We start from the raw sequence: 115343 nt of genomic DNA on the forward strand, positions 1-115343 counted from the left end.
AAAGAGTTATGCACATAAATCCACAACTTATTAACAAAAAAGAAGCAAAAAAAGGAAGTACTAAAAACGTTATACTACAACAACTAAATTTATCTTACAAAGTTACCTTTTATTATGAGTCAACTGGAATGGAGGATTTACGCGGCATTTTTGGAGATGATAAGGTCCCATCCTTTTGCCGAATGGGACCTGTTTATTTCGTTAAATAGCAAAATTGATTCCAACACTTACATTGTTGTATTTACCAATATTGTAATCTGCATTAAGATTAATAATAAGAAAGCGAATACTTAATCCTAAAGTTAATCGGCTGGTATTTTTTCCTTCAATTTCAAAATTTACTTCCTGGGTCAAAGGTCCGGAAGGAGAATTTACTATAAAATCATACGTAACTTCCATGGTAGAGCTTTCCAGCATAAATCCGGCATAAGGTGTAACATTAAGTGCCTCAAAGCCAAACTGTTTACTGGCATTTAGTCCAAAAGCAGTTGTATTTGTTTTAAAAAGTTTTCCTATTTTCAATTGTTGTGTAAAAAATCCAGCAGAAACATCCAATGGCAAAGGAACAGGCAACCAAGCTGCAGGATTATGCTGAAGGCCAAATCCAAAATATTTAAAATTACCTAAATCGTCATTCAGAGGAACATCCGGTAAATAACGGAAAGTAGCCTGTGTACCGTAAATCGTACCAATACTTAATTGAGGCGTGGCCATTGGCAAAAGCTCCAGATTTGCTAAATCTTTAAACCCACCACCGGGCAATTCTACAACCTGATCTTCAACAATAATTTGTTGTTGGCTATTTGGCTCAGTAATGGTTTGCCCGGGAAAAGTAATTGTAATCTTGTCTTCTTCCGGCCCAATTATCGTTGCACCTTCCATTCTTACTTCAAAAGCCTGAGATGCTAATATTTGTTTAAACTCGTCCTGTAGACTGCCAGGTAAACTTGCCCAATTAGGATCTGAACTTAAAATTTGTTCTGCTTCGGCTGATGAAAATTTAAAATTACCCTGGGTTGAAAAATGCGTCGCATCGCTAGGGAACTGAGAACCCATGAAAACAAATCCAACCTCCAAATCAAACCCAAATTTTTCATCTTGCGGGGCTTTATGAAACCAACCGGCATTTAAATCTGCCCCGAATCCTGAACCAATTGGATTTAAATAACTTCCGGCTGCATCGGCAGAAAGGTTTTGTAATGTTTCTTCCAGGCTTCCTTCTTCTTGCGAAAATGCAAAAGAAAAAGAAATGAAGAGTAAACATGTAGCTTGAATTATATACTTCATTTAGACCTCCTGAGTTAATAAATGATTTCAAATAATATGGGTTCAAAAAGGATGCCACAAAGCAACCTTCAGTTTAACGTATTGTTTTTATAGAATTTATACTTTGATTAAATTTTTAAGCTTTTCAATTGTCGGTTTTGTGCAACAGAAGTGACTCAATATATAGTCGCCCCAATACGACAAATATCAAGGTGTAAAAGAATTATGGTTTTACGGTCACATTTCTAATTTGCAATTTTTTGAAATAAAAAAGTTTTTACACTAATATTTTTATCTTAAATTGGCGAGATTATTATCAAACCAAACAATGAGGAGAAACAATGAAGTTAGTTATTAGTTTACTAAGTGTTTTATCACTTTTATTTTTTGTGGCCTGTGGCGGCGAAAAGAAAGCAGAAGAAGCAGCAAAACCCGCTAATCCAAATGGCTTAACCGATTTCGAAATGGAAAATGGAATTGGCCCGGTTAAAGAAAAAATCGTATTGGGTGAAATTGATCCGGTAAAAGTTGCTGCAGGAGAGAAAACATACAACTCACTTTGTGCCCCTTGCCATAAATTAGACAAGCGTCTTGTTGGCCCGGCACAACGCTATACTGTAGACCGCCGTACACCTGAGTATATTTTAAATATGATTATGAACCCTGATGAAATGACAAAAAAACATCCAACAGGAAAAGAATTACTGGCTGAATATTTGGCACCTATGACCAATATGAACCTTACATTGGACCAGGCAAAAGAGGTTCTTGAATACCTTCGTTCTATTGCTAAAGAAGGCCATGAAAAAAATATCGTTGCTGATCCGGTTTTTAAAAATGCTAAAAAATAAATTTTTTGTTTGAATAGTGTTTTTAGTTAAAGGCTATGGATATTTCCATAGCCTTTTTTTTGTATAAAAAAGTTGTTTTTTTGTTTATATTTGGCATTATTAACCGTATATTAAGACAATAAGGTCTTATATATCATTCCGGTTTACCTATTTATGTTATTATCAAAAGCATGTATTTATGGAGTAAGGGCTGCAATCTACCTGGCCGTTTATGAAGAACGCCCCTTTGTTCCAATAAAAGAGATCGCTGAAACACTAAATATCTCATTTCATTTCCTTACAAAAATATTGCAGATACTTTCAAAAGCCGGGCTTATAAAATCCATTAAAGGCCCAAATGGCGGTGTAACATTAAAATTGCCGGCTGCAAAATTAACGGTTTTTGACATTGTTTTTGCAATTGACGGTGCGGAAATCTTTGATGAATGTGTACTTGGCCATCCCGGCTGCTCTGATGACAATCCATGTTCACTTCATAGAATTTGGCGTGTAACAAAAGAAGAACTTAGGGCTGAACTAAAGAGGGAATCCCTGCAAGATTTGGCCAAACAAGTTCAAGACGGTTCAATAAGGTTATTCGATGTTTATTAATTCTGAGATAAATGTATTTTTTAAAGATTTTTTTATCACTTATCATTAAATTAGATATAACAAACGGAGGTTCAGTTATGTTTTGCTATTATAAACCCAAAAAATATTATTGGGTGTTCACACTTAGTATAGGATAGGCATTTTTATTAACCAACTATTACTATCAACGTTACCAATTTTATTAGAGGAGAAATTATAATGAAAACTATTTTTATAGTTTTATTTTCATTTGCACTCATTTTAAGTTCATGTAAACAAACGGAATCGAATGCCGGGGGTGGGGAAGATTTTGAAAAAAATACTCCATTAGGACAAGCTTCTGTTGTGGATGAAGAATCTGCAAAAAACATTTTACAGTTGGCTATTGCAACCGAAGACCTTTCAACACTTGTTGCAGCGGTCCAGGCTGCTCAGATAGAGCATGTTTTAGTAAACGCTGGCCCACTAACAGTATTTGCACCGGTCAATTCTGCTTTCGATGCATTGCCTGAGGGAACAGTGGCGACATTATTAAAGCCCGAAAACAAGAAAAAGCTTGCTTTCATTTTAACAAATCATGCCTCACCAAGCACATACAAAGGACGCCTTCTTAAAGATGGACGAAAACTTTATATGGCGACCGGAGAGTATATCGAAATTAAAAGAGAAGGTGAAGATATCTTTATAGGCGGGGCAAAAATTCTTGCGACAGTTGATGCTTCAAACGGCGTTGTGCACTTGATAGACAAAGTATTAGTTCCGGCAGAGAAATAACTAAACAAATCAAAAAAAAGGTAGAATTATGAATTTATCATTTAAATCAATCTCAATATTTTTATTGATAGGTCTTTCACTGGCTATTTTTAGTTGCCAGCAAGGATCGAATGGCGGTGCATTAAAAAATAGCACTGCTGAAAAAGTTTTTGTTGCACCGGGTGAACATGATGAGTTTTATGCATTTATTTCCGGTGGTTTTAGCGGACAACTTGCTGTATATGGTTTGCCATCTGGAAGACTATTTAAGGTTATCCCTGTTTTTTCTGTAGATGCTGAAAAAGCCTGGGGATTTAATGAAGAAACAAAACCAATGCTTCAAACATCTCATGGCTTTATTCCATGGGGAGATTCACACCATCCTGATATTTCGCAGACAAACGGTGAGCTTGATGGAAGATGGGTTTTTATAAACGAAAACAATACACCACGTATTGCGCGTATTAGCCTGGAAACATTTGAAACTGACGAAATTATAGAAATTCCAAACAGTGCTGGTAACCATAGCTCATCATTTGTTACTGAGAATACAGAGTATGTTGTTGCAGGAACACGCTTTAGTGTACCTGTTCCACAGAGAGATATGCCTATTGCAGAATATAAAGGAAATTTCAAAGGCGCCTTATCTTTCATTAAGGTTGATCCGGAACATGGGCATATGAACATTGAGTTTCAGATATTAATGCCAGGTTTCGATTATGACCTTTCACATCCGGGTCGTGGTAAATCACACGGTTGGTTTTTCTTCACAACATATAATACAGAAGAAGCAAGCACATTAATGGAAGTAAATGCTTCACAAAATGACAAAGATTTTATCGCTGCCATTAATTGGAAAAAAGCTGAAGAATATATGAAGGCTGGAAAATTTAAAACAATGCCTGCAAATTATGCCCATAATGTTTATGATGAAGCTACCCACAGTGCGACAACCACATGGAAAAAAGAAGTAAGAGTGCTTGACCCAGCAGAACTCCCAGGGTTGGTCTATTTTATGCCTACACCTAAATCACCACATGGTTGCGATGTTGACCCATCTGGAGAATACATTGTTGGTAGTGGAAAACTTGCAGCTGCTTTAACAGTACACTCATTCACAAAAATGGAAAAAGCTATCGCTGATAAAAACTTCGAAGGTGAAGCTTATGGTATTCCAGTTTTAAGTTTTGATGCTACATTGGCCGGAACTGTAGAACAACCTGGTCTTGGCCCATTACACACTGAATTTGATGGTAAAGGAAATGCTTATACAACATTTTTCATCTCATCAGAAGTGGTTAAATGGAAACTTGGTACATGGGAAGTTATTGACAGAAAACCAACTTATTACTCAGTTGGCCACTTAATGATTCCTGGTGGAAACTCCCGCAAGCCATTTGGTAAATATGTAGTTGCAATGAATAAAATTACAAAAGACCGCTATTTGCCAACAGGTCCTGAAGTAACTCAATCTGCACAGCTTTATGATATTAGTGGCGAAAAAATGGAATTATTGCTTGATTTTCCAACAGTTGGTGAACCACATTATGCTGCCGGTATTGCTGCGGATTTAATTAAACCGCGTTCAAAAAAATTCTACAGACTTGCTGATAACAATCATCCATATGCAACTAAAAGCCAGGATGAAACAAGAGTTGAACGTAAAGGAAAAGACGTCCATGTATATATGACAATGATCCGCAGTCACTTTGCACCTGATAATATTGAAGGGATAAAAGTTGGTGACCGTGTTTATTTTCATGTAACAAATCTTGAGCAGGATTATGATGTACCTCATGGTATAAGTATGATTGGTGCAAATACATCTGAATTATTAATCATGCCTGGTCAGACAGAAACTTTTGTCTGGGAACCTAAGCAAGTTGGGGTTTGGCCTTTCTACTGTACAGATTTCTGCTCTGCACTTCACCAGGAAATGCAAGGGTATGTTCGTGTTTCTCCAAAGAACTCTAAAATTAAACTGAGCTGGTCTTTAGACGGTGAATAAAAAATGTATCTAAAACGGAATAAATAACTCTAAGTTTACAAATAATATTAATAGCCCCGAACTTTCGGGGCTATTATTTTACCCAAAACGAATTGCAGTATTGGATTTAAAGAAATGAAAAAGTCAAAAATATTAATGATTATCGGTTCTCTTTTATTATTAACTCTTTTTGTGTTGCCTTTATGGAATATAACCCTGGATGCACCGCAATATCCGGACTCTCTTGGAATTGATATTTATATTACTAAAATGCAGGGTGCCCATGAAGGTGATATCCAAAATATAAACATTATGAACCACTATGTTGGCATGGAAAAATTACCCGAAAAAATGAAAGAATTTGAATTATTTCCAATTGTTGTAATTGTTATGGCTCTTCTTGGTGTGATAATAGGTTTTATTGGGAAAAGAAAACTATTTCTTGCCTGGTTTGTAGCCATGGCAATACTTGGTTCCATTGGAATGTATGATTTTTATTTATGGGAATATAAATACGGACATAACCTGGATCCAAAAGCAGCAATCCAATTCCCGGGACAAGCATATCAACCACCACTTATTGGTTCAAAAACTATTCTTAACTTTAAAGCTCATTCATATCCAATGAGCGGCGGATACATGCTTTTTGCCGGAATGTTTTTGAGTTTAGGAGCGTTCTTTGTTGCAGGCAAAGAAGAAGAAAAGGAGAACTAATGCATCGTTTGAAATTAATTTTACTATTTTTTGGTTTTGTTTCACTAGTTTCTTGCGGGATTGAACCAGGAACGATTGATTATGGAAAAGATGCCTGTTCGTTTTGCCAGATGAATATTGTGGACAACCAGCATGCTGCTCAAGTTGTTACAAATAAAGGCAAAGTATTTAAATATGATGCCATTGAGTGCATGATGCGTGACATAAAAAAGAAAGATCATAACAGCATCGCCTTATATTTAATTACTGACTATTCTGAGCCAGGTAAATTTACTGATGCTCAAAAAGCAACATATCTTGTAAGTGCAAATGTTCCTAGTCCGATGGGAGCAAATCTCTCCGGGTTTAGCAAAAAGGAAAATGCATCCACCTTGCAACAGGAAAAAGAAGGCACATTATATTCCTGGGATGAATTAAAAAACCAATTTTGACATTTGCTTATTAAAGCAAATAAAATATCATTCTGAAAAGCTACGAATGACAATTATTAATGAAGTACAACCATTATAGATGTACTTCATTTTTTTTAGAAAGACATTAATATCTTCTGTTGTTTTCCAGACGAAACACTGAATTAAATTGAATGAAAATTGTAAAAAAATATTTCTTAATCTTCTCACTTTTCTGTTATGCCGGTCTTTCTGCAAATGAACTAACCGTTTGTGCATCATGTGAATACCCTACAATAAAAGAGGCTGTTCAATTGGCCCAAAGCGGTGACACACTTATTATTGAACCAGGCACATATTTTGAATCGGATATTCAAATTGAAAAACCGCTCACTATTCTTGGGATAAATTATCCTGTAATCGATGGTCAGGAAAAAAGTTATATAATTAATATCACCAGTGACAGTGTTACAATCAAAGGTCTTTCACTTAAAAATATTGGCAGAAGTTATACTACAGATTTTGCAGCAATCCGTACATACAAGGTAAAATATTTTCATTTTGAAGATATTAAATTAGATAATCCATTTTTTGGATTTCATATCGAAAAATCATCTAACGGAGTTATAAAAAACAATATTATCAGAGGAAATGCTGTTTCAGAGCATAACTCTGGAAATGGAATTCATCTCTGGCATTCTTCAAAAATCCAAATTCTTAATAATTCCATCGAAAACATGAGAGATGGAATTTACTTTGAGTTTGTAAAACACAGCATCGTTCGTGATAATGTTAGTAGAAATAATATTCGCTATGGTTTACATTTCATGTTTTCCAATGATGACAGATATGAAAAAAATCTTTTTGAAAAAAACGGCGCTGGTGTTGCCGTAATGTTTTCAAAAAACATTTACATGAAGTATAATACTTTTCGCTTAAATTGGGGTTCTGCATCGTATGGATTATTGCTGAAAGAAATAAATGATGCAGTAATAACACACAATCAATTTGACCAAAATACAATAGGAGTAAATGCCGATGGGGCCAACCGGATTGTATTTGAAAACAATAGTTTTAATAATAACGGTTGGGCTATCCGATTTTTAGGCGCATGCTATGGGAATAAAATCCTGCAAAATAATTTTTTACACAATGCCCTCGATATTTCTTACAAAGGCAACATGAATGGCAATATTTTTGACAGAAATTTTTGGAGTGAATACACCGGATATGATTTAAACAAGGATAATATCGGAGATGTGCCCTACCGGCCTGTAAAACTTTTTTCTTATGTTGTAAACAACACTCCGGAGACAATCATTTTGCTGCGCAGCTTGTTTGTAGATATAATAAATTTTTCAGAAAAAGTATCTCCCATTTTTACTCCGGATAATTTAAAAGACTTTAACCCTCTTATGAAACCAGTTATAAATAATGATTGATGTAAAGAATTTATTTAAAAGTTACGGTCCTGTTGTAGTATTAAAAGGCATAAACCTGACAATTGACCAACAAGGTATTGTTGCTGTTTTAGGCCCAAATGGTTCCGGAAAAACTACTCTGATAAAAACAATTTTGGGAATGGTGATTTCTCAAAAAGGTGAAATCTTATTAAATGGAGACCCGGTAAAAAACAAATGGCTTTACAGGAATCAAATTTCCTATATGCCGCAAATAGCCAATTTCCCTCAAAATCTTAAGGTTTTAGAACTTATTGGGATGATTAAGAATTTACGTGGGCAAACAACCAAGGACAAAGAGCTGATTGAACAGTTTGGACTGGAAACTTTTTTAGACAAAAAGCTTGGAACATTGTCCGGCGGAACACGCCAAAAAGTAAATATAGTCTTAACTTTTATGTTTGATTCCCCCTTAATTATTTTGGATGAGCCAACTACAGGGCTGGATCCTGTTGCATTGATCCATTTAAAAAAACTATTAAGTGAAGAAAAGCAAAAAGGTAAAACCATTCTAATAACAACCCATATTATGAACCTGGTTGAAGAAATATCTGACCAGGTAATTTTCTTATTAGATGGAACAATCTATTTTAACGGAACTGTTGCCTCCTTAAAAGAGCAGACAGGTCAAAAAAACTTAGAACACGCTATTGCTACAATCCTGAAAGAGAACAATGATTAAAATTTTGAAGTACAGTTTTTTTGATTTAATGCGCAGCCGATGGAGTTATATCTATTTCCTGTTTTACCTTGTTTTGGGCTTTATTCTTTTTTTCTTAAACGAAGAAGTTAGCAAGGCCGTTATAACCCTTCTTAATATTATTATCGTTTTAACCCCGTTAATAGGGACCATTTTTGGTGTTATGTATTACTACAGTTCGAAGGAATTTACCGAACTACTTTTGGCACAACCTCTAAAACGAACAACAATTTTCCTTGGACAGTACCTGGGCTTAAGTCTTTCACTTGCTCTAAGCCTAATTATTGGTCTGGGGATTCCATTTGTTATTTATGGCGTTTTTCTCTCTTCAGCTATTTGGGATTTTGCAACTCTGTTGCTGATTGGCGGGTTTCTGACTTTTATTTTTGTGGCGCTCTCATTTCTAATCGGCCTATCCTTTAATGATAAAATTAAAGGTTTTGGCTTCGCGATTTTAATGTGGCTTTTCCTTGCAGTTATCTATGATGGCATATTTCTTCTTTCAATGATAATTTTTGATGACTATCCTCTTGATAAATTTGCACTCGGAATGACTTTATTTAATCCAATTGATTTATCACGGATTTTAATACTCCTTAAGTTAGATATATCAGCCTTACTCGGGTACACAGGAGCTGTTTTCCAGAAGTTTTTTGGGACAAGCCTTGGTATGATTCTCTCGACAACCATTTTAAGTCTGTGGGTTTTAATCCCAGGTTGGCTGATGATCAGAAAAGCAAAAAAGAAAGATTTTTAAGAAAACCAGGATATCTTTTTAAACAGCCCGTTTTTTATCTTCAATTAATTTATCTACTGCCATTAATCCTGAACCAAAAAGAAAATAAACTCCCAATAACACAAGAACCAAAACAGCTAATTCCAAAGATTGCCCTGCCGACATTAAACCTTGCTCTAAATGTACAACAAAAACAGCGCCTGCTAAAACCGGAATTTGGATTAAAGCCGCGAAACGGGTTAGCAAACCAATTGCCAGACATAATCCGCCAATTAAATGGGAAATTGTTATATATGAAAAATACCAATATTCCTGATCTGAGCCTGCAAGTTCAATAAGTGCCGCCGGATTGGAAAAAAGAATTAATCCTCGAATAAGTAAGGCCGTTCCTAAAAATATACGGATATATGAATAAGCTAAATTTTGATTCGATTCCAGCTTTTGAACTGTATTATCAATAATTTTCAAAATTCCCCCCTTTTAGCCTGATAATTGTGTGAATATGGTTTTAGAAATGGTTTGATTGAGTACACGCGAATATATTTAGCAATCACATATTAGTCAAGGATATAGAGGTGAGGGAAAATATTTAAAATATCCATTTTTATTTAGGGGTTCTTTGTCTTTTTTTATATATTAAGGGCTTTGACCAACAATTATTATAATTTTCTCTTTTATGATTCAAGCTATCAAAGAAATATTTATTGTTTTTATTGCGCTTTATTTGCTTGTAATTGTTTCCGGTATTTTCAATTCAATAAATCTTATCCTTGCAGAAAAGGCCATTACAGAAGCACCTCAATGTATTGTTAGAAATAACGATAAACCATGTACATGTAGTTGTAGCAAAGAATTTGCAAGAGAATGTTGCTGTTGTTCCGTTGAAGAAACATCTCACCAAGCCGGCTCTGATCTACCACAAATTGTTTTTAAAGGAAGTTGCAACGAATTGCCCACAATACATTCCAACTTTATTGCCTTAAAATTTGTTGTAACAACAAAAACAGGTTATTACCTGTATCCTAAAAATAAAAAATATGACTGTTTTAGTAACAAATATAGCCAGGATTTTTCTTCTTCAATTGATCACCCGCCTCCACATAAATTATCTTAATCCAAAATCATTTAATTAAACTGTAGCCGTACTTTTCCCAATGGACATTCAAATGTTTCACCAATGGGTATTCTGGCTTCATTTTATTCAATTTACCAGATTAGTAAAATCAATTTCTAAGCAAAGTAGCATTGTCTCCATTTATGCTTTTACTAAATCTTGGAATTTGATTTATTATTCTTCTGGCAATCCAATAAATTCGGGAAGGAAGATAATTTTATGTATAAAATTTTTATTCTGATAATGAGTATGATTACGCTAAGTTTTGCTCAGGAATTTGGAACAATAAAGGGTATTATTCTAAAAGCACACGACAAATCAACATTGAGTGATGCCCAAATTACAATTGAAGAATTAAACTTGGGAGCCATCAGCGATGCTAATGGTAATTTTACATTAGAAAACATTCCATTGGGCAAACAAGTAATTATGGTGAGTTTTCTTGGTTTCCAAACAGTTAAAAAAACTGTGGAAGTCAAAAGTGGTGAAACTATCGAATTAAACATTTTAATGAAATATGAGCCTATTGTTATTGAAGAAATAATTGTTACAGCAGATAATGCCGGACAATCATCACAGATAGATGTTTATAGCGAAGCTCTTACTCAAAAAACACCAAAAGATATTGGCGAGTATTTTAAAAATGTTACCGGGGCCAATGCCATTAAAAAAGGTGGTTTTGCAATGGATCCGGTTATCAGGAATTTTAAAAATGACCAATTGAATATTCAATATGATGGTGGTGTCCGTTGCTGGGGTGGTTGCCCAAACAGAATGGATCCTCCAACATCTCACGTTCAGTCAGAAGATGTAGAAAAAATTGAAATCTTTAAAGGCCCGTTTTCAGTTCGTTTTGGTCAAACAATGGGTGGAATTGTTAACCTGGTAATGAAAAAACCGAACGTTTTTGAGCAATGGACTTTGAAGACAAGCGCTGAAACCGGTTATGAAACCAATGGAAATGGTGCTGTCGCCAGATTGGCTTTAAAAGGTGGTGATAATGGATATGATTTTTATATAAGCGGTGGAACAAAGAATTACCAAAACTATAAAACAGGTTCCGGCAACGAAGTTCCATCCGGCTTTAGAGTAAATGATTACACAGCCAAGATTGGTTATTTGCCGGCAAAAAATCATAGATTGCAAGTTTCCTGGAGACAGTCTTTTGCACGTGATGTAAATTATCCTTCCTTGCCAATGGATGCGTCCGTTGATGATACTGATATCCTGGCTTTTGATTACTCGGGCAGGAATATTAATAAGCTGATTTCCTCAATTACTGCAAAGGTTTATAAAACCGATGTCCGGCATATTATGACAAATGAAGCACGCATGAATTATAGCGCTGTCCATGCCGAAACCGATGCAACCACAGAAAGTTTTGGCGGTCGCTTTGAAACAGCTTTAAATGTTGTAAACAATGGGATTTTATTTGCAGGATTTGATTATTATAAGATGGGCCGCGAAGGCAACCGTACAAAAGAGATTTATAAAAATCTCTGCAACGGTATGGTGTTTTCAGAACCAAAATTTGTAACCGATTACGTTTGGCAAAATACAAACCTATCTGATGCCGGTATTTTTTCTGAATTGGATTATGCTTATAATGAAAGGCTGTCATTCAACATTGGCGGCCGGGTCGATTTTATAAATTCAGAAATCAATGATCCTTCGCCTCAATTCACAGAAGCTTATGGAGACATTTCCAGTTATGATGAAACCAATTTTAGTGCAACCGTCTCGGCTCATTATAAAGCAAGCAAAAATTTAAGTTTAAACTTGTCTCTCGGCCGTGGAACCAGGTCTCCCGATATTTCTGAAAGATATATAAACCATATGCCAATCGGGATGGATGCGTTTGAATATTTTGGAAACCCTAATTTAAAACCGGAAACAAATGACCAGATTGAACTTGGCCTTATTTCCAAATGGATTGGATTTAATATTAAAAGTAATGTCTATTATTCCAAGTTCAATAATTATATAACCGCAGTTTTAGATCCTACAATGGCGAAATTGTATTTGCCTTGTATGCCACCAGCAGGAACCAAAATTTTTCAAAATATTGAAAATGCTCATCAATATGGATTTGAAGCAAAAATAAGCCGCGAAATTGGTAAAGGATTTTCCTTCTCTAGCGGATTTGCATACACGATTGCACAAAATGAGGATTTTGATGAACCATTACCTGAAGTAGCGCCAATGGAAGGATCACTTGATTTAAGATATACAAACAGTGAACATAAATATTATGGTGAATTTTCCAGCAGATTTGTTCGTGAACAGGATCGTGTCGCTGATACATTTTCCGAAACAAAAACACCGGGATTCTCTGTTTTTAATTTCCAGGCCGGGATTGATTTATTTACATATTTTCATTTCTCGCTTTCAGTAAATAATATTTTTGATAAAAACTATTATGAACACCTTAGCAGAAAATATAAAAATATGCCAAATAGTTTTTACCTTTATGAACCCGGACGTAATGTAATTTTAAGATTACGCGCAGATATTTAATATTTGAAGACCTTGAAGGTTCCTCAACCTTCAAGGTCACTTTTCTTTTGCAGCATATCCAAACTTCTTATAGTTTCTCCTGATGGAAAAAGACAGATATTTCTACAAAAATACTTTTCATCATTTATATAACCGCGGTGCAAACAAACTCCCTGTATTCTTTGATCGAAATGATTATCTTTTTTTTCTTAGAAGAATTAGGGTTTTTAAACAAAAATACGAAATTTCAATTTTGTGTTATTGCCTGATGCCCAATCATTTTCATCTTTTTGTACAGCAACTTTCAGATGAGTTTCCTATTGGCAAATTCATATCAGACTTAATAAACTCATATACTAAGTCGATAAATAAAAAATATAAACGTAGCGGTGTGCTTTTTCAGGGAAGGACATCAAGTAAACTTATTGATCAGCAAGAATACTTTATTTGGTTAACAAAATATATTTTATTAAATCCTGTAAAATCAAAATTAGTACCTTGTGCTCATAATTGGGAATTTTCTTCGGCAAAAGACTATTTTGGAATAAGAAAAGGAAACCTGATTGATAATAATGAAATAATGTCTAACTTTTCTTCTAAAGAGGAATTTAGAGATTTTATAGAAAGCAGTGAAGAAAAATATGATTACTCGAAATTCAAATGAAAACCAGGCGACCTTGAAGGTTGCCAACAAACCTTCAAGGTCACTCAACAATCAGCTTCAAAAACGAATCCTTGTACTTGACGGCGCGATGGGCACAATGATCCAGGCCTATAAATTGGACGAAGCGAAATTCCGTGGTGAACGATTTAAAGACCATCATAAGGATCAGCAAGGAAATAATGACCTGCTTTCAATCACTCAACCAAAAGTGATTGAAGAAATCCATCTTGAATATCTCAATGCAGGTGCAGATATCATCGAGACTAACACTTTTAATGCCAATGGTGTCTCCATGCGTGATTATGATATGGTTGACCTGGTTTATGAAATGAACCTGGAATCTGCCAGGGTGGCAAAAAAAGCTGCTGATGAAAAGACAAATCAAAATCCCGACAAGCCAAGATTTGTTGCTGGATCAATCGGGCCTATGAATGCAGCACTTTCTTTATCTCCCGATGTTAACGATCCTTCTCAACGGGCAGTCAGCTGGGAAGAAGTTGTCGATGGGTATTATCATCAGGTACGCGGCTTGGTGGATGGCGGTGCGGATACGCTTCTTGTTGAAACCATATTTGATACATTGAACGGCAAGGCAGCGTTGTTTGCCATAGAAAAATATTTTGATGAATGCGGTAAAAGAATCCCGATTATGCTTTCTGTAACCATCATCGATATGAGCGGTAGGACTCTTTCTGGTCAAACACTGGAAGCATTTTTGGTTTCAGTTAAACACGCCAATTTATTCAGTATTGGTTTAAATTGTTCGCTGGGGCCAAAACAGATGCGCGCATTTATTGAAGAAATATCAGATCTTGCCCCCTGTTTTGTAACGCTTTACCCGAATGCCGGACTACCAAACGAGTTTGGCGGATATGATGAAACACCCGATGAAATGAATAATGTTCTGGAAGAATATGCTCAATCCGGGTTTATAAATATTGTTGGAGGTTGCTGTGGAACAAGTCCGGAGCATATCCGCAGGTTTGCAGAAAGCATGCAAGACCACACACCGCGTAAAATTCCACAAATAAAAACGCAAACACAATATAGCGGATTAGAGCCTTTGACCATTCGCGCTGATTCCAACTTTATCAACATTGGTGAGCGCTGCAATGTGACCGGATCAGCTCGTTTTGCCAAACTTATATTAAATGATGATTATGAAACAGCTTTAAGCGTTGCCCGCAAACAGGTTGAAAACGGCGCCCAAATCCTGGATATAAACATGGATGAAGGCATGCTCGATTCAGAAAAAGCAATGATCCATTTTTTAAAACTTATTGCCACTGAACCTGAAATTGTTAAAGTGCCTTTGATGATTGATTCATCAAAATGGAGCGTGATAGAAGCCGGTTTAAAAAATATCCAGGGCAAAGCCATCGTCAATTCGATAAGTATGAAAGAAGGCGAGGAAACATTTTTAAAGCAAGCCAAATTAGCGCTTTTGTACGGTGCGGCTGTAATTGTGATGGCTTTTGATGAACAGGGTCAGGCTGATACTTATGAACGCAAAATTGAGATTTGTGAACGTGCCTATAAATTATTGGTTGAAAGGCTCAACTTCCCGCCGGAAGATATTATTTTCGATCCCAATATTTTTGCCGTGGCCACAGGAATTGAGGAACATAACGAATATGCCATTCATTTTATTGAGGCAACCCGCTGGATAAAACAGAACTTGCCCCATGCGCGAATCAGTGGCGGTGTGAGCAACCTTTCCTTTTCATTTCGTGGCAACAACACGGTGCGAGAAGCCATGCATTCCGCTTTCCTCTATCACGCCATTCAGGCCGGTATGGATATGGGAATTGTTAACGCCGGGCAAATTGATGTTTATGAAGAGATTGATCCCGAATTATTGAAACTGGTTGAAGACGTGTTATTTAACCGCAATCCTGAAGCAACTGAAAACCTGGTCTCCTTTGCTGAAACCGTTAAACAAAAAGGACCACAGAAAATTGAAAATGCAGCCTGGCGTGATGATCCTGTTGAGAAAAGATTGGCCCATTCGCTTGTAAAAGGCATCGTCGAATTTATTGATGAAGATGTAGAAGAAGCACGTCAAAAATATAAGTCTCCCATAAAAGTAATTGAACAACCATTGATGGACGGCATGAATGTGGTTGGCGATCTGTTTGGAGCAGGCAAAATGTTTCTGCCACAGGTGGTAAAAAGTGCGCGGGTAATGAAAAAAGCCGTGGCCTACCTGCTGCCCTATCTTGAAGCAGAAAAGGCCGAGAATGCCTCCAGTTCTGCGGGGAAAATATTGCTGGCAACAGTAAAAGGGGACGTGCATGACATCGGGAAGAATATTGTGGGCGTTGTCTTGGGTTGCAATAATTACGAAATAGTTGACATGGGCGTGATGGTCCCTGCAGATAAAATTCTTGAGACTGCCCGCTCGGAAAATGTGGACATGATTGGTTTATCCGGCCTGATAACACCTTCGCTGGATGAGATGGTGCATGTGGCCAAAGAAATGCAACGACAGAATTTTGATGTGCCGCTTTTGATTGGCGGTGCAACAACATCTAAAAAGCATACGGCTGTAAAAATTGAGCCACAATATAAAGGTCCCATCTCGCACGTATTGGATGCATCGCGTGCGGTTGATGTGGTGAACAAACTGCTAAACCCGCTTAGCAAGATTGAATTTATGCAGGCGACCCAGGATGAATATAAAGAAATTCGCCAGGCTTACGAATCGAAGCAAAAAGCAACTACACTTATTTCAATCCGTGATGCGCGCAAAAATAGTTTTAAAACAGACTGGCAAAATATGGAAATTATGAAACCCGCCAATCTGGGTATAAAAGTTTTTAAAGATTTTCCTTTGGGCGAGATAAAAGAATATATCGATTGGGCGCCGTTCTTTTCCGTTTGGGAGCTTAAGGGCCGTTTTCCCGATATTCTTGAAAATGAGCAGGCGAAGCAAGTATATGATGACGCGCAAAAAATGCTGCAAGAAATTATTACCAACAAAAGCCTTTCTGCACATGCTGTGATTGGATTGTTCCCGGCCAATAGTGTCGGCGATGATATTGAACTTTTTATTGATGATGAAAGACATGGCCAGCTTGCAACTCTGCACACTCTGCGTCAGCAAATGCAGCGTAGAAATGAAAGGGCTAATTTTGCCTTATCCGATTTTATTGCACCAAAAGAGCGCGGAGTTAAAGACTATATGGGCGCATTCGCCGTTACTGCCGGAATTGGCCTGGATAAGCTGGTTGAAAAATATGAAGCTGATCATGATGATTATAAAAGCATAATGGCCAAGGCCGTTGCCGATAGACTCGCAGAGGCTTTTGCAGAATTAATGCACAAAAAAGTCCGCACTGAAATTTGGGCTTACTCCAGAGATGAAAAGCTGGACAATGCCGATTTAATAAAAGAAGAGTTTCGTGGCATCCGCCCTGCTCCGGGCTATCCTGCATGCCCTGATCATACAGAAAAAGAAACTTTGTTTAAATTGTTAGATGTAGAAAACAGTGCCGGAATTAACCTGACTGAATCTTTTGCCATGCTTCCCGCCGCTTCTGTTTCCGGTTGGTACTTTGCACATCCTGAGGCACGGTATTTTGGTTTGGGTAAAATTGGGCCAGACCAATTACAGGATTATGCCCATCGTAAAGGTATTAGTTTGCTGGAAGCAGAAAAATGGCTTGGGAGTAACTTGTAGTTCGATCCAACGGAACATGGCAAAAATTGGGAACAAACAAAACTTAAAATCCATGCCCAGTTAATCTGGCCATGAAGCAGCAAAATGCCACAAAACCAAGGTCTGCAAAATAAAATCGCTGCCGCATCAGAAGCCATCCAATCCGCAGATGCCATTATTATTACTGCAGGTGCGGGTATCGGCGTCGATTCCGGTTTGCCTGATTTCCGGGGCGATAAGGGATTTTGGAACGCCTATCCAGCCATTGCTAAGCTGGGGTTTTCATTTTCAGAAATGGCCAATCCTCACTGGTTTAAGCAAAAGCCTAAACTAGCTTGGGCATTTTACGGGCATCGTTTAAATCTTTACCGTAAAACCACGCCTCATTTGGGATTTAGACAACTGCTAGATATCTCTATCCAAAAAAAAGGTGGATATTTTGTCATTACTTCCAACATTGATGGTCATTTTCAAAAAGCCGGATTTGATGGGAACCTTATCAATGAAATCCATGGTTCAATCAATCATTTGCAATGTGTAAAACCTTGTTGTGATGATATCATAAATGCAGATAATCAGCAGGTTTTTGTGGACGAAGAAAAATTTGAAGCTCAAGAACCCTTACCGCAATGCCCAAATTGCAGTGATTTAGCCCGACCTAATATTTTAATGTTTAGCGACTGGTTATGGATTTCCAAACGCTCTAAAGAGCAAAACTTAAATTTTCGCTATTGGAAACGCGATATTCAGCAAAACGGATTCAAGCCTGTAATTATTGAAATTGGTGCAGGAGAAGCTGTACCAACCATCAGATTTCACTCAGAATCACTTGGCAAGCAATTTTCCGCTACACTTATCCGCATAAATCCACGAGATCATTCAGCCCCTGAAGGAAGCATATCAATCCCACTTGGCGGTGAAGAGGCTATAGATTTAATTTATAAAAAATTGCACGGGCATTAGTTTAAAAGAAGCCGAAAAATGACTGTCGAGTAACTTGTAATACAAAGATTTTTGATTGCCTGGAAAATATATTGACCAATCTCTTATCAAATAAAATTGCTTCTAATTATAAGAGTTGCCACGCCGAAAAAAGAATCTATGGAAAGTTGTTCGTATTTCGCCTGATACAACAACTGAATTTTCAAAGGGTCATTGAAAAAAGGATTTTTCATTGGTCATATCATCCGGATGATGGCGACATTTATGCCCGGAAAATTCACCCCTTCAAGGTTGCGGTCGAGAGACTGCAACCTTTTTTTATTTAAATAGCTTCAAAGTCCGCAGCCTAATTCAACCATTTTTAGTAAAAGCAGAAATTAAAATGCCAGTTTTAGATTCCCGATACAAATATTCAGGCATGACAGTTTTTTTATTCATCCCTATGCACAGAATCCGGTGAAAAGGCTGGCAGGCAAACCGCTATATAGTGTGCGCCTTCAGGTGTTGAATATTGGGTTTTCTCACCTTTATAAGAAATAAATGCTTCATTCTTTTTAATTACAAATTCCTTTCCTGCACATTTAATATGGACTGCTCCTTCAAGCACCAAAGTATATTCATCAAATTCTGGCGTTTGTGCTGGTTCTACCCAGCCGGCCGGACTTGTCATTCTGGCAATGCTTAGATCTGAAGATTGTGAATTTACATGCCCGATAAATTCCTCTATCAATTTTGGCTTATTTCCGGCTGCTTCAATAACAGTTGCATTCTTTATGTGTTGAGGCATACTTTCTCCTGTATTTAGATTCAATTTCTTTTACCATTCTTTTAATCTTTGTAACTTGTGGATGCATATTACATAACAATTTAAAATATCCTGAAACTATGAGCAACGATCTGCTTTTTAGCAAATTTGAAATTATCGATTGTTATAAAAAAGATGACAGCATGGCTGTTTACCTGGCCAACCATATTTATCTCCATAAAAAAATTATTTTAAAAACCCTTAATACCAAATTAATTGCCAATCCTGCCATCCTTAAGCGTTTTAAACGTGAAGCTCAACTGCTTGCAAAAATTGATCATCCCAATATTATTACTGTTTACGATTTTGGCCAGGCCGGAGATTATTTTTACATATCTTTTGAGTATTTCGAAAGCCAAAACCTTCGGGAAGCATTTAACGATAATGGCTGGTCTGTTCAGGATAAAATGTCAATCGTCCAACAAATTTGCATTGGCCTGGTAGAAACTCATTCTCACAAAATAATTCACCGCGATTTAAAACCAGAAAACATCCTTATCAATAAAAATAAACTAGTTAAGATTGCGGATTTTGGTTTAGCGCAAATAAGTGGCTCTGAAAAACTGACTGCTCCCGAATCAGTTGTAGGGACACCTGCTTATATGGCGCCGGAACAAATTCAAGGGATTACAACGGATGAACGCACAGATTTATTCGCCTTTGGAATAATAATCTTTGAACTTTTTTATGGCCAAAATCCATTTTTAGGAGATGATGCAGGGCAAACGTTAAACAACATTCAAAAATGCAGCTGGAAACCAATCTCCTCAAAAACAGATATTCCATCTTCAATTTTAAAGCTTATTGAGGGTCTGTTAAAAAAGAATAAAAATGAAAGAATTCAAACCTCCCGTGAGGTTTTATCTTATTTTGATTTGCCAACGAATGAACCTGAGCTTAAAAAGCCAGCACGTAAAACTGGTAAAATTACATTGATTTTTGTTCTCCTGGTTATTGCTTTTGTTTTCTTTTTTAAAGACAACTTGTTCACTGCTAAACCAATCGTTGAAAAAGTTAACCAATCTGAAAGAGACTCTTTAAAAACAGATAGTGTACAAATCTACCTGCAAGACACGTTGACAAGGCCCATTATACTAGCACCAAAAAATGAAAAAGAAAATAAGCCAGGTGATTTGGTTGCAATGGATACGGAAAAAGAAATTGGAATAAAAGAAGTCCTAAAAGAAACACCTGTCCCAACTTTCGGATATCTGGATTTAAAGTGCAGCCCCTGGGCAGATATATTTATAGATTCACAAAAAGTTGATACAACCCCAATAAAAAATGCAATCCGCCTTGAAAGCGGCCAATATTTTTTGCAACTGCGGCATCCGGATTATCCGGTTTACAGTGAAACAATCAAGATTTCTGAAGAAAATGTTTTAGAGTTAAATGTTAACTTGAATAATTTTGCCGGTTTTCTTAAATGTAATGTTTTTCCCTGGGGAAATATTTATATTGATAATGTTTTTAAAGGTCAAACACCTTTAAAAAATGTGATTATTCTAGAGCCGGGGAAACACACGCTTGAAGTAAGAAATTCAAAATATAAAACATATACATCAGAAATTTTTGCGGAAAAAGAAGATACTTTGTTTATTTCTGTTGACCTTATAAAAGAAAACAAATAAACTGGCATTAAAATTGAATACAACTATTAATGATTTTCTAAGTAAATGATAAATAAGATTATTGATAAATATATTCAGCTAACTAAACACGTCATGAAAATGAAAAAAACTGTACTTTTTTTATTAATTCTTCTACCTCTATTAAGCTCTGTTAAAGCGAATGAATGGGAAATTATTGGATCAATGCCTGTTCCTGTAAAAGGTGCGCAGGCTGTTGTGCATGATACAACAATCTATATTTTTGGCGGGTTTTCCGATTCTTTGCTTACAGGTACAAAACTAATACAGGCTTACTACCCCAATTCCAATAAATGGAAAATCCTGGACGATTCTTTAATTGTCCCCAGGTACGAACTTGCCGCACATGCATATAATGGAGAAACATATATTTTTGGCGGCGCGACCACATCCAACGATAGCAGCTATGCGATAGAAAAGAGGGAGTCCTCGGGCAAACAAGTAATTCATAAATATGATTATAATTTTAACAGAAAGTTTTCAACCTCTGTTGTTGCGGGAGATTATCTTTATATATTTGGCGGCTTTCCGGATTTTCAGCTATTTGATTCCCTTTCATATTGCGTTCAGTTTCATATTCCCAGTGGTGAGGTAGTTGATACTTTTAACATTAATGACATTTATGGTTATGATTTGCCAAGCGTCCAAATGTCTGCAGTAGCTAATGGACAAATCTATGTATTTGGCGGTGTTTTCAACGGCATTTTGCGTGAAGTGAGTACTTTTGGGCTTGATAACAAACAATGGAAATCAGAACCAACATCACTCAAAGAAAAGAGGGCCGGTGGTGTAGCAATTACTATTGAAAACTATGATCAAATTGTCCTTGTTGGTGGGTTTAATGAAATTAATCCTGAAGCAATGAATAGTGTAGAAATATATAATTATTTAGAAGGAAGTGTTGAGCGAAGTAACCCCCTAAATATTGAGCGCGCCGAATGCGCTGCTGTACTTTATAATGAATCTGTTTATGTTTTTGGCGGTAAAAATGAGAATGATGACATTGTTGAGTTCATTGAAAAAACAGATCTTCCATTTTCGCCTGTGACAGCAATAGGAGAAACTGACAAAGCTCAACTCATAAGCGATTTTGAAAATATCAGGAATTATCCAAACCCGTTTAACCCATCAACGAATATATCTTTTAAGCTAAATACACCATCTAAAGTAAAGATAAATATTTTTGATGTAGCAGGAAATTTTGTTATTTCACTTGCCAATAAAATGCTAAAACCCGGTAGTTATAAATTTAACTGGGATGGCAAAAACTCGAGCAAAACAAATGTTTCCAGCGGCATCTATTTTTATCAGATTTCTACAGCAAATCAAGTTGAAACTAAACGAATGATTTTGATCAGGTAATGAAGAATTTGAAAACACTTTTAATATTAATGATACTTTGTCATGCAGGGTTTTCTCAATCTGTTACTGATTCAATAAATGAACTCAGTTTAAGATTTAAAAACTTTGAATATGAAAAAGTAATTACTGACTCAAAAAGGATTCTCGACAAGCAGGATAGCCTTACAATCCAACAGCAAACTGAAGTACTACGCATGCAGGCAACGGCATTTTATTCTATTGGTAAACTGATAAATGCTGAAAAATCTTTTATCGATCTTTTGGACAAAAACTCACAGTTTATCCTGGATTCTTCGACAAATTCACCTAAAATTGTAAGCTTCTTTAACAGCATAAAATTGAAATATTTAAGCAGCCAGATTAAAGATATTGAAAACCCCAAAAAAGATACGACAGACATCATTCTACTAAAGCAGAATCTGCAGGACTATAAGGATGGTATGCTTCGCTCAATCATCTGGCCCGGATGGGGGCACTATTATGTAGATGAACCGCTTAAAGGCAAATTATTAAATATCGCAGCTTTGGTAACTTTGGCCCCAGGCATTTATTATTCATTTGAAACTGCCCGGTTAGAAAAGAAATATCTAAATGAGTCCGATCGTTCCCAAATTGAAAAAAGATATAATTCTTATAACAATGCGTTCAGCTATAGAAACTATGCAATGTCAGCATTTGCAATAATTTGGTTTTATACTCAATACGATTATTTTTTTATAGACCGTCCTTCATTCAATCAAAAATTTTCAATTGCTCCCGCATATGATCCATTTAATAATACAAAAATAATCCGCTTTTCATTTCAGTTTTAGTTCCCGCAAAAAATCTTTAATACGAACATTAAGCCATTAACCACGAACAATGTTCGCACTTAAATAACACCCACTTCCACATTCAAAATCGGATCTTCCAAAAGAGTACCTGATTTTAGTACCTTCTGCCCAACTATTTATTCTTGGCATTCAATTTGATATTAAAAACACCAATTAAGTAGGTACATTAACCGGGAGCTATTATGCGTGTTTTTACTCTTCTCTTCCTACTTCCCATCATCTTTTCTAATGTTTTTGCAAATGGTGTTGCAATTGTAGACTCCAAGACCGGGAGCTACCTCCAACTTATTAGCAGCAAAGTTGAGGTTACAGTTGAAAACCAGGTTGCAGTTGTTACAACTACACAAGAATTTATAAATCATTTTGACGAGGAAAAGCGTATCAAATTTGGCTTTCCCCTTGCCGAAGGGGCCAGTGCTATCGAACTTCTTTATGAAATTGATAGTCAATGGTACAAGGCAAATTTTAGCCCAACTCCTCAAGATACATCTTTGCCCGGATCAGGCGGAGGAGAAATTGATTATGGTCTAAAAAATTACATGGGCGAAACCCCGCTTTATTTTAACCTTGATTATCCGGTAAAAAAAGATTCGATCTTAACAATGCGTTTGAAATATGTTCAGCTCTTATCTTATGAATTTGGCAATGTAAGTTTTTCATATGCGAATGATTATTCTTCATTACAGGATGGATTTCTTTATAACCAGGAGCTGAATTTCACCCTTAAATCTGAGCGGACTATTACCCTTGTAAACTTACTAAACCTGACACCTGACCTTCTTTTTAATGATGGCCACTCAGCAAACATCGAATATAAAAAAGCTGAAAGTGTTGCAGATTTTGACTATAACGTTGAATACTCTTTAAGCCTTGATGAGCTTGGATTGTTTAGCATGAGCACTTTTTTGGCAGATTCCACTGTGCCTGATGAATATGGTAATGGCTTTTTCACTTTTATTGTTGAACCAGACCCAAGCGATAATACTACAACGATCGACAAAGTTTTTACATTTATTGTAGATCGGTCCGGCTCTATGAGTGGTAACAAAATAGTTCAGGCACGTGATGCTGCCACATTCATTGTTGAAAACTTAAATGAAGGCGATAAATTTAATATCGTTGATTTTAGCGGATCGGTTACAAATTTTCGGGATCAACATGTTGCATACAATCCGGAGAACGAATCAGCAGCCCTGGATTATATTGGAACAATTAAAGCCTCGGGATCAACAAATATTTCCGGCTCTTTTGAAAAAGCAATCCCACAATTTTCAAGTGCAAATGATTCTACAGCTAATATTATTATCTTTTTTACAGATGGAAATGCTACAAGTGGAACAACCACAACTAATGGAATTTTGGAGATTGTAAAAAATCTGCAAACACAAAATGAAACAGAAGTATCCATCTTTACTTTTGGCATTGGTGCGGATGTAAATAAGCAGCTTCTTACTCGCCTTGCTGCTGAGAATAATGGCTTTGCTGAGTTCTTAGGTGCTGATGAACTTGAAGAGCGGATAACAAATTTTTATCTGACCATCCGCAATCCGGTGCTGTTAAATACAGAATTGACATTTGAGCCCGCTATAGTTTCTGAAACTTATCCACGCGAATTACCAAACTTGTATAAAGGTCAGCAGCTTCTGATAAACGGACGCTATAAAGAAGCACAGACAATTGCTGTCACCTTATCGGGCGAAACGTTTGGAAAAAAAGTGGCATATCAATATGACATGAGTTTGACCGATTCGATTATTCACAAAAATCAATTTCTTACCAAGATTTGGGCAAAGACCAAAATTGAACATCTACTTGTCCAGTATTATAGTCTGACTGAGGGCAGCTCGCAGGCATTAGCTATAAAGGAAGATGTGATTTTATTGAGTATGGAATATGGTGTACTTAGTCCATTTACAAGTTTTAGCGAAGGCGATCCTGTTGGCGACCCTTCAACCGGACTTGAAGAATTGGCTTCTGAAAAAAATGGAAATATTCCAAAAACATTTGAAGTATTGGGCAATTATCCAAACCCGTTTAACCCGACAACCCAAATTCGAATTAAAGTTAATGCCGAAATACATCAAACAATTAGTATCAGGATTTACAACGCACTTGGGCAGCTGGTTAAAACAATTTTGCTTAATATCAATGGAACAGGAATTTATGAAGCACACTGGGATGGAACATTGTCAAACGGTTTGGCAGCACCCACGGGAAACTACTACTTTATCGTGGATTTTGGCAATGGTTTGTCAGGTGGAAAAATGACTCTGTTGAAATAATGACATAATAAAGACCTTCGAGGTTGTAAGCGGTAACCTCGAAGGTCACTTTGAATAAAACCCCTTAGCTGGGGCAGATGGGAAGCACCGCGGATGGGTCGGTCCGCGGTTTTTCTAAAAAAATGTTCTTTCAAAATATGTTGGTCCAAAACAGCCCGCAAGGGCAACCCGATAACGGGCTCACGCTTCAATCGTGCCAAACTTTTTTATTAGAGAGTTTACCCCCTCATTGAATATAAGTTTGGTGCTGATTGAAGCGTTTTTTCTTCTTCCTTATTTTACGATATGTCTGCTTTTAAATACGTAAAAAAGGTTGTGCTTATACAGTTAAAATTCTTTGAACGATGTTCTTAAATCAACTGGTTTTAAAAGAAAGCCCTCACCTCAGCTTGGCCCGTCTGGATAATTTCATCAAAACCGGCTTCATCCCGTCCACTGTAAAGGAAAGTAAAAAGAATATTTTTAGAAACCGTATATTCCGCCCTCAGCTGCCATTTTTTGCTGATGCCCTCTTTCTTGCCACGAGCCATTTCGTACGGAACAACCTGGTTTAAAGGATTTGATGTCGGAGTTACTACCTGATATTCAAAATCGGCAGTGATGCGCCCTTTGCCGGCAAGCACATAATTTGCCTGTGATTTGCCAATGGCAAACCAGAGATCCAGCGGATAATTGGCTGCCTTATTTTCTTCCTGTCCATATTCTGCTGTAAAGCGAAATTCCCAACTTTGAAAAGGACGATAAGATATTTTTTGTGAAAGAAAAAGCGCATCGATATCCCGGTTACGGGTTATGTTGGCTTTGCTGTCTCTTTTTGTCGATTTCTGGCGAACCTCGCTTTGGCTTTTAACAATCGAGCTGATTCTCCAATCGGTGCGGAAACCACGCTCAATGGTCAGTCTGTCTTCATTTTCATCCGCATCAAGAAACTGGTTAAAAAGATCATCACGATACCTGTATAAAAGCCGGAAGTTTAACGTCCGGTTTCGTTTCATTAAATAAATATCCTGATCATAAACCAGGCTGCCACGCAAGGTTAGCCCTTTTTGAAATTTGGTCAGGTTCAACAAATAAATAGCTGCTAAATCCTCTTCCTGTGTTTCCTCCTCCAGGCGAAAATAACTGCTGCCGCTGATATTGCCAATCAAAGTTTGCCAGGCACCTTTTGGTTTGCGCCAATAACGGGATGGATCATAATTCAATCTCAAAGCGGATTCAAGTTTTGTTACCGGTTCAAACTTTCCGCTGGGCAAAATAAATAGTACAAAATCTCCATCCGGATCAGGCACATATTCCTGTAAATCATCATCGAAACGATAATTGCCTCGACCTTGGTTTACTTTAATATAAACCTTTTCCCGCAGGGCCGTTTGCTCTGTAGAAATTCGATATTGCAGATTGGCACTGATAGCTTTCTTCCAACGGGAATGGGAAATGCGCAGCTCAGCAAGATTGGTTTTACGGTCCTGCCAAACCGTATCCTGAACCGCAGCATCGGCATATAATAATTTTACGGAATCACTTTTAATTTCTTCAAATCGCGCACTATAGTTTTTTTTGCGTTGAACAATTTCCAGGCTGGCGGTTGTTTCTTTTACATTTTTCAGCTCCAGCTTTATACGGTTTGTATTTGTTGTAGATTGGTTTACAAGGCTGCCATCATTTTCAGTATCGTAAACTTTGTAATTTCTCTGGTTAACCTGGGCAAAACCGTTAAAATATTCCCAATTAATCAATCCAAGACTGGCACCAAAATCATCAAAAAGAAAACCGCTCAAAACAGAAAGCCGGTCACTACGCCGTTTTTCAAATTGATATAAAAACTGTGGCTGGAATTTCCACACATCTTTCAAAACCATACCATTAACACGCTGCCAACGATTGTTCAAATTAAGCTCAGACAATTCACTTGCGACAGACTCATATCGCCAATTTGTTTTAAACCAGTTTTTGCGGTCAAAATTTAACGATGATGAATACCTGTCAGATTTCAGTTTGTCTTTCTCCAGGTTCCCTAAACTAAAACCAAGCCCCAAGCCTGGAAACGGTCTGTAGGCCGTACTAAACTGGATACTCTTTTCTTCATTATTTGTTGAGGTTTCCTGCAATACATTCCAGTATCGTTGAAAATCCGGATTATTAAAACGGTCTACCGATTGGAAATTTCTGTCAATAATTCGGGTGTTGAAAACAAAATCCATCTCACCAATATTCAAATCAAACAGATCGGGTTTAAGCATTTTTGCTTTGGCAGCTATCGAAATTGCATTGCCCGTATTATCCCCATTTTGCAGTTTGGAAAAAGAATTTCTATCCAAATCGCTTATCGCATATTCTGACGAAATAGAAATATTTTGGACAGGTTTCCATTCCAAAGTAAAATCGGCTAACTGATGTGTTTGAGGTAAAGGAATTAATTTGATAGGCATATAATCACCTTTCTTAACTCCGGCACTATTTTCCCCAACCCAGCTGTACTGCCCTAACCGGTCCCTCACATAATCACCTAAACCACTTCCAACATAGGTAAAGGTTACATTATAATCTCCAAACGAAGCACCCTTGTACTCAAAAATTGAAAACGTTACCGCATTTGCAATGGTATCCTTTTTTGAATAATGGCCATTACCATCACCAACAAATACATCTCCCGCAACTGAAGCTTTTTGAAAATCATCACCTGCCAATTTAAGGATGTTTTTTTCATCTTTGGTCAGGTCGTCTTCTTCACCAACAGCCTGATCAATATTATCCTTTTCCTGGTAATAGCTAACCTTGTAATTCAATTTATTCTCAAACAATTTTCCGCCAAATATACCGCTTAACGCACTTCTGCTATATTTCTGGATTGCAGGAAAATATTCAAAATCTATTTCTATCCGCGATTCGCTTGTTACCAGCCGGTTATTCGTAAAAGTGATTTGACCATTTGCATATTCAATAATATAATCATTGCTTTCGCCCCTTAGCATTTGCTGGCCGTTTATCCAAATACGTTCTGTTCCTGCAAGGACAATTATTTCCCTCTCTCCGTCTTTTCCTGTTAATTGATACGGGCCCTGGTTTCCTTCCTGGCCGATAAAAGTTACCCGGTTAAAAAAACCTCGTGTTGTTGCAACCGTTGCGCCAGCAAATTGATTTTTGTATTTGCCAAGCAGGCTTATACCCTGCAATTTACGGGAGAGATTACCAAACTGGGTATTATTGTATTTCAAATTCAGATCGCCAACCGTGCCATCAACATAAGGGGATTTAAACTGGATAAAAACCTGGTCTACTTCATCAAGAGTTTGAGTATTTCCTTCGGGTTGTATTGGTGTCGATTCGTCAGTTAACGCCGCAATAATTTCAATATCATCCGAAAGCTGACCGCTCAACTCAAGGTTTAAACCGGAGTTTAAAGTCAAATCTCGGTTTGTACCAATATTTACTCCGCGCATAATACTACCACTTTTTCTCAACCCACTCCCAAAATCGTCAAAAGGATTTTCAAAAGTTGACGGTAAAATACGGACTTGTCTTTTTTTTCGTTTGGTTGAGTCATCCTCTTGTATCTGCAAAGTGTCTTTTTTAAAAAGCGAATAACTCTCTTTAAGGTTAAAAGGCAATCTTCTATAACTAATCAATAACGTATCTCCAAATTTGGGTTCCGGATAAAAGCGGATTGTTTTGGGAGATGAAAATTTATAATCACTGATTTCACTTAAAGAAAGCTTATTCTTTTTTATTCTCAGTGATTGTTTTATAAAAAGATGGCGTGAAGGAAATTGGTATTCAAATTTATCTGATTTAACAATTATTAAGGAATCAATTTGCCAACGGCTTTTAATTGTTTCCTGAGCTGGCAATGTTTGGCAAATAATAAACAGAAAAATATAGAAGAATGGGAGATTATATTTTTGCTTAAAAGTCAATGTGTTTCCAAAAATAAGTTTTCAGTTTCCCGGAAGATAGTTCGGGCATATAACAGAAATTTTACCAAATCAGTTTTCTTTATCAGATGGAGATTTTTCGTTTTCGATTCTACCAATTATGATTTCATTTTTATCTAATACATACAGAAAATTTTTATTATCCCTTGAAACCGAAGCAACATCCTGCGGTGCTTTAAATCCTGCTGGGAAACTAATTTGTGAAATTGAACTTAAATCATTTCTAATAAAGAAAACCTTACCAGCAACCGGATCAGCAACATAGATATTATTGCGGTTGTCAATTTCAATCCCAGCCGGCTCCTTGAATTCATCAAATTCTATTTTTTGAATAAAGTTTCCAAAAAGATCGAAAATAAGTATTGCGGCGCCACCGCTATCGCTAACTAAAAGTTTGTCAGCTCCCCAAAGATCGATTTGCCATGGCCTGTCCAGCTCACCTTCTCCCGAATCAAATTTCCCAAAGGAGTGCTCTGCTGTTCCATCACGTTTAAATTTAATTATCTTAAAATCATCATGATCAAGAACAAACAAATCATTTTGAGAGCTTACCGCACAACTTGCAACTTCAAAAAACTGAAAATCACTGTCCTCACCTTCATTACTCGCCATACTGTTTATAAAATTCATATTTCTGTCGTAGCGCTGTAAACGGCGATTGTTGTAATCTGACACATAAATATTTATAACGGAATTAACCCAAATATCTTGAGGAGCATCGAATTGATCATCTTTAAAACCAAATCCACCTATACTTTTCAAATGCTGTCCGGATAGGTCAAAAAGTTGAATACGGTTATTGCCGGTATCCACAACATAAACAATGTTTTCTTTGGAAATACTAATTGCAAGTGGGTTGTTAAAAAGACCACCATCCATGCCGGCTCCACCAAAACGACCAAGCTCGTTAAATGTTTGTGAAAAAGAAACTGAAAAAATGAGAGAGAAAACAAAAAATTTTAACTTCACAATTACCCTTTCATAAAAAGTTTAAAAATGTAGTGGAAGTCAATGAGATATTCAAGGGAAGAAAATGGATGCCTCTTGGGGTCTTAATAAAAAAAAAGGCCATAACTATTGTAGCTACGGCCTAAACTTTTGAGTGGGGGAGTCAAAAGTTGTCTAGTTTTTTGTGTAGACGCTAACTTGTTTTTTTGAGCGACCTTTTCGTTCAAACTGAACAACACCGTCGATCATTGCAAAAAGTGTATCATCGCCACCTTTACCAACATTTTCTCCCGGATGGATTCTTGTTCCACGTTGACGTACAATAATTGAACCTGCTGTAACATTTTGACCGCCATAAGCTTTTACACCAAGCATTTTAGGATTACTGTCGCGGCCGTTTCGTGAACTACCAACACCTTTCTTATGGGCCATTTATGCCTCCTTTTTATCTGCTTTTGGCTTAGCGGGAGCCTTAGGTTTTGCTGCCGCTTTTGGTTTTGTTGTTGTTTTAGGTTTTACAGTTGTTTTAGCTTTAGGAGCAGCTGTTTCCTTTTTAGCTGTAGTAGCTTTTGCCTTTGGGGCAACTTTAGGTTTTGGTTCTACTTTTGCTTTAGCCTCCGCCTTTGGTTTTGCTTCTGCTTTCGGTTTTGCTGCAACTTTTGGTTTAGAAACTGAACCAGCACCAATTTTGTCTACTAAAATAAGAGAAAAGTCTTGGCGGTGACCATTTTTAACACGGTACCCTTTACGACGTTTCTTTTTAAATACTACAATTTTCTTTTCGCGGCCATGCTCTAAAACAGTAGCAGATACTTTAACTTTATCTACTTTTGGCGCGCCAATTGTCAATTTTCCATTTGCATCATTAAATGCCAAAACATTGTCAAACTCGACTTTTTTGCCACTCTCAGTTTGCAGCAACGGAACGCGTAACCGGGTTTTTTCTTCAACACGGAATTGTTTTCCGGCTATTTCAACTATCGCATACATTCTGTATTGCTCCTGAATAAAAATTTATGTTTATAAAAAACGAGCATTTAATTTAAAGCTATGATAACAACTTATCAAGTAAATTTTCTGAATATTTTCGATTTATCTTACCTTTATGCTGCCGTTTTTTCATCCAGCTTGATTTGTCTTTTATTTTTAGCATCAAAAACCTCAAACTCACCTATTTCAAGCTTTTGATCTTTTACAACTGCAATCTTCATCCAGTATTTCCACATAAGTCTCAATCGCTTATTATAATGCCCTTTATTCAAATATGTATAAACATCCGGAGTGACCCGAAGTGAAATTCTGCGGTCACCTTTTGTAGAGCGATATCGTTGAATCCAACGTTCCATTCTGGATACAGTTGTGGCAATTGTTGGCACTAAGCCTGATCCTACACATTTTTTGCATGGCTCGTACATAGAAAGAATAACTTCCGGACGTACGCGTTGTCTGGTCATTTCGATTAAACCAAACCGGCTCATAGGCTCTATTTTTGTTATGGCCCTGTCTTTTGCAAACTCTTTACGCAGCTCAAGAAATATTTTTTTCTTGTTTTCAGCTTCCAATACATCAATAAAGTCGATAATTATAAGTCCACCAAAATCACGAAGGCGTGCTTGTCTTGCAATTTCTCTTGCTGCCTCCAGGTTGATTTTAAGGGAATTACTTTCATGATCTTTTTTGCCAATAAACTTTCCACTATTAACATCAATGGATATTAATGCCTCAGTTGGCTCGATAATTACATATCCACCATTCTTAATCCAAACTTTTGAATCCATCATTTTGTCAATTTCCGGCTCAACTGCAAAATGATCAAAAATAGGCTCTTTTTCTTTATAGTAGCCAACCTTATGAACCAGGTGAGGCGCTACATATTTTACATAGGATGAAATTTCCTTAAGCATTTTACGAGAGTCTACCGTAACCTGTGTTACATCAGATGTAAACAAATCCCTTATAATGCTCGATGCCATTGACATATCTTTGTAAATTAAAGATGGCGATTCCTGTGTTTGAATGGACTGCTCCATTTTACGCCAGGTTGTAAGCAAATCGTTCATATCTTTTTTTAATTCTTTGTCTGATTTGCCTTCAGCGACTGTTCGTATAATCAACCCAAAATTATTTGGGATAATACTACGTGCAATATCCTTTAATCTTTTCCGTTCTTTCTGATTATAAATTTTACGAGAAATCCCAACATGTTTATGGTTAGGGATCAAGACAACAAAGCGCCCAGGCACAGTTATCTCGCTGGTAACACGGCATCCTTTTGTACTAATAGGTTCCTTAACAATCTGTACAAGAATGTCATGCCCTTTTTTTAAATCTCTTTCAACGCTAAAATCATATCTGCGTCTTCGTTTTTGATTTTGCTCTTTGTCATCATTTTTCTTAAAAAAGTCGCGATACCCGGAATCTACATCTGAAAAATGTAAAAATGCATTCTGCTGGTGACCAATATCAATAAAGGCTGCCTGCATACCCGGAAGTACACGGCTAACTTTGCCCTTATAAATATCGCCAACCATTCGTTCGTGTTCCGGCGCTTCTACAAACAATTCAACAACTTTGCTCTCTTCACGCAAAACAATACGTGTTTCTTCATTTGTAGAGTTTATTATAATATCTTTGCTCATCTGCAAATGTCCTTTATATTTAATATATATAATTAAAAAAGGACAAAATGAACCTATTTATGGGGAAATTGCAGTGTGTGTCTTTTTAGACGGGGAGTTTCGGCTTTTTGAAATTATGTTTGTTTTTTACTTTTATTAATACTACAAGTGTCATAGTACTTATAGTCTTGTCTTTTAATAAAAGCTGTTCTGATTTTATTATTAGCCGTTTTCTAAACTGTTGTTTATTTGCCGGTAAGAACCGGTACAAATTTTAAATTGTATTAATCATGTTTAATTATCGGAGAAATCAATTCTCACTGATTGATACTGCAATAATAAACGTGATATGGGGATGTATAAAATACTATCCAAACAAATAATTTTTTCCTGCTTTCCCACAGAATCTTAGCTCACTAAGTCTTTGTCCTTTTCAAAAATGTGTTTTGTGTTAAAATCCTCCTTTTTTTTCTTCAAATCGTACTATAGCTAATATTCTTTATTTATAACTTATTTTAAATCTTAGAAAGCGCGTAACTTACTTAAGAAGTAAAGATTAAGCAAACTTCTCTAAGTCAGAAAACTATCCTGTGAAAAAGAAGCAATTTGATTATTGTTTTTTGAAAAATAAAAGACTATATTGTCTTTTATAGATTAAGACTAATCAGTCTTAATTAAAATCCACAAACAAAAACTTTTACAATTACTAGTTATTAACCAACATGAGGTGAAGTATGTTATCAAAGAAACAAGCTAAAGTTTTTTTTCTCGGTGGCACATTCTTTTTCCTAATTATCTTTTTTGGATTAACTGTTGATACGCTTGTTTATGGCGTTCCAGAATACACCAATGCTGATAAGATTACCGAAGAAGTAAAACTTGGCAGAGAGCTATGGGACTCGAACAATTGTATGGGATGCCACACAATTATGGGTGAAGGCGCTTATTATGCACCAGAACTAACCAAAGTGTATGAACGCCGCGGACCGGAATATATTAAGGCTACTTTTAATTTTCCCGGAGGGTGGCAGCCCCATGGAAGAAGAATGGTTGAATACAAATTTACAGAAGAGGAAAAAGAGGCTCTCGTTGCCTTTTTTGAGTGGGTCAACCACACTGATCTTAATGGTTTTCCACCAAAACCAAAATACAAGAACTAAAACTTAAAAAAGGTAAAATTATGAAATTCAAATCACAAAAAGTTGCCTATTATTTTTTCGCATTAAGTATGTTACTTTTTATTTTGCAGATTGTATATGGATTTATTATGGGTTTTGCCCATATGGGTTTTGATGTTTTGCATGACTTTGTCCCATTTAATGCGGCCACTGCAACCCATAAAAACCTCTTAGTTGTTTGGCTCCTTTCCGGTTTTATGGGAGCTGCATATTTTATTATTCCAGATGAATCAGACACAGAACTTTTTTCAGTTCCGCTTGCATTAGTACAATTCTACAGTTTTGCCTTTGTTGGTGTTGTTGCTGTTGTTGGATTTCACATCGGCTGGTTCGAAGGAAGGAAATTCTTAGAAATTCCGCGTCCCTTGGATTACCTTGTGGCATTGAACGCAATCGTCTTCTTGATCAACATAGTCCTAACCATTTTTAAAGGAAAAAAACACAGCACTACATCCTGGGTTTTAACAGCCGGACTAATATTTGTTGCCCTTCTGTATCTCCCCGGAATGGTGTGGTTCGACAACCATACTGTTGATTCGTTTTTCCGCTGGTGGGTTGTTCACCTTTGGGTAGAAGGTGTTTGGGAATTAGTAATGGGCGGTATTTTAGCTTATCTGCTAATTAAACTTACAGGCGTTGACCGTGAAGTTATTGAAAAATGGCTTTACGTTATTATTGGCCTGACTTTCCTTTCCGGAATTTTAGGAACCGGCCACCATTACTATTTTATTGGTGTACCAAAATATTGGTTAATTATTGGTGGTATTTTCTCAGCTTTAGAACCATTGGCCTTTTTAGCAATGACATTATTTGCCATACGCATGTACAACAAAGGAAACAAAAAACATCCTAACAAATTGGCAATTTACTGGACTTTAAGTACAGCTATCGTAGCATTTATCGGAGCGGGTTTATTAGGATTAGCCCACACTTTGCCTGCAGTTAATCTTTATACACATGGAACATTAGTTACTGCAATGCATGGCCACCTTGCTTTCTGGGGTGCATATGCTTCAATCGTTTTAGCAATTATCAGTTATGCCATGCCACTAATGACAGGCAGAAAAATATTTAATAACAACACCGGTCATCTGGCATTTTGGCTATCAAACATTGGTATGGTTGCTATGACATCCGCATTTGCGGCAGCCGGAGTTGCACAGGTTTATTTGGAACGAATTATTGGTTTGGATTTCATGCTTTCACAGATTGAAATACAACCTCACTTTTTTGTATTAATTTTAGCCGCTTCTTTATTTACGACAGGCGTTATTTTATACATTGTCAATTTTATCAAATTTGGTATGCCAAACGATGAAGCCTTGACAGAAGGTGAAGAATTTAAAGCACTCCAGACAAACTAATCTTAAAGAATAATGGAATAAAAAAGTTTCTTCCGGGTTTAACAGGAAGAAACTTTTTTTATTTACAGTAAAGAGAATTTTAATGACTTTAGAAAAAGAACCATTTTATAAAACCGTTGGTAAAGAAAGCGAAGTTTTCGAACATGCCTACAATAACAGGCTTCCTCTTTTATTAAAAGGCCCTACAGGAACCGGAAAATCAAGATTTGTGGAATATATGAGTTACAAATTAAACAAGCCTTTGACTACTATTGCTTGTCATGAAGAAACCTCTGCAACAGATTTGTTAGGACGCTTTATTATTAAAGGTGCAGAAACGACCTGGATTGACGGGCCTTTGACCAAAGCACTTAAAAACGGCGAAGTGTTGTACATGGACGAAATTGCTGAAGCACGTCCCGATGTAATTGTGGCCATTCATCCGTTGACAGACCATAGGCGTGAAATATATCTTGATAAAATTGGGGAAACGGTGAAGGCACATCCTGATTTTATGTTTATTTCTTCATTTAATCCCGGATACCAAAAAGGTTTTAAAGAACTTAAACCATCAACCCGCCAGCGTTTTGTTTCACTTTCTTTCGATTATCCGGACCCAAAACTTGAAGAAGAAATCCTTGTTGGTGAAACAGGTATTGAAACAGACATCGCAGGAAAACTGGTTAAAATTGGCAATAAAATCCGTAACCTTACAGAACTTGGATTAACCGAAACCGTTTCTACACGGCTGCTGGTTGGTGCTGCAAAATTAATTCACAGCGGGCTACCAAAACGTCTTTCTGTAGAGGTTGCTGTCGTTGAACCTTTATCCGATGATCCTGATATTTTGGAAGCTTTAAAGGATCTATCCGGACTAATGATTTAAGAAATATTATGGAATTTGATCAGCTTCTTTTTCAGAAAATATATAATTTTTTTAGCAAGAAAACAGAAAATGCAAACCAGGCATTTAAGGTAGAATTAAATACTATTTCTCCAAAACTCACAATTCTCGGGCGTGCCATAACGGGAGCCCCAATAAACATTTTGGCTTCTGAGCGTGAAGGTGGCTGGCAGGGAAATTCGTTTTATTTACCAAAGTCTGTTTCGCTATACAATCAAAACGAATTGAACATAAACTTATATATTTTCCGTTTATTTTATTTACAAACTCAAAAAAAACTCAACTTAAACTGGCCGTCTGAAAAAATCTCTTCTATTGTTGAGTCACAAAAAGAAGCCGAGCGACAATCACCAAAAATACTTAAAAGCTTGTTTGAAGAGTTCCCTTTGATTGAACCCATCTACGCAGAATTGAAAAAAAATTTCCCTGCAGAGCCTGTGAAAAACGGGAAAGAACCAAAACAAGACTTCTCCTGGCTATTTGGCCGATGGATGAAGAACATTTCAAATTTTGATAATGAAGATAAACTAAAGAACCTAAATAAAGACGCTGCAAGAACAGAATCCATTAATCCCAAAACAGTAATCCAGGCTCAAAAGGCAGATGAGGTTGAAATTGTCCATGTGGATAAGAAGGCCCAGGAAGATTACATGCTGACAAACAATTTTGAAAAGATTGATACAGTGGATGAGTTTGACGGGGTTTGGCGTGATTTTGATGGGGATGACTCTCTGGAAGAAGATTTGGAAGCACTCCAGGAGTATAATTTAAAACATATGGTGCGCGTTGATGACCCTGTACATTCTGTGTATCAGGCAGACTTTGTTAATAATGCCTCCGTTGCTGAAAGTGTAGCTCTTGAAGATAAAAATTATCACCTGGTATATCCGGAGTGGGATTATAAAAAACGGCAATACGATGAAGACTATTGTAAAGTCTATCCAAAAAAATTAACGAACATTGATAATAAATACTTTCTAAAAACGATTGAGCAAAACCGCGCATTGCTAATTCAGCTAAAGAAAACATTTGCCCAGCTAAATAATAAATGGGAGCAAAGCAGAAGGCAGGTTGTAGGTGATTCGATTGATATTGATGCAGCTACAGATTTATTTACAGACATTAAAGCTCATCGTACCCCAGACGAACGAATCTATACAAAAAAAAGAAAAGAGGCGAAAGAGCTTTCTCTTCTATTTTTGCTAGATTTAAGTCTTTCCAGTGATGCATACGCCAAAGGCAATCGTATAATTGATGTGGAAAAACAAATCTCAATTCTTTTTGGAGAGGTGCTAAATGAATATGCAATTGATTTTCAAATTGATGGCTTCTACTCCAAAACACGAAATAATACATCTTATATAACCCTAAAAGCATTTAACGAACCCTGGCAAAAGGCACGTACCAAAATTGGCGGTGCTGAGGCTACAGGATACACGCGTATTGGGCCGGCAATTCGCCACGCAACATCTATTTTGGAAAAAAATCATCACAGAAAAAGGTGGTTGATTCTGCTTTCCGATGGCAAGCCAAACGACTATGATAAATATGAAGGAAAACACGGCGTTGAAGATATTAAGCAATCCTTAAGGGAAATGCGCGTAAAAGGAATTAACAATTTTGCCTTTGCAATAGAAGAACAGGCAAAATACTATCTTCCCCAAATGTTCGGAGAAAACCATTACAACATCCTAACCAGCCCTGTTGAATTACTGAATTCTCTTACAAAATTATATGACAGGATTGAACATAGCTAAAAATGGAAACCACTGTTCAAAAAGAAAATTATAAAAATATCTTTTATCCTCCGGGCGGCATATTAATCTGGATGATTATTACCCTGGAAGTTCTCACTTTTGCCATAGCACTGTTTGCGTTTGCTATCCAAAGGATAGATAACCTGGAGATGTTTAATTCTTCCCGGCAGCAACTAAATATCCTGATAGGAACAATAAATACAATTGTTTTATTGAGCAGTGGTTTTTTTATGGCAGAATCTCTGCACAAATTAAAAAAAGGGGAAAACAAAAAAAGTCAGTTTCGAATGATAGCTGCAATAGCTTTGGGAACAGTTTTTCTGGTATTAAAAGCAATTGAATTCAATACAAAAATTGAACAGGGAATTGGTCTTGAACACAATTTATTTTTTACTTTTTATTGGTTGCTTACCGGTTTCCACTTTATCCATGTTTTTATTGGATTAATAATTTTAATTTATCTTTTTATAAAAATAAAAAACGGTTACTATAACAAAGAAAACTATTTTGATGTAGAAACAGGTGGCGCATTCTGGCATATGTGTGATCTTATCTGGATGATGTTATTTCCCGTACTTTACCTTTTACATTGAACAATCAATAAGTATTATGAAATCAAATAAAATAACCTGGATAGTATTAGTAGTGTTAACCATTATCGGCTATCTTTTTTCAGATTCTTCATTTTCCGGAACGGGTCTGGCTCTGCTGATTCTATCACTTTATGGTCTAAAATTTTTAGGTATCGGTTTTCAGTATATGGAATTGAAGGATGCCCACTTTGCGTGGAAGTTTTTATTACCGCTAATATTTTTGGTTTTCATTACTTTCATTACAATAACAATTAATTTTTAAGAAAAGAGACAATCATGAATTGGGGCAGTATTGTTGAATTTATTCAAGCCAATGGCTATAAAGATTTCATGACCTATTTCATGATAATAGCCATTTCACTTTCGTTTATCATTTACTTATTCAATTATATCCGGAAAGAAATATCAGAAGACAAAGATTATTAAAACTCTCACAACCTCCATTCTTGCTACAATAACTCTTTACAAAAAACGATTACCAAAACAATATTTCATTTCTTATTTGATGTTCTTAGTTTTATTCAATAAAATTCGCCAATCAAAAAAAGGTGAAAACTATGCACAAAATAATCTTCGTCCTAAGTTTTTTACTAATCTTTGCCTGCACTGAATCAGGAAAACAAAAAGAAAACTCTGGAGATACCGGCAAAAGCGAAACAGCAGACTCATTTAACCCGCCTGATGCGAAACTTGAATTTTTGGAAAAACTTTACGATATCCAGATGGATATTATCCAAAATCCTTCAAGCCGCGCCCATAAAGAAAAATATATCTATAATGCCTATTTTGATGAAAATAATACGCTGATCTCATTCGGAAATGCAAGATTGACCAATCCGCAATCCGGAGAAAAAATTGCTACTCCACTATTAAAAAGAGCTGCTATTGTTGACGCAAAACGCTGGGCAACTTATGGCCTGCTTTGGCTTAATAATGATTTTGAACCTGACTTTGGAAAAATAAGTGAAGTTCACCAAGGCCTAACAAAAGAGCTTGGCTCTTTTAACAAAGGGGATTCTTTGGTTGTGGCGTTGGCCACCAAAGTGCGGTAAAAACAGGAAAACAAAACTAAACTTTTAAATCAGGAAGAAAAATGACTAAACAAGAATTACTAAACAGCGGATTTCAACATTTTGCAAAACGTGAATATGACCAGGCCCAGGAAAAATTTGAAAAAGCGATTGAAATAGATGATAAGTTTGAGGCCGCATACAGCGCATTATCGGAATCGTTAAATAGAAAAGGTGAAGTTGATGCCGCCATAATAATTGTAAAAAAATGGATTGACATTAACCCCAAAGATGCTTTAGCCCACACTGCCCTTTCCCGTCTTTATGTTCAAAAAGGAATGATCCAGGAAGCAGAGGATGAAATGGCTATTTCCAACCAGCTAAATTTTGATAACTCCGGGATGTAAAATGCGATCGGAACATTGGATGGCGCGTTGTGCTCTTTTTGAAAAAGAAACCCCTGTTATCCCCAAAAACGGTATTATATTTCTAGGTGATTCAATTACGGAAGAATTTGAATTCTCTCGACATTTCGGAGAAGCCTCAGTAATAAACCGCGGGATTAGTGGCGACACAATTGATGGTGTCACCGACCGACTTAATATATCTGTTTTTGATTTACAGCCCTCCAGAATCTTCTTAATGATTGGTGTAAACGATATTGGTTCCGGTTTTGGATCAAATGAAATCAAATCTAACTACACAAAGCTGATAGAATTGATCACTAAAAATTTGCCACAAACCAAACTGGTTGTTCAAAATATTTTACCATGCAGTTTAGAATGGGGTCAATCAACCGTTGATCAGATAAAAGAAATAAATAAATTCATAGAAAAATTATGCCGAAATAGGGGTATTCAATTTTTAAATTTATATAATAGTTTTGTTGATGCAAAAGGATATTTAAGGGAAAATTATACGCGTGACGGATTACATCTTAATTCAAAAGGATACTCAATCTGGGCAAAAATCCTGGAAGAATCCTTACTGCCGGGAACCAATAATGGTTGATAAAAGCAAACTCACTTTTGTATTTACAGATTCCGGGTTGGGTGGTTTATCGATCATGGCAGACTTCCTTTATGAAATTGAAAAGAGAGAGAAAAATATTTCATGTGAAGAAATTGAAATAATATTTTTTAATGCACTGCCCGAAAGTGGACAGGGTTATAACCGCATGCATAATATGCAAGATAAAATCAGAATCTTTAACTCTGCCCTGGAAATGATCCAGAGTTACTATACACCGGACTCAATTGCAATTGCCTGTAACACGTTATCTGCCATTTACCCTTTAACACAATTTGCACAATCAAATTCAAATATTTTTGAAATTATTTCGGCCGGCCGCTACCAAATTGAACAACACAGGAAACAATCACCAAAACAACCTGTGTTTGTTTTAGCTACTCCGACAACCCTTGCATCCAGTGCCTATGAAATGGAAGATCCATACGTCTTTCAAATCTCGGGAGAGAACCTTGCGTCACTTATTGAGTTTGACCACACAAGCCCGCAAGTTAAGGAAATTACAAAACATATTTTTAGCAATATTGAAAAGTGTTTATCCGGCAGTTCGGTAAAAGATATTACACTTTTTCTGGGATGCACACATTATGGATATGTTGAGGAGACTCTGAAAGAAGTTGCAAAAGATTTTGATTTTACAATAAATACAATTTTAAACCCAAACCTTGAATTTACAAGTGAATTGATGGATTACATGGCACCAATTTTTTACAAGGAAAATAACAGCCCAACAAAAATAACATTAAAAATTGAATCTCAAGCTTTGATCGAGCCATCAGAAATTGAAAGTATCAGCCAATTGATAAAAGGAAAATCTGAAGTGATTACCAGTTTGCTAAAAAACTATAAACGGCTGCCAAAAATGTTTTGATTTTTTAATTATATTTCTTGAATAAATCCGTTTGTCCGATTATTTTCCTTCTCATTTTAACCTAACTATTTTATATACTAGGAAAAAACATGTTTAGATATTTTGTTTTAATTTTTGCATTAATTTTAGTTATTAGCTCCTGCCAGCCAACGGTAAAAAAAACACCTGAGACTTCCACAATCGTCCTAAAAAAAACATATACTGCCTATGTTGTGCGCGACAAAATAAATATGCGTCAGGAAGCAACAACCAGCTCGGCAAAAGTTATTTCAGTTAATAATGGCGATGAAGTTGAGGTTTTGCAAAATAAGAATGGCTGGTATGAAGTAAAAACTGCTGAAGATCAGCACGGCTGGATTCGAAGTGATTTTGTTGGGACACAATCTTTAAGCTATTCCAGACTGGTAACAGATTTTGTCGAATCAACAATGGCCGATTATAAAACTGAATTATTTATCGATGAAAATAATCCTTATGCCGTTATTTATCTTGTCCTACCTGAAACATATTATGATGATAAAACAGAGGCGCGCAGCCTGGCGCAAAAGATCGGAAGAAAATATCAGGACGCCGTTTATCCAGGCACAGTTGAGATTCGAATCATGAAGAAAGATAAAAAAAAGCTGTTCACCAGGAAAACCTTAACGCCGATTGGCCCTGTTGGTTTAAAAGCGCCATTTTTAAGACATGGTCGTTTATATGCTTTTGACAGAATTAATGGAAATGAAATAAAAATTAAAGTGTTAGTACCGGCAAATCTAAAAGAGAACGATCTTTTGGAAATGTCTGAAGAAATATCTTCGCGCTATGGTGATAATATTACCAAAATCGAAATATATTTTGTGGAGAATTCAGGTGAAGGTATGCTTTATTTATCCAAAGAAGATTATACTCCTTCTAATAAAAAAGTATGCCGTTTTTATTATATCGAAGACAGCCAGGGACCGGACTACAAAGCAAATTTTTGTGAATGATCTGCTTAAAGTACATCTGCACAGTTGATGAATTCCCAAAAACTATTTTTTTCTAATCAAAAGATAAATAAAAAATGGCCCGCCGAGCAAAGCTGTTATAACACCAACCGGAAGTTCCGCCGGTGAAATAATTGTTCGGGCAAAAGTATCGCAGACTGCAAGAAATACGCCGCCACCAATAAGCGATCCGCTAAAAACATATTTATGATCTGACCCAAAAAGCAGCCGGGTTATGTGCGGCACAACAAGCCCCACAAAACCAATCGGTCCGGCAATTGCGACTATAAAACCTACAATCAAAGAACCAATCAAAAAACTAATCTTTTGTAAACGATAAACTTCCACACCTTTGCTCAAAGCTACTTCATCGCCGGCAAGCAAAATATTGTAAGCTTTATAATTTCTAAAAAAATAAAGAAAAACTACCGTTAAAATCACCATTAACGAAATAGTATATTTCCAGCCATTTACATCAAGTGAACCCATTAACCAGCGAACCATGCGAAAGGTCTCTGTGAAGTCTGCCATGTAATGTAAAAACAAATTGAAGGCGGAAAAGAAGAAGCTGATCGCGACGCCGGAAAGAATAAGCGTATACATGGAAATACCGTTTTGCTTTTTGGAAATTGCATAAATAATTCCAATGGCCACCAGGCTTCCCGTTATTGAAAAAAGGCTGACTGCTGAAAAGACAAAAAAAGAAAAAATAAGATTTAATTTCAAAGCTAATACAGCACCAAATGCACCTCCCGAAGAAACACCTAAGGTATATGGCGTAGCAAGATCGTTTCTCAGTATTGCCTGAAAAACTGCGCCAACAACCGATAAACTTGCTCCAACAAGAAAGGCAAATAATACTCGCGGAAGACGTATATTAAAAAAAATTTCAGCATCCAGAGAATTGGGATTAGAAAAAATGTTTTCATAATCCAAAGGCTGGCTACCAATTAATGGCATTATTGCAAAAATTAAAAAACTGGCAGAAGAGAAAAGGAAAAAGTGTTTATTTTTCAAAGTTTTGTGCTCTTTACTATTTAGAGATTTTGAAGCGTAATTTTAAGTTCGACAAGCATTTTTTTGATTTGGGGTGAATTGACAAAAAAGTTAATTTTATGCTTCAAAAATAAACACTTAAACTAAAATTAATTTTAATAAGGGGCAACCATGCAAAAAAGAAGGGATTTCTTAAAAACAGCTTTAACAGCGACTGGTCTTATCAGTACTTCGACCCTGGCCTGGGCTGCACCAAAACCAACCCAAAAACTAATCTTGCCACCCGCATTAAAAAAAGGCGATACAATTGGATTAATTACACCGGGTTCATCTCTATTTGAGGCACGCCGCGCTGTTATTGAAGCCACTGAGAAAATGAATGGACTTGGTTTTAAAGTAAAGCTGGGAAAAAACATTTATAAAAAGAATGCTTACCTTGCCGGTACGATTGAGGAAAGGGTTTCTGACATACATGATATGTTTTCGGATGATGATGTTTCAGCAATTATTACAATTCGAGGCGGCTATGGAAGCGGGCAATTACTGCCATATCTCAATTATGATTTGATTCGCAATAATCCAAAAATTCTTGTTGGCTACAGTGATATAACTTCCTTATTGATTGGCATTTATCAGAAGACTGGTTTGGTTACTTTTCATGGCCCGGTTGCTGTTTCTACATTTACAGATTTTACAAAAAAATATTTTTACGAAGTACTTTCATCCACTTCTGCAGTGGGCCAAATTGATGATGCCCCTTATGAAGATAATCTGCAAAACAGCAGTCGGATTTTGACAATAAATGGCGGGAAAGCTAAGGGCAAATTAATTGGTGGTAACATGACTTTGCTTCAGGCTACACTTGGCACGCCTTATGAATTTGATAGCGATGATTCAATTCTGTTTTTTGAAGAAGTTGGTGAGGAACCTTATAATATTGACCGTATTTTAAACCATTTTAAGCTGGCCGGTAAGTTTGATAAATGCAAGGGTGTAATATTTGATAAAATGCCCAGTGTAAAACCGTCAAATTATAGTTCGGCATTCTACCGTAATTTTAGTGTTGAAGAAGTTTTGGCAATGTATTTTAAGGATTATGACTTCCCTGTTTGTATTGGCTTTTCTCTGGGACACATAAAGCATAAGCCAACAATGCCGATCGGGGTAATGGGCGAGCTTGATGCAGATGCAAAAAAGTTATCAATTATTGAGCCTGCTGTTACAAATTAACTGCAACTAAATTTTCAATCAGCCATCAAAATTGGTAAATTCTGATTGTTCGTCATTCTGAATTTATTTCAGAATCCAAAAAGTGATTGAACCTGACTCCGACAAGGAAGGACAGGTTGAAGATATTTATTAAAATCTTGAGGAAAGAATGGAATTTATAATAGTACCATTAATTTTTGGTGTCGCACTGTTTTTATTAGGTGTTGGCAAGTTCATCGGCGGCAAAAGCCTTAGTGCAAGCTGCTCATCAACAGACCACATTCCCGGTCTGGCACACGACGAGGAAAATTGTGGCTGCAAAAAAGATGATGTGAATTTTTATATCGATAAAGAAGATCCGGGATTTGACCGTGTTGCCCAACTCGGATATCCAAATCGTAAAAAAAGATTTATCGATAAGCTCGATTTTAAACCCGACCGTTTTAAATAAAAATTAAACTCTCACTCACTCGGTTATTTTATGATTATGGAGCAACGGGTCTTAAATCATAAATTCCGGTAGTAGTATCAAATTTCGCGATTATATTAATAACATCATTTGTATCAATATTAGCCGAGTCGGCATAGAATTTAACTGTTGCTATGCCATTTTCATTAGTTTCTGATTTCCCTAGATCTGAGAAACGGCCTACCCTTATATTATTCTGAGACGCCGAAAATTTAATTTCATGACCAGCACCTGCCCTGGCATCATCATAAAACAAATGTGCTTTAATTGTTGCAACGTTGGAACCATCTGTTTTAATAAACAATACATCTGTTTCTAATTTTATTTTTGTAGGCCCATTATCATTTTCTAATTTAATTCCAACATCACAACAAATTACAAATATTATCAAAAATAAATATTTTACCAGTTTCATCATTATATCCTTTTAGTTAGGCAAAAAGATTGATAGCAAATATGACATATATTCTTTTAAATCAACATCAATTGTAATTGACCATTTTGGTAGCCAGGTTCTTTTATATTTATTATCTGTTATATTCTTATATCTTATATTTACGTATTCCAGGTTAAGTCTTGGTATATAAAATATCTCAAAGAATGGATGAATTGGTTTTTTTATGATACATTTTGAAATGGGTAAAATTAGTAAATGCGGTAATCCTTTAGCTCCTATTCCAACGACTGGGTTCCCGAAACTGGAAGTACTCTTATATAAATAGTTTTTTTGATTTTCAAAGGGTTTCTCAACTTCAGAAATTGTTACTCCACCATAAACAGACAATGTTTTTTTTCCCCATTGAGGCAAGTCTAAATTTCTCATCGAAACAGACTCGTTGATAGGGCCGAAGGGATAATAATGAATAACCAATGAATAGTACCTGTATTGCGTAGTTCCCTTTGATGATAAAAAATTAATTCCTTTTCCAAAACCATATCCTAATTCCAGATTCAAGTAATCCTCAAACGGAGCTTCGGGTTTTCTCTGAACAATTTTGGTTATTGTTTTTTTTGATTTTTCTGTTATTGGATCTGGTGTGATTGTGGTAATATTATGTGCATCGGTTGTAGCGCCAGAGACATATTCTATTTGATCTATCTTAAAAATGGTCTTTTTTATTTCTGTTTCATAGTTAAATGCAAATGTATAACTCTGATTATGGTTTAATGGATCTATTTTAAATTTAAACTTTTCTTTTCCTTCCCATTCTAACTCATTTAAATATGTTTTAATTATTATTTGTTTTAAATAAGTATTCAGTAGTTCATTATTAGCAATATTGGATTTAACATACTTTTCTATGTTTTTTTTCGCTTCTATATTTTCATTTTTTTCATCATAGCTCCATTTTTTTAATTTATTTATTTGATCTCTTGAGATCATCAAATTATTGTTTCCTTGAATATTTGGAATACGAGAAAAAACAAATACTTCCGAATGTTTGATAACATCATCTTTATTAAGAAGAGGTAATGGTTTTGCAATCATTTTTTCCATACCCGATTTTTCTTTTATGGGTTGCCGCAAAAGAGTATGGATATAGCTCAATTCTATATAGAAATCCTTTAATTCATTCCCAGTAAATTTTTTTTCTTTTTTCTTTAAAGCGGCTAATGTGTAATCGGTAATTTGATACTTGGTATCGTATGGAAGCAAGGATTGATATGAAGTGTTAGGTGTGGTAAAATCCAATTCGCCATAAAACACTTCTATCAATGAAATGTCTATTCCCTTTTCCAACAGCTTTTCTTTTATTCTTTTATTCTTTTCAACATCATTTTTGTAAGGGACTGGATTATTTATTTTTTTTCCCTTTATAGAGGATAGTAATTTGGTTGCGGTTTCAGTGGTTAACATGTTTACTTTATTCGAATCCAACTTAAAAATAGGCATTTGGGAATAACCTAATTTTATTTTGCTTATACCTTCAGGAACTGAACCTTCTAATAAAAACGGTTCATCATAAGGCAATGGGTTTTCAAAAATCTCCGAACCAAGATTTACAGTTACTTTTGTGTACTCTTTGGATTGAGAGAAAACAGTTGTGTATAGAAGAAAAAACAACATGGTGAGTAAGTACTTGATAGCTCTCATAAGAATAACTCCTTTCACTTAGATAATGCGGCGTCATCCTGACAAGAAGATTATTTCTTCCAGAATATTATGAATTGATCATAAGAAAAAGAAAAAATAAAAATAGTTTAAACAGTACAAAAGAGAACTACCTGACCGCCCCTATTATTCCCATAAAGGAAATTAATTATTAATTATCGTTTTTATAGACTGTTGCCACAGCCCAAATAACTGGCACATTGACACAGCGGTGTTTCCATAATTGATTGAAATTCTTCGCTCCATTTCATTTTGCTCTGAATGACAAAAATATCAATATCACTTAAAATAATTCACATCTTGTTATAAAAATATGATTTATAGATAAAAACTTTTACTTATCTTTTTTTATGTTTAAAACATCACAAATTTGGAAAACTATGCCAAAATCTCAATTTCAAAAAGCAGTGCGATTATTACTCATTTTTTTATTAGCCCTAAGCACGACCCTTTTCGCACAGATTGAAGTGAACAATGTGAACCAAGAATGGAAAACCAACAAGGATAAACGAAATGTGGAGCTGGATGAGTTTCGTGCTTTATTAAAGCGGGATGGCATTCCACCCATTTACGAACCAAAATTCTGGACACAAAAAGAAGCGGGAGAGACATTTTTCGCACATGAGCCGGTGATAGCGGTTGAAATTAATGGCCAGGCAAAAGCCTATCCCCTCTCCATTTTAATGTTTCATGAAATTGTAAACGATGAGCTTGAAGGCACACCATATATTGCCACATTCTGCCCGCTTTGTAACGCTTCGATTGTATTTGACCGCCGCCTAAGTTTTGAAGGCAAAGATTACCTTTTTGACATTGGCGTATCAGGTATGTTGCGCAACAGTGATATGGTTATGTGGGACCATCAAACTGAAACATGGTGGCAGCAGTTTACCGGCGAGGGGCTTGTTGGAGATTTAGCCGGTGCACAGCTTTCGATGGTTGTTTCCCAGGTTATTTCTGTTGAAGACTTTTTTAAAAATTATCCTGATGGCAAAATCCTTTCCACGGAAAATGGAATGGATGGCGGTTATGGCCATAATCCATATGTAAATTATGACGATCTTTCCAACGAAAAACCACGTTTGTTCTTTGGCGATGTAGATAAACGGTTGCCGGCGATGGAACGTATCATAAACATAAAGTTTAATGATATTCACCGTATTTACCCGTTATCGGAAATTACCAAAAAGGATGTCATTAATGACAATGCCCATGGGAAGCAGATAGTCATTTTTTACCAGCAAGGCACAGTCTCTGTTTTAGATAAACGTGACATAAAGGCTTCCAAAGATATTGGTGCAGTTACTGTTTTTGATCCCCGTATAAATGGCCGGATTTTATATTTTAACAAGGTTGATAATGGATTTGAGGATGAGCAGACAAAATCGCTTTGGTCAATTACCGGAAAATGTTTCGAGGGTGAGTTAAAAGGAAAGCAGCTAAAGAAAGTGCACCATGGCAACCACTTTGCATTTGCCTGGTTTGCCTTCCAGCCTGAGAGTGAGATTTATGGGCAGGATTAGCTTTTTGGGCTGATCTGGGAAATATCTTGCCACAGATTTTCACAGAATTACGCAGATTAAAAATCGGAATCCCAATTCTCCGCTATTGGTTTAACAATATCAGCATTGACTTGAACACTTCCTTTCATAAAACCAAACAATTGTTTTTCGATACTTGAATTGCATGGAACCAACTTGGCAACGGGTTTGCCTTGCTTTGTAATAACAATTTCCTCACTGGATTCATTAACATAATCTAAAAGTTCCAAACATTTTGATTTAAAACTTGATGCAGAAATTTTCATATTTTTCTCCATAAAAATATCAAGTTATATTGAGATATGGCTCATCTGTTTGGTAAAAGTAAGTTCTACTCTTATACTTTTTTAACCAAAATACGATTATTTAAGGAAAAAGGATTTTATCAAAAGCATAAAAATAAATTGCTATAGTGACCCAGATAAGAAAAAAAACAATTATTATTCCATAAAGTATCTTATTATTTCCTTTAAAATATTGCCACACATTTAATCCTAAAAAAGGAATATTTAGGGTTAAGCCAGCAAAGAAAAATACATAATAATAATCCATAGAAAGGCTAATTTCTATATCTGTCTCTAAAAAATATTTCTTTATTATTGGATGAATTAAAACAATAGTTATTAATGCCAGGTTTATAAAATAAATTATCTTATGTAAATTACTCATTTTCATTCTTTCTATCAAAAGGCGAAACAAAAATTAATCAGCAGTTTTTAGAAATTCATTTATCCACGAAAGCCTCAAAACCACTGCTGCTTATCACTTTAAATCCATCAGATTTACGCACAATAATCATCGTCTCGATTCCGGGCTTGGACTCCACCCACTGCAAACCTTTTTCTTCACCCATCACCATAATCGCCGTGGCCATTGCATCTGCCAAAGTACAATTCGGAGCGATAACTGTTACTGAAGCAACACCGTTTACAATCGGCCGGGCTGTAACCGGATCAATAGTGTGGGTGTAAAGCGAATCACCCGAAACAAAATAATTGCGATAATCACCGCTGGTTGCAACAGCCACATCACTAATCTGTAAAATGGCTTCAAAATTTCGATTCACAGTTGGCTCAATCAAAGGCTGATCTACTCCGATGCGCCAGGGATCATTTCCTTTTTTACCTTTTACAACCACTTCACCGCCAATTTCCACAAGAAAATTTTTATAACCTTTTTCTTCAAGCAAACCGGCAACCACATCAACACCAAACCCCTTGGCAATGGCGCTAAAATCCAGTGCTGTTTTATCATGTTTTTTTAGAATAGTATTTCCTGAGATTTCAATTTTATCCATTCCGACATAGCTTTTTACAATGTTCACTTCTTCATCAGAAGGTGGATTTTCCCTGTCTTCTTTTTTTCCAAAACCCCACAAATCCACAACCGGACCAACGGTCACATCAAATGCGCCATCTGACTCTACACTTATCTGCTTTGCCAGATTTAGCACCTCAAGGAAATGCTCTGAAACAGACTGAGAATTATCAGCTGTACTTTTATTAAATACAGATATCTCGCTTTCCGGGATGTATGTCGACATTTGCCTGTTTACTTCCTGAAGTATGGAATTTATTTGGGTTTTAAGAATTTCTTTTGCGCTTTCGCCTTTATTTAAACCTACAATTTTTACGCTATAGGTAGTGCCCATGGTCTCGCCATATATTTCAATATTCTCTTGTTGCTGAATACAAGAGCAAAGAAAAACACTAAAAATAATAAAAAGATAATATTTCATGTATGTCCTAACATCTGAGTTGTTTTTTCTTTTATAGCCGAATCTTATTGTAATAGTATTATTACGTATCAACGCAGAGACCCTAAAGAGACCGAGGAATTAAGAAGCTCCCTCATCTAGCCTATTTACCACTCTTTTTATACCATCTCTCAATACTTCGACATGAAAATTAATTATCAATCCTAAGTGATTTTCACTCAATCTCAAATAAGATAACAGTTTCGGCTTATCAATTGGCGACAATTTTTCCTTTGCCTTTAAATCCACGATGACCTTGTTTTCCACAAGTAAGTCTAAGCGAAGGTCAGATTTTAATTTAATACCTTTATATGGAATTGGTACGCTCTTTTGTCGTAAAAAATGTATTCCTCTAAGATTTAGCTCATGGCATAATGCATCTTCATAAATTGATTCTAATAGCCCAGGTCCCAGAACTCTATGTACTTCAATTGCTGCTCCAATAATTTTTTTTGAAATTTCATTTTCATGCATTGTAATTTCCATTCTTCTTTATAATTCAAAAACTTTCCATGATTTTCCTTCAACGCAGAGGCGCAAAGGACGCTAAAATCAAATACTTTAGTTTTTCTTTTCAAAATTTTATCCATTTGCATACTCCGCGCCTCTGCGTTTAATTAATCATTGTCATTAATTGGTGTCAAAACTAAAACACTTGATTTATCTGAATAAACCGATTCTTGGCTTAATGGCACATTCCAATACTGCCCTGTTTTCCACAATTCTAAAAAGTCAGTAAAATAAGGACTCATCGGGTTGCCGGAATTACCCGCAGGTAAAACCATCTGCACAACATCCGGGTTTGCAAAGTCAATAATGAAACGCCAGCTTGGGCCAACCACTACTTTAAAATTTCCATCTTCATACGATGAGAAAGAAGAATTCAATGTTCCTTCAGTACCTGGCCAACTCCATGGACCATGTTTTAAGTCCAACAAATCTCCAAGAATTGGTACTACTGTAAAAGGATGCTGCATAGTAAATGCTTGAAATTGGCCCCAGGATTTTCCTTTGACCATTTCCAAAGTTTCTTTAAGCGTTTTTTTTATGATTTGATCACGGGACTCTACAATATCGGCGGTTGAAATATCATCAAACCAATGCAGGGTATTTTTGTCAAAAATTTCCAACAGCCAAACATCTTCGATATGGCGATGATTTTTACCCAACTCATCCGCAAAAATGTTCTTTTTAAACAACTGCTGAAAAACATTTATAAAAGCCGTTTCATTAGACTCGATTCCCGTATGGCCATCCCAGCTTGATAATTTATTGGACATTGTAATACCCTCAGCTCCAAAATCCTTAAGTGGCGAAACCAGCTTATTAGCCCATAAAAGCAAAGTCTCATCAATAATATCATTTTGGATTAGCATAAAATCCTGTACCGAATACTTCTCTTTTGATGAAAGCAATTTCTCAAGCCGTACAATCCGGTCACCGGCAAAATTACCTAATATTTCATAACCAAAATCATCCGCGGCCTGTTTATTATTTGCAGAGGCAAGCCAGCCTTTTTGCGGATTAAAAGCATGAGGCGTTTTTTCTAAAGGATAATATCCATCCCAAACACGATTATTTTCCCAACCCTTTACAGGAAGGTTTTTCCAGTTCTTTTCGCGAACCGGAATAGGTGTCCCAAGCTGATATCCGATATTGCCCTCTTTGTCGGCATAAGTCCAGTTTGCATCCAACGCACCAAACTGTGTTACAGCCTGCCGGAAATCCTGAAAATTATTAACAGAAATAAGATCAAACCCAGAAGTGATGGCAAGGTTAATATCTGCGTCAAACCCTGCCCAATCGATCGTATAAACTTTTTTAGTTTTTTTATCCTTAAAAAACACAGGGCCATGCAGGCTGTTAAATACTGAAAATTTATAGGATTCCTTTCCAGCAACCAAAATTTCTTCCTTTCTGGTTTCAAATTTTTTCCAACCATCCAAAGTTAAATATTGGGTCGAATCGTGCTCATGGATTTGTTCTTCATAAAACTCTGTTACATCCACTCCACCGGCTGTAAATGCCCAGGCCGCGTGTCCATTATGTCCCATCACTACCAACGGCAAGCCTGCAGCTGTAACCCCAAGCGCATTTACATTTTTATCTTTGATATGAATCCCAGCGTAATACCAGAATTGTGCAATTCGGCCTGTTTCCAAATGCGGATCACTGGCCAGCATGGCTGAACCTGAAACACTTTTTTGCGGTGAAGTAACCCAGGAGTTAGAGGCATTTGTCAACAAAAATGGTATTTTATTTTCTTTAAAGAGAGAAGTGGCAATGGCAGTTTTAAAATCTGGCAAAAAGGAAACACTGCTTTGAGCAGGAACAGTTGTTGGTGCCCAATCCGGATAACTAAATAAAGCAGATTGTGCTTTTTCCAACCCAAGTTCGGCAGCCACCTCAACAAAAAACAAATCGCGGTTTTGGAGAGCATCGGAGTACCAGGTTTGAAAACTCATGATTGTTAGGCAATCATAAACCGTCCAGGGACTAAAATCATAATCCAATAAATAAAACTCAAATGGCATTGCTGCTGTTTCATCAACAAAAGTATTAATTCCCAAAGCATAAGCTTCTAAGCGCGCTTTATTTTCCGGGCTTAAATTTTGGATTTGGTTTCGAACAAGCTGATCATGTCCGATTTTCCTGCTTTCAACATCCATTTTCAAAGTTATTTCACCCAACACTTCGGATAACCGACCCTGTGAAATGCGACGGGTCATATCCATTTGAAAAAGCCTTTCTGAGGCATGGAGCCAGCCCAAAGCAAAATAGGCATCATTTTCATTTTCTGCCCAAATTTGCGGAATACCTTTTTTGTCGAAAGTGATTTCTATTTTTTCGATTACACCTTTTAATGCTAATTCACCTTCATAAGGAGCAACAGAATTTTTTAACAACGCATAACCGAAAATACCGGCGCAAACAATCAGAATTAATAGGGTTAAAATAACTCGAAATAAAATCTTCATTTAGCTTCTCCGTTTACAAATTTTTAAAACTAACAACACTTCAAGCAAAGTCTCGCAAGCCTATTAGCTTCTACTTGTAACTTCACATTCTTGAAAAGAAATATTGTTTTAGCTTTTTAATAGACGGCTTAAATTTTGACATCATTCAATTAAGCTAAAACAAGAAACCTGTAACCCGCAACCTGAAACGATAAAAAAAAACTATATACCAGAAATTAATAAATATTGAAATCTCCTTAGATAAGGCAAATTGTTCTTCCAAATGATGTTTTAGATTGTTAAATTAGAATCGAAGTTTTATTCTTTAAATATTTATGAAAAGGAATTAGAAATGGAACCTAAAAAATGTAATACTGCTGAAGAAGCTGTTTCAATAATTGAATCTGATGATTTTGTATGGACACACTCTATGGCTGCGACACCTGTTGTTCTGCTGGAAGCCCTTTACAAACATGCCATGTCCAAAAAAAATATTACTGTAATGCAGTTGCATACAGAACAACCATCAACGGGTGATCCAAACGAACTAAAAGGTCATATAAGAAACCGCTGCTTTTTTGTAGGGGCACCAACCCGCAAACTTGTCCAATCAGGTCATGCCGATTACATCCCCATTTTTCTTTCGGAAGTTCCGCTCCTTTTCCGGAGGGGACATCAAAAGGTTGATGCTGTAATAGTGCAGGTTTCACCACCGGATAAACATGGGCTTTGCACATTGGGTATTTCTGTTGAAGCAACCGTCGCTGCAATCGAAAAAGCAAAAAAAGTAATTGCACATGTTAATCCAAATATGCCTCGTACTCATGGCGACAGCTTTATCCCATACGAACTTTTTGACACAGTTTATGAAGAAGCAACCCCAATCCATAAACATAAGCAGGCAGAACAAAATGATGTTACTAAAAAAATAGGGCAGATTATTGCCGACCTAGTTGAAGATCGCTCCTGTTTGCAAATGGGTATCGGCGCAATACCAGATGCTGCTCTTGCGGCGATGAGTAATCACAAGGATTTAGGTATTCACACTGAAATGTTTTCAGATGGTGTTCTGGATCTCGTAGAAAAAGGCATTGTTTCCAACCGATTTAAAGAAAAACACCCACACAAAATAGTTACAAGTTTTGCGATGGGTTCACAAAAACTCTATGATTTTATTGATGACAATCCGGAAGTAGTTTTTTTGGATGTGGGTTATACAAACAGCACGCAAGTTATCCGGCAAAACAGCAGAACCGTTGCAATGAATAGCGCAATTCAGGTGGATATTACCGGTCAGGTTTGCGCAGATTCTTTAGGACCGAAAATTTATTCCGGTGTTGGTGGCCAAATGGATTTTATTCGTGGCGCAGCTTTATCCGAAGGTGGCAAAGCCATTATTGCTCTACCATCAACAGCAAAAAATGATACTATTTCCAGAATTGCTCCTATGCTGGCCCTGGGCTCTGGTGTTGTTACAACCAGGGCACACGTCCACTACATAATCACTGAATATGGTGTAGCGGATTTGCATGGGAAGAGTTTGCGAGAGCGAGCAAAAGCATTGATTGATATTGCACATCCAAAATTCCGCGATGAATTGGAAAAAGCAGCATCTGAAGTGTGGGAATTACACCTTTAAAATCCCAGTTAACACTAAATAGTTTTATGTTGTTTATTCAAGGAGAAGATATTTCAGAAGAACAATCATTTCATTTGAGTAACATTTTTGAAGCAGAACTTTTTTACATGAGTTAAATAAATGCAAAACTGTAACACTGGAAGCTGATACATTTTTAACTGCTGCAGGAAACTCAGTCCGCTATACTCCGATTGTTTTAAAAGGGGCCATTAAGGTTACTCGAGGAGATGAACATGGCAAAGAAATAATTATGTACAACATTAACCCCGGTGAAAGTTGTATAATTTCATCACATCCAGCTTAAAGAGCAGTTTTAATAATATGGATTCATTATTAGCTGTGACTGAAGATAATGCGACTTTGATTTTAATTACAGATGCTCAAATAAGAGATTGGCATGATAATTATAAAAGCTGGCGCAGTTTTATTACAAACCTGTATAATGAACGCTTAATTGAATTATTCAGTCTTGTGGATGCAGTGGCTTTCCAAAGTGTGGATCAGCGATTAACTAACTTTTTGCGAACCAAAAAAGATTCAAACTCCGAACTAAATATAACTCATCAGGAAATTGCGAACCAAATTGGAACAGTGCGCGAGGTTGTTTCACGTCTGTTAAAACAATTGGAAAATGAAAACAAGATTAAAATGTTCCGGGGTAAAATAGAAGTATCCGATTTGTAACAGAATTATTTAAATCTCCTTTTATATTTTTAACAAATTTATTATATGAAGCCAATTCGTTTTAATCAGTGTAATATTTATTTTAAACCGCCAGATTGCTTTCAAAGTTTAGATGTTTAAAGGTATTATTGTTCGTAAAACTAAAATGTCAGAAATTTAAGCTCTTACTTTTATATTCGATTATTAAAGCCAAAAAAAATGGAATTTGTTCAAACGATATGATTCGAATAATTCTAATATTATTATTTTTAATTTCCTCAACCTTCAGTCAAAGCTACTACCTTGAGAACTTAACCGGTGAAAATGGTTTATCACAACAAGGTGTTCAAGCTATTTTTCAAGATAAAGAGTCCTATCTCTGGTTTGGGACTCAAGCTGGGTTAAACAGATATGATGGTGAATCTTTCGAGATATTCAGTATACCTGATGGATTGGTCAATGACAGAATAAACGATATTGTTCAGGATAATAATGATAATATTTGGGTTGCAACAAATAATGGGATTGCTCGTTGGGACAATCCCGAATTTACAAGTTTTGGTATAGAGCATGGCTTATCAAATAAATTTGTAAATAGGCTATTTGTAGATAAGAATGGTTTATTATGGTGCGGTACTCATGATGGAATAAACATCTGGGATGGTTCATCCTTTACCTCGCCACAATATCTAAACGCATTTAATGGATTATCCATAAATGATTTTTATTTGGATAATGAAAAAGTATGGGTGGCTACCAATGGAGGTTTATATGTTATTAACAAAAAGAGTATCACTGATACATTAATAAGCACAACTCGACCAGTTATCAGTATTATTAAAGATACTAGCCATCGGCTTTGGGTAGGTTTAAAAAATGAAATCCAAGTTTTCAGCTCTGGGGAATTAGTTGGGTATTATTCAAAAAATGATGGTATTGAACTATCAGCAAAATATGATTTTTTTATAGATAGCAGAGGTGTCATTTGGTTTGGTACACAATCCGGCGTTGCCAAAGTATTCAATAATAAGGTTGAACTTATCTCTGAAAAACAGGGATTACAAATTTCAAATGTATTAAAAATTATTAAGGATAAAGAACACAATATGTGGTTTGGGGGAATTGGCGGGATTGCAAAATTTCCAAACCAGGCGTTCAAAAATTATTCAAGCAAAGATGGTCTGGGATCACCCGTTACAAGACCCATTACCAGAGATAAATACAACAATTTATGGGTAGGCACCAATGGTGGTTTAAGTGTTTTTGATGGTCAAAAATGGATGAACTATTCAATAAAGGATGGATTATTACATAACTTAATAAACTCTTTGTTTTATGACGAGAATGATATTTTATGGATAGGGAATTTTCAAGGCCTAAATTATTATGATGGCTCTTCGATAAAAACAGTTCCACAGTTTAAAAATTTTGGGATTGTAAGAGACATTATATCGAATGAGTCAAAGCTGCTTATATCTTTTGATCAAGAAGGCCTTTTTGAATTTGACCCCAAAAGCGGAAAGACTTCTGAAATCACTATTCCCGAAAACAATTTTGAGAATGCCCGCTTTTTAATTGACAGGAAAAATAATTTGTGGGTATCCGGTAAAGAAGGGCTTTCGGTTTATAATAGAACTAACTGGAAAACATATACCACAAAGGACGGCTTGGCTAGTAACGATCCATATTTTATTGTAGAAGATCTGGAAGGAACAATATGGTTTGGCTATCATTCATCTCACGGATTAACCCGGTTTAAGAACAATGTTTTTAAAACATTCACTACAAAAGACGGCTTAACCAATAACGCCGTTTATTCAATTGGTGCAGATGTTCATAACAATCTATGGATTGGAACAGCGCGAGGTGTTGATAGATATGATGGAGAAAATTTCAAAAATTATAATGTAGAAGATGGTTACGCGAGCCCTGAATCAAATGCAGGTGGTTTTTATCTTGATTATGACAGCACCATTTGGTTCGCAACCGGCAATGGTCTTAGTCATTATTTCCCAAAGAATGAACAGGATGATTTATATCCCGCTAATTTAATAATCTCTAATATTGAAATAAGCGGAGAACAGTTTTCAGCAGATAGTTTGCACCATTTCAATTATGATAAGAAAGAGCTATACGTTACAACCCGCTGTATTAGCTTTATTAACCGAAATAGACTTCAGTTTCAATATCGTCTTATTGGCCAAAATAAAACCTGGAAAAAATATGATGGCCATTCAATACATATTTCTAATCTTGACCCCAATAAATATACCCTGGAAGTACGGGTAAAAAAATATACAAAGGATTGGGGAGCTCCTGTACAGGCACATTTTATAATTAATAAACCAATATGGCTAACCTGGTGGTTTATATCCGGATCGGTACTTTTAACTTTGCTGCTAATAGTTGGATCAGAAAAATATCGTGTGCGAAATATTGAACGCTTAAACCGTAAGCTTGAAAAAATTGTTTTTGAACGAACGCGGGAATTAAATGAAACCAAAGAAAAAATCTTAAGCAGCCAACAGGAGCTTTGGCTAATTTTGGATAACACGCCAGGCATAATTTATTACAAAGATATTGAACTTAAATATGTTAATGTAAATAAAGCTTTTATAAAAGCAATAGGTAAAAGCAAGGAAGAGATAATTGGCAAAACCGCCCGTGATATTTTTTCAGCAAAAGAGGCTTTTGAAAATACCGAAGAAGACAAAATTGTTATGAAAACAAAAAAAAGCTATTCATTTGAAAAAATTCTTGATTTTGGCAACAATAGATATTATTCCGTTACAAAAATCCCCGTAAAAGATAATGCCGGGAAGGTTATTGGTATAATTGGACTGGATATTGACGTCCATGATTTTATAGAGGCTAAGAACAGGGAACGTGAAGCTAATAAAGCCAAAAGTGAATTTCTTGCTAATATGAGCCATGAGATCAGGACACCTATGAATGGCCTGATTGGTATGATTTCACTTATGGAGTCTACAAAATTAAACAATGAACAAAGTGAATTTTTGGAACTTATGAAAAATTCATCAGAGTCGCTTTTGCTGATTATAAACGACATTCTTGATTTTTCAAAAATTGAAGCCGGGCGCATTGAATTAAATTTTATTCCATTTAAGCTAGAACACTTTATAAAAGAAATTATTAAAATCCTGCAAATTGAATCTAAGGACAAAGGAATTAATTTAGACTATAAACTTGATGCTAACACCCCAAATGATGTAATGGGCGATCCTCAGCGATTAAAACAAATTCTTATAAACCTTATTGGCAATGCTGTAAAATTTACAAAGATAGGTGCCGTTTTAGTAAGAATCGAATTGGTTGAAAAACACGATCAGAAAGCCATAATCAAGTTTAGCATCCTCGACACAGGAGTTGGTATAAAAAAAGAATCCACGAAGAAAATATTTAGTTCATTTACACAAGCCGATGGATCAACAACACGCCTTTTTGGGGGTACAGGATTAGGATTAACCATTTCATCGCAACTGGTAAGATTAATGAATGGACATCTTGAAGTTATTAGCCCTCTTCCCCTTGATGAAAAGAAAAAACTAGTTACCGGTGACAAAATAAATGAATGCGGACCCGGAAGTGTTTTTCATTTTACAATAGTATTACCAATACTAACCGATGACATACAGGCCCGCCATTTAATAACTGAATATGAAAACAGAGTGAATGATAAGCGGAAACTAAAAATTTTACTGGCTGAAGATAATTTATTAAACCAGCACATCGCGCGTAAGCTTTTGGAAAAAAATGGGTACGAAGTAACCTCCGTTGAAAATGGGGAAAAGGTTCTTGATAAAATAAACCAAACCTCTTATGATTTGATATTAATGGATTTACATATGCCTGTTCTGGATGGGATTGAAACCACCAGAAAAATCCGGGAATCGGAAAAAGGGAAATTAAACCGCATACCAATTATTGCAGTAACAGCAAATGCAATGAAGGGGACCAAAGAGCTTTGCCTGGAAGCTGGAATGGATGGCTATATAACAAAACCTCTAAGGTCTGAAGAAATATACGATACTATTAACAACCTTCATTCAACACAAATTCGTAATTAACATTAACAAAAAAATAATTGGAAAATAGCATTTCATAAAGTTAAGGAACATCATGAAAAACAGTGTACAGCAAAATCTTACTTCTCTTGCCGAATACCAAAAAGGGTCGGTAGTCAGCAAATCACTATTAGCAAAGAAAAGCGGCAATATTACCCTTTTTGCTTTTGACAAAGGTGAAGGCCTGAGTGAACACACAGCACCATTCGATGCTTATGTACAAATTCTGGATGGTAAGGCTGACATCACCATTTCCGGAAAAGTGCACAGCCTCTCTGCCGGAGAAATAATAATAATGCCCGCCAATGAGCCACATGCATTAAAAGCAGTAAAAGCTTTTAAAATGCTTTTGGTTATGATCAAATCAGAATAACCGTATTGTCTCTTTCAAGCGACATTCTCTTAACCAGAGATGTCGCTTGAAGCAGACATAATTAAAATAAAACCCTTCCAATAAACGTCTTTATCTCGCTTGCAGCCTCTGGCATATTTTTTGTTTATACCGTTCGTTCTAAATATTCTGAAAATTCATTTATGGAGCACAATATGCCGCGGACAATTAAACTGAACATTCATACGATTATTTATTCTATTCTTCTTTTAACCATATCTTCTGCCTTAGGCCAAAATACTAATTTTTTAGATTTAGATTTTAACAGCACAGGTTCTGGGTATTTTCCGCCAATTGGCAGCAGAAGTGAATTTTACGATCAAAAAATATTAGAAGACGGAAGTATCATTATTGCCGGAACTACTGAGCCGCAAACATGGAATTTTGACTTTGTTGCATTGAAGATTAAACCGGAAGGAGTTATTGACAGCACCTTTGGTGAAAATGGTTATGCCTTGGTTAATTTTGAAACTGGTGATTCTGATGATCGCTGCCGTGCAATTGAAATGCTACCAAATGGCAAAATATTATTAGCGGGTTATCTTTCCAGCACAAGCACTCAATCATTAATTACACGTTTAAATGCTGATGGTTCTGCAGACACAACATTTGGTGATAATGGAAAAATAATATTAGAACATGGCTGGCCTCCAATAACCGGATTTATTACTTCAAATGAATTAGAAATACTGGCTGATGGAAAATTTTATATTGCGGGTACAAATAATTCCAGTAATGTTATGTTAAACCTTTATAATGAAGACGGAACACTTGATACCGCATTCGGAAGCCAGGGATATGGTTTAATTGATGTGAATGAAGGGATTGATGAAGAAGAAGTACAATTAGTTCTTCAAACAGACGGAAGAATAATTATAGTTGGCAGAGTTGATAATAAAAATTTTGCTGTACGGTTTAATACCAACGGGCAAATTGATAGCAGCTATGGTCAAAATGGTGTTGCCTGGGTAGATATGGCTTATTCAGCTTCCGGAGAGCTGGCCTCAGCTGCACTTCAAAGCAACGGGAAACTTATTATTGCAGGTACACAAGAGACCGGATCCTTTTTTACACATCAAATGGCTTCTGCCAGACTGAATATTGATGGCAGCCTTGACACCAGTTATGGAAATAATGGGTATCATGAGGTTCCTGTAAAAAGCCCGAAAAATGCTTCATGGGGAGCCGGGGAAGCCCATTCAATTCTCATTGATGAAACTGATCGTATTTTCCTTGGCGGAAAAATGAAAAATGGAAACTGGTGGAGATTCGGAATAATGTCTCTATCGCCAGACGGGCATTTGGATACTACTTTTGCGGATAACGGTTTTGCTTATACAAATGGTTCAGAGAAAAAAATTACATCAATGAGATGGGACGGTACAAAAATTGTAGCCGCCGGCAATTTTTATGTTGCCCGGTTTTTAACCCAAAACACTACTGCCATCGGTCAAGAAACTCACACTAATCAAATTTATTCGTTTAACCTTGAACAAAATTATCCAAACCCATTTAACCCGGAAACTACAATAAACTATCAGCTTTCTAAGCCAGGTAAAGTTTCTTTAAATATTTATAATGTATTAGGGAAAAAGGTAAAAACAATTATCAATAAACATCAAAAAAATGGGCATTACTCCGTTCGCTTTAATGCTAAAGATTTTCCTTCCGGCATTTATTTTTATCGTTTAAGCACAAACGACAAATCTATTTCAAAAAGAATGTTATTACTTCGATAAAAATTTGAAATAAATAGCAACCATTCCTTTTGCCTTCAAGCATGGAAATCAATATCTTTTTCCATGCTTGAAAATTTTTCTTTCCACCCAATAATCCAAAGCTGGTTTAGTCAAAACTTTAATAAGCCAAGTCCGCCACAAATACAAGGCTGGCCATCGATTGCTTCAGGTAAAAATACTTTAATCTGCGCACCAACAGGTTCTGGTAAAACATTGGCTGCATTTTTATGGTGTATTGATTCTCTTTTAAGAGAGAAGATAAACGAAACAGGTAATCCTTTTTCTCCGCTCAGGATGAATAATTCGTCTTCGCTAAGTGAGAAGAATGGGGTTCACACACTATACATTTCACCGCTTAAAGCACTGAACAATGACATCGAACGTAACCTGCAATTCCCACTAAAAGGAATAACTGAAGCCGCCCAAAAATCAAATCTTGAAATCCCAGAAATAAGCACACTTGTACGAACCGGCGACACGCCTGCTAATCAGCGTGCAAAAATGCTGAAGACACCGCCGGACATTTTAATCACAACACCAGAATCGCTTTACCTGCTGTTGACAAATCAAAAAGGCCGCATGCTTTTTGAAGGGCTTAGATATATTATTGTAGATGAAATCCACGCCCTATGCCCAAATAAACGTGGTGTTCACCTCAGCCTTTCATTAGAGCGCCTAATGCCATTATGCAAAAATGAGCCGGTGCGGATTGGGCTTTCTGCAACTCAAAAACCTCTGGACAGGATTGCCAGGTATCTCGGTGGACAAACTTATTTACCAAAATTTCCAGATTTTCAAGAAGATGAAAAGAAACCAGAATCTGTCATTCCCGCAGGCCTTAAGCGGGAATCTGAATCATTTGATAAACAATTACCGATAAGAACACTCGGGAATGACAACAAAGAAGTAATTAAACGCCCAGTAAATATCATCGATACCGGGCAGCGAAAAGAAATGGATTTAAAGGTTATCTCTCCGGTAAAAAATTACAGCGATTTGCCTGAGTCCAGTATTTGGCCGGAAGTGTATAAACTTTTATATGATTTAATTATGGATCATCGGACAGCACTGGTTTTTGCCGGTATGCGTTCTCAAACTGAAAAAATTGCACGCATCTTAAACACAATTCATCAAAAAGAAACCGGTGATGAAAATGCCAGAATTGCTCTTGCCCATCATGGCAGCCTTTCTCGCGAAACCCGATATGATATAGAAGTTAAACTGAAAAACGGACTAATACCGGCGGTAATTGCCACAGGTTCTCTGGAGCTTGGAATCGACATCGGCAGCATAGATTTAGTCGTCCAGCTTGAATCTCCAAAAACCGTTTCCGGTGCTCTGCAACGAGTTGGACGAAGCGGCCACCTTATCCACGCCACAAGTAAAGGACGGATTATTCCACTTTACCGGGCAGATTTGGATGATTGTGCGGCTTTGACCAATGCTATGCTGGAAAGGAAAATAGAAGAGACAAAAATCCCGGAAAACGCACTTGATGTTTTGGCACAACATATTGTGGCAGAAGTTTCCATGCAGGAGTGGAATTTTGAGGATTTATTTAACTTAATCCGCCAAAGTTATTGTTATCATGATCTTTCCAAAAATGCTTTTCAACGTGTTGTTGAAATGCTTGCAGGCAAGATTGGCAATTCAACATCGCAGGCTCTTTATCCACGGATCAATTGGGACTCGGTCAATAACAAACTTATACCACGTCGAGGCAGCCAGTTAACCGCTGTTATGAATGGCGGGACAATCCCGGACAGGGCTTATTATGCGGTCTATCTAAATGGACAAAATATTCGGCTTGGTGAGATGGAAGAAGAATTCGTCTTTGAATCACGCATCGGACATATTTTTTATTTAGGAAATACAGAATACCGGATCGATGATATCCAACAAGACCGCATTATAGTTTCTCTGCATAGTGAAGCCAACCCGAAGGCTCCATTCTGGAAAGGCGATCTTCTCTACCGCGATTTTAAAACAAATCTTAATATTGGTCATTTTCGTGGTGAACTATTAAACCAAATAAAAACTGGAAATGCTGAAAAATGGCTGGAAGAAAAATTCTACACCGACGAAAATATCAATCGCAACCTGATTGATTCCATCAACCTTCAAATCAATCATGCCGGAACGCTTGCAACTGACTCACAAATAATTCTTGAGAAATTTATTGATGCCGGTGGCGAACCAATGCTGCTTATCCAGGCACCATTTGGAGCACGTGTTACAGGATTGTGGGCGTTGGCCATTGCAGGAATTTTGGAAAACAAACACGATAAACAGGTGCAATATACTTATGATGATGATGCGTTGATTATCCGTTTGACTAATTCTGAAAATATGCCCGATCTGCAGGAAATTTTAAACCTGAGTAATATGGAAATCGAGAAAATACTTTTTCATAAACTGATTGAAAGCCCTCTTTTTTCTGTACATTTCCGCTATAATGCAGCACGCGCTTTGATGTTGCCAAGATCTCAACCCAGAAAACGAATTCCTCTTTGGCTTCAACGATTACGCGCAGCCGATCTTTTACAGGAAGTTCGTCAAATTCCTGATTTTCCAATAATTGCTGAAACTTACCGCGAAGTTCTTTACGATTTGTTTGACTGGCCAGCCTTGCAGGAAGTTCTTGAAAAAATAAATAATGGTGATATTGCATTCAAAATGCTAAACAGTTCCCAGCCATCACCAATGACAGCAGGTTTGCTGTTCCGCATGATCTCGGACAATATGTATGAATACGACCGCTCTCGTGCTGCAAATGACGGCACCATTAATTTTACCCAACTTCTTGCTGATATCATCAAGCGCGAACATATTCCGCAAGTTGTTACGGGAAAAATTAACAAATCTTTTAGCGCAAAACTTCAATATTTAGATATTAATTTTGCTGTAAATGATACTGAAACCTTGTTTAGCCTGATTGAAAAACTTGGCCCAATAACAATGCAAGCTTTGAAGCAACGTGTAACAAAAAATGTCCTGGAAAAGTTGGATATTTTGCGGGAAAACGGACGGATCGTTTTAATTGAAAAACCATTGCACGGCTGGATTGCAGTAACACATCAAAATGATTATCAGGAAAATTGGACTAGTAAAGGATTAGAAAATCACGTGATCCGTTTACTGCAGAACAATGGAGTTTTAAAACAAAACGAATTGAGTTTGTTATGTAACGCTGATGAGCAGACCATGCAGGAAATTATTGAAACCTTACTCAAAAAAGAACTTATAGTGCAGGGAAAGCTGCTGAAAAACAGTACAAAAGTTTATGTTTGCGACAGATATAATTTTGCCCGAATGTATCGCCAGGCAATTGCCTCCCGCAGAAAATCTGTTAAGCCGGCCAGCTTGAAAGATCTGAACCAGTTTATGCTTTCCTGGCATTTTGGAACAGAAAAGATTACTGACTTTGAAACCATGATGGGAACATATCTCGGTGCAGAATTTAAATCCGGTTTTTTAAAAGAAAGCATTTTGCCCTCAAGGCAGGACAAAGAATCATTTGAAAAATTCCAGCAACAAATCTCAACAGGAAAAGTTATTGCCAGGGTTCAGCAAAGTGGTGCAAAACAAATCAGAGAGACTTTTATTGCAAGGCAAAGTGGACATTATTTCTGGAACCCGGATGATTTTACAGATGAAGGTCCTACAGAAAATGAAAAAACTATTATAACTTTTTTAAAGGAAAATGGCGCGAGCTTTTTTAATGATATCTGCGATGCGACAGAATTAAAAACTCAAAGTGTCTCTATTTCTCTGGGCAAATTGTTAAAGCGCGGCATGATAAGTTCAGACAATTACAATGCCATCCAATCTTCTATATCAAACAAAAAAAACGTATCTGAAAATCAAAATCAACTCGGCGGATTTTCCGGCCGTGTGCGCAGGCAGAGCAGGAGCGCTTCCTTTGTGGAGTTCAAGAAAAAGGAACAATTAAAACAAGGGCGCTGGTTTCTTATCAATTCTTTTTCGGTCATGGGCAAAAAACGTTCATCGGAAGAAAAAGCAATTTTCCAGGCCCGGATGCTCTTAGATCGCTATGGAATCCTTATAAAAGAATGGTACCGCCATGAGAGTGGTTTACTGCCCTGGATAAATATTTTTAATGCCTTAAAAAAATTGGAATGGCAGGGTGAGATTCGCCGCGGATATTTTATAGAAGGTTTATCAGGACTTCAATTTGCCCTTCCAAAAGCTTTGCAAATTCTGCAAACATCAAAAGGTCAACAAAATATAACATCATTAATCAGCACAACTGATCCTGCGCTGCCATTTGGCGGAACGGTGAACTGGGCATTAACAGATCAGGATAAAAATGATATAAAAGTTACCCGTAAAACTACAAACCATATTTTTGTAAACAAGAATCGTTTTGCCGCTTACCTGGAAAATAATGCCACAAGAATAGTTTTAACCAGCCAATGGGAAAAAGAGGATATTTCCCTGTTTTTAGTAGCCCTAAAAAATCATTTTAAACAAGCCGGTAAATTTGGATTAAAGAAACTGGAGATCAAAGAAATAAATAATCGCCCGGCAATCATTTGCCAATTTGTAAATAATTTTCTTGAGACAGGGTTTGAAAAAGATGGCGATATTCTTGTTTTGTGGCCATCGGGAATTTAGGATATAAATTCTAACTTTATGGTTTCATCTGGACAGAGAATTCAAATCCACTTTTCTTTTTCCTAAATGAAAAAGAAACAAAAAATCAGTGCCTAAATGAAATATGGCTAAATTCTTTTCAATAATTTTGGAAAAATAAAAACTCGTTCCAAAAACAGGAACTCAAACAGTTTATTTTTCTTTATCAAAATTATTTCACGAATTTTAAACGCCGTATTTCATAAGGGCCAAAACAAAACTTTTTAAAATTTACTTTAGTGATGCTAAAAAATATGGGCTTCGGAAATTTTAACAGAGACACTCAGAAAACGCATAGATGAAACATTTTTTGAGTTATACATAAAAACGATAATTTTTCTTCGTGTCTTTGCGTCTTTGCGGTTTACAACTTCCTTTTATTCTTCATCGCTTTGCAGGACTCTTTTGTCAATAGACCATTCGCCTCCACCAAAAATTGAAAAGATCACTAAAAGAACAAGTACCAAAGCTGTAAACTCAAACGATTGGCTTTGAGTAAACAAACCTTGAGGAATGCTGACAATAATCAATGCCCCTGCCAAAATTGGAATCTGAATAAGTGCACCAATCCGGGTTATTAAGCCAAGCGCGACCAATGTCCCGCCACCGATATGTGCTACTCCAATTAAATGGCTAATCATCGTATTTGCAAAATCCAAATGACCTGCTTCAATTAAAGTGCCCACCAAAAAATCAGTATTACTTACAAAATGAAAACCCTTAATAATTAGGCCAAAACCAAGATAGATTCTTAAGATTTCCAGGCCATAACTATAATTTTCTTCGGCCCAGGTTTGTAAAGCGTTGAGTGATTTCATCCCCGACCTCCATCGTTATTGGAAAATTGTTTAATTTAACAATAAAAAAATGTGGTCAAAAAAGGTTAATCGAAGTGTAAAATTTTGGTTAAAACAGAAAATCAAGAGAAACAGAATGTGTTATTTAAAAAATAAATCCAGAGAACCAAAAAAGCCGGCGCCCAAAATTAATGCCCAGGATAGCCAATCTTTAAATTCATTGTTTTTGTGAAGTAAAAAAAGAAGATGCAACGCAACATGAACTATGAAAAAAATGTCTAATCCAACAACCAAACCATCTATGTTTTGTTGGCTCAAACCCCAAAAAAGGATGAAGAAAATAGGAAGATGAGCCCACGCAAAAATTTTAAATCCCAAATCGTCATTCAACAATGACAAACCTGGAAAAATTCTCCATTCTCTACACCGGATTGCATCCATCTCATGCACTAAAATGAATGCCAAACCCACATAAAAAAAAATGTTTTCTACCATGGTTAATGGAATATTTAATACATAAAATGCTTTATCTGCTCGCCTTTAGTCTCAATCTCAGTCATGGCTTCAATCCCGATTTGCAGATGAAGATCAACATATTTGCGGGTTACCATTTTATCGGAGTTTTCGGTTTTAATTCCATCGGGCATCAACGGCATATCCGAAACAAGTAGCAATGCCCCGCGGGAAATTTCATTTACATGGCCTACGATAAAAAAGGTGGCGGTTTCCATATCAATGGCCAGGGCTGATAATTTTTGAAGATATTGTTTGAACTCCTCATCCCATTCCCAAACCCGGCGGTTGGTTGTATAAACTGTTCCTGTTCGATACTCCATTCCATACTGGCAAATTTTATCTGAGATAAATTTATGCATTTTAAAAGATGGCATGGCCGGTACTTCTTCTGGCAGATAATCGTTGCTTGTGCCCTCTCCACGAATAGCAGCAATTGGTAAAACAAAATGTCCAATTTCTGCAGAAGGTTTTAAACCGCCGCATTTCCCCAGGAAAAGAACGCCTTTTGGGTTGCGTGCAACCAGCAAATCCATTATTGTGGCAACATTGGCTGAGCCCATCCCATAATTTATTATTGAAAGGCCAGAGCTATTTGTAGCCATTTTCATCGGCCGCCCTTCCCCTTTTTTCTCACAGCCAAATTGGTTGGAAAACTTATCCACATAATCCTGAAAGTTGGTCAGTAAAATATAATCACCAAATTCATCGATTTGTGCACCTGTGTAGCGTGGTAGCCAGTTTTTTGCGATATCAAGTTTTGTTTTCATTTTCGTATATCCTTCTTAATTCAATCTTTAGCAGTTAAAGTTAAGAAGTCCTCTGATAGAGTCAAAATAATGTTTTGTTAAAAAGACTAAACAAAAGAGATCAATTAGGACGCTGAGAAAACAAAAATAACCTAATAATTAAAAGGTTTCTTTACGGGATTAGCGCGATAATCTGGACAACTAAATTTGAATGTAAATTACAACATTCCATTTTCTTGATTGGAGCAATTTAAAGTTGTAGGTTTGATTAAAATCGTCTATCAATGCGAACTGAAAACTATCACCCTGATCTTAATTAAGGAAAATTGTATGAAGAACTTTATAAGCACATTTATGCTTATTTTTATTATTAGCAGCGTGTCTGTTGCAGCGGAAAGAAAAGAATTAAAAGATGTTAATACAGATGAATTTACAAAGGATACACAGGTGTCCCCCAAAGGTGGAGGTGACAGCCATGTCTCATTTGCCTGGTGGGTGCCAACCGAATTTTGGGAATCTATTTTATCCCGTGATGAATCGATAAGAGAAGCAGATAAAAGTGCAATGCTTGCTACAATGTCCGGAGTTTCCCTTCTGGCAATTGTACAGGGTGATGTTTCACAATTTGGAGCATTTAATTTTTATACGAAAGAAGAAATAGAAAAACACATGAAAATTTCTTTTTCAAAAGAAGATGGCAGTCAACTTGAATTTGAACCAATGACATCAATAAACCCCGATCTTGAAGTTGTTCTTGGTGTGTTTAAACCAATCCTTGGAAACGCTATGGGCAACATGGGCAAAAGTATGCATTTTTATGTTTTGCATGATGAAACAGATTCTGGCACAAGGTTGCTTGATCCTTATGAAAAAGGAAATATTGTGGTAGAGCTTTCTAAAAGAGATGATACTGTGTTGACTGCTAATATTGAGTTGCCGCTGAATTGTCTTTTTATCCCCCGCAAATGTCCCAACGGGAAAAATGCCCATATCTCATGGAATTATTGCCCCTGGACCGGAGAAAAACTGGAAGAATAACAAATGGCCTGGCACAGGTGTAGACAAAAAAATGCGTTGTGGCGTAGTGATCTCAAAAAATCGTACAAAGCAGCGCTTAACAAAAAAGATATAACAGATTTAAAACCTGTTAAAAAAGGATTCTTCAAAGCAGGCCATCTTCTGCTGTTGGCTATGCGGCTTTTGGTTAGCTGGATTGTTTTTGCTCTGTGCCTGATAACTCAATCGCTACACCTTATTCCAACCTGGGTTGCAGAGCTGTTTCGTTTTTGCCCTTTCAAACCCGGAATTTCCAAAAAGCCTTTTTACATAATCGGGCATCGTGGAGCTGCGGCCCATAAAATTGAAAACACTATTTCTTCTTTTGATTTTGCCATTAACACGCAAGGTGCCAATGCACTGGAAATGGATATCTCCTTTACAAAAGACAAACAGGTTGTGTTGTGGCACGACTGGCTGCCGGATGACCTGGTTGCAACAGTACGCCAACTTGGTTTTGAGCCGGATGTGAAGTATAAACCGCTGATTCCGCCTGAAGAAAAATGGTACAAACCAACCCACAAACTTACTTTGCAGGAAATACGCGAGCAGTTTGGATACTCACGTAAAAAGAAATCGACAAAAGAAGAGGCATACATTCCTTCTCTGGATGAAGTGTTTGACTGGGCCGTACAACAAGCTTCCCTGGAAATGGTAATCCTGGATATAAAGACCCCGGAGAAATACAAAAGCCAATTGGCCGGAATGCTGGATTATATTCAAAATTGTATTGAAAAATATAAACCCACCTTTAAGATTATTTTGATGAGCCCGGAAAAAAGTATTGTTAAAGAGATGAAAAAGCTGGCTCCTCAATTCAATTACACCTACGACATTGAACTACCTGTATTTCTTGTACTTGATCCGCAGGAATTTAGCGCTGTAGATAAAGCAGTGAACCTGGGCGATCGCTTTGCCAGCGTGGGGCGACCAACGGCACAGCTTGGTCCCTGGACAACATTGCGAAGACTACTGCAATATGATGTTTTTCAGAAAACAAAATATGCCGGCACAGACAAGGAAATTGAAGATCTGATAACCTGGACCATTAACCGTAAAAGGGAAATGCGCTGCCTGCTGAGGATGGGCATAAACGGTATTATCACAGACCGACCTGAAAGATTAAAGAAGGTTTGTGATAAGTTGTTGAAGAAACAGGACTTATAAACTGTAAATAGATTAAAACTAAAATCGAAAAATATTTCTTAAAATAAAGGTAATAAAATGGGAAATGATAATAGAAAGAAACTATCAGATGACCAAAAAGACCTTATTAAGAGGTTGCGAGAAGAAGCTAGAGAAGTAAAAGATTGTTTTACCAAATTTTCATTCCAGGCCCTTGTTTTTACTTCAATAACTTTTGGACTAATTGTAAGATTTCAAGGGGATCATCCAATTATATCTCTAGCATCCTTAGCTTTGATATTCCTCCTTCAAGCAGTTGCACGAATCGGTACTTACAAATATGCCACAGCAAATAGAAATTTTTCTTATGAATTGCATCTTCATAGAAGCATGTTATCACCAGAATCTCCGCCCTTAGGCTGGAAAGATGATATGAGGGAGTTAAGCTGGGAAGAGGCCATTAGAGCCTGGCGCGTAGTACAAGCAACGATATTTCATCACCTGTATTATACGGACATTTTTTTTATCAGAAATATCCTACCAAATTTTTTAAAACACGAACATAGACCTAACAAAAAAAAGAAAATCAATAAATATTTATGGTTTGAGCCAAGTAGATTGGTAACCAAAGGAACAAAATACCACGCTGGCAGCTACCTCAGCACAATGTTTTTAGTTTTGAATTTTTTTACATTTTTAGCGTTCATCCCGATTTATTTATCTATCTCCCAGATTTATTATGATCCAAATTTAAAGGAGTACTCAACTCTTTTACCCTATTTGATTAGTGTTACAATCTTGCTTACTGTTTATATTCTTTGGCGAGTAATCAAGACACGAAAACGTCGCCAAGTTCTTGAATCAGGTTTATTATCAATTCATTCTAGTTCAATAATATGGCAAGCAGTCACTGTAGCACATTACAGAGCTATAAAAAATGCGGATCGAGAAAATAATCCTGAAGGAATTTTCTATAAAAATTATACACAATTACTTTCTGAGGAAGCAGAAAAGCTAAAACACAATATTTTTGATATTCACTTATGGATTCATGACAAATGTTGCTTCCAAATAACACAACAAACTATTGAAAAACTCAGCTTAGAAAAGGTCCCACAACATTTGATAAAAGAAATTAAAAAAGTCAAAGGGAACACTTATAAAGGAGAATTTGCATTGTTCGAGAAACTTAACAATATAATAGAAGGTGGAATTAATGACTACCGTTTAATGATTTTAAAACACTCAAAATTATAATATCGAAAATTAAAGAGGGCAAATTTCACAAACTTCAAACTACTCACAAATTTAATTCAACTGAAAAACAATTGCACTCAATGGCGCGATATTCAAATCCAGGATATTGTCAATCAGGGTGTAGCGTTTTACACCCATCAGTGGGATCACACTTTTTACATTTAAACCCGCCGGAAGGTTTATGCCCACAAACTTTTCTTCATTACTTTTATTGAGGATAACCAGCATCTGCTGCTGCATATCGGAGCGCGCATAAGCCCAAACATCTTTCTCCACATGCAGGGTCATAAAATCGCCATAGCGTAACGCCGGGTTATCGCGCCGTAATGCCACAATTTTCTTAACGCGTTTGTTCATATCTTTTTCTGCTTCGCTTAGCTGATCGCCAAATCGCATCGGCCGACGGTTATCGGGATCGGTGGAACCGGTCATCCCAATTTCATCGCCATAATAAACAAACGGAATTCCCGGGATGGTCATTATATAAGCCAGGTAAACCTGGGCCATTTTATAGCTGTCCGGATTATCAACCTGTGGTGGATTGTTCCAGCCAATATCCGCAGGATCACCACTGGCGCTGGTAACATCGCCATCAACCGCGGCCAAAAAACGCATTTTGTCATGGCTGTCCATCAAGTTGCCCATAAAATGAAACATGCCATGATTTTCAAAGGTCTTCTGCATTTCGCCATTCAAAACCTCAAAGCCGCCTTCTTCATCTAAAAAGGTGTACATGGCAGAATTGTACAAATTAAAATTAAACTGCGCATCCAGCTGGCCATTATTTACATAGGATTTTGTAAGAGCATATGAACCAAACGTTTCACCAATCTGAAATATTTTACGCTTTTGGGGGACCTCAATCTCTTTTTTAATTTTTTTAGTCAACGTCCGCCAAAACTTAAACGGAACATGTTTCACCGCATCCTGGCGAAACCCATCGGCGTTGGTCTCCTTTAACCACCAAACCGCATCATCCGTTACCGTTTTTATCGCATCCCTGGAATTCTGAAAATCAAAAGATGGCAGGTAAGGCTCAAACCAGGTTGATAAACGAAACTCATCAAACAAGCGCAAATTTTTGCGGCCATCGGGCAGCTCTAATGTGCCAAACCAATCGCGATGCTCTTTAAAATAAGGATGCTCTTCATGCACATGGTTGCTTACAAAATCCAGGATAATTTTCATGCCTTTTGAATGTGCTTTTTCTATCAGGTTCTTAAGCAATTCCATATCACCAAAACGGACATCCACCTTTTTGGGATCGATTGGCCAATAACCATGATAGCCACTGTAGAACCGGTGTGGCGGCGGATATTCCTGGTATGCCTGCATAGGATTTTGGTTTACAGGAGAAAGCCACAACACATTTACGCCTAGATCGCTAAAATAGCCTTCATCAAGTTTTTGGATTACCCCCTGCAAATCGCCGCCATAATAATTAGCTTTATCTTTGAGTTCCGGATGGTCTACTTTTTGTGAATTGGTTGTGTCCCCGTCATAAAATCGATCCACGATAATCGAATAAACAATCGCATCATACCAGCTAAAACTTTTATCATCAGATCCGGCAATGACCCCATTTTGTAAAACTACCTGCTCAAACGGAGTGGAAAAACCATCGCCCATAACAGCAACACGAATTGTGGTATTTGCGGGCAAGATATCCAGATTAAAACTGGCCTGGATAGTATTTCCTTTTACTTTAATTCCCGGGCCGCTAATCAAAGTGTTGTTTCTTAGGCAAATAATATTTTCAACGCTAATTTTTTGATTATTCCCTGGTTCAAAACGATAATTTAATTTGATGGAATTTTCTTTTCTGTTATAACCCTTATTTATCAATCTTGAATTTTCTTTTTGTTCATCAATCACCAATAGCGAATTATACTGGCCAAAAGAGTTCATAACCTTTGCCCTGTTTACCGGGTCGATTATTTCATCCTTGCCATTTACATAAAAACGATATTCATAACGGCCATTTTCAAGCCAGAATGTTTTTTCAAAAACACGGTCGCCATCAGGATCTTCCATTAATTTGCTGCGCCTGTTCCAGGTGTTAAAAGAACCAATTACCTGAACGGTTTCTTCATTGCGTTTTGCTTTGTAGCGGAAGGTGTATGGGACCCTTTTTTGTACATAAACCGGAAAATGAAATATCTGCCAGTTGTGTTGAAATTTTATAATTGTTAATCCGGAGAAATCCTTAGCCGGTGAAAAGATAACCTGTTTCGTTCCTAAATTATACTTTACTTTAACATCCTTATTTTGAGAAAATTTCAGATCATATTTAGGGGCATAAAACAAATCTGAAATTAAAAATGTGTCTACTTTCCCTGTTTGCAAACGGACCACATCAATTATTCCACGAATTTCTTGTGACTGCTTTTTTGAACATTGTATAAAAAGCAGTACAGCAATTATTGGATATAGAAATACAAATAATCGTTTCATCATAATTACCCGGATGTTTGAGTTGTGCTGCAAATATACAACCATATTACGTAATAATAAAGAAAGCCCGAATTGATTTAATTGAAATTATCTTTTAATTTTATGCCTTTTACAAAGCCACTGTAGCTCAGTCTGGTAGAGCAGTTCACTCGTAATGATCAGGTCAGCGGTTCGAGTCCGCTCAGTGGCTCATTGATTTTAAAGTTTAAAAACACTTTCACTTTTAAGAACTCAGCGGCCCGCCGGTAGGCGGATCCGTCTACCGACGTGATTCGAGTCCGCTCAGTGGCTCATATGTCTTATTATGTTTACGCAATTTATTCACCTGCATTAAATTCAATTTATATTGGTCAAACCGGCAATATAAAAAAACGCTTTAATGATCATAACAAAGGATATTCCAAATATACATCCAAAGCAAATGATTGGACTTTAGTTTATTCCGAGGAATGCACATCCAGAGCAAATGCATTAAAAAGAGAAAAACAACTTAAATCTGCCAAAGGTAGAGAGTTTGTTTGGAGTAATGTGCCTAATAAATAATCAGGTCAGCGGCCCGCCAGTAGGCGGATCTGTCTACCGACGTGATTCGAGTCCGCTCAGTGGCTCATTGATTTTAAAGTTTAAAAACACTTTCACTTTTAAGAACTCAGCGGCCCGCCGGTAGGCGGATCCGTCTACCGACGTGATTCGAGTCCGCTCAGTGGCTCAAAATCTAAATTGCAAACTATCCACGAATTTCACTGATTTACACGAAGTAAAAAAGTTAAAATAATTGAAAAAAATAAACTTAATTACTTGACCTTCTTAAATTCCAAATGACTTTCTTCGCGTCTTTGCGACTTAGTGTTAAATGTTTAAAGTCTTTATAAAGTGGAATAAATAGGAATCCTCCTGGGTTATGTTCTACTCACAAATGAAAAAATATCCCGGAGAAAAAAATGGCAAGAATTCTCGTTTTACTTTTAGCAGTTTCCTTTATGTCTTGTAGCGAAAGCTCTGACGGTTTTGTTGATCCAAATATTAAAACAGGGCTTGGAAGTTTTGTTGTAGAAATTGATGATAATGATTGGAGTGCAACAACTGGATTTGTTAATGCCAGCATTTCAAAAAATGATTCAGTTTCAACTGCTTTAGTAACTTCTGTAAAAAATCTCACCGTCAGTGATACCGAGGGATTTGGAGTTTCATTTTCAAATATTTTAAGCGGGAATCCCAGTTTGGAAGATACCTATCAACTGGATGGCACGACAGTGGCTACGATTGTGTTTATAAGATCAATTTCAGATAATGATGTAACTTACAACGCAATCAGCGGCGAGTTAAAAATCACCGAAGTTAGTTCATCAAATGTTAAAGGTACATTCAATGCAGTCCTTCAGAACCAGGAGGATGAGAATGATACATTGAATATGACCGGCGGTGCCTTTAATGCTGCTATCACAACGAGATAAGTACTGAAGATATTCAGTGTAATTTTAAGTTTCAATACCCAGTTTTTTTAATTTTTTATATAAATAAGTGCGGTCAACTTGTAATAGTTCAGCTGCTTTAGCGATATTTCCATTGACATTATCCAGGCAGAATTTTATATACTCAAGCTCTGTTTTATCGCGCACATCACGCAGAGATTGATTTTTTTCAAACGCTGAAGTAACATCAAATTGCGGTGTGGAAAATTCAGCCGGTAAGTCCTTCAATTCAATTACCGGTGAATCGGTCATAATTACAAGACGTTCGATCAGATTTTTTAATTCACGAATATTGCCCGGCCAATTAGATGTTTTTAGTTTCTTAATTACAGCCTCACTCATACTGAGGCTTTTTTTATTGTTTTCATGGCTAAACATTTGCAGAAAATATTCAGCTAAAAACACAATATCATCCCCTCGTTCCCGTAGCGGTGGCAAATGAATCGGCACAACATGCAGACGAAAATAGAGATCTTCCCGAAAACTGCCCTCTTTTACCATCTGTTGCAGATCTTTATTAGTCGCTGCAAAAACTCGCACATCTGTTTTAATAACTTCATTTCCACCAACCCTCTCAAACTCGCCTTCTTGCAAAACGCGTAAAACTTTTGTCTGGGTTTTTAAACTCATATCACCAATTTCATCCAGAAAAAGGGAACCTCCATTGGCCTGTTGAAACTTGCCATCTCTTTGTTCTGTAGCACCCGTATAAGCACCCTTTTCTGCACCAAACAACTCTGCTTCAATCAACTCTTCCGGGATAGCTGCACAATTGATTTTGATATATGGTTTATTTTTTCGCTCACTTTTAAAATGAATTAAACTTGCAATAATTTCTTTTCCCGTTCCGCTTTCTCCGGAAATTAAAACTTTGCTATTTGTGGGTGCAATTTTATCAACAGTCTTTATTATTTCCATCATTGCCGGGCTTTTACCAATAAATTCAAAGCCCATTTTAGTTTTTTCAAGATTGGCATATTTCTCTTCCAGCGCCAAACGTTTCACAAAATTATTTAGGGTAATCAAAAGTTTTTCTTTCGATAGCGGTTTTTCCAGAAAATCATCCGCACCGTTTCGCGTTGCTTCAATAGCCATTTTAATTGAGGCATGACCGGAAATCATAATTATTATCGCTGACGGGTTTTTTAAACGGATATCTTTTATGAACTCGATGCCATCACCATCAGGCAGCATAACATCCACCAAAAAAAAGTTAGTATTATCGGTGATCTGAGTCTTTGCATCTTTCAGATTTCCAGCCTTGGAAACAGTAAAACCCTCAGCACTCAAAATCATATCAAGCGATTTTAATATATTTTTTTCATCATCGATAATTAGAATATTTTTATTCATGTTTTCCTTTTTTCGGATTGCATTAACAAGGCATTATTTTTGGGACTGTATTAACTGACTTAATACATAAATCAACACAGTTGATTTACTTCATATTTTCTAAATCCAATTTGTCACTTGGAAAATCTGATAATATTTTATTTATCTCTTTGTCTCCATATTTATACCTGAAATGAAAACTCCCAAACTGATATTCTTGCGGATCATTAGCATATCCATGTTTTACGGGATTTAAATAAATGTAGTTTAGCCTTGTATAATAAGACCGTTCGTAGGTAATACATGTATCCCAATAATTATGAAAGATCTTGTTTTCTTTTGTCAACTCAGGTTTATATTTTCTAATAAACATTGCTGTAAATTTGTGCAAATTTTTAATTACATCTGCAATAGTTATTGTCTGATTTGGGCTCGCACTTAACATAAAATGATAATGATCATCCAGTATCACCCAATCGTCAATTTGCCAATTATATTTTGTACAACCCTTTTGTAATATTTCCAGCATTTTATGTTTAACAGCATCATCTTTTAAATAAGGAAAATGCTTGTATGTAGATGCTGTTACAAAATATTTAGCTTCAGGAATAAAAAGATGTGGGGGGTTATGTTCGTATGTTTTGTAAATTCTACTCATATGCATTCTTCGTTTTATTTGGATTAAATCGACTGTGTCGATTTGTTTTTATTAACAGTGAATTATTACAAAACCAATATATTTCAATCCCTTCCTTTTTATTGGATTCCATTTACTTCCTAATGCTTAAATCAACGCAGTTGATTTATTCCAAAAATAAACTAATTTTAAAAACTGTTCCCTCACCCAAATCAGATTCTACAGAAATTTTTCCACCATGTTCTTCGATAATCTTTTTCACGATAGCCAAACCCAATCCAACACCCGATCTCTTTGTAGAAAAATAGGGCTCAAATATTTTTTTAACATTTTCAGATGAAATACCTTCACCTTGATCAGAGACAAATATCTCAACACCATTTTCTTTTTTAGCAAGTTCAATCCTGACAGGACTATTTTCACCGCTGGCTGCCAGGGCATTATCTACAAGATTTATTAGTACCCTCTTTAAATGATCATAATCAAAACTTAACTCAACCGGACCATCAGGTAAAACAGTTTCAATATTTGCCTGAAGATATAATTTTTTTATTGTGCTAATCAAAGCTGCAATATTTTGTTTTTCAGGGTTAAACTCAGGCAACCTTGCAAAATCTGAAAACTCTTTAACCAGGTTTTTTAAACTACCCACTTCATCTTCAATTATCTCACTGCATTCATCCAGCATCTTTTTATAAGCCTGGTCATCACCTTTGTATGTGTCACGCATCTGCTGCGCCATAAGTTGAATCGGTGTAAGAGGATTTTTTATTTCATGCGCCAGCCGACGGGCCAGTTGTTGCCAGGTTGCCATTTTCTCCAATTGAAGAATTTGTTGTTGGTTGGTTTGTAATTCCCCGGTCATATTATTAAAAGCATTTGCCAATCCTGAAAATTCATCTTTTCCACCGACATCAATTTTATAGTCCAGGTCACCTTGCCCAATTTTAGTCGTAGCCTCTTTTAATTCTTCAATTGGTCGTGTAATTTTTTTTGATATAAAATAAGAAATTGATAAAGCCAGTATTAACCCAATCCCATAAATCAGTAAAAACGTATATAAAAAACTGTTGCGAATATTGCCGCGTACAAGCCCAAGTGTTTTATAAATTTGATTGATTTCCTGAATTTGTGGCGCGCCTTCTTTAAAGACCATTGGTAGATTGTAACGTACCTGTAAAATTGAATTCTTTTTTATTTGAGACAAAGCGAATAAAACAGTTCTGTCTGCCGAGGGCCAGATAATATTTTGTTTATTCTCTTTTAAAAATTTTGAAATTAGACCGGGATTAACAAGTTGATTGTCTTTTTGAATGTGCTCTTTGAGGGATATTAACACGTCGATGTTTTTAAATTCACTTTTTAACTCTTTAATAATTTCATCGTGCGAAAATTCATTTTTTTGGGTTTGCTCTTCAATCTCAGAATTTAGCCTTTCTTTTTGTAAACGGTAATACTCCGCAGATAAATTTAAAGCGCCGTCCAAAGCAGACTCAACCCGATCGTTTACACCAATGCTATAACTTTTATCCAGCAATTGCATCGTAAAATAAGACAAAGGTATTGCCGGGAGAATAAGTAAAAGTGATATGAAAATAAATATTTTGCTTCTAAGGGTTTTCATTTTCTTTCAGCGATTTTATGGTGAAATGGCCGGACTTTCCTGTTGCTGTATTTTTAGGATTTTCTTTGCTGGTAAAAAGGGAAATTAGACCAGACAAATTAATTGAAAATCCGGATTCATTGTCTCCGGGAGTTGATGTTTGATTTTCATTTTCTTCATCCATCCAAAACTCCAGTTTTCTTTTTTGTGTCTCAGAAATATTCTCAGGTGAAAAATAAAGAATAATTTGAATGGAATTTTCTACCGGTAATTTTTTAAACGGGAGAAGATCAAAATTTAGAGAGTCATTTAAAAAATGATTTAATTCTTCAAATTGATCAAACTGTTTCTTTTGTTTTCTGTTTGATAAAAAGTAAATCCCTTCCCAAACATCATAACGTAATTTTACTGTTCGGTAAAATTCATATACTTTCTGGCTATTTTTTTGAACAAGATCAAACCTGAAATTAAGAGTTCGCGCCATACCGCTTGCAAGGCCATCAGTTAAATCTTTGCTCAGCAGATTTTCAAAAACGGATGCAACCATAAATCTGTTATTCTGCAGAAGTGGTTTTACAGATTTTATTTTTACTTCTTGCGCAAAACAGAATGCAGAAACAAATAGTAACGCCATTATTTTTAATAGTAATTTACGCCCGCTCAGGCTCATAATTTTCCTTCTAACTAAAATGTATGTCCGAGTGAGATTTGTAATTTACTGTCATCAAATTCCAACGGGTAAGCCATATCGAGACGAATAATTCCAATGAATGGAATACGGAATCTGAGTCCAAAGCCAGCACTGTTATTAAACGATTTTAGATCTATTTTCTGAGAAGTAAGCAGGTTGGCCCCGCTATCCACAAATATTACTCCACTTAAAAAATGTTGCGGATAATGCTTTTCTGTAATTGGGAATCGAAACTCAAGACCAGCCTGGTACAACTTCTCACCACCACCGCTTGGGCTCAAACTACGATCAGAAAAACCGCGCAAACTGTTTGGCCCTCCCAAATAAAACTTTTCCCAAAAAGGTGCTGCTTCTGAAATAGAGCCAAATTTTACCCTGCCTGCTAAAACGACATGTGCAAACAAATTATGATAAGCCCTGGCGTCTAAAATAAATCTGGAGAATTCTACTTTATTTCCGGCCGGTTTTGTTGTTTGATCAAAATTTGCTCCTAACCACCACCCATTGGATGGAAAGGAGGATTGATCTCTTTTATCGAGATTAAAAGAAATATTGAAAACTGACGCTTGCCATTTTTCACCAACGTGTTTGGCTACTTCATCCGGGAAGGCAGAAAAGTCATCATTACCTACCTTGGCAATTGAATCGGGATTAATTGTATATGAAGATATTCCAAATTTAAAATGCTTAAAAAATCCCCGACGTGGTTTGAATCCGAGATAAATACCACCTTGTGGGACCGTATGAACAACTTTTTCATTTTCTATATAATGCAAAATTTCCTGGCTATGAACGTACAGCTTAGAATGAAAATCGAGATCACTATCAAAAATATTTGGGTTGATATAATTAATATCTACGCGTGTTACGCGGTCGCCAAAGGTCAATCCCAAATCAATAAAATTTCCCATCCCAAAAATGTTATCCAGATTGAGGCTGACCGGAGTTAGAAACCAACCGTCAAGTTCGCTAAAGCCGCCCTTAAAACGAAAGTGTGGCCAATACCTTTCTTCAACTGTTATGGTCAAATTCAATAATCCTGGCGCTGAACCGGCTCGTGGTTGTAAAACAACATCACTAAAAATCTCAAGTGATTTTAATTTTTCAATACCCTCATTTATTTTTTCATCTGCTAGAGTGTCGCCAATTGCAAACGGCAGGTTTTCAAATACAACATAGTCAGAACTTTTGCTGTTGCCTTCAATTGATATATTTTCAATTATAAACTTTTTCGATGGCCGGGTGTTTTGTGTGAAAGCTGTCTGAAATAAACAGACAAATAAAAGAAGAGGGATCAATGTAGTTTTCATGGTTTAATCTAATTTATAAAATTAAGTTTTTCAAAGTGCGCTTCTGATAAAAACCTCCCAGGCTTAATACCCGGAAGGTTATATAATCGAGTTAAAGTTTTATTTAAATAGATTTATGCCTGATTTTTTCCCGCCTTGCGAAAGTTCACCTTCACCAGAATCATTAAAGTTTACATCGTATGTTTCACCCTCATAACTCAAAGTTCCCGTGCATGTCTGATCCGGTGAGAAGTAATAATCGGCTACAATTAAAGGATCATCGCCATTGTCATAAGCTGTTTCCGACTCGAACACTTCATAATGAAGATGCGAGCTGCCATCAAAATAATACTCTGCACTCAGCACAATGTAAGATCCATCAAAAGATATCCAGTTTCCATCAAGATTGGATTCATTCTCCGTTTCATTAATTGTGAGTGTACCATGCGCGCCATTGGATTTAGTAATTTCAAAAACCGATGTTGTAACTCCGGCTTCTTCAGAAACCTGCAAAGCAACTCTTTCTGAATCAACTCTGCCGGACTCAAAATAAACAGCTTCTGAAAAGTCAGCATTAAAAATTGAATCGGGTAAGGTGACCGAAACCTGGGCATTCTTGACAATTTTATCAATATAACGGCCTTCAGGAAAATCTATAGTCTCTGAATAAGAACCTTGCAAATCATCTTCAACACTATCAAATGTACCGGAAACCAATATGCCTTCACGTGTTTTTTTCTCAAAAGTACCTGTTCCATCGTTCTTAAATGTTACCTGGCGATAAGCTGTTTTACCATCACGAAAATCAAAATCTTCCCGCAATGTGCCAGACTCATCAGGCTTAATTTCAACCATTTGTTTAAGATGGCTTAGCTGCCGTCCACTTTCGTACCAGGCATCCGTTGTGGCGATAATCCCGGTAACATCGCTTTCATCCCAATCTGTTACTTCAGCATTGGTTTGAATTTTTTGGACAAAGAAACCTTCCTCAAAAGTTTGTAATTGATGCAAAGTCTTAAGTTGATCATCACCATCATAATCAAGTGTAAAATTTAGAAAAGCCGTTACATGGGAAGAATCATATTCAATATTACGCCAGGCGGCAAACTTATATTTTACCTCATAATAACGGGCGATGCTGGTTTCAGAATTGTAATACAAACCCTTGCGAACGCCAATCACCGTATTGTCTTCAAAAAATAATAGGGAATCACCATTTGTTTTTCCAAGAATTTGCATTTTCGAAACATACTGCTTCATCTCTTTATTTAAGAGGAGGGCATTTGATTTTAAGGCAGACATTTTTGAGAGTCCCTCAACACCTTCATCTTCAAGGTAGTCAGAGTTTTGAGTTAATGACTTCATTTCCGAACCTGAGACAACCGTTTTGTTTAATTGCCAGCCAACCGGAGCCTGGTCTTTTACAAACTGGGATACTTCCAGTGAATCGTCATTTGAAGTTGGGTCAACTTCGCAACCGTAGAAAATAAAACTAAAAAAGCTTGCTGCTAAAAGTAATTTAAATGTGCGCATGGGGCACCTCCTGAAATAAGTTGAACATTTGTTAATTCTGTCTGCTTTATTACAAGGGTAGTGCCAAAGATTTCAAAAACGATCCAATCGTTTGATTTTATAGGACTTAGCGCAGAAAGCGGTATTAGAAAAAAGAAGAGGGTTTGTGGTTTTTAGTCCACATTGTGGTTTTTAAGACAATAGTTTTCCGGGAAGAAAATGCGTGCTTTAATTCTGATTTAATGCCTTTGTTATAGCAGCTTCAGCCAATGGAGCCATTACTTTATATCCTGCTTTGTTTGGGTGAACGCCATCGTAAGTTAGCTCATCCTTCAAGCCATTTTGATCATTGACCATGGATTGAAAATAATCCAGATAAACGAGTCCATTTTCATATGAATAGTCTTTTATCATTTTATTTAGCTTAATTATCTTTTCAGAAGGGTTTAAACCGGGTTTCCAGGGATAATCCAATACAGGCAAAACTGAACAAAGCACAACTTTTATTTTATTTGCTGTCGCCACTTCGGCCATGGATTTAATATTATCGAAAATCATTTTATTTGTCGATGGCCCGGTATTTCCGGCAATGTCATTTGTACCGGCCAGAATAACAACTACAGCAGACTTTAGATCGACCACATCCGCTCTGAAACGAATTAACATTTGCGGCGTGGTTTGCCCGCTTATGCCACGGTTGATATATGGTTTTCCAGAAAAAAAGCTTGAGTCAAATCTTGCCCAGCTATCTGTGATTGAATTGCCCATAAAAACAACTCTGTTCTCACCATCTGTGGGATCAGCAAGTTTTTGATTTTCATTTTTAAAACGGTTTAAGTTGGCCCAATCCTGCACTTGGGAAAAGCTAGTTAAAAACCATCCTATAAAGATTAACAATATCAGCTTCATCTATAATGCCCTAATTAGAAATATTTTCAAGGTAGTTTTTTAAACGGTTTTGAATAAAATAAGTCCACCCTCCAAGACAACTATCTCCCGTGAATTCCGGGATATCTTGCGGGAAACTTTCTGTTACCGTGTGGATCAATCTTAACATCGTTCCATTTTCCTGTTCAAATAATTCAAATATTACAAATGAATCGCCTGGATACTCTTTGTATTTCCAGTTATAAACAATTTTCTTCTGTGGATCTACTTCTGTTATTTCCCATAAATGCAGAAAATCCCTCTCTCCGGTATTAACATTAAATTGCGTTTTAAAACCAACCTCGGGTTTAAAGGATTCGATATCTTCAAAAAACCATCCAATCATCTGTTCTAATTTTGTAATTGCATCCCAAACAGTTTTTAAAGAATTGTTGAAAACTTGTTCAACAATAATTGGATCGTTTAAAGTATTCATGGTTATCTCACTATTCACCAATTTCTTTTAAATGTTCAAAGGTGTAAATCCCGGCATTGTGGCCATCACTAAAAGAAAAACGAATGGCATATCGTCCGATCATTTCCCAGTTTCTAAAAAAGACATTATTTGGATTGGCTTTCAATATCTTAAATGGATTTTCCTTTGGCTTTTCTTCATCCTTGCAAGTAGCACACGGACATTGGCCACGAACCTTTTCTGCAAAAAATACGCTTTCTGATTCATCATCCCATTTAATGGCAATGGCCTGGTCACTAATTTGCTCTACTGATTTTGGTATCATTTTTTTACCACCATTTTATATTTAGTATTCAAATTTCAGATACCGTCCACTATCTCTATAATATTCGGTAAACTTGATTCGTTGCATTTTGGCTTGACAAATTTCCTGGTATCTAATCTTTGTCTATTGCATAAGGGATTCTTCTCTCCACTTCGTTCCACTCAGAATGACAGCTATGGGAGCAATTTTCATCACAAACAGGCAATCAACAATCCTTCAATCTTACAATAATCAATGAGCTCGTTCTGCCCAAACCTGGACAAGATTAACAATTGTTTCAACCGCCTTTTGCATATCCTGAATTGCAATCCATTCTTTTTTGCTGTGAAAATTATGGCCGCCCGTAAAAACATTTGGTGTTGGAAGCCCCATATAAGACAGCCGTGCTCCATCAGTACCACCACGGATAAGTCCATGTTTTGCTTCCAGCCCGCTGCGTTTAACAGCCTCCATTGCATTGTCCATTACCTCAGGATATTCATTAACTTTGTATTTCATATTTCTGTATTGCTCTTTAAACAGAATTTCAACCTTTGCAGGAGCATACTTAACATTCAATTTTTCTACAAGGGATTGTAAGTATTTTTCTTTTTCTTTAATACCATCATCTGTAAAGTCCCGAACGATAAAATCTATAGATAAATTTTCCACATTGCCGCGAATTGAATTTGGGTGAACATATCCTTCACGGCCAGCTGTAGTTTCCGGTGATAAACTGTCTTTTGGAAGCTGTTCAATCAGATCAGCAGCGATTTTTAAACCATTAATCATTTTATTTTTTGCATATCCAGGGTGAACATTGACCCCAAAAATATTTACAGTAGCTGCATCTGCACAAAAGGTTTCATCTTCAACTTCCCCGGCCGGGCCGCCATCAATTGTGTATGCAAAATCAGCTCCAAAATGCTCAACGTCAAAATGATCAACACCAGCACCAATTTCTTCATCTACAGTAAAACCAATCCGAAGCTTACCATGTTTTATTTCCGGATTTTCCTTTAAATATTGTAAAGCACCCATTATTTCTGCAACACCCGCTTTATTATCTGCCCCAAGCAGTGTCGTACCATCTGTGGTAATTATATCAAAACCAACCATGTTTTTTAAATCAGGATTATCTTTCGGGGAAATAACAACAGATGTATCCTTTGGTAATACAATATCTTTTCCATTATAGTTTTTATGAATAACGGGGTTTACATTTTCTCCTGTTACATCGGGGGCAGTATCTACATGGGCAATTAAACCAACAACCGGTACATTGTGCGCTACATTAGATGGCAATGTAGCCATGACATACCCGTCTTTTGTCAGTTCAACTTCTTCAAGATTTAAGTCTTTAAGTTCGCCAACCAGTTTTCTTGAGAGATTTAATTGTTTTTCTGTGCTGGGGTATGATGTGGATTTTGGATCCGACTGGGTATCAATTTTTACATAACTTAAAAAGCGATCTAAAAACAAGCCTGTTTCAATTTTCATATTTTCTCCGATTAAATCTAATATTAATTTTAGCCACAAATATTACTATATATTTTGAATTGAAAATACACAATTAATTCTATTAAAAAAACCCTTGATAGCTGAGGAATTCAGTTATTTTAGATCATAAACTATTGATATTAAAGATATAAGGGTGTGCTAACATAATACTTTATTGACCAGCATTTAAAATATTGTTAAAGATATTTTATTGAGGGGACGATTTAGAAGACCAGCGTTTTGACAAGGCGCAAACTTCACAGTGTTTTATTTAATTTAACATTTCTTTCTTTTCTTTCGGGATTTATTAAATCCCATATCATATCAAAATATTAACTTAAGGATAAGTATGCCTACGTCCCAAAGGGCAAAATCATTTGCGCAATTTGTAAGTGTGTTTATTATTTTTCAGTTTTTATCAGCCGCTCTTTTTGCAAATAATAAATCACTAATATTTGAAAAGCTTTCCATTGAACAGGGCCTTTCTCAAACTACGATTAATTCAATTCTGCAGGATAGCAGAGGATTTATCTGGTTTGCTACACAAGATGGGCTCAACCGTTATGATGGATATTCATTTACTATTTATAAGAAAAAATTTAATGATTCCAATTCGCTTAGTGAAAATTGGCTTACCGTTTTAAAAGAAGATAATAAAGGAAATATTTGGATTGGAACTGCTGGTGGTGGATTAAACAAGTTTGATCTTAAAACCAAGGAATTTTCAGTATTTCGTTCCAACGAAGACAGAAATAGTTTGAACAATGATCACATTAAATCCATATTTATAGATAAAAAAAATGTTTTATGGATTGGAACTGCCGGAAACGGGTTAATCCGCTTTGACCCTGAGAAAAATAATTTTTTTCAAATCCACTACAAATCAACCACTGATGAAAACATCAACATTAATGATGTAATTGATATCGCTCAGGATCAAAATGAGTTGCTTTGGTTCATGAGTTCTGATAATAATTTATTTACATACAACCAAACCAATAAAAAAACTTCATTTATAAAGTCTTTTAAACTAGATGATGATTCCAACACAAAAGCAAGCAAAATGATTGTTGATGTTTTTGGTGAAGTATGGGTCGGCACCGCCGGCAAGGGAATCGCCATTTTCAATTCTGAATCAAAAGCCACAAGGCATTTTACAACAGCAAATTCTAAACTTGTAAACAATCATATCAATTCCATAACTGAAGATTCTGAAAAAAATATATGGATTGGAACTGGTAGTGGTTTGAGTATTTACAATCAAAAAGAAAAAAGTTTTAGTAATATTGTGCACGATCCTTTGAGGACTACAAGCCTGTCAGAAAATCTTATCTTTTCAATTTATGAAGATAATGCAGGTATTATGTGGATTGGAACAAAGGGAAACGGAATAAACAAACTAAATAAGCAGAAATCTGTTTTCCAAAATTATAAATCTTTGGTAAAATCGAAGAACAGCCTGCTGGATAACTCAATCTGGAGTTTTGAGGAGGATCATAAAAGAACTATTTGGATTGGAACAAACAAAGGTTTAAATGCCTTTGATCCTTCTTCCGAAAAGTTTACTCGTTTCAGTTTTAAAAGTGAAGTACGCGCGCTTAAAGAAGATAGAAACGGGAATTTATGGATTGGTACGAATGGCAGTGGTTTAAAAAAGTTCAATTCAAACCGTACATCAATCCAACATTTCAACCATAACAGTGACTCAAACAGTCTTAGTAATAACCAAATACGGGTAATATTTGAGGATAAAGAATCGCGGTTATGGATTGGTACCTGGGATGGTTTAAATCTTTATGATAAAAACAAAAATAGGTTTATCTCATACAAACATATCGATGGAGATGGACAAAGCCTACCGGATAATCGCATCCGTTCTTTATATGAAGACACCAAGGGAAATTTTTGGGTTGGAACATACAACGGTCTTGCTTTATTAGATAGAAATACAGGAAAAAGTATAACATTTAAACCCGATGAACAAAATCCAAACAGTATTAGCCACAACCGCATTTTAAGTATTTTTGAATCTGAAAGCGATAGTACTTTGTGGATTGGTACTTTCTCCGGTCTCAATAAATACAATCCAGAGAATTCCACTTTTTCACATTATACAATAGAAAATGGCTTGCCCAACGATGTTATTTATGGAATTATTGAGGACAACTCCGGATACTTATGGCTAAGCACAAACCTTGGTCTGGCAAAATTTGACCCAATAAAAGAAGAGTTTAAAAACTTTAATATTCAAGATGGATTGCAAAGTAATGAGTTTAACGGTGGCGCCTATTTGAAAACCCTTTCCGGTGAATTGTATTTTGGCGGTATAAATGGATTTAACCGTTTCTCACCTTCGCGAATTAGAGTAAATAAGAATATCCCCAAAATACAGCTGACATCTTTTACAAAGTTTGGCAAAGCGGTAAATCTTGAAAATGCAATAGAAGAATCCAAGGAAATTCAACTCTCTTACAAAGATAATTATTTCTCTTTCGAATTTGCAGCCTTGGATTATAGCAATCCCGGTAAAAACCAATACGCCTATAAACTTGAAGGGTTTGATGAAGAGTGGATTGAGAGTGACACACGCAGATATGCAAGTTATACAAATCTTGAAGCAGGTGAATACACATTTCTTGTTAAAGGTTCTAACAATGATGGTATTTGGAATAATGAAGGTGTAGCACTTGATATTATAATTACTCCACCATATTGGTCAACCTGGTGGTTCCGCCTTACAGTTTCAGTACTACTGGCAATTTCGGTTTATACAATTTATAAGCGCAGGTCAAACAGGTTTAAGCGGCAAAAAGCAGAGTTAAAGAAAAAGGTTCGGGAAAAAACAACTGAGTTGATTTCACAAAACCTAAAACTGCAGAACGCACAAAATGAAACAAACAAAATTACAACCCAAATTTCACTTCTTTATAAAGTAAGCCAAAAAATAAGCAGTGAACTTGATTTAGATAAGCTTTTAAATGATATCGTACACAGTGCACAAAGCGAATTTAATTACTACGGTGTTATGTTGCTTATCACCAATAAAACCGGAAATCAATTAAACTTAAAATCAATTGCCGGAGGATATGAAAATGAATATCCATCGGATTTGATGGTTGAGTTTGGAAAAGGTATGATTGGCAAAGCCGCAACTACAAAAAAAATTCAACTTAGTAACAATGTAGAAGATTGTTCAGATTATATCCGCAATGAAAATGATCTAACCAAGGCCGAATTAGCAGTGCCTTTAATAAGCGGAAATAAGGTTATTGGAGTCTTGGATATTCAAAGCGGGGAATCAGAGACATTTGAAAATTCAGATATTTCTGCAATGGAAACTTTTGCTACACAAATTACAGCTGCAATTGAAAATGCACGTTTATACAGGCAGACACAGATCTCACATGATGAACTTTCCGAAGCAAAAAAAGAAACCGATAATATTCTTAATAATGTTGATCAGGGATTTTTCCTTGTAAACAAAGAATGCGAAATAGGTTCTCAGTACTCAAAATCTTTGGAAACTATCTTTAGTAAAACCCAGCTTGCGCATAATTCATTTCTGGATATTCTGGCCGGCAAAATCCCCCAGCATCTGTTTACAAATATACAGGAATACCTGGAGCTAATGTTCCGCGACGACATTGAAGAAGAAACAATCAATAACTTAAACCCACTATCTGATATCCAACTAAACTTTAGTAAAACGGATACTGTTTTAACACAATCGAAACATCTTTCATTTAAGTTCAAGCGTATCGCTGATCAATCAGACGAAACAAAGCAATTAATAGTAACTGTCCGTGATATAACCGATAGGATTGAGCTTTCTAAAAAACTGGAAAAACAAGAAGATCAAACAAAAAAGCAAATGGAATGGCTTATCAATATCCTGCATATTGCTCCGGAATTATTGCGGGAATTTATAGATGAAGCCAACACTGTTATCGATGTTGTGGAAAACCAAATCCGCCAGATCAATCCCAACGGGGATTTTAAGAAGGATCTACAAAAAATTTATAAAAACATACATTTTATTTCTGATAAATCTGAACAAATTGAGCTTCGCTATATTGCTCATCATATAACAGAATTTGAAGAAAAAATAGATGCATTCAAACAAAAAGAACAAATTAGCGGGATGGATTTTGTACCGTTGATAATAGATCTTGGAAAAATAAAAACAACTATTAAAGAGCTGGACAAGTTAATTAATAAAATTGGAAAATTTCATTCCGGCTTTTCAAAAAGTGAAAAAGAACAACCTGCGTTAGAAGTAAACTAAATAAAAAGATTAAAGAACCCAATCATAGTTCAATCAAAAGGAGAAATTCATGGAAGAACAAACAAAGAAAGTCATGGTCGTGGATGATTCATTGATTATTCAAAAAGTTATCCAGAAATATCTTGAGAGTTTGAATATAGAAATTGTAGGTACAGCCTCCGATGGAAAAGCCGCTGTTAGCCTGTTTAAAGAGAAGCAACCGGATATTGTTACATTAGATATTACTATGCCTGAAATGGATGGATTAGCTGTTTTAGAAGAATTGCTTAAAATTAACGACAAAACCAAAGTTATGGTTGTAACGGCCTTGTCTGATAAAGCAACCGGTTTAAAAGCAATTAAAACAGGTGCAAAAAGCTTTTTGGCAAAACCCTTTACGCCAGAAGGTTTGCGCGCATCCATGAAAAGATTAATCAGCGAAAATTAACAGGAGGTGTTATGAAAGAGACTGATTTGCATTTTTTCATCGACTGTACAAATAATTATTTCGATGAAATGACCAAAGAAAAAGCAGTAATCGGAATCCCTTATTTAAAAGATGAAAAACCGCTGGTATTAGAATTTACCGGGATTATCGGGATTTCCGGCAAACGAAAAGGCAGCATTTATATTACATCTTCCCGCGAGATGCTTGTTGTGCTAACAAAGGAAATTCTTAGTGTTGAAGATGTTACAACCGATGATATAAAAGATTTAATCGGTGAAATTGCAAATACTATTTCCGGGAATGTCAGGCAAGCTTATGGTAGTGATTTTATGATTTCTGTACCGGTTGTTGTTGAAGGCCAGGCCAGGGATATTAAAATGCCGGATGATATCCAATCTTTTGTTATTCCGTTAACCTGGAAAAACTATAACTCATATCTGGTTGTATGCCTTAGTTAATAATAAACAATCTCTCTTTATCTGAATATTAAACAAGATCGTATTTAACAAAGTATAAGAGTAGTTTGTTTAAAACCTTTGTCCTAAATGAGTTTAAATTGGGTGTAACTCTAAGAGAAAAATGAACCTAACTGATAAATCTTTACGCTTTAAAAAACAACCGGCTGTGATTAAAGACTTTGAAGAAATTTATGGTCAGGTAATCGAAGAACGAAAATTTACAAAAAATATCCTCTCAACAATTGACGAAGGCTTTTTTGTGCTGGATTCAAATTTTGTAATCCAAAAACGCTTATCCGATTGTCTTGACGTAATCTTTAAAGAACCTAATCTGGTAAACAGAAACTTTGTTGAATTGCTCGATGGCAAAGTTCATGACGAGGCAAAAAGAGAAACAAAAGAATTTTTAGCCTATATGTTTCAACCAGATCTAGATGAGCAAACAATCAGTGAAATGAATCCGCTGCAATCCATTGAATTTCATTATGAAGATAAAACAGGACTTTGGAGTACATCCAGCCATTTAGCATTTAAATTTAAACGGCGCTATAAAAGAAATAAAATTCATAGCCTGCTTTGTACCGTAAAAGACATCTCAGAAAATACGCATTTAAAAGAGCAGATAAAATCCGTAAAAAAAACAACAAAGACTCAGCTGGAATGGCTTGTAAATATTTTACATGTGGAACCGCCGCTGATGAAAGAATTTATGTATATCGTGGAGAGCGAGCTGAACGTTTTGGATGATATATTTAAAACCCAGCAAGGCCAGGGAAATTATAAACCCGTCATTGGGAAATTATACCGATCCACACTGCACATAAAAAGTAGCGCTTCTTTATTAAACCTTAGTTTTTTTAAGGAGAATATTTTTGAGCTGGACACAGTTATCAACCGGTTGAGAAAACAAGATGAAATTTCCGGGGGTGATTTTGTTCCGGTAATAATCCAAATAGGTGAAATAAAAGCTACCTTTAAAGAGATTAAACAACTGCTTAATCAACTGAAACACTTCAAAATTTATCTGCGTCCTAACCGAAGCTATGAAAGCGGTCTGTTGATAAAAGCAGCAAAAATGTCAATCCAAAACCTGAGTAAAGAATTCCATAAAAAAATCCAATTCGTTTATGATAAATTCGATCCAACCAATGTACCTTATCCTTTCCAACAGATAGTGCGTGAATATATTCTAACCCTAATCCGCTTTATAATTTTGCACAGTATTGAAACACCCAAAGAAAGAGTTGCTGCAAAAAAAGATCCGTTGGGAATCATCGAGATAGAGACATTCAAAAAATCACGACAATTTGGATTTAAAGTCCGCCACAACGGGAGCGAAGGCAGAATAGAAAAATTGATCCAGGATGCCAGCGATGATGAAAAACTAACTTCAAATCAAGAAATGAATTCACAATCTCCGGAACTGGGATCGGATTTAATTCGCTTTTTGTTTACGCCCGGAACGCATCCAAAAGATTTAAATGAAGCTCAGCATAGCAAGGAAATATTTAAGGACATGGAGCTGGTTAAGAAAAAACTAAAAATGCGGGGTGGTAAAATGAAAATCACTTTTACATCGGAAAAGTTCTGCGAGTATTCAATTACCCTTCCAGGAAAAAAATAGTTAGTTTAATAGAATATTCCCTTCGTCATGCCAAGCAACGGTCTGACAATCTCAGGAAAAATTGTGGTTTTAAGAATTAAAACGTCGGTTGCCAAGCTTGTCTAAGAATCGGTTACAGAGCTTGTCGAAATAACACCATCAACAATTTTCACTCTCCACATTACATGTCATATTTAATGCTGCACTATCTTCTTCAGCCATTTCATGCATTAAGTCCCGGATATGAGGATTTGCTTTTAACATTTCCAGCATTTCTATAACCTCTGATAGTTTATCAATCCGAACTATCTTTTGACGAAATTTAGAAATATGCGGTAAACCTTTTAAATACCCGCTTACATATTTTCGCATTTCCCTTACACCACGTTTTTCGCCCTTGTATTCCACGGTATGTTTATAATGTTCTTTCAGGATTTCCACACGTTCCTCAACCGAAGGCATTGGCGGGACAACTCCTGTTTTTCTATATGCTTTCGCGTCCCGAAAAATCCAGGGATTATGGATGGCTCCGCGTCCAATCATAACAGCATCCACGCCATATTTGTCCAGATAATCAATGGCCTGTTGGGGTTCAATAATATCGCCATTACCAATAATCGGCATATTTACAGCTTGTTTTGTTTTGGCAATCCAGTCCCAATCAGCTTCGCCTTTGTATTGCTGTGCGCGTGTCCTGCCATGAATGGCCAATGCTTCTATCCCAACACTTTCCATTTGCCTGGCTATATCCACAATGCTTATAGAATCCGCATCCCACCCAAGCCTGGTTTTAGCTGTAACCGGAAGTTCAACTGCACGGACAACGGCTTCACACATTTTTATCATTTTTGGAATATCCTGAAGTAATCCGGAGCCGGCACCTTTTAAAGCCACTTTTTTTACAGGGCAACCAAAATTTATATCAATAAAATCAGGGCCTTTCTCTTCGGCGATCTGTGCAGCCTCTACCATCGCTTCAATCCGGTTTCCATAAATCTGAATACCAATCGGATGTTCTTCCGGTTTAATAGTCATTTTTTTAAAAGCCTTTTCAGCATCACGGATCAATGCTTCAGAGCTTATGAACTCCGAATACATCACATCGGCACCCAGTTTTTTACAAATCATGCGAAAAGGAAAATCGCTGACATCCTCCATTGGCGCCAGGAACAGCCCTTTATCTATTTCATATTTTCCGTACTTAATTGTCATTATCTTATTTCTCTTAAAAATGCCTGAATATAAAAAAAAACTGTGTTTTATGGTAGAAGAATATAAAAAAACAAAAGTTGAAATCGCGAGTTATTTTCCTTACTTTTTGGTAAGAAATTATAAGGAAGAAAAAATGAACGCGACACTATCAAGCAAAGGGCAAATTACTATCCCAAAAAAAATCAGAAATTACCTTAAATTAAAAACAGGAGATTCCATCCAGTTTTTTATTAGTAAAAACGGTCATGTCGAACTATCAACAAAACGAATTTCCAGTAAAGCATTATATGGTTTTTTAAAATCACCATTAAAGGAACCTGTTTCCCTGGAAGAAATGGATGAGGCAATAAAAGGAGGTGCAAGTAATGGTTTACGGGATTGATACAAATATTCTGGTCCGATTCATTGTTGCCGATCACCCTCAACAATCTAAACAAGCCTATACTTTTATTACCAAAAACTGTACTAAAGAAAATCCTGGTTTTATCTCCCATATTGTACTGTGTGAATTAGTTTGGGTATTGCAAAGAAGCTACAATTTTCCAAAAAAATCAATTATAGAAACCCTAAAACTGATTTTGATTTCTGAAGAGTTTAATATTCAGTACTCACAAATAATATTTGAAGCTATTAGAGAATATGAAATCTATAGCGGAGATTTTGCAGATTACCTTATTGGCCAGATTGGAAAAATAAATAGTTCAGCAACAACAATCACTTTTGATAAAAAAGCATCACAAAGTAAGAACTTCCGATTATTGAGTTAAGTTTTAAAAATCATCTATGTGCCGGCGCCCTTTTATTCCATCCGGGATACGATGCCAGAACTCGATATCGTCTTCATCCATTTTCCAGCATAAATAAACTTCTTCACCATTTGCGCGGATAGCAGGAAAATCGACAAGGCCTTGTTCCACTCCTTTTACTTCTATTCCAAGATCATATATTTTTTTTATAAGTTGCTTTATTTTTTCAAAATCTGATGGAAATTCTCTCAATGTTCCGGGATGAAAACCCTGTTTATATTGTCCCTTATAAATATCAAAACCAATTGCTTTCAGTTTTAACGAAAGATTGCGAATGATAATTAATTTTTTGCGTAATTCCGGGATATGATGGCGGGCTTCTTCCAAAGTAAAATGTTTTTGATAATGCATGTTCTAAACAAAAATTAAATATTTGAAACGGGAATTCTTAACTTTGCCGGGATCATTTTGCCGCTCACCAAAACTTCAACAGTCAGGTCAAAATCAGCAACTGTTAAATTTTTTTTAATATATCCCAAACCGATACTACGTTTGTTTTCGGGATTATAAACATGGCTGGTCAGAACACCAATTTTGTTATTATCATAGAAAATATCAAAAGTAGGTTCGGCAAAAATCTGCTCCTGCAACTCAATAATCATCAGATATTTTTGTACTTTATCATAAGTATCAAGCCTGGCAATTACTTCCTGGCCGGTGTAACAACCTTTCGTAAAACTTACAGCTTCAATTAGCCTTGCTTCATGCGGATTATATTCTTCCGTCAGTTCAGATCCCCAATCCGGCATACCGCTTTCTACACGGATAATTTGAAAAGCATGGTCTCCAATAAGTGTTCCATTAAACTTTTCCAGTGAATCTGCTATCCATTTAAAAATACTTTCACCCGAGTTAATCGGCAGACAAAAATTATAAGCCGGAACCTTCAGATTTGTATTAATCAGGGCCGGAAATTTAATTCCATCGCGCTCCAGCCAAATTGTTTCCGGCTGATCTATAGTTTTAGTGCCGCTTAATTCGTGGATAAAAGCACCTGCTTCCGGGCCGAGCAATGTCAACCACAGAAATTTATCGCTGCAATCTTCCAGCTCTACATTTTCCAAAATAATAAAACGGTTTATCCACTCCATCAAGTGGTCATTATCAATGTAACTGGAAATTAGCAACAAGCTTTCATCATATTGTAAAACTTTGGCATAGTCAATTATACGGCCATTTGGAGAACAGAAAACCGTATCGCACATTGCGCCCATAATAAGCTGGTTCATATCATTTGTTGAAATGCGGTTTATCAAATCTGTTGCGTCTGTTCCTTTGGCAAATATTTTTCCAAGATAGCTTCTGTCAAGCAGACCGACATGGTTAATTATTGCATCCAGCTCTTTATCAACAGCAGAGTAGCTTGATGGAATAGTCCAGCCACGCACATCAACAAACTGCGCACCCAGTTTTTCATGGAATTTATGTAACGGTAGTTTTTTCATTTTTTATGCCTAAGTATAACATCTTTAAATTCCTACCAGTCAGTAGACTGATCCGCCTATCGGCGGCCTGAAAACATACAGGTTATAAATACCGACCAGTCGGTGATTGACACTTTTTATCTTCCTGATCTTGTAGAAGGATCAATTAACAGGCGCTCGATAACCTCATCTTTCAGGATTGTTTTCTCAATAATTTCATCAATATCAGATTCCTGAACATGGCCGTACCAAATAGCCTGCGGGTAAATTACCATCGCAATGCCATGTTCGCAAGCATCAAGACAACCGGCGGAATTTGCACGGTAAGTTTTATGGATTCCTTTTTCGGCCAGCTTCTGTTTCATTACTTTTTTTAATTGCGCTCCGCCCTTCCTGGCACAACATCCTTTGGGCGAATCTTCAGGTCTTTCATTTTCACAAATAAAAATATGTTTTTTCAAATTCGGCATTTTCAGAGGGCTCCAATAACAGAACTATAATTTTGATAATTAAAAAATTGCATAAATTATTCCTGTTTTATAAAACCCTAAAAATTAAGATGTCTTCGGCATCAAAATATCAAGCCACAAATGACTTTAAAAAGATGAATTAAGTATTTCTTTTGTAGAGGTAACTTAGTAACTTATGTATGTTTTTTTACTAAATTGAAATCAATAACTGAATCGGATGAGAGGGTTTAATGGCAACTCGAAAAATTTATTGGTTAATTATAGTTTTCATTTTTTTCGCGATTTCTTTTTCTTTTGGCCAAAATAATAAAAGCGAACCCAATAACAGAATCTTTTGGAATCTCATTTTTTAATAAACTTTAATTAAAGAGGATATAATGAAAATAATTTTCGGAATACTTTTAATTGCGAATATTATCTTTGCACAAGGAAATGCCTTTTTCGATTCCCTTCTTTTTGGGACAAAACCATATCAATTAACCGAAGCTGTAAAATCGGAATATATTAACCAAAGCTGGCAGCCTTATTCCCGTTATGTGTATTCATTTTATCCAGATGGTAACCTTGAAAGTGCCGTGGATTATTTCTATGAATCCTCTACTTGGGTTAAGAGTGATAAAGAAACCCGTTTTTACAATACAAACGGAAACCGCCATAAAACCCTTTATTATTTTGCAAACGGCGAAGAGTGGTTGGAATCCCGCAAAGACAGCATCATATTTAATGAGGAAAACAAGCCACTTTTAAACCTGCATTTTCAAAACAGTGAGGCAGGTTGGATTTTAGCCTATCGTGATACTTTTATATATGACCTTTCAAATAACCTTACAGAAGAAATTCTGCAATTCCCAATTGATACAACATGGTTTGACAATGTTATTACGCACCATTACTACGACAGTCTTGGTAATCCTTCGGAGAGGTTGACTGAACGTTGGGACGGAGAACAGTGGTCGAATTATTATAAAATGTCATTTCAGTTCAATGAAGGGAAATTAACAGATTATTATAGTTTTAGTTTTGATGGCCCTGAACCACAATGGCTGAATGAATATTGGAATACCCTTTTTTACGATGAAAACGGCAACCCCGATTATCTTGAATCAAAACGCTGGAATGAGACTTCCTGGGATATGGAGTCAAGAACGGCTTATAATTATGACCTGATCTCTACGATTGAAGAAAACAGTTTTTATCCTGAAACTCTCGCGCTTAAAGCATTTCCCAATCCATTTAATCCATCCTTTACTTTGCAGTTTACAAACTCAAATGTGGGATATTTTGATATTAACATTTTTAATACCAGCGGGCAGATAGTAAAAAATATTTATTCAGGTAATTTACCTTCTGGTGATCACTCTTTTAAACTGAATGGGCAAAACTGGTCTTCTGGGATTTATTTTATAAAAGTAAGGGGAGCCACAATAGACAAAACTTTGAAAGTTACATTGTTAAAATAAGGAAATATTTCCTAAACGTAAATAAGCACTATATTTTTTATTCAATATTAAAAGGGCATAGAATTTACCATGCCCTTTTTTTTCTTTACTTTCATGGGATTCTTCGTTCAAAAAACATTCACTCAGAATGACATCAGGCCTAAATCTGCATATCCGGATCATACTCTTCCAGCATTTGCTGTATTCTTTGCAAAAATTGAGCGCCCATCGCACCATCAATCAAACGATGGTCAATTGTCAGGGAGACATATAAAATTGGCCTAATAGCGATGGCATCGTTTATAACGACAGGTCTTTTCTTTATTGCGCCAACACCCAAAATGGCCACCTGCGGCTGATTGATAATCGGGAAGCCAATGGTTGTGCCATAAACCCCAAAGTTGGAAATAGAAAATGTTCCGCCGGAAAGTTCATCCGGTTTGAGTTTTTTGGTACGGGCACGCAAAGCCAAATCGTTAACTGCGCGCGCCAATCCGGTAATGTTGCGTTCATCGGCGCCAAAAATATTGGGCACCAGCAAACCATTTTCCACGGCCACAGCAACACCCAGATTTACAAAATGTTTTACCAGAATATTTTCACCATCAATGGAAGCATTCAGCATTGGAAATTCTTTCAGCGCTTTGATTGTTGCCTCTGCGATAAAAGGCATATAAGTCAGGCTAAATCCTTCTTTGGCTTTAAAAGCTTTTTTATGGCGATCGCGGATTTTGGAAATATTATTCATGTCCACTTCGGTATAAATGCTTACATGCGCAGAAGTTTGTTTGGACTCGACCATGTGTTTGGCGATTGATTTGCGCACATGATCCATCTTAATAATTTCAATTCCATCGCTTCCAATAAACTCAGTTGATTGCCCACTTTGAGATGCCGGACCAGATTCAATAAATTTTGTTATGTCTTTTTTTGTAACCCGCCCATTCAATCCTGTTCCGGGAATTGTTTCCAAATCAGCAAAAGAAATACCATTTTCATTGGCAATGTTCATAACCACCGGTGAATAAAATCGCATACCGCTTGGTTTAATGATTTTTGATGTAGCGACAGGTTCTACAGTTTTAGCTACAACAGGTTGCTCAATATCGGATGGGCTTTCTTGTTTTTCTTCTTTGATTGGCACCTCGGAGGCAACATCACTTTCGGTTTCGATTATTGCGATTGGCAGGCCAACATCAATCGTGTCACCTTCCTGGGCAATTAATTTGGTAATTTTCCCTGGAACCGGTGTAGGGATTTCTGAATCCACTTTATCAGTGCTTATCTCCAGGATAATTTCATCTTTATCAACTGTATCGCCAACACCTTTTATCCATTTAAGAATGGTGCCGTCCATTATCGATTCGCCCATTTTGGGCATTAACATTTCAAATTGCATTTTCTTCCTTTTAATAATTTAATCTTAAAGTGTCATGCTGAGGAACGAAGCATCCACTGCGGTTGTGAGACTCTTCGCTACACTCTGTTTCGCTCTGAGTGACAATAAAATATTAATACTTAATACTCTGCCAGTTCTTTCAATGCTTCTAAAATCCAGCTTGTTTGAGGCAAACAAATCTCCTCCATTTTTGCATTAAATGGAACCGGAGTATCTTCCCCTCCCAATCGTTTAACAGGTGCATCTAAATGTTCAAAAGCAAACTCGGCAATATGTGCCGCAACCTCACCACCAAATCCATGAAAACGGTTATCTTCGTGGGCAACTAAAACCTTGCTTGTTTTTTTAACAGAAGCTAAAATCGTTTCTGTGTCCAGTGGATTAATTGTACGAATATCGACTATCTCAATACTAATGCCCTGTTTTGCCATTTCCCGTGCTGCTTCAAGTGATTTCTGAACCAAGGCTCCCCAGGTAATTACAGTGATATCTTCGCCTTCCTGAACAACTCGTGCTTTGCCAAAAGGCAAAAGGTAATCTGCATCCGGTTCAGGGCTTGCTGCATAAGCCTGGCGGTACAATCCTTTATGCTCTAAAAATAAAACAGGATCATTTCCACGAATAGCCGTTTTTAGCAATCCTTTTGCATCCGCTGCATTTGATGGATAGGCAATTTTAATACCCGGAAGATGTGCAAAAAAGGCTTCAATATTTTGTGAATGACAAAGCGCCCCATGAATATATCCACCAACAGGAACACGAATAACCATCGGGGAACTCCAATTTCCATTGGAACGCCAGCGCATGGTTGCCAGCTCATTTCGAATCTGCATCATCGAAGTCCAGATATAATCACCAAACTGAATTTCCACAACCGGTTTTAAACCCCGGGTAGCAAGACCAATCCCAACACCAACAATGCTAGATTCGGCCAAAGGCGCATTAAAACAGCGTTCTGCACCAAATTGAGATGAAACACCCTGGGTTGCTGTAAAAACACCGCCCTTACCATCGGCTACATCCTGGCCAAATACATACATCTTTTCATTTAACGCCATCTCTTCTTTCAAAGCATGATTAACAGCATCTACCAAAACGACCCTGTCACCAGACGGTTCAGTTTTTTCATACTCAAGGTTGTCATCATTTTTTTCCGTAAGCAAATGGCTGTAAAGAGAATCGTCCTCAGGATGAGGCTGAGCATCTGCTTCTTCAGCCGCCTGGTCAACTTCTTGCTTATATTGTTTTTTAAGTTTTTCTAAATCTTCAAGAGATACGATTTTATTTTTTACCAGCTCAGCTTCAAACCCAATAATAGGATCTTTTTTCTTATCAGCTTCCAACTCTTCGGCTGTACGGTATTTTTTTTGGGAATCGGATGAGGAATGCGGCATAAGGCGGACAGTATCTGCCTCAATTAAAACAGGTCCTTTCCCGGAGCGGGTGTAAGCAACTGCCTTTTTCATTATTTCATAAGAAGCAAAAAAGTCTGTTCCATCAACCCTGTGAGTGTCTAACCCTGGGTAACCGGAACCGATTTGTGAAATTGATCCGCCCGTTGTTTGTTGGGAGACGTGGGTTGAAATAGCATATTTATTGTTTTGGATTACAAAAATTACCGGCAATTTATCGCGCGACGCCCAGTTAAGTGCTTCATGAAAATCCCCTTGACTTGTTGTTCCTTCACCGGATGAGACATAAACAATTTCGTCACTGCCCAATTTTTTTGAGGCCATAGCACAGCCTACTGCCTGCAAATATTGTGTCCCTGTAGAACTGGATTGAGAAACTATATTATGCCCTGCATGGCCATAATGGTTGGACATTTGCCTTCCGCCGGAACTGGGATCATCAGCACGGGCAAGGAAAAGAAGCATGTTTTCATAAGGGCTCATTCCAAATTGCAAAGTAAAAGTTAAATCACGATAATATGGATAAGAATAATCATAACCCGGTTTCATGGCAAAAGCTGCCGCAGTTTGTATTGCTTCGTGGCCAGACGCACCAATATGGAAAAAACTTTTACCCTGTTTTAGCATGATCATCATCTTATCATCCAGAAAGCGCGAGATAACCATATTTTTGTGAAGTTTTAATAATGTATCTTTATTTAATCCTGCAAGTTTTTTTTGTGCAGCCATACTTTACAGTTCTCCTTAAAGTGCTTTAAAAAATAACATCCATTGTTTTATTTTAATTCCGCATTATTGGCAGATTATAAAATACGAAATCATGTGACTCGTTTTCAACTAAATTATAAAAGTTAATATTTTGATTTAGTATTGCCAAAAAAGCTACATTTATGATTTAACAGGAGGAAAAAACTTGGCAATTCATAACTGGCTAAAAAACTTAAGAGCAATAATCCTGGATATGGACGGTGTATTGGTAGATACCGAGCCAATCCATATGCAGGCTTTTAAAATATTTCTTGAAAAATATAATATCGATTCAAATCAGGAATTCTTGATAAGTATGATTGGTCATTCTGTTGAAGAAAATTTCAAAATGCTTATAAAAAAATATCCGCAATTCAGGCCAACAGATTTTAAGAACCTGATTGATGAGCGAAATGCTATTTATATAAATTTAATTAACGAAACTTCTTTAAAACCTATTTCCGGCATTGCTGATTTGATTGATTACTGTTTAAATAATGATCTTAAAATTGGGCTTGCCTCTTCTTCCGATCAAAACCAGATAGAAGCTATTTTGCAAAGCCTTAAAAATAATAACGAAAATGATATTGATCTTTCGGCTGTATTTAACACAATTGTTTCCGGTGATTCAGTTGACCATAAAAAACCGGCACCGGACATATATAAAAAAGCTTTGAAAAACATAAAAATCAATGCATCATCTGCCATTGCAATAGAAGATTCACAATCCGGAATAAGCAGTGCCAAGTCTGCCGGGATTACCTGTCTGGCCTTAAAAAACCCCTATTTTAATATTGAAGATATTCATGGGCAGGATATGATTTTAGAAACAATTCATGATCTGGTTGAGCTACTTTACGAGCACTAGTTCATCTTTCCATTTTCTTTTGAATTAATTCATCCAGGTTATTTTCTTTAATAGGAAAATCAGGCGGGATATTACTTAAAGCCCCAGTTGCCAGTGAAATTAAATATGGATTGCTACATCGTTTTGAAGAAAAAACATAATGGTTTAGTTCCGGAAAAGTCGCTTTATCACCATGCAATGGATTGTCGCCTGCGATTGCATAAACCTCAACATATACAAAAGCGCTATTACCTAAAGGTTCATTTATTTCAATAAAATCTGCTTCACTAAAATATATTTGAGATTCTATTTGTTCAAGATCTTCCGTGAGCCAGCTAAAAATAATTAGGCTATAATCCTTGTTTCTCTGATCAGTCCAGTTAATTTTTAGGGGAAAAAGAGAACTGTCATTTATAGTAAGTGATTTCAAAGAAAAGGTTGTAACTAACTTAAGCTTGGTACTGTCAGATAGATTATTGATTCTGAGATCAATCGCCATTGAATCGTGTTTTACCTGAGTAGTAATTGTTGGTGGAAACGCTGCCTGGTAAAATCCTGCCCAGGGTGAATATCCAAATTCCAATGTATCGGCTTTGACCAAAATATTTGAAATGGCATTAAGTGGTTCAGCTAAAACAAGGCTATTTAATTTTAACGAATTAATGTCCTGTTGAACCCGTGTATACCCAAATAAATAATTAATCCCGGTATTATTTATCTTAATGTTTTCTGTACGGATCGATTCGATAACCTGGTCAATATGCTCCTGCTTTTCATCTTCGTCAAAAATATTCTTTGCCAATCCGTTACTGAGATTGTACAAAAATATCTGCTGAGAATAACTGAAAATATATCCATGAGCCCCTTCTATATTTCCCTTATCATTATTACCGGAGATTAGCCCTTTAAAACCTGCGATTGTAATTTTAATAAATTCATTTTCTGTTTGATTATTTAACAAACTATCCATCGGTAAATCATAAACCAGACCGCTTGTTTGAAATTCAAAGATTTTTGGATAAGCATTTATTCTAATGCTGTAAAAATCAGCATCGATATCTGCCCAGCATATTTGCAGTCTATTATTGGAAACAGTATCAATTGAAGATTGTATTTTTGGTAAAACCAAAGATTGCCCCGAAAAAGAGTTGGATCCGTTTTCAAGTATTAAACTATAGTTTTTGCCGGTATCAAATTGGTTATCCGTTTCATGGTTTCTGAAAACTATTTCTTCACTGTTAATGCTTTTATGCAGGATTATTGAATTGTTACTTCCTTCTACTTTGCCTTGAATATTTGTGTTATCCAGATGGCCAAAAAGACGAATATAAACCCATTTGTTGCTTGAGTCCGGCTTATTCAAGTTTTCTTCAGTTCCGATTAACCCATAAATAAAAATTTCGTCATTAAGATCCGGTGAAACCGTTTTATCCTGGCTACACGAAAGTATAATCAGCAAAATTAAGAATAGTATAAAATTTTTCATGATAAATCCTAAGACAATACATAAAATATAGTTTGACTCTCCAATGTTTGCAAGCACACAATAAGACGACTAGAGGTTTTCAGCAGATAAAATATTTTCTTAATTTAAACAAAGTATCAGAAAAAAAATGAATGGGCGTTTTCAATTTTCCAAATTCTCAATATGGGAAGGTTAAGAAGAGTTTAGTACACAAAAAAAAGCCCCGAAAACGGGGCTTTTAAAAATAAAAGTTTTTGTAAAGTATTACTTACTTAACCAATGTCATCCGCATAGAATGTGAAAAGTTTTCAGAAACAATCTGATAAACATAAATGCCAGAAGGAACCTGGTTACCTGAATCATTTAATCCATTCCATACAGTTTCATAAGTACCGGCATCCACTACACCTTCATAAAGAGTAGCAACCTTCTGACCTAATAAATTATAAACTGTAAGGCTAACATTTATAGCTCCTTCACGAAGTGCAGGAACGTCAAATTTAATAGTTGTAGAAGGATTAAACGGGTTTGGTTTGTTTTGGTACATGGCAAAGTCTGCCGGAACAAAACTATTAACTTCTTTAACTTCAGCGCTATGAGGAGTTGCGTATATTGGACCGTGTTCTGTGCGAACACCACTCATATCAATATCCACTAGTTTATACCAGTAGGTTTCTCCATTAAATACACTTTCATCAATATATGTGTAATCATTTTGGTTTGAAGACGTACCCGCTCCTTTTAACTCACTATTTCCAACATAAGAATCTATCTCATCAAATTCGCCATCTTTTGCCGCCGAGCGCATAATAGCAAATCCCTGGTTATCAATTTCAGAAGCAGTGCTCCAGTTAAGAATTACTTCATTGTCTCCACCAATTGCTACAAAAGAAGAAAGTTCGATTGGCAAAGCTTGATCAGAACCATTTGAACCTGGTGAACCTAAATCCGATCCGGCACCATAATTAGATTCTCTTGATGTAGCAGTTGTCCAATTTGCACCAACATTGTTATCTGTTACAGCGTCTCCAGTAAAAACCATTGAAGCACCAGTTGGATCAGGCCAACTAGTTCCACCATCCCATTCAACACGGTCAATTTCAACAGGGATTACGGAATCATCCTCAAGTACAAGTTCATCAGCGCCGTTGCCTAAGCTTGTACCAGAAAAAACATAATCAACAGGAAGGTTTCCGTTTGTCCCAGTGTCACCGTTCCTACCTAATACTAAAAAGCCACCTGCCGGGACGTTGAGTGCCCCACCATTAGTAATAACATGAGAATCACTTCCATTATCAAAAATTCTCCACCCATTAATATCAATTGGAGAGCCTGTAGGATTATACAGTTCAAACCATTCTCCGTTTGCATCAGTAACTTCATCAGGATTTTGCATTATTTCTGAAATAACAAGTTGGCTAAAACCAGTGGTACAAAAAAGTAGGAATAATAAAACAGTAGCAAGTTTAGTCATAAAACCTCCAAAAAGTATATATAAGTGTTTAGTTCTAAAAGCAAGAGATTGAAAGGATTACAAATATATATGAAACGTTTAAAAAAATCCAGCTTTTCAAAAAACTCTAACATTTCAAAACGAATTGTGTGATATATATCTCATCTAACTAACTTTCTCTATTGTTTTGTTAAATGTATAATAGATGTTCTCTTCCAAATTTGACATTTTTAATTAATTCTTTTTTGAAAAAATTAAATTTCTAAAAACCTACACAAAAATATCACGTTCAAACGTTTAAGGAAGAAACAAACATGTGTTTAACAGACTCCAAAATCCCTGGATTAAATTGAACAAAAACATAATTATAATCGGGAAAGCTTACGAGACAACTTGTTTGGATTCATTTATTCATTTCATAAATATTGGCCGATGACATCACATAATTTTTCATAATTTTTTCAAATCTTTCAGTATTAACAGCCGGCCTTTGAATCATACGTTTACAGATTTTCCGTTGCAAAAAAGTGCTATTGGTTTTGTTGTGCAGGTTTAAAGCAAACTTCGAAAAATCACGAATAATAAAATCAAATATCTGGTCAACAAGATCATGATCAACTTTGCAGAGATTCGTATTTTCTATAATAAGCTGCCCATAGACAACCAAAGTAAATAACTCACCCAGGTTAAGAAGGAAATCAAAATCCTTGATCTGTTCTTTGCCTGGACGTGCAACCGCCAATAATATTTTTAGCTGACGAATTTGGCGCTTAAAGATTTTAATATTTGGAAGATTTATACTGTTATAGGCAATTTTATAATCATGGAATTTTATTCTGCTTAGGCCTTTTGTTGCTCCCTGATTAAATAAAAAATCATCATTGGCTGGTTGATTTACCGATCCTATTTCCGGAAACTGTCCCGGTTTAAAAAAGTAATTTGCCATAAACTTGATAATCAGGGCCATATTTACATGCACCGTTCCTTCCAGCTTAGGCAAGGCACGGATATCACGTACCGCCATTTCAAAATACATATCTTTTTCAAAACCTTTGGCCGCAATAACATCCCACAGCAAATCCATAACTTCTTCGCCCTGGGTTGTTACTTTCATTTTTACCATAGGATTAAAAAGCAAATAGCGTCTATCTTTTTTAGAAGCAGATCGCATATAATCAATCGCCCGGGAAGCAAAAAGTTTCATGGCAATTAAGCGTACATAGGCATCTACAAATATAAGTTTTATATGATGAAAGTCTGTAACATAATGATTAAACAGGTTCCGTTTGGAAGCGTGGTTCAATGCTTCGTAATACGCATGTGTGCAAATACCAATCGATGCCCAACCCAAATTAAACTTGCCAACATTGACAGTATTTAAAGATGTATCCCAGGCATCACGGCCTTTAGAAAGTATATCCTCTTCTTTAACCGGATAGCTCTGAAGTTTGTATTCAGCTACATAGTTTTGAGAATTAACAATATTCTTAACCAGATCATACTTTTCATGTTGTGGATCAACAACAAAAAAAACATAATCGTCATCGCTTTTATCAAATTTACCAAAGGTAGAAACGAGAGCGGCTTTATTGGCATTTCCAATATAATATTTACTACCATCAGCGAGGTATTCGCCAGAGGTAGTTTCTGTCAATTTCATTTCACTGGAATAAAGATCGGCGCCATGCTCTTTTTCTGAGAGACCAAAAGCAAATATTGCACCTTGTTGTAATAATTCTGCAGTTTTGGTTTTAACTAAATCATTGCCACTCATCCAGATCGGGCCAAGGCCTAAAATAGTTACCTGCCAGGTATACCAGTAACTCAAGCCATAAAAACCGAGAATTTCATTTATTACACAATTGCGGGTTGTGTCCCAGCGGATAGATCCTGTTTCTCCTGGTTGATTGGTTAGAAAAGTGGCAAAAAGCTTTTCCTCTTTTACGAAATTTAAAAAATCCTCGTACCATATCCGCTCATGATCATCTTTTTTAAGACGCTCCTTACCCCGGTCTTCAAAAAATTGGATAGTTTTTTTGATTAGTTCCCGGCTGGTTTCATCAAGATGATCAAATGATTCTGTTTTGGGGTTAAGTAACATGGTGAATTCCAAAAGATTGTTTTATTTAAAGAACCGGTATCTGGAAATGAAATGTAGAGCCGCCTTCACGATTATTATAGACACCAATTTTTCCGCCGTGGGCCTCAACAAACAATCTTGATACATAGAGTCCCAGGCCAAAACCTTTGGAGGTTTTTAAACGGCGGATACGATAAAATTTGTCAAAAATCAGGGCCGCATCTTCTTCTTTAATCCCGGGCCCGCTGTCTGTTATTTTTACCTGGCACGATGTTTTACCATCTGTGGAATGAGAACAAAGGCAATCTATACGGACAGCACCATTTTTTGGTGAAAAGCGAATTGCATTTGAAAGAACGTTTGTAAAAACCCGGTTAAGGGCAAGCCGATCTGCAAAAATTACACGCTCTTCGTCGGAAATTGAGATACTAAATTTTATATTTTTTTTATCGGCCTGGATCCATAAAGCCTGGACAACTTCCTGCAATAATTCTTTTACTTTAAACTTGGATTTGAATAATTGAAAGGTTTTATTTTCAAAACGCATTACATCGCCAAGTTCATTCAGCATATCCAAAATCTGATCTTGCAGACGGAGACTGTTTTTTATCATCTGCTGCTGACCGTCATTTAGAACGCCAAATACTTCGCCCTGTAAAAGCTCCAGGTAACTTAGAATACTTTGCATTGGCGATCGCATATCATGAATAAGCATGCTGGATAATTCGGACTGGTTTTTTACTTTTTGGGTTATTTCAAAAATGCCTTCCAATACAGGATAAAGAGTTACTGAATCGATTATTTCTTCATCAGTGATATAAAAATCAAAATATACAGGTTTTGTTTTATGTTTTGGTCCAATGCCAAATATTAGGAGAGTTTCTTTCTCTTTATCAATACTTTTAAAAAAGGAGGCCAACTCTTTTGATTCTATGTCTTGTATAAAAAGAATCAGTGTCTCAAATTTCTCTTCATACATCACAGATCTTAAATCATCAAAGTTTTGTCGTTCCTTATATGGGATATCCAACTCAGATAAAACCGCGGTTAGGTGGTTTGCGGCAGTTTCATCCGATGTTTGAAGGATTAATGCCTTCTGTTTATCCAGTTGCATTATTTACCCTGAAACTTTGCTTTACGTTTTTCGAGAAATGCCGAAGTTCCTTCTTCCTTATCTTCCGTGCCAAAAGCCATTCCAAAATAATTAGCTTCCATTTCTAAGCCTGTTTCCAAAGAACTGTTTAATCCATGGTGTACAGCCTCGATACAATATTTAACAGCAATCGGGCCTTTGGAAATAATTTTGGAGAGTACTTTTAAGCCCTCATCAAGCAAATCTTTTTGCTCCACAACTTTATTAACCAAGCCAATCTCATACGCACGCTGAGCAGAAATCATATCACCAGATAATAACAATTCCAAAGCAATACCACGCCCAACAATTCGTGGTAACCGTTGTGTTCCCCCATAACCCGGCACCAAACCAAGATTAACTTCCGGTTGTCCGAAACGGGCTTCATTAGAGGCAATGCGAAAATGACAAGACATTGCCAGTTCACATCCGCCACCAAGAGCAAATCCATTTATAAGGCCAATAACAGGTTTGCTGCACATCTCAAATTGTGAAAACACCCGCTGCCCAAGTTTTGAAGCCTCTGTTGCCTCAATCATACCCAACTTGCTTAACTCACTGATATCAGCACCGGCAACAAATGCTTTTTCCCCAGCTCCGGTTAATATGGCTGCTTTTATTTCGGAATTATTTTCGACTTCATTTATTGCCAATCCAAGCTCTTTGATGGTAGCTTCGTTTAGAGCATTTAGTTTTTCAGGTCGGTTTACAGTTATTATGGCAATTGAGTTTTTTATTTCAAACAATATATTTTTTAAATCCATAGCTCCCCTTCTTTAGGATTTATTAATACACAGAATAAATAATAGTGTTGAATTTGTGAAGTGATTTTTGAGTAGTGTTAAGTAAGATAGGCAATTGAAATATCTAAATACAAATGATTTGTGGAATTTTTCCTGAACTGTGAGATTCGTCAAAAAAAAAATGGAGAGGCTGCAAATTTTAAGGAGGCCTGGTGAAAAATAAGCAACCCCTCCATATCACCCATATTTAATATTATATATAACACTTAAAAAAATAATTATGTTCCCATATAGATTATCTTTTCCAGATAGTCTCAAATTACAAAAATTAATCCGGCATATTTATAACTTTTTTGTATCTATTAAATCATGCAATTATCTAATTTTAAACTTATCTTTTCAGATTGATATCATATAATCTTGAAAAGCACTAATCTTGAACTTAAATTACCTGACTTCATGAGAATATAGCTCTCACAAATATCAGATATAATTAAATATAAAAATATTGGAGGAAGACCAGATGTCCAAAGAGATATTATTTGATGCCGAAGCGTTCGGCAAGTTAAAAAAAGGGATCGATGTACTGGCCCGTACTGTGAAAGTGACCCTTGGCCCAAAAGGCAAAAATGTGGTTATCGATAAAAAGTTTGGCGCACCAACCGTTACTAAAGACGGCGTGACAGTGGCCAAAGAAATCGAACTCGATGACTCATTTGAAAACATGGGCGCACAGATGGTGAAAGAAGTTGCCTCTAAAACAAGCGATGTGGCCGGTGACGGAACAACAACTGCAACCGTTTTGGCGCAGGCCATTTTTACACAAGGCCTCAAAAATGTTATCGCCGGGTCTAACCCAACCGAACTAAAACGCGGGATTGATAAAGCCGTTTTGGAAGTAGTAAAAAACCTTAAAGGCATGTCACGCGATGTGGCCGGTAAAGAAGAGATCGCCCAGGTAGGCTCTATCTCTGCCAACAACGATCCGACCATTGGCGATTTAATTGCCGATGCCATGGACAAAGTGGGCAAAGACGGCGTGATCACTGTTGAAGAGGCCAAGTCTATCGAGACCAGCCTGGATGTTGTGGAAGGTATGCAGTTCGACCGTGGATACATTTCCCCATATTTTGTAACCGATAGCGAAAGCATGGAAGCGGTTATGGAAACCCCGAATATTTTAATCTATGACAAAAAGATCAGCGCTATGAAAGACCTGCTGCCGATCCTTGAAAAAAGTGCCCAGACAGGCAAACCGCTGATGATCATCGCGGAAGATATTGATGGCGAAGCATTGGCTACGTTGGTTGTAAATAAGTTGCGCGGTACATTAAAAGTTGCTGCGGTTAAAGCGCCTGGTTTTGGTGATCGTCGCAAAGCCATGTTGGAAGACATCGCCATTTTGACCGGCGGCCGTGTGATTTCCGAAGAGACCGGTTTTAAACTGGAAAGTGCTTCTCTGGATGATTTGGGAACTGCCGCGACAGTGACCATCGATAAAGACAACACTACGATTGTTGAAGGTGCCGGTTCTGGTGATGACATCAAAGGCCGTGTCAGCATGATCCGTTCACAAATTGAAAATACATCTTCTGATTATGACCGTGAGAAGTTGCAGGAGCGTTTGGCAAAATTGGCCGGCGGTGTTGCGCTAATCAAAATTGGCGCTGCCACAGAAGTTGAGATGAAAGAAAAGAAAGCCCGCGTTGAAGATGCGCTTCATGCTACCCGTGCGGCTGTTGAAGAAGGAATTGTTCCCGGTGGCGGTGTTGCCCTGCTTCGCTCGATTGCAGCATTGGATGGTTTAAAGCTTGATGGCGACCAGCAAATTGGTGTGGATATCGTACGCCGCAGTCTGGAAGAGCCGATGCGTCAGATTGTTGCCAACTCCGGTTTGGAAGGCAGCGTTATCGTGCATAAAGTAAAAGAAGGCAAAGATGCTTTTGGTTTCAACGCAGCAACTGAAGAGTATGAAGACCTTATCAAAGCCGGTGTTTTGGACCCGACCAAAGTTACACGCAGTGCTTTGGAAAATGCGGCCTCAGTTTCCGGATTGTTATTAATGACCGAAGCCTTGATTACCGACAAGCCTGAAGAGTCTGCTCCGGCTATGCCAGCTATGCCTCCGGGTGGTGGTATGCCAGGCGGTATGGGCGGTATGTACTAAAAATAACTCTCGATAAAAAAAGTAACCTTCCGGGATTAAAAACCTGGAAGGTTTTTTTTGCCTTAAAACTCAGCGCTAATTCCTATTGACGGTAATATTCCAAGAGAACTGGAGGTTTTAATTTTATCTTCCCAAAAATCATATTGTGGACGAATTGGAATTTTAAAATTGTAAACATTTTGTATATCGATAAATGCTATTAAAGTCCAATTATTAAAATAAAAATAACGATCGGCACGAATATCAAGATGATGCCCACTATCCAATCTTTTAGAAAGATATTCTTCAGGTAAATTTTGGATAGATCCAGGAGATGTTTCATTTTTTGATGGGATATACACCGGCGTGTAGGGTATTCCTGAAAAATAACTAAATTTCCCACTTACTTCCCACTTTGAACCAATCTTGTACCCACCGGATATATTGAAGATATGGCGTTGATCAAAACGTGTTGGATATGTTTTTCTGTTAAAGGCTTTAAGTTCACTTTTTCCATAAGAATAACTTGCCTTCCCATATATAGGAACGTCGGAAAATTTCTTTTGAAGAAGAATTTCAAATCCATAGGCCTGCCCCGTTCCTTCTGGTTTCAAATCAAAAAAGCCAAACGATTGAAAGTCATCTTCTACACCACCATAACTGGAACCCGTATTGGACATTACAATATAATCTGTCCTGCCGGGTAAAATTCCAACTGGTAATCCTGAATACTTCTTATAATAAAGCTCGGTAGTTAAGCGTACATCCGAAGCAACTAAATAATCCCATCCTAAAATGGTCATTCGATTTTGGAGCGCTGTCAAGTTTTTATTTTTGGAATTAATTAACCAGACATTAGATGGCGCCTGGTAGTAATCACCATAATTGAGTTTAAATGATTGCTTTTCATTTAATTGAAATTTTAAACCCAAACGTGGCGCGACATAAAATGGAACCTCCAAAACTTTATAATAATTAATTCTTAAACCTAGGTTTAAATTAATGTTTTTATTGAGGTTCCAATTAGTTTCTACGAATGCTGCATAGTTTTGCGACCATAAATCAATTATTTGTTTTTGATTAATCCCCAAATCATTTACAGCAATTCTCTTTCCACTCCTGTTAAATATAGAGTCCGCAAATGTTGTATTATTATTGTTATTTAATAATTTGGCTGTCAATCCAAATCGTAGATCTAAATCTGAGTTTATTTTCGAGAAGCTTTGGAATTTAGCAGCATATTCCAATTCATCCGCTTTGCTGTTAAAGTATTCAATGCTATTGTTATCCGCCTGGCTAAATCTATAACTAAACAAGGTTGCGCTAAGTGTTACATCAGAAAAACCGTTTTGATGTAAATGACGCCAGTTCATCCCATTTATAAATTGGTTTTGCTGGTTATCCAAAAGGCGGGCATTTTTAGTACGGTTTTCAAGGTTATCCAGATTTCTGTCTACATTGTCCACTGCGATAAGACTAAGAAAAGAAAGAGAATTTGCCGGAGAGATTTGATAATTGGTTATTAAATTATAATCCGTATAAACAGGAATGAATGGTAAACCGGCTGCTTTAAAAATAAGGTCCAAGTAGCTTTTTCGAGCTGAAAAAATATAGTTTCCATTTTGTAGAAGTGGACCTTCAATATTTAATCCAAACTGAGTTGCCGAAACAAGTGCTTTTCCTCCGAACCTATCTTCACGGCCCTGGGACATATTTAACTCTAAAATCGAAGACATTTTCTCGCCATAGCGGGCAGCAAAACCACCACTTGAAAATTTCACATCGTCAACAAAATCGAGATTAATAAAACTTAAACTGCCGCTACTGGATCCTTGCGTATTAAAATGATTGATATTTGGAACTTCAATATTATTAACTATATACAAATTTTCCGATGGGCCACCACCCCTTACCAGTAAATCATTTCTTCCACCTGCAGGATTGATACTAATTCCGGGTAACACAGTCACTGTTCGCACAATGTCTTCAAAGCCCCCAGGAAAACGGCGAATTTCCTCTCGCTGTAAATTGAAAACGCTCGATTGGGTCAGTTTCTCTTCACTAAAATAACCCGCACTTACAACTATTGCTTCGCTCTCAAGATTTTGTGGTTTTAATTCAATTTTCAACGTTACCGGTTTACTTGACCTCACGATGATATCTGTAAAAGTTTGGCTTACATATCCAATAAAAGATACTTCAATTCTATATGATCCAACCGGAATATCGTTTATTATAAATGTTCCATCTTCCGCGCTTGATCCACCCAGACTCTCATCCAAAACAACAATATTCGCCCCGAAAAGAGCCTCTTTTGTAGATTCGTCACCAACCGATCCAATTATCTTCCCACTTTGGGCAAATAGTACTATTGGTATTATCAGGGAGAGTATAACTGCATTTTTTAACATTATTTATTCCTGTATAATTTATTAAGTCAACCCGGCTTTATATGTTTCAAGTGCCCGTTTCCTGGCAAACGAATGTTCAATAATGGGTTCGATGTAGTTTTGATTATTTTTGAATTCCGGTAACCAACGAATAATATATTCATTATTCTTATCAAACTTTTTTGCTTGCTCTAATGGGTTAAAAACACGGAAATATGGAGCAGCATCACATCCAGTTCCAGCAGCCCATTGCCAATTCCCGTTATTGGAAGAAAGGTCATAATCCAACAATTTAGTTGCAAAATATGCCTCTCCCCAACGCCAGTCAACCAGTAAATGTTTTACAAGAAAACTTGCCGTAATCATCCTTACACGATTATGCATATATCCCGTTTCATTTAGCTGGCGCATTCCGGCATCAACTATTGGGTATCCAGTTTCTCCGTTACACCATTTTTGAAAATCCCTTTCATTGTTTAACCAGGCAATCTTATCATATTTTGTTTTAAAATTTCCTTTTACTACCCTTGGAAAATGAAAAAGAATTTGTTTAAAAAATTCGCGCCAGATTAATTCACTTAAAAATATTTCCGTTCCGGGTTTTAATTGTTCTATTATTTTCCTGATACTTATGGTTCCAAAGCGCAGGTGTGGACCTAAATTGCTTCCATCAGCAGCGGGGAAATCCCTGGTATGATGGTATTTTTCTAAATCAGATAAATCAAAATCTAAAACTTTTATTTGTGACCTGTAAAATCCTATATCCGATATTTCTGGAAAATCTCCCACAAAGTTATAGAAATTTTGAAACCGAATTCTCGGTAAAGGCAGTATACTTGGAATGTCAAAAGATCTTAACCATTTATTTTTATACGGTGTAAAAACTGTATACGGATTTCCATCATCCTTTGAAATTTCATTTTCCTCAAACAACACCTGATCTTTATATGTAAAAAAATCAATATTATTTGATTCCAACAATGTTTTGATTATTTCATCCCGGTCTCGCGCATATGGTTCATAATCCTTATTTGTGTAAACTCCTGCTACCTGGTATTCCGAAATTATTTTTTGCCAAACTTTATAAGGATCACCAAAAAATATTTTGAGACCACTTTTATGTGTTTTTAATTCATTATTCATCAAATGTAGTGTGTCATAAATAAAATT

94 protein-coding genes and 1 tRNA gene (1 of these 95 running past the window's edge) are annotated in these 115343 nt (G+C 36.5%); 53 read left to right on the forward strand and 42 right to left on the reverse strand.

Features of this window, described 5'->3' with window-relative positions:
* Positions 1 to 201: 201 nt before the first annotated feature.
* Entirely contained in the window at positions 202 to 1287 is a 1086-nt protein-coding gene (locus HND50_11620) for a hypothetical protein (GenBank protein ID NOG45878.1), read from the reverse strand.
* Positions 1288 to 1607: 320 nt separating this feature from the next.
* Here HND50_11620 and HND50_11625 point away from each other — a divergent pair, with 320 nt between their 5' ends.
* The 9 genes from HND50_11625 to HND50_11665 all read left to right on the forward strand — a co-directional run bounded on the left by HND50_11625 (position 1608) and on the right by HND50_11665 (position 9447).
* Positions 1608 to 2117, forward strand: a complete 510-nt coding sequence (locus HND50_11625; protein ID NOG45879.1) for a c-type cytochrome — start codon at positions 1608 to 1610, stop codon at positions 2115 to 2117.
* A 153-nt stretch (positions 2118 to 2270) separates the two neighbouring features.
* Positions 2271 to 2708, forward strand: coding sequence for an Rrf2 family transcriptional regulator (locus HND50_11630; GenBank protein ID NOG45880.1), 438 nt, complete (start codon positions 2271 to 2273; stop codon positions 2706 to 2708).
* 198 nt (positions 2709 to 2906) lie between these two features.
* Positions 2907 to 3461, forward strand: a complete 555-nt coding sequence (locus HND50_11635; GenBank protein NOG45881.1) for a fasciclin domain-containing protein — start codon at positions 2907 to 2909, stop codon at positions 3459 to 3461.
* Between the two features lie 28 nt (positions 3462 to 3489).
* Positions 3490 to 5448 (forward strand): Sec-dependent nitrous-oxide reductase, encoded by a 1959-nt coding sequence (gene nosZ / locus HND50_11640; GenBank protein ID NOG45882.1) that lies wholly within the window; start codon positions 3490 to 3492, stop codon positions 5446 to 5448.
* 114 nt (positions 5449 to 5562) lie between these two features.
* Positions 5563 to 6141 carry a hypothetical protein gene (locus tag HND50_11645; GenBank protein ID NOG45883.1) on the forward strand — a complete coding sequence of 193 codons (579 nt, stop codon included), beginning with the start codon at positions 5563 to 5565 and terminating at the stop codon, positions 6139 to 6141.
* Entirely contained in the window at positions 6141 to 6572 is a 432-nt protein-coding gene (locus HND50_11650; protein ID NOG45884.1) for a hypothetical protein, read from the forward strand. The genes HND50_11645 and HND50_11650 overlap by 1 nt, the downstream gene beginning before the upstream one ends.
* 152 nt (positions 6573 to 6724) lie before the next feature.
* Positions 6725 to 7972 (forward strand): nitrous oxide reductase family maturation protein NosD, encoded by a 1248-nt coding sequence (locus tag HND50_11655; protein NOG45885.1) that lies wholly within the window; start codon positions 6725 to 6727, stop codon positions 7970 to 7972.
* Positions 7965 to 8672, forward strand: coding sequence for an ABC transporter ATP-binding protein (locus tag HND50_11660; GenBank protein NOG45886.1), 708 nt, complete (start codon positions 7965 to 7967; stop codon positions 8670 to 8672). The genes HND50_11655 and HND50_11660 overlap by 8 nt, the downstream gene beginning before the upstream one ends.
* On the forward strand, positions 8665 to 9447 hold the full coding sequence (locus tag HND50_11665; GenBank protein NOG45887.1) for an ABC transporter permease: 783 nt from the start codon (positions 8665 to 8667) through the stop codon (positions 9445 to 9447). Before HND50_11660 ends, HND50_11665 begins: the two co-directional genes overlap by 8 nt.
* A gap of 18 nt (positions 9448 to 9465) precedes the next feature.
* Here HND50_11665 and HND50_11670 read toward each other — a convergent pair whose 3' ends face one another.
* Entirely contained in the window at positions 9466 to 9894 is a 429-nt protein-coding gene (locus HND50_11670; GenBank protein ID NOG45888.1) for a DoxX family protein, read from the reverse strand.
* 208 nt (positions 9895 to 10102) lie between these two features.
* Here HND50_11670 and HND50_11675 point away from each other — a divergent pair, with 208 nt between their 5' ends.
* The 5 genes from HND50_11675 to HND50_11695 all read left to right on the forward strand — a co-directional run bounded on the left by HND50_11675 (position 10103) and on the right by HND50_11695 (position 18324).
* Positions 10103 to 10540: a hypothetical protein gene (locus HND50_11675; GenBank protein ID NOG45889.1), complete on the forward strand. Its 438-nt coding sequence runs from the start codon at positions 10103 to 10105 to the stop codon at positions 10538 to 10540.
* Positions 10541 to 10759: 219 nt separating this feature from the next.
* Positions 10760 to 13057: a TonB-dependent receptor gene (locus tag HND50_11680; GenBank protein NOG45890.1), complete on the forward strand. Its 2298-nt coding sequence runs from the start codon at positions 10760 to 10762 to the stop codon at positions 13055 to 13057.
* An 82-nt stretch (positions 13058 to 13139) separates the two neighbouring features.
* A complete protein-coding gene (locus HND50_11685) occupies positions 13140 to 13700 on the forward strand; it encodes a transposase (protein ID NOG45891.1) in 561 nt (186 codons plus the stop codon).
* Positions 13678 to 17382 carry a methionine synthase gene (gene metH, locus HND50_11690; GenBank protein NOG45892.1) on the forward strand — a complete coding sequence of 1235 codons (3705 nt, stop codon included), beginning with the start codon at positions 13678 to 13680 and terminating at the stop codon, positions 17380 to 17382. The genes HND50_11685 and metH overlap by 23 nt, the downstream gene beginning before the upstream one ends.
* 84 nt (positions 17383 to 17466) lie before the next feature.
* On the forward strand, positions 17467 to 18324 hold the full coding sequence (locus HND50_11695; protein ID NOG45893.1) for an NAD-dependent deacetylase: 858 nt from the start codon (positions 17467 to 17469) through the stop codon (positions 18322 to 18324).
* A 409-nt stretch (positions 18325 to 18733) separates the two neighbouring features.
* On the opposite strand, the gene HND50_11700 is transcribed toward HND50_11695, so the two are convergent.
* Positions 18734 to 19090 (reverse strand): cupin, encoded by a 357-nt coding sequence (locus tag HND50_11700; GenBank protein NOG45894.1) that lies wholly within the window; start codon positions 19088 to 19090, stop codon positions 18734 to 18736.
* Between the two features lie 98 nt (positions 19091 to 19188).
* Between HND50_11700 and HND50_11705 the strand changes: the two genes are divergently transcribed.
* The 4 genes from HND50_11705 to HND50_11720 all read left to right on the forward strand — a co-directional run bounded on the left by HND50_11705 (position 19189) and on the right by HND50_11720 (position 25234).
* A complete protein-coding gene (locus HND50_11705) occupies positions 19189 to 20739 on the forward strand; it encodes a serine/threonine protein kinase (protein NOG45895.1) in 1551 nt (516 codons plus the stop codon).
* Positions 20740 to 20838: 99 nt separating this feature from the next.
* Positions 20839 to 22119, forward strand: a complete 1281-nt coding sequence (locus tag HND50_11710) for a T9SS type A sorting domain-containing protein (GenBank protein NOG45896.1) — start codon at positions 20839 to 20841, stop codon at positions 22117 to 22119.
* A complete protein-coding gene (locus HND50_11715) occupies positions 22119 to 22931 on the forward strand; it encodes a hypothetical protein (protein ID NOG45897.1) in 813 nt (270 codons plus the stop codon). Before HND50_11710 ends, HND50_11715 begins: the two co-directional genes overlap by 1 nt.
* A gap of 203 nt (positions 22932 to 23134) precedes the next feature.
* Positions 23135 to 25234: a VWA domain-containing protein gene (locus tag HND50_11720; GenBank protein ID NOG45898.1), complete on the forward strand. Its 2100-nt coding sequence runs from the start codon at positions 23135 to 23137 to the stop codon at positions 25232 to 25234.
* Positions 25235 to 25599: 365 nt separating this feature from the next.
* Here HND50_11720 and HND50_11725 read toward each other — a convergent pair whose 3' ends face one another.
* The 5 genes from HND50_11725 to HND50_11745 all read right to left on the reverse strand — a co-directional run bounded on the left by HND50_11725 (position 25600) and on the right by HND50_11745 (position 32753).
* Positions 25600 to 29148 (reverse strand): hypothetical protein, encoded by a 3549-nt coding sequence (locus HND50_11725; protein ID NOG45899.1) that lies wholly within the window; start codon positions 29146 to 29148, stop codon positions 25600 to 25602.
* A 69-nt stretch (positions 29149 to 29217) separates the two neighbouring features.
* Positions 29218 to 30135 carry a hypothetical protein gene (locus HND50_11730; protein NOG45900.1) on the reverse strand — a complete coding sequence of 306 codons (918 nt, stop codon included), beginning with the start codon at positions 30133 to 30135 and terminating at the stop codon, positions 29218 to 29220.
* A 153-nt stretch (positions 30136 to 30288) separates the two neighbouring features.
* Entirely contained in the window at positions 30289 to 30546 is a 258-nt protein-coding gene (gene rpmA / locus HND50_11735; GenBank protein NOG45901.1) for a 50S ribosomal protein L27, read from the reverse strand.
* On the reverse strand, positions 30547 to 31104 hold the full coding sequence (gene rplU / locus HND50_11740) for a 50S ribosomal protein L21 (protein NOG45902.1): 558 nt from the start codon (positions 31102 to 31104) through the stop codon (positions 30547 to 30549). It lies immediately after the preceding gene.
* A gap of 113 nt (positions 31105 to 31217) precedes the next feature.
* Positions 31218 to 32753: an Rne/Rng family ribonuclease gene (locus HND50_11745; protein NOG45903.1), complete on the reverse strand. Its 1536-nt coding sequence runs from the start codon at positions 32751 to 32753 to the stop codon at positions 31218 to 31220.
* Positions 32754 to 33466: 713 nt separating this feature from the next.
* On the opposite strand from HND50_11745, the gene HND50_11750 reads away from it, so the two are divergent.
* From HND50_11750 to HND50_11800, 11 genes are all read left to right on the forward strand, one after another.
* Positions 33467 to 33892, forward strand: coding sequence for a cytochrome c (locus HND50_11750; GenBank protein ID NOG45904.1), 426 nt, complete (start codon positions 33467 to 33469; stop codon positions 33890 to 33892).
* 20 nt (positions 33893 to 33912) lie between these two features.
* Positions 33913 to 35274, forward strand: coding sequence for a nitric-oxide reductase large subunit (locus HND50_11755; protein NOG45905.1), 1362 nt, complete (start codon positions 33913 to 33915; stop codon positions 35272 to 35274).
* Between the two features lie 82 nt (positions 35275 to 35356).
* Positions 35357 to 36139, forward strand: coding sequence for a CbbQ/NirQ/NorQ/GpvN family protein (locus HND50_11760; GenBank protein NOG45906.1), 783 nt, complete (start codon positions 35357 to 35359; stop codon positions 36137 to 36139).
* A gap of 8 nt (positions 36140 to 36147) precedes the next feature.
* Entirely contained in the window at positions 36148 to 37914 is a 1767-nt protein-coding gene (locus HND50_11765; protein NOG45907.1) for a VWA domain-containing protein, read from the forward strand.
* A gap of 2 nt (positions 37915 to 37916) precedes the next feature.
* Positions 37917 to 38507, forward strand: coding sequence for a nitric oxide reductase (locus HND50_11770; protein ID NOG45908.1), 591 nt, complete (start codon positions 37917 to 37919; stop codon positions 38505 to 38507).
* Between the two features lie 276 nt (positions 38508 to 38783).
* Positions 38784 to 38933: a hypothetical protein gene (locus tag HND50_11775; protein ID NOG45909.1), complete on the forward strand. Its 150-nt coding sequence runs from the start codon at positions 38784 to 38786 to the stop codon at positions 38931 to 38933.
* 131 nt (positions 38934 to 39064) lie between these two features.
* The gene (locus HND50_11780; GenBank protein NOG45910.1) at positions 39065 to 39559 is read left to right on the forward strand and encodes a hypothetical protein; all 495 of its coding nucleotides are present in this window, start codon (positions 39065 to 39067) and stop codon (positions 39557 to 39559) included.
* A gap of 41 nt (positions 39560 to 39600) precedes the next feature.
* Positions 39601 to 39924: a tetratricopeptide repeat protein gene (locus tag HND50_11785; GenBank protein NOG45911.1), complete on the forward strand. Its 324-nt coding sequence runs from the start codon at positions 39601 to 39603 to the stop codon at positions 39922 to 39924.
* Between the two features lies 1 nt (position 39925).
* Positions 39926 to 40528, forward strand: a complete 603-nt coding sequence (locus HND50_11790) for a lysophospholipase (protein NOG45912.1) — start codon at positions 39926 to 39928, stop codon at positions 40526 to 40528.
* The gene (locus HND50_11795) at positions 40521 to 41417 is read left to right on the forward strand and encodes a hypothetical protein (GenBank protein NOG45913.1); all 897 of its coding nucleotides are present in this window, start codon (positions 40521 to 40523) and stop codon (positions 41415 to 41417) included. Before HND50_11790 ends, HND50_11795 begins: the two co-directional genes overlap by 8 nt.
* A gap of 89 nt (positions 41418 to 41506) precedes the next feature.
* The gene (locus tag HND50_11800) at positions 41507 to 42391 is read left to right on the forward strand and encodes an SH3 domain-containing protein (GenBank protein ID NOG45914.1); all 885 of its coding nucleotides are present in this window, start codon (positions 41507 to 41509) and stop codon (positions 42389 to 42391) included.
* A 42-nt stretch (positions 42392 to 42433) separates the two neighbouring features.
* On the opposite strand, the gene HND50_11805 is transcribed toward HND50_11800, so the two are convergent.
* Complete coding sequence (locus HND50_11805; GenBank protein NOG45915.1) at positions 42434 to 43348, reverse strand: iron ABC transporter permease; 915 nt, start codon at positions 43346 to 43348, stop codon at positions 42434 to 42436.
* Positions 43349 to 43555: 207 nt separating this feature from the next.
* Here HND50_11805 and HND50_11810 point away from each other — a divergent pair, with 207 nt between their 5' ends.
* Both HND50_11810 and HND50_11815 read left to right on the forward strand, forming a co-directional pair.
* Positions 43556 to 44614 carry an LD-carboxypeptidase gene (locus tag HND50_11810; GenBank protein ID NOG45916.1) on the forward strand — a complete coding sequence of 353 codons (1059 nt, stop codon included), beginning with the start codon at positions 43556 to 43558 and terminating at the stop codon, positions 44612 to 44614.
* A 148-nt stretch (positions 44615 to 44762) separates the two neighbouring features.
* The gene (locus HND50_11815; GenBank protein NOG45917.1) at positions 44763 to 45044 is read left to right on the forward strand and encodes a hypothetical protein; all 282 of its coding nucleotides are present in this window, start codon (positions 44763 to 44765) and stop codon (positions 45042 to 45044) included.
* 34 nt (positions 45045 to 45078) lie between these two features.
* On the opposite strand, the gene HND50_11820 is transcribed toward HND50_11815, so the two are convergent.
* Both HND50_11820 and HND50_11825 read right to left on the reverse strand, forming a co-directional pair.
* Complete coding sequence (locus tag HND50_11820; protein ID NOG45918.1) at positions 45079 to 45480, reverse strand: hypothetical protein; 402 nt, start codon at positions 45478 to 45480, stop codon at positions 45079 to 45081.
* Between the two features lie 9 nt (positions 45481 to 45489).
* Positions 45490 to 47157, reverse strand: coding sequence for a hypothetical protein (locus HND50_11825; GenBank protein NOG45919.1), 1668 nt, complete (start codon positions 47155 to 47157; stop codon positions 45490 to 45492).
* Positions 47158 to 47555: 398 nt separating this feature from the next.
* Here HND50_11825 and HND50_11830 point away from each other — a divergent pair, with 398 nt between their 5' ends.
* Positions 47556 to 48698, forward strand: coding sequence for a DUF3179 domain-containing protein (locus HND50_11830; GenBank protein ID NOG45920.1), 1143 nt, complete (start codon positions 47556 to 47558; stop codon positions 48696 to 48698).
* A gap of 56 nt (positions 48699 to 48754) precedes the next feature.
* Here the strand turns inward: HND50_11830 and HND50_11835 are convergent, their stop codons facing one another.
* From HND50_11835 to HND50_11855, 5 genes are all read right to left on the reverse strand, one after another.
* On the reverse strand, positions 48755 to 48982 hold the full coding sequence (locus HND50_11835) for a type II toxin-antitoxin system prevent-host-death family antitoxin (GenBank protein ID NOG45921.1): 228 nt from the start codon (positions 48980 to 48982) through the stop codon (positions 48755 to 48757).
* Positions 48983 to 49082: 100 nt separating this feature from the next.
* Positions 49083 to 49385 (reverse strand): hypothetical protein, encoded by a 303-nt coding sequence (locus HND50_11840; protein ID NOG45922.1) that lies wholly within the window; start codon positions 49383 to 49385, stop codon positions 49083 to 49085.
* Positions 49386 to 49440: 55 nt separating this feature from the next.
* Positions 49441 to 50454: an FAD:protein FMN transferase gene (locus HND50_11845; GenBank protein NOG45923.1), complete on the reverse strand. Its 1014-nt coding sequence runs from the start codon at positions 50452 to 50454 to the stop codon at positions 49441 to 49443.
* Between the two features lie 99 nt (positions 50455 to 50553).
* Complete coding sequence (locus tag HND50_11850) at positions 50554 to 50946, reverse strand: GxxExxY protein (protein NOG45924.1); 393 nt, start codon at positions 50944 to 50946, stop codon at positions 50554 to 50556.
* A 143-nt stretch (positions 50947 to 51089) separates the two neighbouring features.
* Positions 51090 to 53450, reverse strand: a complete 2361-nt coding sequence (locus HND50_11855) for a penicillin acylase family protein (protein ID NOG45925.1) — start codon at positions 53448 to 53450, stop codon at positions 51090 to 51092.
* 331 nt (positions 53451 to 53781) lie between these two features.
* Between HND50_11855 and HND50_11860 the strand changes: the two genes are divergently transcribed.
* The 6 genes from HND50_11860 to HND50_11885 all read left to right on the forward strand — a co-directional run bounded on the left by HND50_11860 (position 53782) and on the right by HND50_11885 (position 66584).
* Positions 53782 to 55068, forward strand: a complete 1287-nt coding sequence (locus tag HND50_11860) for an acetyl-CoA hydrolase/transferase family protein (protein NOG45926.1) — start codon at positions 53782 to 53784, stop codon at positions 55066 to 55068.
* Positions 55069 to 55389: 321 nt separating this feature from the next.
* Positions 55390 to 55752, forward strand: coding sequence for a winged helix-turn-helix domain-containing protein (locus HND50_11865; GenBank protein NOG45927.1), 363 nt, complete (start codon positions 55390 to 55392; stop codon positions 55750 to 55752).
* Positions 55753 to 55970: 218 nt separating this feature from the next.
* Positions 55971 to 59819: a response regulator gene (locus tag HND50_11870; GenBank protein ID NOG45928.1), complete on the forward strand. Its 3849-nt coding sequence runs from the start codon at positions 55971 to 55973 to the stop codon at positions 59817 to 59819.
* A gap of 52 nt (positions 59820 to 59871) precedes the next feature.
* Positions 59872 to 60189, forward strand: a complete 318-nt coding sequence (locus tag HND50_11875; GenBank protein ID NOG45929.1) for a cupin domain-containing protein — start codon at positions 59872 to 59874, stop codon at positions 60187 to 60189.
* Positions 60190 to 60362: 173 nt separating this feature from the next.
* On the forward strand, positions 60363 to 61946 hold the full coding sequence (locus tag HND50_11880; GenBank protein ID NOG45930.1) for a T9SS type A sorting domain-containing protein: 1584 nt from the start codon (positions 60363 to 60365) through the stop codon (positions 61944 to 61946).
* Positions 61947 to 62009: 63 nt separating this feature from the next.
* Complete coding sequence (locus HND50_11885) at positions 62010 to 66584, forward strand: DEAD/DEAH box helicase (protein NOG45931.1); 4575 nt, start codon at positions 62010 to 62012, stop codon at positions 66582 to 66584.
* 395 nt (positions 66585 to 66979) lie between these two features.
* Here HND50_11885 and HND50_11890 read toward each other — a convergent pair whose 3' ends face one another.
* Both HND50_11890 and HND50_11895 read right to left on the reverse strand, forming a co-directional pair.
* Positions 66980 to 67420 carry a DoxX family protein gene (locus HND50_11890; protein ID NOG45932.1) on the reverse strand — a complete coding sequence of 147 codons (441 nt, stop codon included), beginning with the start codon at positions 67418 to 67420 and terminating at the stop codon, positions 66980 to 66982.
* 488 nt (positions 67421 to 67908) lie between these two features.
* Positions 67909 to 68682 (reverse strand): AMP nucleosidase, encoded by a 774-nt coding sequence (locus tag HND50_11895; GenBank protein ID NOG45933.1) that lies wholly within the window; start codon positions 68680 to 68682, stop codon positions 67909 to 67911.
* 309 nt (positions 68683 to 68991) lie between these two features.
* Here HND50_11895 and HND50_11900 point away from each other — a divergent pair, with 309 nt between their 5' ends.
* From HND50_11900 to HND50_11910, 3 genes are read left to right on the forward strand one after another with little or no spacing between them, the layout of a single operon-like run.
* Positions 68992 to 69699: a hypothetical protein gene (locus tag HND50_11900; GenBank protein ID NOG45934.1), complete on the forward strand. Its 708-nt coding sequence runs from the start codon at positions 68992 to 68994 to the stop codon at positions 69697 to 69699.
* A 3-nt stretch (positions 69700 to 69702) separates the two neighbouring features.
* The gene (locus HND50_11905; GenBank protein NOG45935.1) at positions 69703 to 70884 is read left to right on the forward strand and encodes a hypothetical protein; all 1182 of its coding nucleotides are present in this window, start codon (positions 69703 to 69705) and stop codon (positions 70882 to 70884) included.
* 57 nt (positions 70885 to 70941) lie between these two features.
* Positions 70942 to 72099: a hypothetical protein gene (locus HND50_11910; protein ID NOG45936.1), complete on the forward strand. Its 1158-nt coding sequence runs from the start codon at positions 70942 to 70944 to the stop codon at positions 72097 to 72099.
* 51 nt (positions 72100 to 72150) lie between these two features.
* On the opposite strand, the gene HND50_11915 is transcribed toward HND50_11910, so the two are convergent.
* Positions 72151 to 74556, reverse strand: coding sequence for a hypothetical protein (locus tag HND50_11915; GenBank protein NOG45937.1), 2406 nt, complete (start codon positions 74554 to 74556; stop codon positions 72151 to 72153).
* Positions 74557 to 74669: 113 nt separating this feature from the next.
* Here HND50_11915 and HND50_11920 point away from each other — a divergent pair.
* The 3 genes from HND50_11920 (at position 74670) to HND50_11930 (ending at position 76007) form a co-directional block, all read left to right on the forward strand.
* Positions 74670 to 74743: transfer RNA gene (locus HND50_11920), tRNA-Thr, on the forward strand.
* A gap of 104 nt (positions 74744 to 74847) precedes the next feature.
* Positions 74848 to 75096 carry a GIY-YIG nuclease family protein gene (locus tag HND50_11925; protein ID NOG45938.1) on the forward strand — a complete coding sequence of 83 codons (249 nt, stop codon included), beginning with the start codon at positions 74848 to 74850 and terminating at the stop codon, positions 75094 to 75096.
* A gap of 398 nt (positions 75097 to 75494) precedes the next feature.
* On the forward strand, positions 75495 to 76007 hold the full coding sequence (locus tag HND50_11930) for a hypothetical protein (GenBank protein ID NOG45939.1): 513 nt from the start codon (positions 75495 to 75497) through the stop codon (positions 76005 to 76007).
* Positions 76008 to 76031: 24 nt separating this feature from the next.
* Here the strand turns inward: HND50_11930 and HND50_11935 are convergent, their stop codons facing one another.
* The 10 genes from HND50_11935 to pepT all read right to left on the reverse strand — a co-directional run bounded on the left by HND50_11935 (position 76032) and on the right by pepT (position 86235).
* Positions 76032 to 77378, reverse strand: a complete 1347-nt coding sequence (locus HND50_11935) for a sigma-54-dependent Fis family transcriptional regulator (GenBank protein ID NOG45940.1) — start codon at positions 77376 to 77378, stop codon at positions 76032 to 76034.
* An 85-nt stretch (positions 77379 to 77463) separates the two neighbouring features.
* The gene (locus HND50_11940) at positions 77464 to 78015 is read right to left on the reverse strand and encodes a hypothetical protein (protein ID NOG45941.1); all 552 of its coding nucleotides are present in this window, start codon (positions 78013 to 78015) and stop codon (positions 77464 to 77466) included.
* Between the two features lie 145 nt (positions 78016 to 78160).
* Positions 78161 to 79618: a HAMP domain-containing protein gene (locus tag HND50_11945; protein ID NOG45942.1), complete on the reverse strand. Its 1458-nt coding sequence runs from the start codon at positions 79616 to 79618 to the stop codon at positions 78161 to 78163.
* Positions 79605 to 80267 carry a hypothetical protein gene (locus tag HND50_11950; GenBank protein ID NOG45943.1) on the reverse strand — a complete coding sequence of 221 codons (663 nt, stop codon included), beginning with the start codon at positions 80265 to 80267 and terminating at the stop codon, positions 79605 to 79607. The genes HND50_11945 and HND50_11950 overlap by 14 nt, the downstream gene beginning before the upstream one ends.
* A 14-nt stretch (positions 80268 to 80281) precedes the next feature.
* Entirely contained in the window at positions 80282 to 81598 is a 1317-nt protein-coding gene (locus tag HND50_11955; protein ID NOG45944.1) for a BamA/TamA family outer membrane protein, read from the reverse strand.
* A gap of 99 nt (positions 81599 to 81697) precedes the next feature.
* Positions 81698 to 83110 carry a hypothetical protein gene (locus tag HND50_11960; protein NOG45945.1) on the reverse strand — a complete coding sequence of 471 codons (1413 nt, stop codon included), beginning with the start codon at positions 83108 to 83110 and terminating at the stop codon, positions 81698 to 81700.
* Positions 83111 to 83317: 207 nt separating this feature from the next.
* A complete protein-coding gene (locus HND50_11965; GenBank protein ID NOG45946.1) occupies positions 83318 to 83998 on the reverse strand; it encodes an acylhydrolase in 681 nt (226 codons plus the stop codon).
* Positions 83999 to 84008: 10 nt separating this feature from the next.
* Positions 84009 to 84452 (reverse strand): SRPBCC domain-containing protein, encoded by a 444-nt coding sequence (locus HND50_11970; GenBank protein ID NOG45947.1) that lies wholly within the window; start codon positions 84450 to 84452, stop codon positions 84009 to 84011.
* A 10-nt stretch (positions 84453 to 84462) separates the two neighbouring features.
* The gene (locus tag HND50_11975; GenBank protein ID NOG45948.1) at positions 84463 to 84756 is read right to left on the reverse strand and encodes a DUF971 domain-containing protein; all 294 of its coding nucleotides are present in this window, start codon (positions 84754 to 84756) and stop codon (positions 84463 to 84465) included.
* 231 nt (positions 84757 to 84987) lie between these two features.
* The gene (gene pepT / locus HND50_11980; GenBank protein ID NOG45949.1) at positions 84988 to 86235 is read right to left on the reverse strand and encodes a peptidase T; all 1248 of its coding nucleotides are present in this window, start codon (positions 86233 to 86235) and stop codon (positions 84988 to 84990) included.
* A 349-nt stretch (positions 86236 to 86584) separates the two neighbouring features.
* Between pepT and HND50_11985 the strand changes: the two genes are divergently transcribed.
* The 4 genes from HND50_11985 (at position 86585) to HND50_12000 (ending at position 93029) form a co-directional block, all read left to right on the forward strand.
* A complete protein-coding gene (locus HND50_11985) occupies positions 86585 to 90520 on the forward strand; it encodes a GAF domain-containing protein (GenBank protein NOG45950.1) in 3936 nt (1311 codons plus the stop codon).
* 73 nt (positions 90521 to 90593) lie between these two features.
* Positions 90594 to 90947: a response regulator gene (locus tag HND50_11990; GenBank protein ID NOG45951.1), complete on the forward strand. Its 354-nt coding sequence runs from the start codon at positions 90594 to 90596 to the stop codon at positions 90945 to 90947.
* Positions 90948 to 90958: 11 nt separating this feature from the next.
* Entirely contained in the window at positions 90959 to 91405 is a 447-nt protein-coding gene (locus tag HND50_11995; GenBank protein ID NOG45952.1) for a chemotaxis protein CheX, read from the forward strand.
* A 121-nt stretch (positions 91406 to 91526) separates the two neighbouring features.
* Positions 91527 to 93029, forward strand: a complete 1503-nt coding sequence (locus HND50_12000) for a hypothetical protein (protein NOG45953.1) — start codon at positions 91527 to 91529, stop codon at positions 93027 to 93029.
* A 138-nt stretch (positions 93030 to 93167) separates the two neighbouring features.
* Here the strand turns inward: HND50_12000 and dusB are convergent, their stop codons facing one another.
* The gene (gene dusB / locus HND50_12005; GenBank protein ID NOG45954.1) at positions 93168 to 94220 is read right to left on the reverse strand and encodes a tRNA dihydrouridine synthase DusB; all 1053 of its coding nucleotides are present in this window, start codon (positions 94218 to 94220) and stop codon (positions 93168 to 93170) included.
* 133 nt (positions 94221 to 94353) lie between these two features.
* On the opposite strand from dusB, the gene HND50_12010 reads away from it, so the two are divergent.
* A complete protein-coding gene (locus HND50_12010; GenBank protein ID NOG45955.1) occupies positions 94354 to 94602 on the forward strand; it encodes an AbrB family transcriptional regulator in 249 nt (82 codons plus the stop codon).
* Positions 94586 to 94987 carry a type II toxin-antitoxin system VapC family toxin gene (locus HND50_12015; GenBank protein NOG45956.1) on the forward strand — a complete coding sequence of 134 codons (402 nt, stop codon included), beginning with the start codon at positions 94586 to 94588 and terminating at the stop codon, positions 94985 to 94987. Before HND50_12010 ends, HND50_12015 begins: the two co-directional genes overlap by 17 nt.
* 3 nt (positions 94988 to 94990) lie before the next feature.
* Here HND50_12015 and HND50_12020 read toward each other — a convergent pair whose 3' ends face one another.
* The 3 genes from HND50_12020 to HND50_12030 all read right to left on the reverse strand — a co-directional run bounded on the left by HND50_12020 (position 94991) and on the right by HND50_12030 (position 96920).
* Complete coding sequence (locus HND50_12020; protein ID NOG45957.1) at positions 94991 to 95377, reverse strand: DUF2203 domain-containing protein; 387 nt, start codon at positions 95375 to 95377, stop codon at positions 94991 to 94993.
* Positions 95378 to 95391: 14 nt separating this feature from the next.
* Positions 95392 to 96471 (reverse strand): aminomethyl transferase family protein, encoded by a 1080-nt coding sequence (locus tag HND50_12025; protein NOG45958.1) that lies wholly within the window; start codon positions 96469 to 96471, stop codon positions 95392 to 95394.
* 116 nt (positions 96472 to 96587) lie between these two features.
* The gene (locus tag HND50_12030; GenBank protein NOG45959.1) at positions 96588 to 96920 is read right to left on the reverse strand and encodes a (2Fe-2S) ferredoxin domain-containing protein; all 333 of its coding nucleotides are present in this window, start codon (positions 96918 to 96920) and stop codon (positions 96588 to 96590) included.
* Positions 96921 to 97297: 377 nt separating this feature from the next.
* Here HND50_12030 and HND50_12035 point away from each other — a divergent pair, with 377 nt between their 5' ends.
* On the forward strand, positions 97298 to 98380 hold the full coding sequence (locus HND50_12035; protein ID NOG45960.1) for a T9SS type A sorting domain-containing protein: 1083 nt from the start codon (positions 97298 to 97300) through the stop codon (positions 98378 to 98380).
* A 139-nt stretch (positions 98381 to 98519) separates the two neighbouring features.
* Here the strand turns inward: HND50_12035 and HND50_12040 are convergent, their stop codons facing one another.
* Together HND50_12040 and HND50_12045 are read right to left on the reverse strand one after the other, a co-directional pair.
* Positions 98520 to 99758 (reverse strand): 2-oxo acid dehydrogenase subunit E2, encoded by a 1239-nt coding sequence (locus HND50_12040; protein ID NOG45961.1) that lies wholly within the window; start codon positions 99756 to 99758, stop codon positions 98520 to 98522.
* A gap of 119 nt (positions 99759 to 99877) precedes the next feature.
* Complete coding sequence (locus HND50_12045; protein NOG45962.1) at positions 99878 to 101836, reverse strand: tungsten formylmethanofuran dehydrogenase; 1959 nt, start codon at positions 101834 to 101836, stop codon at positions 99878 to 99880.
* Positions 101837 to 102083: 247 nt separating this feature from the next.
* Between HND50_12045 and HND50_12050 the strand changes: the two genes are divergently transcribed.
* A complete protein-coding gene (locus HND50_12050; GenBank protein ID NOG45963.1) occupies positions 102084 to 102785 on the forward strand; it encodes an HAD family phosphatase in 702 nt (233 codons plus the stop codon).
* Between the two features lies 1 nt (position 102786).
* Here HND50_12050 and HND50_12055 read toward each other — a convergent pair whose 3' ends face one another.
* The 5 genes from HND50_12055 to HND50_12075 form a co-directional block, all read right to left on the reverse strand.
* The gene (locus HND50_12055; protein ID NOG45964.1) at positions 102787 to 104250 is read right to left on the reverse strand and encodes a hypothetical protein; all 1464 of its coding nucleotides are present in this window, start codon (positions 104248 to 104250) and stop codon (positions 102787 to 102789) included.
* A 247-nt stretch (positions 104251 to 104497) separates the two neighbouring features.
* On the reverse strand, positions 104498 to 105703 hold the full coding sequence (locus HND50_12060; GenBank protein ID NOG45965.1) for a T9SS type A sorting domain-containing protein: 1206 nt from the start codon (positions 105701 to 105703) through the stop codon (positions 104498 to 104500).
* 382 nt (positions 105704 to 106085) lie between these two features.
* Positions 106086 to 107783: an acyl-CoA dehydrogenase gene (locus HND50_12065; GenBank protein NOG45966.1), complete on the reverse strand. Its 1698-nt coding sequence runs from the start codon at positions 107781 to 107783 to the stop codon at positions 106086 to 106088.
* A 25-nt stretch (positions 107784 to 107808) separates the two neighbouring features.
* Positions 107809 to 108876 (reverse strand): HAMP domain-containing histidine kinase, encoded by a 1068-nt coding sequence (locus HND50_12070; protein ID NOG45967.1) that lies wholly within the window; start codon positions 108874 to 108876, stop codon positions 107809 to 107811.
* Positions 108876 to 109658 carry a hypothetical protein gene (locus HND50_12075; protein ID NOG45968.1) on the reverse strand — a complete coding sequence of 261 codons (783 nt, stop codon included), beginning with the start codon at positions 109656 to 109658 and terminating at the stop codon, positions 108876 to 108878. Before HND50_12075 ends, HND50_12070 begins: the two co-directional genes overlap by 1 nt.
* Before the next feature lie 502 nt (positions 109659 to 110160).
* On the opposite strand from HND50_12075, the gene groL reads away from it, so the two are divergent.
* Positions 110161 to 111804 (forward strand): chaperonin GroEL, encoded by a 1644-nt coding sequence (gene groL / locus HND50_12080; protein NOG45969.1) that lies wholly within the window; start codon positions 110161 to 110163, stop codon positions 111802 to 111804.
* 62 nt (positions 111805 to 111866) lie between these two features.
* Here groL and HND50_12085 read toward each other — a convergent pair whose 3' ends face one another.
* Positions 111867 to 114194 (reverse strand): TonB-dependent receptor, encoded by a 2328-nt coding sequence (locus tag HND50_12085; protein NOG45970.1) that lies wholly within the window; start codon positions 114192 to 114194, stop codon positions 111867 to 111869.
* Between the two features lie 21 nt (positions 114195 to 114215).
* On the reverse strand, positions 114216 to 115343 hold the 3' portion of the coding sequence (locus HND50_12090) for a deoxyribodipyrimidine photo-lyase (protein ID NOG45971.1). Its footprint extends 153 nt past the window's final position; only the last 1128 of its 1281 coding nucleotides appear in the window; its start codon lies beyond the right edge, outside the window — the gene reads right to left on this strand; the stop codon is at positions 114216 to 114218.

The organism is Calditrichota bacterium (assembly GCA_013112635.1).
Taxonomy (GTDB): Bacteria; Calditrichota; Calditrichia; order Calditrichales; family J004; genus JABFGF01.

Bases quoted from the DNA above. Each gene is read 5' to 3' on its own strand.
- HND50_11990 (NOG45951.1), top strand. From the start codon at position 90,594: ATGGTCGTGGATGATTCATTGATTATTCAAAAAGTTATCCAGAAATAT.
- HND50_11685 (NOG45891.1), top strand. From the start codon at position 13,140: ATGGAAAAAGACAGATATTTCTACAAAAATACTTTTCATCATTTATAT.
- HND50_11770 (NOG45908.1), top strand. From the start codon at position 37,917: ATGGAAACCACTGTTCAAAAAGAAAATTATAAAAATATCTTTTATCCT.
- HND50_11780 (NOG45910.1), top strand. From the start codon at position 39,065: ATGCACAAAATAATCTTCGTCCTAAGTTTTTTACTAATCTTTGCCTGC.
- HND50_11835 (NOG45921.1), bottom strand. From the start codon at position 48,982: ATGAAAATTTCTGCATCAAGTTTTAAATCAAAATGTTTGGAACTTTTA.
- HND50_12075 (NOG45968.1), bottom strand. From the start codon at position 109,658: ATGGATTTAAAAAATATATTGTTTGAAATAAAAAACTCAATTGCCATA.
- HND50_11655 (NOG45885.1), top strand. From the start codon at position 6,725: ATGAAAATTGTAAAAAAATATTTCTTAATCTTCTCACTTTTCTGTTAT.
- HND50_11675 (NOG45889.1), top strand. From the start codon at position 10,103: ATGATTCAAGCTATCAAAGAAATATTTATTGTTTTTATTGCGCTTTAT.
- HND50_11975 (NOG45948.1), bottom strand. From the start codon at position 84,756: ATGATACCAAAATCAGTAGAGCAAATTAGTGACCAGGCCATTGCCATT.
- nosZ (NOG45882.1), top strand. From the start codon at position 3,490: ATGAATTTATCATTTAAATCAATCTCAATATTTTTATTGATAGGTCTT.
- HND50_11635 (NOG45881.1), top strand. From the start codon at position 2,907: ATGAAAACTATTTTTATAGTTTTATTTTCATTTGCACTCATTTTAAGT.
- HND50_11955 (NOG45944.1), bottom strand. From the start codon at position 81,598: ATGAAAACTACATTGATCCCTCTTCTTTTATTTGTCTGTTTATTTCAG.
- HND50_11705 (NOG45895.1), top strand. From the start codon at position 19,189: ATGAGCAACGATCTGCTTTTTAGCAAATTTGAAATTATCGATTGTTAT.
- HND50_11855 (NOG45925.1), bottom strand. From the start codon at position 53,450: ATGAAGATTTTATTTCGAGTTATTTTAACCCTATTAATTCTGATTGTT.
- HND50_11940 (NOG45941.1), bottom strand. From the start codon at position 78,015: ATGAGTAGAATTTACAAAACATACGAACATAACCCCCCACATCTTTTT.
- HND50_11850 (NOG45924.1), bottom strand. From the start codon at position 50,946: ATGCATGAAAATGAAATTTCAAAAAAAATTATTGGAGCAGCAATTGAA.
- HND50_11995 (NOG45952.1), top strand. From the start codon at position 90,959: ATGAAAGAGACTGATTTGCATTTTTTCATCGACTGTACAAATAATTAT.
- HND50_11775 (NOG45909.1), top strand. From the start codon at position 38,784: ATGAATTGGGGCAGTATTGTTGAATTTATTCAAGCCAATGGCTATAAA.
- dusB (NOG45954.1), bottom strand. From the start codon at position 94,220: ATGACAATTAAGTACGGAAAATATGAAATAGATAAAGGGCTGTTCCTG.
- HND50_11790 (NOG45912.1), top strand. From the start codon at position 39,926: ATGCGATCGGAACATTGGATGGCGCGTTGTGCTCTTTTTGAAAAAGAA.
- HND50_11795 (NOG45913.1), top strand. From the start codon at position 40,521: ATGGTTGATAAAAGCAAACTCACTTTTGTATTTACAGATTCCGGGTTG.
- HND50_11755 (NOG45905.1), top strand. From the start codon at position 33,913: ATGAAATTCAAATCACAAAAAGTTGCCTATTATTTTTTCGCATTAAGT.
- HND50_11965 (NOG45946.1), bottom strand. From the start codon at position 83,998: ATGAAGCTGATATTGTTAATCTTTATAGGATGGTTTTTAACTAGCTTT.
- HND50_11785 (NOG45911.1), top strand. From the start codon at position 39,601: ATGACTAAACAAGAATTACTAAACAGCGGATTTCAACATTTTGCAAAA.
- HND50_11985 (NOG45950.1), top strand. From the start codon at position 86,585: ATGCCTACGTCCCAAAGGGCAAAATCATTTGCGCAATTTGTAAGTGTG.
- HND50_11865 (NOG45927.1), top strand. From the start codon at position 55,390: ATGGATTCATTATTAGCTGTGACTGAAGATAATGCGACTTTGATTTTA.
- HND50_12030 (NOG45959.1), bottom strand. From the start codon at position 96,920: ATGCCGAATTTGAAAAAACATATTTTTATTTGTGAAAATGAAAGACCT.
- HND50_12010 (NOG45955.1), top strand. From the start codon at position 94,354: ATGAACGCGACACTATCAAGCAAAGGGCAAATTACTATCCCAAAAAAA.
- HND50_11875 (NOG45929.1), top strand. From the start codon at position 59,872: ATGAAAAACAGTGTACAGCAAAATCTTACTTCTCTTGCCGAATACCAA.
- HND50_11645 (NOG45883.1), top strand. From the start codon at position 5,563: ATGAAAAAGTCAAAAATATTAATGATTATCGGTTCTCTTTTATTATTA.
- HND50_11945 (NOG45942.1), bottom strand. From the start codon at position 79,618: ATGAAAACCCTTAGAAGCAAAATATTTATTTTCATATCACTTTTACTT.
- HND50_11625 (NOG45879.1), top strand. From the start codon at position 1,608: ATGAAGTTAGTTATTAGTTTACTAAGTGTTTTATCACTTTTATTTTTT.
- HND50_12040 (NOG45961.1), bottom strand. From the start codon at position 99,758: ATGCAATTTGAAATGTTAATGCCCAAAATGGGCGAATCGATAATGGAC.
- HND50_11860 (NOG45926.1), top strand. From the start codon at position 53,782: ATGGAACCTAAAAAATGTAATACTGCTGAAGAAGCTGTTTCAATAATT.
- HND50_12025 (NOG45958.1), bottom strand. From the start codon at position 96,471: ATGAAAAAACTACCGTTACATAAATTCCATGAAAAACTGGGTGCGCAG.
- HND50_11840 (NOG45922.1), bottom strand. From the start codon at position 49,385: ATGAGTAATTTACATAAGATAATTTATTTTATAAACCTGGCATTAATA.
- HND50_11900 (NOG45934.1), top strand. From the start codon at position 68,992: ATGAAGAACTTTATAAGCACATTTATGCTTATTTTTATTATTAGCAGC.
- HND50_11890 (NOG45932.1), bottom strand. From the start codon at position 67,420: ATGAAATCACTCAACGCTTTACAAACCTGGGCCGAAGAAAATTATAGT.
- HND50_11745 (NOG45903.1), bottom strand. From the start codon at position 32,753: ATGAGCAAAGATATTATAATAAACTCTACAAATGAAGAAACACGTATT.
- rpmA (NOG45901.1), bottom strand. From the start codon at position 30,546: ATGGCCCATAAGAAAGGTGTTGGTAGTTCACGAAACGGCCGCGACAGT.
- HND50_11880 (NOG45930.1), top strand. From the start codon at position 60,363: ATGCCGCGGACAATTAAACTGAACATTCATACGATTATTTATTCTATT.
- HND50_12000 (NOG45953.1), top strand. From the start codon at position 91,527: ATGAACCTAACTGATAAATCTTTACGCTTTAAAAAACAACCGGCTGTG.
- HND50_11970 (NOG45947.1), bottom strand. From the start codon at position 84,452: ATGAATACTTTAAACGATCCAATTATTGTTGAACAAGTTTTCAACAAT.
- groL (NOG45969.1), top strand. From the start codon at position 110,161: ATGTCCAAAGAGATATTATTTGATGCCGAAGCGTTCGGCAAGTTAAAA.
- HND50_11935 (NOG45940.1), bottom strand. From the start codon at position 77,378: ATGAATAAAAATATTCTAATTATCGATGATGAAAAAAATATATTAAAA.
- HND50_11680 (NOG45890.1), top strand. From the start codon at position 10,760: ATGTATAAAATTTTTATTCTGATAATGAGTATGATTACGCTAAGTTTT.
- HND50_11650 (NOG45884.1), top strand. From the start codon at position 6,141: ATGCATCGTTTGAAATTAATTTTACTATTTTTTGGTTTTGTTTCACTA.
- HND50_11810 (NOG45916.1), top strand. From the start codon at position 43,556: ATGCAAAAAAGAAGGGATTTCTTAAAAACAGCTTTAACAGCGACTGGT.
- HND50_12070 (NOG45967.1), bottom strand. From the start codon at position 108,876: ATGCAACTGGATAAACAGAAGGCATTAATCCTTCAAACATCGGATGAA.
- HND50_11825 (NOG45919.1), bottom strand. From the start codon at position 47,157: ATGAGAGCTATCAAGTACTTACTCACCATGTTGTTTTTTCTTCTATAC.
- HND50_11800 (NOG45914.1), top strand. From the start codon at position 41,507: ATGTTTAGATATTTTGTTTTAATTTTTGCATTAATTTTAGTTATTAGC.
- HND50_12065 (NOG45966.1), bottom strand. From the start codon at position 107,783: ATGTTACTTAACCCCAAAACAGAATCATTTGATCATCTTGATGAAACC.
- HND50_11750 (NOG45904.1), top strand. From the start codon at position 33,467: ATGTTATCAAAGAAACAAGCTAAAGTTTTTTTTCTCGGTGGCACATTC.
- HND50_12020 (NOG45957.1), bottom strand. From the start codon at position 95,377: ATGCATTATCAAAAACATTTTACTTTGGAAGAAGCCCGCCATCATATC.
- metH (NOG45892.1), top strand. From the start codon at position 13,678: ATGATTACTCGAAATTCAAATGAAAACCAGGCGACCTTGAAGGTTGCC.
- HND50_11695 (NOG45893.1), top strand. From the start codon at position 17,467: ATGCCACAAAACCAAGGTCTGCAAAATAAAATCGCTGCCGCATCAGAA.
- HND50_11660 (NOG45886.1), top strand. From the start codon at position 7,965: ATGATTGATGTAAAGAATTTATTTAAAAGTTACGGTCCTGTTGTAGTA.
- HND50_11950 (NOG45943.1), bottom strand. From the start codon at position 80,267: ATGAGCCTGAGCGGGCGTAAATTACTATTAAAAATAATGGCGTTACTA.
- HND50_11895 (NOG45933.1), bottom strand. From the start codon at position 68,682: ATGAAAACAAAACTTGATATCGCAAAAAACTGGCTACCACGCTACACA.
- HND50_11815 (NOG45917.1), top strand. From the start codon at position 44,763: ATGGAATTTATAATAGTACCATTAATTTTTGGTGTCGCACTGTTTTTA.
- HND50_11630 (NOG45880.1), top strand. From the start codon at position 2,271: ATGTTATTATCAAAAGCATGTATTTATGGAGTAAGGGCTGCAATCTAC.
- HND50_11760 (NOG45906.1), top strand. From the start codon at position 35,357: ATGACTTTAGAAAAAGAACCATTTTATAAAACCGTTGGTAAAGAAAGC.
- HND50_11665 (NOG45887.1), top strand. From the start codon at position 8,665: ATGATTAAAATTTTGAAGTACAGTTTTTTTGATTTAATGCGCAGCCGA.
- HND50_12045 (NOG45962.1), bottom strand. From the start codon at position 101,836: ATGGTTATCTCGCGCTTTCTGGATGATAAGATGATGATCATGCTAAAA.
- HND50_11805 (NOG45915.1), bottom strand. From the start codon at position 43,348: ATGCCATTAATTGGTAGCCAGCCTTTGGATTATGAAAACATTTTTTCT.
- HND50_11905 (NOG45935.1), top strand. From the start codon at position 69,703: ATGGCCTGGCACAGGTGTAGACAAAAAAATGCGTTGTGGCGTAGTGAT.
- HND50_11620 (NOG45878.1), bottom strand. From the start codon at position 1,287: ATGAAGTATATAATTCAAGCTACATGTTTACTCTTCATTTCTTTTTCT.
- HND50_12035 (NOG45960.1), top strand. From the start codon at position 97,298: ATGAAAATAATTTTCGGAATACTTTTAATTGCGAATATTATCTTTGCA.
- HND50_11925 (NOG45938.1), top strand. From the start codon at position 74,848: ATGTCTTATTATGTTTACGCAATTTATTCACCTGCATTAAATTCAATT.
- HND50_12085 (NOG45970.1), bottom strand. From the start codon at position 114,194: ATGTTAAAAAATGCAGTTATACTCTCCCTGATAATACCAATAGTACTA.
- HND50_12055 (NOG45964.1), bottom strand. From the start codon at position 104,250: ATGAAAAATTTTATACTATTCTTAATTTTGCTGATTATACTTTCGTGT.
- HND50_11885 (NOG45931.1), top strand. From the start codon at position 62,010: ATGCTTGAAAATTTTTCTTTCCACCCAATAATCCAAAGCTGGTTTAGT.
- pepT (NOG45949.1), bottom strand. From the start codon at position 86,235: ATGAAAATTGAAACAGGCTTGTTTTTAGATCGCTTTTTAAGTTATGTA.
- HND50_11830 (NOG45920.1), top strand. From the start codon at position 47,556: ATGCCAAAATCTCAATTTCAAAAAGCAGTGCGATTATTACTCATTTTT.
- HND50_11820 (NOG45918.1), bottom strand. From the start codon at position 45,480: ATGATGAAACTGGTAAAATATTTATTTTTGATAATATTTGTAATTTGT.
- rplU (NOG45902.1), bottom strand. From the start codon at position 31,104: ATGTATGCGATAGTTGAAATAGCCGGAAAACAATTCCGTGTTGAAGAA.
- HND50_11765 (NOG45907.1), top strand. From the start codon at position 36,148: ATGGAATTTGATCAGCTTCTTTTTCAGAAAATATATAATTTTTTTAGC.
- HND50_11960 (NOG45945.1), bottom strand. From the start codon at position 83,110: ATGCGCACATTTAAATTACTTTTAGCAGCAAGCTTTTTTAGTTTTATT.
- HND50_11915 (NOG45937.1), bottom strand. From the start codon at position 74,556: ATGATGAAACGATTATTTGTATTTCTATATCCAATAATTGCTGTACTG.
- HND50_11700 (NOG45894.1), bottom strand. From the start codon at position 19,090: ATGCCTCAACACATAAAGAATGCAACTGTTATTGAAGCAGCCGGAAAT.
- HND50_11870 (NOG45928.1), top strand. From the start codon at position 55,971: ATGATTCGAATAATTCTAATATTATTATTTTTAATTTCCTCAACCTTC.
- HND50_11710 (NOG45896.1), top strand. From the start codon at position 20,839: ATGAAAAAAACTGTACTTTTTTTATTAATTCTTCTACCTCTATTAAGC.
- HND50_11715 (NOG45897.1), top strand. From the start codon at position 22,119: ATGAAGAATTTGAAAACACTTTTAATATTAATGATACTTTGTCATGCA.
- HND50_12015 (NOG45956.1), top strand. From the start codon at position 94,586: ATGGTTTACGGGATTGATACAAATATTCTGGTCCGATTCATTGTTGCC.
- HND50_11845 (NOG45923.1), bottom strand. From the start codon at position 50,454: ATGAAATATTATCTTTTTATTATTTTTAGTGTTTTTCTTTGCTCTTGT.
- HND50_12060 (NOG45965.1), bottom strand. From the start codon at position 105,703: ATGACTAAACTTGCTACTGTTTTATTATTCCTACTTTTTTGTACCACT.
- HND50_11910 (NOG45936.1), top strand. From the start codon at position 70,942: ATGGGAAATGATAATAGAAAGAAACTATCAGATGACCAAAAAGACCTT.
- HND50_11930 (NOG45939.1), top strand. From the start codon at position 75,495: ATGGCAAGAATTCTCGTTTTACTTTTAGCAGTTTCCTTTATGTCTTGT.
- HND50_11720 (NOG45898.1), top strand. From the start codon at position 23,135: ATGCGTGTTTTTACTCTTCTCTTCCTACTTCCCATCATCTTTTCTAAT.